This is a genomic window from Sphaerochaeta halotolerans (genome assembly GCF_003429665.1).
Lineage (GTDB): Bacteria > Spirochaetota > Spirochaetia > Sphaerochaetales > Sphaerochaetaceae > Sphaerochaeta > Sphaerochaeta halotolerans.
The window spans coordinates 1-114263 of the sequence record NZ_QUWK01000006.1 but is presented as its reverse complement, the minus strand read 5'-3'; the positions used below and the strand labels follow the sequence as shown (position 1 = coordinate 114263).

The 114263-nt window shown below is 47.4% G+C and carries 112 protein-coding genes, 7 tRNA genes and 1 pseudogene (1 of these 120 running past the window's edge); 59 read left to right on the top strand and 61 right to left on the bottom strand.

The window, feature by feature from the left end; all coding sequences use genetic code 11:
• The 5 genes from DYP60_RS06995 to DYP60_RS06975 form a co-directional block, all read right to left on the bottom strand.
• Positions 1–1462, bottom strand: partial view of an anthranilate synthase component I family protein gene (locus DYP60_RS06995; RefSeq protein WP_117330176.1) — the 5' portion only. Its footprint begins 11 nt before the window's first position; the window shows 1462 of its 1473 coding nt (coding positions 1–1462); its start codon is at positions 1460–1462; its stop codon lies beyond the left edge, outside the window.
• A gap of 52 nt (positions 1463–1514) precedes the next feature.
• Positions 1515–2291 (bottom strand): tryptophan synthase subunit alpha, encoded by a 777-nt coding sequence (gene trpA, locus DYP60_RS06990; protein ID WP_117330174.1) that lies wholly within the window; start codon positions 2289–2291, stop codon positions 1515–1517.
• Positions 2284–3468, bottom strand: coding sequence for a tryptophan synthase subunit beta (gene trpB, locus DYP60_RS06985; RefSeq protein ID WP_117330172.1), 1185 nt, complete (start codon positions 3466–3468; stop codon positions 2284–2286). The genes trpA and trpB overlap by 8 nt, the downstream gene beginning before the upstream one ends.
• A 45-nt stretch (positions 3469–3513) precedes the next feature.
• The gene (locus DYP60_RS06980) at positions 3514–4968 is read right to left on the bottom strand and encodes a hypothetical protein (RefSeq protein WP_117330170.1); all 1455 of its coding nucleotides are present in this window, start codon (positions 4966–4968) and stop codon (positions 3514–3516) included.
• A gap of 721 nt (positions 4969–5689) precedes the next feature.
• Positions 5690–5962, bottom strand: coding sequence for an RNA recognition motif domain-containing protein (locus DYP60_RS06975; protein WP_117330168.1), 273 nt, complete (start codon positions 5960–5962; stop codon positions 5690–5692).
• Positions 5963–6283: 321 nt separating this feature from the next.
• On the opposite strand from DYP60_RS06975, the gene DYP60_RS06970 reads away from it, so the two are divergent.
• The 4 genes from DYP60_RS06970 to DYP60_RS14215 all read left to right on the top strand — a co-directional run bounded on the left by DYP60_RS06970 (position 6284) and on the right by DYP60_RS14215 (position 10419).
• On the top strand, positions 6284–6676 hold the full coding sequence (locus tag DYP60_RS06970; RefSeq protein WP_117330167.1) for a (deoxy)nucleoside triphosphate pyrophosphohydrolase: 393 nt from the start codon (positions 6284–6286) through the stop codon (positions 6674–6676).
• On the top strand, positions 6673–9624 hold the full coding sequence (locus tag DYP60_RS06965; RefSeq protein ID WP_117330166.1) for a DEAD/DEAH box helicase: 2952 nt from the start codon (positions 6673–6675) through the stop codon (positions 9622–9624). Before DYP60_RS06970 ends, DYP60_RS06965 begins: the two co-directional genes overlap by 4 nt.
• 135 nt (positions 9625–9759) lie before the next feature.
• Positions 9760–10167 (top strand): serine aminopeptidase domain-containing protein, encoded by a 408-nt coding sequence (locus tag DYP60_RS06960; protein WP_165849527.1) that lies wholly within the window; start codon positions 9760–9762, stop codon positions 10165–10167.
• A gap of 84 nt (positions 10168–10251) precedes the next feature.
• A complete protein-coding gene (locus DYP60_RS14215) occupies positions 10252–10419 on the top strand; it encodes a hypothetical protein (protein WP_160526114.1) in 168 nt (55 codons plus the stop codon).
• 58 nt (positions 10420–10477) lie between these two features.
• On the opposite strand, the gene DYP60_RS06955 is transcribed toward DYP60_RS14215, so the two are convergent.
• Positions 10478–11797 carry a COG3014 family protein gene (locus DYP60_RS06955; RefSeq protein ID WP_117330164.1) on the bottom strand — a complete coding sequence of 440 codons (1320 nt, stop codon included), beginning with the start codon at positions 11795–11797 and terminating at the stop codon, positions 10478–10480.
• A 178-nt stretch (positions 11798–11975) separates the two neighbouring features.
• Here DYP60_RS06955 and DYP60_RS06950 point away from each other — a divergent pair, with 178 nt between their 5' ends.
• From DYP60_RS06950 to DYP60_RS06915, 8 genes are all read left to right on the top strand, one after another.
• The gene (locus tag DYP60_RS06950) at positions 11976–12587 is read left to right on the top strand and encodes a penicillin-binding protein activator LpoB (protein WP_117330163.1); all 612 of its coding nucleotides are present in this window, start codon (positions 11976–11978) and stop codon (positions 12585–12587) included.
• A gap of 8 nt (positions 12588–12595) precedes the next feature.
• Positions 12596–13615, top strand: a complete 1020-nt coding sequence (locus tag DYP60_RS06945) for an LPP20 family lipoprotein (protein WP_117330162.1) — start codon at positions 12596–12598, stop codon at positions 13613–13615.
• A 12-nt stretch (positions 13616–13627) separates the two neighbouring features.
• Positions 13628–14212, top strand: coding sequence for a hypothetical protein (locus tag DYP60_RS06940; protein WP_117330161.1), 585 nt, complete (start codon positions 13628–13630; stop codon positions 14210–14212).
• A 2-nt stretch (positions 14213–14214) separates the two neighbouring features.
• A complete protein-coding gene (locus DYP60_RS06935) occupies positions 14215–14670 on the top strand; it encodes a hypothetical protein (protein WP_117330160.1) in 456 nt (151 codons plus the stop codon).
• Between the two features lie 35 nt (positions 14671–14705).
• Complete coding sequence (locus DYP60_RS06930; protein ID WP_117330159.1) at positions 14706–14918, top strand: hypothetical protein; 213 nt, start codon at positions 14706–14708, stop codon at positions 14916–14918.
• A gap of 11 nt (positions 14919–14929) precedes the next feature.
• Positions 14930–15496 carry an LPP20 family lipoprotein gene (locus tag DYP60_RS06925; RefSeq protein ID WP_117330158.1) on the top strand — a complete coding sequence of 189 codons (567 nt, stop codon included), beginning with the start codon at positions 14930–14932 and terminating at the stop codon, positions 15494–15496.
• Between the two features lie 108 nt (positions 15497–15604).
• The gene (locus DYP60_RS06920; RefSeq protein ID WP_117330157.1) at positions 15605–16003 is read left to right on the top strand and encodes a rhodanese-like domain-containing protein; all 399 of its coding nucleotides are present in this window, start codon (positions 15605–15607) and stop codon (positions 16001–16003) included.
• A gap of 14 nt (positions 16004–16017) precedes the next feature.
• A complete protein-coding gene (locus tag DYP60_RS06915) occupies positions 16018–16629 on the top strand; it encodes a hypothetical protein (protein ID WP_117330156.1) in 612 nt (203 codons plus the stop codon).
• Positions 16630–16901: 272 nt separating this feature from the next.
• On the opposite strand, the gene DYP60_RS06905 is transcribed toward DYP60_RS06915, so the two are convergent.
• Positions 16902–17663: a tryptophan-rich sensory protein gene (locus tag DYP60_RS06905; protein WP_117330154.1), complete on the bottom strand. Its 762-nt coding sequence runs from the start codon at positions 17661–17663 to the stop codon at positions 16902–16904.
• A 119-nt stretch (positions 17664–17782) separates the two neighbouring features.
• Here DYP60_RS06905 and mgrA point away from each other — a divergent pair, with 119 nt between their 5' ends.
• Genes mgrA through DYP60_RS06890 form a run of 3 tightly spaced genes read left to right on the top strand, consistent with a single transcriptional unit; the run spans position 17783 to position 19816 of the window.
• Complete coding sequence (gene mgrA / locus DYP60_RS06900; RefSeq protein WP_117330153.1) at positions 17783–18808, top strand: L-glyceraldehyde 3-phosphate reductase; 1026 nt, start codon at positions 17783–17785, stop codon at positions 18806–18808.
• 55 nt (positions 18809–18863) lie between these two features.
• Positions 18864–19340 (top strand): glutathione peroxidase, encoded by a 477-nt coding sequence (locus DYP60_RS06895; RefSeq protein ID WP_117330152.1) that lies wholly within the window; start codon positions 18864–18866, stop codon positions 19338–19340.
• Positions 19340–19816 (top strand): MarR family winged helix-turn-helix transcriptional regulator, encoded by a 477-nt coding sequence (locus tag DYP60_RS06890; RefSeq protein ID WP_117330151.1) that lies wholly within the window; start codon positions 19340–19342, stop codon positions 19814–19816. Before DYP60_RS06895 ends, DYP60_RS06890 begins: the two co-directional genes overlap by 1 nt.
• Before the next feature lie 88 nt (positions 19817–19904).
• Here DYP60_RS06890 and DYP60_RS14685 read toward each other — a convergent pair whose 3' ends face one another.
• The 3 genes from DYP60_RS14685 to pflB are packed head-to-tail and all read right to left on the bottom strand — an operon-like array spanning position 19905 to position 23388.
• Positions 19905–20402 (bottom strand): hypothetical protein, encoded by a 498-nt coding sequence (locus DYP60_RS14685; RefSeq protein ID WP_160526121.1) that lies wholly within the window; start codon positions 20400–20402, stop codon positions 19905–19907.
• Positions 20403–20405: 3 nt separating this feature from the next.
• On the bottom strand, positions 20406–21173 hold the full coding sequence (gene pflA, locus DYP60_RS06880) for a pyruvate formate-lyase-activating protein (protein ID WP_117330149.1): 768 nt from the start codon (positions 21171–21173) through the stop codon (positions 20406–20408).
• A gap of 10 nt (positions 21174–21183) precedes the next feature.
• A complete protein-coding gene (gene pflB, locus DYP60_RS06875) occupies positions 21184–23388 on the bottom strand; it encodes a formate C-acetyltransferase (protein WP_117330148.1) in 2205 nt (734 codons plus the stop codon).
• A 120-nt stretch (positions 23389–23508) separates the two neighbouring features.
• Between pflB and DYP60_RS06870 the strand changes: the two genes are divergently transcribed.
• Positions 23509–24222, top strand: a complete 714-nt coding sequence (locus DYP60_RS06870; protein WP_240622839.1) for a Crp/Fnr family transcriptional regulator — start codon at positions 23509–23511, stop codon at positions 24220–24222.
• A 7-nt stretch (positions 24223–24229) separates the two neighbouring features.
• On the opposite strand, the gene DYP60_RS06865 is transcribed toward DYP60_RS06870, so the two are convergent.
• Entirely contained in the window at positions 24230–24754 is a 525-nt protein-coding gene (locus DYP60_RS06865) for a permease (RefSeq protein WP_165849534.1), read from the bottom strand.
• A gap of 5 nt (positions 24755–24759) precedes the next feature.
• Positions 24760–25245: a permease gene (locus DYP60_RS06860; protein ID WP_117330146.1), complete on the bottom strand. Its 486-nt coding sequence runs from the start codon at positions 25243–25245 to the stop codon at positions 24760–24762.
• A gap of 215 nt (positions 25246–25460) precedes the next feature.
• Between DYP60_RS06860 and DYP60_RS06855 the strand changes: the two genes are divergently transcribed.
• From DYP60_RS06855 to DYP60_RS06845, 3 genes and pseudogenes are all read left to right on the top strand, one after another.
• Positions 25461–25904: a CBS domain-containing protein gene (locus DYP60_RS06855; RefSeq protein ID WP_117330145.1), complete on the top strand. Its 444-nt coding sequence runs from the start codon at positions 25461–25463 to the stop codon at positions 25902–25904.
• Between the two features lie 101 nt (positions 25905–26005).
• Positions 26006–26161, top strand: a pseudogene (locus tag DYP60_RS14740) (DUF438 domain-containing protein); the annotation flags it as partial.
• A gap of 129 nt (positions 26162–26290) precedes the next feature.
• On the top strand, positions 26291–27133 hold the full coding sequence (locus tag DYP60_RS06845; protein WP_117330143.1) for a PAS domain-containing protein: 843 nt from the start codon (positions 26291–26293) through the stop codon (positions 27131–27133).
• Between the two features lie 34 nt (positions 27134–27167).
• Here DYP60_RS06845 and DYP60_RS06840 read toward each other — a convergent pair whose 3' ends face one another.
• Genes DYP60_RS06840 through DYP60_RS06830 form a run of 3 tightly spaced genes read right to left on the bottom strand, consistent with a single transcriptional unit; the run spans position 27168 to position 30379 of the window.
• Positions 27168–27440 carry a hypothetical protein gene (locus tag DYP60_RS06840; protein WP_117330142.1) on the bottom strand — a complete coding sequence of 91 codons (273 nt, stop codon included), beginning with the start codon at positions 27438–27440 and terminating at the stop codon, positions 27168–27170.
• Between the two features lie 8 nt (positions 27441–27448).
• The gene (locus DYP60_RS06835) at positions 27449–28435 is read right to left on the bottom strand and encodes a polyprenyl synthetase family protein (protein ID WP_117330141.1); all 987 of its coding nucleotides are present in this window, start codon (positions 28433–28435) and stop codon (positions 27449–27451) included.
• A gap of 6 nt (positions 28436–28441) precedes the next feature.
• Positions 28442–30379 (bottom strand): FAD-dependent oxidoreductase, encoded by a 1938-nt coding sequence (locus DYP60_RS06830; protein WP_117330140.1) that lies wholly within the window; start codon positions 30377–30379, stop codon positions 28442–28444.
• A gap of 458 nt (positions 30380–30837) precedes the next feature.
• On the opposite strand from DYP60_RS06830, the gene DYP60_RS06825 reads away from it, so the two are divergent.
• Entirely contained in the window at positions 30838–32127 is a 1290-nt protein-coding gene (locus tag DYP60_RS06825) for a hypothetical protein (RefSeq protein ID WP_117330139.1), read from the top strand.
• 257 nt (positions 32128–32384) lie between these two features.
• Positions 32385–32780: a LysE family translocator gene (locus DYP60_RS06820; protein ID WP_117330138.1), complete on the top strand. Its 396-nt coding sequence runs from the start codon at positions 32385–32387 to the stop codon at positions 32778–32780.
• Between the two features lie 79 nt (positions 32781–32859).
• Here DYP60_RS06820 and DYP60_RS06815 read toward each other — a convergent pair whose 3' ends face one another.
• From DYP60_RS06815 to DYP60_RS06805, 3 genes are read right to left on the bottom strand one after another with little or no spacing between them, the layout of a single operon-like run.
• Positions 32860–33630, bottom strand: a complete 771-nt coding sequence (locus tag DYP60_RS06815) for an amino acid ABC transporter ATP-binding protein (protein ID WP_202384412.1) — start codon at positions 33628–33630, stop codon at positions 32860–32862.
• Positions 33623–34291: an amino acid ABC transporter permease gene (locus DYP60_RS06810; protein WP_117330137.1), complete on the bottom strand. Its 669-nt coding sequence runs from the start codon at positions 34289–34291 to the stop codon at positions 33623–33625. Before DYP60_RS06810 ends, DYP60_RS06815 begins: the two co-directional genes overlap by 8 nt.
• A 14-nt stretch (positions 34292–34305) precedes the next feature.
• Positions 34306–35091: an ABC transporter substrate-binding protein gene (locus DYP60_RS06805; protein ID WP_240622838.1), complete on the bottom strand. Its 786-nt coding sequence runs from the start codon at positions 35089–35091 to the stop codon at positions 34306–34308.
• 192 nt (positions 35092–35283) lie between these two features.
• Between DYP60_RS06805 and DYP60_RS06800 the strand changes: the two genes are divergently transcribed.
• Complete coding sequence (locus DYP60_RS06800; protein WP_133299306.1) at positions 35284–36846, top strand: IS1634 family transposase; 1563 nt, start codon at positions 35284–35286, stop codon at positions 36844–36846.
• Positions 36847–36865: 19 nt separating this feature from the next.
• Here the strand turns inward: DYP60_RS06800 and DYP60_RS14205 are convergent, their stop codons facing one another.
• The 9 genes from DYP60_RS14205 to tig form a co-directional block, all read right to left on the bottom strand.
• Positions 36866–37252, bottom strand: a complete 387-nt coding sequence (locus DYP60_RS14205; protein WP_117330135.1) for a hypothetical protein — start codon at positions 37250–37252, stop codon at positions 36866–36868.
• Between the two features lie 188 nt (positions 37253–37440).
• Positions 37441–37525, bottom strand: a tRNA-Leu gene (locus DYP60_RS06790).
• A 97-nt stretch (positions 37526–37622) separates the two neighbouring features.
• Positions 37623–39404 carry an oligoendopeptidase F gene (gene pepF, locus DYP60_RS06785; RefSeq protein ID WP_117330134.1) on the bottom strand — a complete coding sequence of 594 codons (1782 nt, stop codon included), beginning with the start codon at positions 39402–39404 and terminating at the stop codon, positions 37623–37625.
• Positions 39401–40006: an RdgB/HAM1 family non-canonical purine NTP pyrophosphatase gene (rdgB, locus tag DYP60_RS06780; RefSeq protein WP_117330133.1), complete on the bottom strand. Its 606-nt coding sequence runs from the start codon at positions 40004–40006 to the stop codon at positions 39401–39403. Before rdgB ends, pepF begins: the two co-directional genes overlap by 4 nt.
• A 4-nt stretch (positions 40007–40010) precedes the next feature.
• A complete protein-coding gene (locus DYP60_RS06775) occupies positions 40011–41012 on the bottom strand; it encodes a hypothetical protein (RefSeq protein ID WP_117330132.1) in 1002 nt (333 codons plus the stop codon).
• A 51-nt stretch (positions 41013–41063) separates the two neighbouring features.
• Positions 41064–42062 carry a DHH family phosphoesterase gene (locus tag DYP60_RS06770; protein ID WP_240622837.1) on the bottom strand — a complete coding sequence of 333 codons (999 nt, stop codon included), beginning with the start codon at positions 42060–42062 and terminating at the stop codon, positions 41064–41066.
• Positions 42052–43281, bottom strand: coding sequence for an ATP-dependent Clp protease ATP-binding subunit ClpX (gene clpX, locus DYP60_RS06765; RefSeq protein WP_117330131.1), 1230 nt, complete (start codon positions 43279–43281; stop codon positions 42052–42054). The genes DYP60_RS06770 and clpX overlap by 11 nt, the downstream gene beginning before the upstream one ends.
• A gap of 2 nt (positions 43282–43283) precedes the next feature.
• On the bottom strand, positions 43284–43889 hold the full coding sequence (locus DYP60_RS06760) for an ATP-dependent Clp protease proteolytic subunit (protein ID WP_117330130.1): 606 nt from the start codon (positions 43887–43889) through the stop codon (positions 43284–43286).
• A gap of 91 nt (positions 43890–43980) precedes the next feature.
• The gene (gene tig, locus DYP60_RS06755) at positions 43981–45357 is read right to left on the bottom strand and encodes a trigger factor (protein ID WP_237446290.1); all 1377 of its coding nucleotides are present in this window, start codon (positions 45355–45357) and stop codon (positions 43981–43983) included.
• A gap of 261 nt (positions 45358–45618) precedes the next feature.
• Here tig and DYP60_RS06750 point away from each other — a divergent pair, with 261 nt between their 5' ends.
• Positions 45619–45849 (top strand): thioredoxin domain-containing protein, encoded by a 231-nt coding sequence (locus DYP60_RS06750; RefSeq protein WP_117330129.1) that lies wholly within the window; start codon positions 45619–45621, stop codon positions 45847–45849.
• Between the two features lie 74 nt (positions 45850–45923).
• Here DYP60_RS06750 and DYP60_RS06745 read toward each other — a convergent pair whose 3' ends face one another.
• The 9 genes from DYP60_RS06745 to DYP60_RS06705 form a co-directional block, all read right to left on the bottom strand.
• Positions 45924–46472, bottom strand: a complete 549-nt coding sequence (locus tag DYP60_RS06745) for a GNAT family N-acetyltransferase (protein ID WP_117330128.1) — start codon at positions 46470–46472, stop codon at positions 45924–45926.
• A gap of 54 nt (positions 46473–46526) precedes the next feature.
• Positions 46527–48923: an EAL domain-containing protein gene (locus tag DYP60_RS06740; RefSeq protein WP_133299304.1), complete on the bottom strand. Its 2397-nt coding sequence runs from the start codon at positions 48921–48923 to the stop codon at positions 46527–46529.
• A 204-nt stretch (positions 48924–49127) separates the two neighbouring features.
• Positions 49128–49199: transfer RNA gene (locus DYP60_RS06735), tRNA-Gly, on the bottom strand.
• A gap of 39 nt (positions 49200–49238) precedes the next feature.
• Positions 49239–49320, bottom strand: a tRNA-Leu gene (locus DYP60_RS06730).
• Between the two features lie 38 nt (positions 49321–49358).
• Positions 49359–49431 (bottom strand) — tRNA-Lys (locus DYP60_RS06725).
• Between the two features lie 30 nt (positions 49432–49461).
• A tRNA-Arg gene (locus DYP60_RS06720) sits at positions 49462–49535 on the bottom strand.
• Between the two features lie 17 nt (positions 49536–49552).
• Positions 49553–49624, bottom strand: a tRNA-His gene (locus DYP60_RS06715).
• A 200-nt stretch (positions 49625–49824) separates the two neighbouring features.
• Entirely contained in the window at positions 49825–52014 is a 2190-nt protein-coding gene (locus DYP60_RS06710) for an AAA family ATPase (protein ID WP_117330126.1), read from the bottom strand.
• A gap of 11 nt (positions 52015–52025) precedes the next feature.
• Positions 52026–52712, bottom strand: coding sequence for a hypothetical protein (locus DYP60_RS06705; RefSeq protein WP_133299303.1), 687 nt, complete (start codon positions 52710–52712; stop codon positions 52026–52028).
• Positions 52713–52842: 130 nt separating this feature from the next.
• Between DYP60_RS06705 and DYP60_RS06700 the strand changes: the two genes are divergently transcribed.
• On the top strand, positions 52843–53550 hold the full coding sequence (locus DYP60_RS06700; RefSeq protein ID WP_117330124.1) for a Bax inhibitor-1/YccA family protein: 708 nt from the start codon (positions 52843–52845) through the stop codon (positions 53548–53550).
• 39 nt (positions 53551–53589) lie between these two features.
• On the opposite strand, the gene DYP60_RS06695 is transcribed toward DYP60_RS06700, so the two are convergent.
• From DYP60_RS06695 to DYP60_RS06685, 3 genes are read right to left on the bottom strand one after another with little or no spacing between them, the layout of a single operon-like run.
• Positions 53590–54300: a PHP domain-containing protein gene (locus DYP60_RS06695; RefSeq protein WP_117330123.1), complete on the bottom strand. Its 711-nt coding sequence runs from the start codon at positions 54298–54300 to the stop codon at positions 53590–53592.
• A complete protein-coding gene (locus DYP60_RS06690; protein ID WP_117330122.1) occupies positions 54284–54634 on the bottom strand; it encodes an iron-sulfur binding hydrogenase in 351 nt (116 codons plus the stop codon). The genes DYP60_RS06695 and DYP60_RS06690 overlap by 17 nt, the downstream gene beginning before the upstream one ends.
• Positions 54635–54646: 12 nt before the next feature.
• Positions 54647–55561, bottom strand: a complete 915-nt coding sequence (locus DYP60_RS06685; RefSeq protein ID WP_117330329.1) for a CBS domain-containing protein — start codon at positions 55559–55561, stop codon at positions 54647–54649.
• A gap of 104 nt (positions 55562–55665) precedes the next feature.
• Between DYP60_RS06685 and DYP60_RS06680 the strand changes: the two genes are divergently transcribed.
• The 3 genes from DYP60_RS06680 (at position 55666) to DYP60_RS06670 (ending at position 59369) form a co-directional block, all read left to right on the top strand.
• Positions 55666–56397 (top strand): pseudouridine synthase, encoded by a 732-nt coding sequence (locus DYP60_RS06680; RefSeq protein ID WP_117330121.1) that lies wholly within the window; start codon positions 55666–55668, stop codon positions 56395–56397.
• A gap of 20 nt (positions 56398–56417) precedes the next feature.
• Complete coding sequence (locus tag DYP60_RS06675) at positions 56418–57527, top strand: aminopeptidase (protein ID WP_117330120.1); 1110 nt, start codon at positions 56418–56420, stop codon at positions 57525–57527.
• A 168-nt stretch (positions 57528–57695) separates the two neighbouring features.
• Positions 57696–59369 carry an ammonium transporter gene (locus DYP60_RS06670; RefSeq protein WP_117330119.1) on the top strand — a complete coding sequence of 558 codons (1674 nt, stop codon included), beginning with the start codon at positions 57696–57698 and terminating at the stop codon, positions 59367–59369.
• A 73-nt stretch (positions 59370–59442) separates the two neighbouring features.
• Here DYP60_RS06670 and purU read toward each other — a convergent pair whose 3' ends face one another.
• From purU to DYP60_RS06635, 7 genes are all read right to left on the bottom strand, one after another.
• On the bottom strand, positions 59443–60315 hold the full coding sequence (purU, locus tag DYP60_RS06665) for a formyltetrahydrofolate deformylase (protein ID WP_117330118.1): 873 nt from the start codon (positions 60313–60315) through the stop codon (positions 59443–59445).
• Between the two features lie 12 nt (positions 60316–60327).
• Entirely contained in the window at positions 60328–60537 is a 210-nt protein-coding gene (gene xseB, locus DYP60_RS06660; protein WP_117330117.1) for an exodeoxyribonuclease VII small subunit, read from the bottom strand.
• A gap of 2 nt (positions 60538–60539) precedes the next feature.
• The gene (xseA, locus tag DYP60_RS06655; RefSeq protein WP_117330116.1) at positions 60540–61724 is read right to left on the bottom strand and encodes an exodeoxyribonuclease VII large subunit; all 1185 of its coding nucleotides are present in this window, start codon (positions 61722–61724) and stop codon (positions 60540–60542) included.
• On the bottom strand, positions 61717–62373 hold the full coding sequence (locus DYP60_RS06650) for a hypothetical protein (protein ID WP_117330115.1): 657 nt from the start codon (positions 62371–62373) through the stop codon (positions 61717–61719). Before DYP60_RS06650 ends, xseA begins: the two co-directional genes overlap by 8 nt.
• Positions 62374–62445: 72 nt before the next feature.
• Positions 62446–62613 (bottom strand): DUF362 domain-containing protein, encoded by a 168-nt coding sequence (locus DYP60_RS06645; protein ID WP_117330114.1) that lies wholly within the window; start codon positions 62611–62613, stop codon positions 62446–62448.
• Between the two features lie 204 nt (positions 62614–62817).
• Complete coding sequence (locus tag DYP60_RS06640; RefSeq protein WP_117330113.1) at positions 62818–63387, bottom strand: 4Fe-4S binding protein; 570 nt, start codon at positions 63385–63387, stop codon at positions 62818–62820.
• The gene (locus tag DYP60_RS06635) at positions 63384–63638 is read right to left on the bottom strand and encodes a 4Fe-4S binding protein (RefSeq protein WP_117330112.1); all 255 of its coding nucleotides are present in this window, start codon (positions 63636–63638) and stop codon (positions 63384–63386) included. The genes DYP60_RS06640 and DYP60_RS06635 overlap by 4 nt, the downstream gene beginning before the upstream one ends.
• 177 nt (positions 63639–63815) lie before the next feature.
• Between DYP60_RS06635 and DYP60_RS06630 the strand changes: the two genes are divergently transcribed.
• The 6 genes from DYP60_RS06630 to DYP60_RS06605 all read left to right on the top strand — a co-directional run bounded on the left by DYP60_RS06630 (position 63816) and on the right by DYP60_RS06605 (position 70812).
• Positions 63816–66128 (top strand): DNA topoisomerase 3, encoded by a 2313-nt coding sequence (locus tag DYP60_RS06630; RefSeq protein WP_117330111.1) that lies wholly within the window; start codon positions 63816–63818, stop codon positions 66126–66128.
• Positions 66129–66217: 89 nt separating this feature from the next.
• Complete coding sequence (gene dapB / locus DYP60_RS06625; RefSeq protein WP_117330110.1) at positions 66218–66991, top strand: 4-hydroxy-tetrahydrodipicolinate reductase; 774 nt, start codon at positions 66218–66220, stop codon at positions 66989–66991.
• Complete coding sequence (gene dapA, locus DYP60_RS06620; protein WP_117330109.1) at positions 66988–67899, top strand: 4-hydroxy-tetrahydrodipicolinate synthase; 912 nt, start codon at positions 66988–66990, stop codon at positions 67897–67899. The genes dapB and dapA overlap by 4 nt, the downstream gene beginning before the upstream one ends.
• A gap of 8 nt (positions 67900–67907) precedes the next feature.
• Positions 67908–69137 (top strand): LL-diaminopimelate aminotransferase, encoded by a 1230-nt coding sequence (locus tag DYP60_RS06615; RefSeq protein ID WP_117330108.1) that lies wholly within the window; start codon positions 67908–67910, stop codon positions 69135–69137.
• Positions 69134–70399: a diaminopimelate decarboxylase gene (gene lysA / locus DYP60_RS06610; RefSeq protein WP_117330107.1), complete on the top strand. Its 1266-nt coding sequence runs from the start codon at positions 69134–69136 to the stop codon at positions 70397–70399. Before DYP60_RS06615 ends, lysA begins: the two co-directional genes overlap by 4 nt.
• Positions 70399–70812 (top strand): YbgC/FadM family acyl-CoA thioesterase, encoded by a 414-nt coding sequence (locus DYP60_RS06605; RefSeq protein WP_117330106.1) that lies wholly within the window; start codon positions 70399–70401, stop codon positions 70810–70812. Before lysA ends, DYP60_RS06605 begins: the two co-directional genes overlap by 1 nt.
• 2 nt (positions 70813–70814) lie before the next feature.
• Here the strand turns inward: DYP60_RS06605 and DYP60_RS06600 are convergent, their stop codons facing one another.
• The gene (locus tag DYP60_RS06600; protein ID WP_117330105.1) at positions 70815–71810 is read right to left on the bottom strand and encodes a hypothetical protein; all 996 of its coding nucleotides are present in this window, start codon (positions 71808–71810) and stop codon (positions 70815–70817) included.
• A 101-nt stretch (positions 71811–71911) separates the two neighbouring features.
• Here DYP60_RS06600 and DYP60_RS06595 point away from each other — a divergent pair, with 101 nt between their 5' ends.
• Entirely contained in the window at positions 71912–72493 is a 582-nt protein-coding gene (locus DYP60_RS06595; protein WP_165849526.1) for a carbohydrate-binding family 9-like protein, read from the top strand.
• Here the strand turns inward: DYP60_RS06595 and DYP60_RS06590 are convergent.
• The 4 genes from DYP60_RS06590 to DYP60_RS06575 are packed head-to-tail and all read right to left on the bottom strand — an operon-like array spanning position 72490 to position 74964.
• Positions 72490–73290, bottom strand: a complete 801-nt coding sequence (locus tag DYP60_RS06590; RefSeq protein WP_117330103.1) for a tRNA threonylcarbamoyladenosine dehydratase — start codon at positions 73288–73290, stop codon at positions 72490–72492. The genes DYP60_RS06595 and DYP60_RS06590 overlap by 4 nt on opposite strands.
• On the bottom strand, positions 73247–73909 hold the full coding sequence (locus DYP60_RS06585; RefSeq protein ID WP_117330102.1) for a TatD family hydrolase: 663 nt from the start codon (positions 73907–73909) through the stop codon (positions 73247–73249). Before DYP60_RS06585 ends, DYP60_RS06590 begins: the two co-directional genes overlap by 44 nt.
• A 36-nt stretch (positions 73910–73945) precedes the next feature.
• A complete protein-coding gene (locus tag DYP60_RS06580; RefSeq protein ID WP_240622835.1) occupies positions 73946–74251 on the bottom strand; it encodes an AzlD domain-containing protein in 306 nt (101 codons plus the stop codon).
• Positions 74251–74964 (bottom strand): AzlC family ABC transporter permease, encoded by a 714-nt coding sequence (locus DYP60_RS06575; protein WP_117330100.1) that lies wholly within the window; start codon positions 74962–74964, stop codon positions 74251–74253. The genes DYP60_RS06580 and DYP60_RS06575 overlap by 1 nt, the downstream gene beginning before the upstream one ends.
• Before the next feature lie 75 nt (positions 74965–75039).
• On the opposite strand from DYP60_RS06575, the gene DYP60_RS06570 reads away from it, so the two are divergent.
• Positions 75040–75804, top strand: a complete 765-nt coding sequence (locus DYP60_RS06570) for a hypothetical protein (RefSeq protein ID WP_117330099.1) — start codon at positions 75040–75042, stop codon at positions 75802–75804.
• Here the strand turns inward: DYP60_RS06570 and DYP60_RS06565 are convergent.
• Positions 75801–76796 (bottom strand): bifunctional methionine sulfoxide reductase B/A protein, encoded by a 996-nt coding sequence (locus tag DYP60_RS06565; RefSeq protein ID WP_117330098.1) that lies wholly within the window; start codon positions 76794–76796, stop codon positions 75801–75803. The two genes, DYP60_RS06570 and DYP60_RS06565, sit on opposite strands and share 4 nt — an antisense overlap.
• 35 nt (positions 76797–76831) lie before the next feature.
• Positions 76832–77722, bottom strand: a complete 891-nt coding sequence (locus DYP60_RS06560; RefSeq protein ID WP_117330097.1) for a DUF1295 domain-containing protein — start codon at positions 77720–77722, stop codon at positions 76832–76834.
• Between the two features lie 103 nt (positions 77723–77825).
• Here DYP60_RS06560 and DYP60_RS06555 point away from each other — a divergent pair, with 103 nt between their 5' ends.
• Entirely contained in the window at positions 77826–79334 is a 1509-nt protein-coding gene (locus DYP60_RS06555; RefSeq protein WP_165849525.1) for an aryl-sulfate sulfotransferase, read from the top strand.
• Between the two features lie 59 nt (positions 79335–79393).
• On the opposite strand, the gene DYP60_RS06550 is transcribed toward DYP60_RS06555, so the two are convergent.
• Complete coding sequence (locus DYP60_RS06550) at positions 79394–82063, bottom strand: alpha-L-rhamnosidase (protein WP_117330095.1); 2670 nt, start codon at positions 82061–82063, stop codon at positions 79394–79396.
• Positions 82064–82099: 36 nt separating this feature from the next.
• Positions 82100–83230, bottom strand: a complete 1131-nt coding sequence (locus tag DYP60_RS06545; RefSeq protein ID WP_117330094.1) for an IS1595 family transposase — start codon at positions 83228–83230, stop codon at positions 82100–82102.
• 184 nt (positions 83231–83414) lie between these two features.
• Between DYP60_RS06545 and DYP60_RS06540 the strand changes: the two genes are divergently transcribed.
• Complete coding sequence (locus tag DYP60_RS06540) at positions 83415–85487, top strand: right-handed parallel beta-helix repeat-containing protein (RefSeq protein ID WP_117330093.1); 2073 nt, start codon at positions 83415–83417, stop codon at positions 85485–85487.
• Between the two features lie 51 nt (positions 85488–85538).
• Here the strand turns inward: DYP60_RS06540 and DYP60_RS14200 are convergent, their stop codons facing one another.
• On the bottom strand, positions 85539–85712 hold the full coding sequence (locus DYP60_RS14200; protein WP_165849524.1) for a hypothetical protein: 174 nt from the start codon (positions 85710–85712) through the stop codon (positions 85539–85541).
• A 174-nt stretch (positions 85713–85886) separates the two neighbouring features.
• On the opposite strand from DYP60_RS14200, the gene DYP60_RS06530 reads away from it, so the two are divergent.
• From DYP60_RS06530 to DYP60_RS06500, 7 genes are all read left to right on the top strand, one after another.
• Complete coding sequence (locus tag DYP60_RS06530; RefSeq protein ID WP_117330091.1) at positions 85887–87374, top strand: alpha-amylase; 1488 nt, start codon at positions 85887–85889, stop codon at positions 87372–87374.
• 253 nt (positions 87375–87627) lie between these two features.
• Complete coding sequence (locus tag DYP60_RS14195; RefSeq protein WP_165849523.1) at positions 87628–87786, top strand: hypothetical protein; 159 nt, start codon at positions 87628–87630, stop codon at positions 87784–87786.
• A gap of 769 nt (positions 87787–88555) precedes the next feature.
• Positions 88556–89827: an ABC transporter substrate-binding protein gene (locus tag DYP60_RS06520; RefSeq protein WP_117330089.1), complete on the top strand. Its 1272-nt coding sequence runs from the start codon at positions 88556–88558 to the stop codon at positions 89825–89827.
• A gap of 72 nt (positions 89828–89899) precedes the next feature.
• On the top strand, positions 89900–90787 hold the full coding sequence (locus DYP60_RS06515; RefSeq protein ID WP_117330088.1) for a carbohydrate ABC transporter permease: 888 nt from the start codon (positions 89900–89902) through the stop codon (positions 90785–90787).
• Entirely contained in the window at positions 90787–91662 is an 876-nt protein-coding gene (locus DYP60_RS06510) for a carbohydrate ABC transporter permease (RefSeq protein WP_240622834.1), read from the top strand. The genes DYP60_RS06515 and DYP60_RS06510 overlap by 1 nt, the downstream gene beginning before the upstream one ends.
• 36 nt (positions 91663–91698) lie before the next feature.
• On the top strand, positions 91699–93054 hold the full coding sequence (locus DYP60_RS06505; protein ID WP_117330087.1) for a family 4 glycosyl hydrolase: 1356 nt from the start codon (positions 91699–91701) through the stop codon (positions 93052–93054).
• Between the two features lie 92 nt (positions 93055–93146).
• Complete coding sequence (locus tag DYP60_RS06500) at positions 93147–94172, top strand: LacI family DNA-binding transcriptional regulator (protein WP_117330325.1); 1026 nt, start codon at positions 93147–93149, stop codon at positions 94170–94172.
• 182 nt (positions 94173–94354) lie between these two features.
• On the opposite strand, the gene DYP60_RS06495 is transcribed toward DYP60_RS06500, so the two are convergent.
• A tRNA-Pro gene (locus tag DYP60_RS06495) sits at positions 94355–94428 on the bottom strand.
• 175 nt (positions 94429–94603) lie between these two features.
• Here DYP60_RS06495 and DYP60_RS06490 point away from each other — a divergent pair.
• The 14 genes from DYP60_RS06490 (at position 94604) to DYP60_RS06425 (ending at position 108969) form a co-directional block, all read left to right on the top strand.
• Positions 94604–95170, top strand: coding sequence for a TetR/AcrR family transcriptional regulator C-terminal domain-containing protein (locus tag DYP60_RS06490; RefSeq protein ID WP_117330086.1), 567 nt, complete (start codon positions 94604–94606; stop codon positions 95168–95170).
• A gap of 85 nt (positions 95171–95255) precedes the next feature.
• A complete protein-coding gene (locus DYP60_RS06485) occupies positions 95256–96020 on the top strand; it encodes a fimbria/pilus periplasmic chaperone (protein ID WP_117330085.1) in 765 nt (254 codons plus the stop codon).
• A 39-nt stretch (positions 96021–96059) separates the two neighbouring features.
• Positions 96060–99371, top strand: a complete 3312-nt coding sequence (locus DYP60_RS06480) for a fimbria/pilus outer membrane usher protein (protein WP_117330084.1) — start codon at positions 96060–96062, stop codon at positions 99369–99371.
• 74 nt (positions 99372–99445) lie between these two features.
• Positions 99446–99775, top strand: a complete 330-nt coding sequence (locus tag DYP60_RS06475) for a hypothetical protein (RefSeq protein WP_117330083.1) — start codon at positions 99446–99448, stop codon at positions 99773–99775.
• Positions 99772–100866, top strand: coding sequence for a V0D/AC39 family V-type ATPase subunit (locus tag DYP60_RS06470; protein ID WP_117330082.1), 1095 nt, complete (start codon positions 99772–99774; stop codon positions 100864–100866). The genes DYP60_RS06475 and DYP60_RS06470 overlap by 4 nt, the downstream gene beginning before the upstream one ends.
• Positions 100863–102857, top strand: coding sequence for a V-type ATP synthase subunit I (locus tag DYP60_RS06465; RefSeq protein ID WP_117330081.1), 1995 nt, complete (start codon positions 100863–100865; stop codon positions 102855–102857). Before DYP60_RS06470 ends, DYP60_RS06465 begins: the two co-directional genes overlap by 4 nt.
• Before the next feature lie 25 nt (positions 102858–102882).
• Positions 102883–103230 (top strand): ATP synthase subunit C, encoded by a 348-nt coding sequence (locus DYP60_RS06460; protein ID WP_117330080.1) that lies wholly within the window; start codon positions 102883–102885, stop codon positions 103228–103230.
• Positions 103231–103233: 3 nt separating this feature from the next.
• Positions 103234–103536 (top strand): V-type ATP synthase subunit F, encoded by a 303-nt coding sequence (locus DYP60_RS06455; protein WP_117330079.1) that lies wholly within the window; start codon positions 103234–103236, stop codon positions 103534–103536.
• A gap of 11 nt (positions 103537–103547) precedes the next feature.
• Entirely contained in the window at positions 103548–104144 is a 597-nt protein-coding gene (locus DYP60_RS06450; protein WP_117330078.1) for an ATPase, read from the top strand.
• Entirely contained in the window at positions 104141–105919 is a 1779-nt protein-coding gene (locus DYP60_RS06445) for a V-type ATP synthase subunit A (protein ID WP_117330077.1), read from the top strand. The genes DYP60_RS06450 and DYP60_RS06445 overlap by 4 nt, the downstream gene beginning before the upstream one ends.
• Positions 105909–107330 (top strand): V-type ATP synthase subunit B, encoded by a 1422-nt coding sequence (locus tag DYP60_RS06440; RefSeq protein WP_206363115.1) that lies wholly within the window; start codon positions 105909–105911, stop codon positions 107328–107330. Before DYP60_RS06445 ends, DYP60_RS06440 begins: the two co-directional genes overlap by 11 nt.
• Positions 107331–107338: 8 nt before the next feature.
• Positions 107339–108040: a V-type ATP synthase subunit D gene (locus DYP60_RS06435; protein WP_117330076.1), complete on the top strand. Its 702-nt coding sequence runs from the start codon at positions 107339–107341 to the stop codon at positions 108038–108040.
• Positions 108024–108506 carry a universal stress protein gene (locus tag DYP60_RS06430; protein ID WP_117330075.1) on the top strand — a complete coding sequence of 161 codons (483 nt, stop codon included), beginning with the start codon at positions 108024–108026 and terminating at the stop codon, positions 108504–108506. Before DYP60_RS06435 ends, DYP60_RS06430 begins: the two co-directional genes overlap by 17 nt.
• 10 nt (positions 108507–108516) lie before the next feature.
• Positions 108517–108969: a PTS sugar transporter subunit IIA gene (locus DYP60_RS06425; protein WP_117330074.1), complete on the top strand. Its 453-nt coding sequence runs from the start codon at positions 108517–108519 to the stop codon at positions 108967–108969.
• Between the two features lie 30 nt (positions 108970–108999).
• On the opposite strand, the gene DYP60_RS06420 is transcribed toward DYP60_RS06425, so the two are convergent.
• From DYP60_RS06420 to DYP60_RS06410, 3 genes are all read right to left on the bottom strand, one after another.
• Complete coding sequence (locus DYP60_RS06420) at positions 109000–109224, bottom strand: hypothetical protein (protein WP_117330073.1); 225 nt, start codon at positions 109222–109224, stop codon at positions 109000–109002.
• Positions 109225–109521: 297 nt separating this feature from the next.
• Positions 109522–110712: an iron-containing alcohol dehydrogenase gene (locus tag DYP60_RS06415; protein ID WP_117330072.1), complete on the bottom strand. Its 1191-nt coding sequence runs from the start codon at positions 110710–110712 to the stop codon at positions 109522–109524.
• A gap of 12 nt (positions 110713–110724) precedes the next feature.
• Entirely contained in the window at positions 110725–111405 is a 681-nt protein-coding gene (locus DYP60_RS06410) for a lactate utilization protein (protein WP_117330071.1), read from the bottom strand.
• A gap of 122 nt (positions 111406–111527) precedes the next feature.
• Between DYP60_RS06410 and DYP60_RS06405 the strand changes: the two genes are divergently transcribed.
• Positions 111528–113207, top strand: coding sequence for an MBL fold metallo-hydrolase RNA specificity domain-containing protein (locus DYP60_RS06405; RefSeq protein ID WP_117330070.1), 1680 nt, complete (start codon positions 111528–111530; stop codon positions 113205–113207).
• On the opposite strand, the gene DYP60_RS06400 is transcribed toward DYP60_RS06405, so the two are convergent.
• Positions 113204–113806: a GNAT family N-acetyltransferase gene (locus DYP60_RS06400; RefSeq protein ID WP_117330069.1), complete on the bottom strand. Its 603-nt coding sequence runs from the start codon at positions 113804–113806 to the stop codon at positions 113204–113206. The two genes, DYP60_RS06405 and DYP60_RS06400, sit on opposite strands and share 4 nt — an antisense overlap.
• Positions 113807–114263 lie beyond the last annotated feature (457 nt).

Sequence of the window (114263 nt, the reverse complement as noted above, 5' to 3'; positions counted from 1 at the left end):
CTCCTGAAGCTCTTTGCAAGGCTTCCTCCACCGCTTTTGCTTTTCGTTCACATTCGGCATACTCACTCTCCGCTACGCTGTCTGCTACAATACCCGCTCCACTTCGTACATACACCGTATTCCCTTTTCGGTATGCTAGGCGTATGGCAATACAGGTATCCATGTTCTGATTGCTCCCGATATAGCCAACAGCCCCTCCATAGATGCCACGTTGTGTGTGTTCCAGCTCCTCGATAATCTGGCAGGCACGAAGCTTGGGTGCACCGCTTAGGGTTCCTGCAGGGAGTACTGAGGCTATGGCCGAGAGGGCATCATGATCTTTTCGTATGGTTCCCTTTACGGTGGACCCGATGTGCATTACATGGCTGTAGCGTTGGATTTGGAGATAGGATTCCACCTCAACACTGCCAAATTCACATACCTTTCCAAGGTCATTGCGGCCAAGATCGACCAGCATATTATGTTCTGCAAGTTCTTTCTCATCGCTAAGAAGATCCCTTTCGTTTGCAAGATCCTCCTCTTCGGTCTCTCCCCGTCTTCGGGTACCGGCGAGAGGGAAGGTGTGCAGGATGCCATCTTGTAAATTGACCAAGGTTTCTGGCGAAGCACCGGCAAGTTCAATCTCATTGCCCGAGAAGTAGAACATATACGGGGATGGATTGATGGTCCTCAGTGCCCGATAGGTGTCCATTAGGCTCCCTTCGAATGCAGCTTCCCAACGATTGGAAAGCACCACTTGAAAGATATCTCCTTCCCTGATGTAGTGTTTTGCCTTATCCACCATGGTGCAGTAGGTGTTTTTGCTGAAGAGCGGTCGTAGAGGTTCTTTCAATACACCTGTGAAGTGTGTAAGAGGAGCCTCGCTTTGCACGATCTTGAGCATTGCAAGCAACCGTCTCTGAGCTTTTGTGTATCCCTGAGAACCCTCGCTTGCTCGGTAGGTAACGATGAGGGTTAAAACCTGGCGGTAGTGATCGAAGCAGATGACCTGATCAAAGAACATGAGATCGAGGTCCTTGAAGGCTTCATCCTCCGTGTAGTCAAGAAGCAGATGTGACTCCTGGTATTTGATGTAGTCATAACTGAAGTATCCAACGAGACCACCAGTGAAAGGAGGTAGCTTATCGATAGGGAGACTCTTGTACTCCTTCAGTACCCTTCTGATTACCTTCTCTGGATGTTCTTCTGATGTCGCTATGCTTCCATCCCGGTGTTGTACGGTGGTGAGATGGTCTTGGGTCGAAAGGGCCAACAAGGGGTCGTATCCGAGGAAGGAGTACCGTCCCCATCTTTGACGGCTGTCGACACTCTCGAGCAAAAAACAGTGGGAAGTCTCTGTCTTCAAACGAGAAAGCAGGGTGATAGGCGTGTGTTGGTCACAAAGTATTTCGAGGGTGAGTGGAAGGTAGCCATCTTCATCTTGATAGGCCAGTGCTGCTTCCTGTGTTGGATAATACTGCATGCATACTCCTTCTGTTTCTATAGAAAGAAACTGTTCGGGTAAAAAAAAGACATCATACCATGATGGCTTGCTTCATCTGTTGGACATATCGGGAGACCGGTTGAACGCTTTCACTCCCTTTCTCGGCAATAATGTTCATGATTGCTGAACCTACGATAATGCCATCTGCATAGGAAGCAATAAGGTGGGCTTGTTCTGGAGTGTGAATCCCAAATCCTACTGCACACGGGGTGTTGCTATGTGCTTTTGCAAGCTCTACCATTTCCTTAGCATTGTCGGTAAGGCTGGCTCTCATCCCTGTTACTCCTAGGGAACTGACGCAGTAGAGAAAACCTTCGCTGTTTTTTGAGACCGTGATGATCCGCTCTCTACTTGTCGGGGAGATCATGCTGATCAACTTGATCTCATGGGTTTTGCATGAGCCCTTGATTTCTCCCTGCTCCTCATAAGGAAGGTCAGGGATAATCATTCCGTCGAGACCGGCCTGTTTTGCACTCATCAGAAATCGATCTTTCTGATACCGGTATACCGGGTTGAGGTAGGTCATGCAGACCAAGGGAATCTGCGTATGATTTCTCAGTCGCTCAATCAAGGTGAAAAGGTCATGAATCTTGAATCCTGATGCGAGAGCACGTTCATCTGCCTGCTGGATTACTGGGCCTTCTGCGATGGGGTCAGAGAAGGGAAGTCCCAGTTCGACCAGGTCAGCTCCTGAATCTACCATAGCGAGTACCAACTCTTCTGTCAGTGAAATGTCTGGGTCAGCACAGGTCACGAAGGGGATGAAAGCTTTTCCGTTAGAAAATGCGTTTTGGATACGATCATTCATAGAGTGTCTCTCCTTGGTAACGGGCGATTGCTGCCACATCCTTGTCCCCCCGTCCAGAGAGATTAACCACGATGATTTTTTCCTTATCCAGGGTAGGAGCAAGCTTCATGGTATAGGCGAGTGCATGGGCACTCTCAATGGCACAGATGATCCCCTCTTTTCTGCTGAGATACGTGAAGGCATCGACCGCTTCAGCATCTGTGATCGGTACATATGTTGCTCGTTTGGTGGCAAACAGCTGGGCATGCTCCGGGCCGATACCTGGATAGTCTAGTCCAGCACTGATGGAGTAAACTTCATCGATTTGACCATCCTCATTCTGGCAGAAGATGCTTTTCATACCATGGAAGACTCCCTCGCTTCCCCTGGTTAGGGTTGCTGCATGTTTCTTGGTGTTTATTCCCTTTCCCGCCGCTTCACACCCAACGAGATGAACCGATGGTTCTCCTATGAATTCATGGAAGATTCCAATGGCATTCGATCCTCCTCCTACACAGGCAATGATGTAGTCGGGCAATTTCCCTTCTGCTGCAAGTATCTGGGTTCTTACTTCCCGACCGATGATTTTCTGGAAATCCCGAACCATCGTAGGAAAGGGGTGTGGACCCATGACAGAGCCGAGCACGTAGTGGGTGTCATCGATTCTCTTGGTCCACTCCCGCATCGTTTCACTGACAGCGTCCTTGAGGGTTTGGGTACCGCTCTCCACCGGGTGGACCGTTGCACCAAGCAAGCGCATACGGTAGACGTTGAGTGCCTGGCGCTGGCAATCAACCTTTCCCATGAAAATTTCACACTCAAGTCCCATGAGTGCGGCAACCGTGGCTGTGGCAACCCCATGCTGTCCCGCACCGGTCTCAGCTATTACCCGCTTTTTTCCCATGTGCTTGGCCAGTAGGCATTGCCCGAGAACATTGTTGATTTTATGGGATCCTGTATGATTCAGGTCTTCCCGTTTGAGATACACTTTCGCTCCCCCAAGGTCCTCTGTTACATTCTCTGCAAAGGTCAGGAGACTTGGCCTCGAAGCATAGTTCGTGTAGAGGGTATTGAGTTCTTCTTGGAAGGTGGCATCACCCTTGAGCCTGTCATAGGCTGCTTCCAGTTCTAGGATGGCACTCATTAGGGTTTCTGGGATATACCTGCCGCCGTAGGGGCCGAATCGTCCTGGTTCCATGCATGACTCCTTGAGATAGGAGCATATATGTTTCTATTGATAGAATCAAGAGGGTGTAGTTGGTATTGTTGAATTTTTTGTAAAATCTATATTCGCTTCTGACGATGCTAACTCAACAGCTTCTCGGATATTCATTTTTGGAGGAGTTTCTTCCCAGTTTTTCAGATTCTGTACAAGCACACTATAGAAGGCCAGTACTAGTTTTTCATATTCTTCAATGAATTTTTTGTTTTGAGTAAATCGGGCTGCCAAATCTTTTTCATAACTGATTCTGACACTTTTGACATCACAATTTTTCGATTCCTCAAGAAGTTGCTCATATGAGGAATAGAGTTCCTTCGGATTTGCCATTCGACCTTTTACCATAGCATTTAGCCACAATCCAGATTCAATTGAAGAAAATGTTTTTTCATCTTTCAGTTTACAAGCATCAATCTGGCGTTTGAGCCAATTTAGCCGAGCAGAAGCAGTTTTCTTATCCTGGGGGATTCTAACCTCAACACAACAAACAACTCTTCTTGTGCCAAGATATGCTTGAACATTCAAAGTGGAGACAGCGTTCTTTATGCGAAATTGAGATTCAAGAATCTCTTTCTCGATAATTTGCCTTTTCTCTGCTTCTACTCGTTCTTGCATGGTTTTGTATTGTCTCTTATTACAATCAACCATAACTCCTAGTTTATCACTCATCTTTAGTGCAAGGTCTTGTTCTTCCTGGATCCAATCTTGGATAGCTACAGCCAAACATGGATTATTCTTGCTGAATTCTTTTCTGGCTCTAACACCCTCGACTAGCTCACTCCATTCCCTACTCATGCTATCGAATGTATTCACAGCAGCATTAGGGTGATTGAAAAAACTCATGACCTCTCTCATAATCTTTACTTGATCTGGATCACTTATGTTGAGATCATTATCAGTTAGAAGAATGCTTCCGAGAGTTATAATATATCGCCATGAAAAGTGATACAATGAAACGGAATTTGTGCGTTGGATTTCTACCGGATAGTCTGTCGGGCTGGGAACAAATTGATTTGAGATTGATACCAATCTAGGAATTTTTAATTCTTTTGCAAGGTTCAAGTAAGTATTTATCTGTCTACTGTTCACTTCTTGTGAACCCATTTTCATTTCGAAGAGAACTCCATCTTTGATTTTCCCGCCAGCAATTTGTAATAATAACCCATCGACCCTTAAGGGGCCTTTTTTGATGCTAGATTCATCATATATCGTTGTTTTTGGAAATGAGACTTCAGTATAGGCTTTCAGATACCCAATCCGAGAGAGTCCAATTTCCTTACAAAAAAGATTTCTGAATTCTTCGATCATAGTCAAAGATGATAAGAATACTGAAGCAAGACTTAGTTCATCGAGCTTCTTATATGTGGGAATCAAGTGAGCCTCTCTAAAGAGTATTTCTCTATCCTCTTTGCTTGCATTGAGCAAATTGGTAAAGTCTTTGATTGACATTCCAATGAGTTCAAGATTCTTACTTGCCATATCTGTACTCCTTAATAAGTATAACTCATTATAACACAATGAAATTACCAATTGTAAAAATATTTCTCACCATTAAATGATAGGTTCTTGAATGTCGTTTTAGTGAATAAATCCATATACTTGACGAATGCTCAAACAAATTGAAAGTCACCAGAAAAAGGCACAGCTGTGGATGTTTGGTAGAATATTAATGCGGTATTTTGTTGATAACATCTGGGAATAGAGGGCAATAGGAACGTGGACGGAAAATGTGTTGCCCCATTTGGAGTGATTTGCAACGTTAGTCTCAGATTTCGACGGAATAAGAACCGGAGGGCGGGGTGTAATGTTACAGGGGAAAAGCCTAACCATTGCAGTGTATACAGCATATGACATTACCCTAAGAAACGCTACCATGCTGAACTATTCAGCATTATTTGTGAACGTTTTCCACAGAAGGATTCAAAATCTAGGTCAACGATATTCATCAAATTGATGTGAAAGACCTGCTAAGAACATGCAACGATTACAAATTGTTGGTGTTAAGCAGTTCATGCGAAAAGTAATTGGGTTGTATATTCTGGAAGAATCTTTTCAACTACGTATTAAACCAAAAGTATTAGCAATCGATGGAAGCGATATTTTTTGGCCTTGTACTCTGATTTTCCTAATTTTGTATCATTGATCCAAAGGTACAAAAAAAGGAACCCCGAAGGGTTCCTGATTTGTACAAAGCAATAGCTTAGTAACGGTTGTAGCTCGGGCGGGGCTTTGCAATTGCCTCGTTTACACGAAGATTGCGGCCGCCAAAATCCTGACCGTCAAGCTGGCTGATAGCAGCAACTGCAGCAGAATCGTCTTCCATCTCTACGAAACCAAAGCCCTTGGGGCGACGGGTCTCGCGATCGATAATGATGTTTGCACTCAATACAGTGCCATACTGTGCGAACAGGTCACGAAGTTCCTCTTCGCTGGTGTTGTAACTCATGTTACCAACATAAATTTTCTTTGCCATTAAAAGCATCCTTTACAGGCCTTTAGCCTGTCTTAAAAAAGTATTTGCTCATTTTGGCGCAGTTTCGAACGTTTAACCTGTCTGCTGATGGGATTCAAATGAAGAACACGAACATAGAGAGGGTAAGGGACTAGCTGCAACGCAAAAAATCAAAGCAACTGCACACTACCATGGCCACGGGTGAATGTCAATCAACGTGCCACTGCAATTGAACATATTTTGCAAAATTGTAAGAGAAAATTCGTGCAATGGGTGAACAGCCTTCACTGAAAGTGTCTTTTCCCCTGGTCAAAAGCACGCTCTGCTGCTAGGATTATCTCCATGAAACAGATGGAAGTAGCCGCATTGGTATTGATCGAGGATAACCGTGTTTTTGCGGCCCAACGGAAGAACCAAGGAGCACTTGGAGGTATGTGGGAATTCCCTGGAGGTAAATTGGAAGCAGGTGAGACAGGACGCGAAGCACTGATAAGAGAAATCCAAGAAGAGCTTGGAGTCACTATTGAAGTACAACACTATCTTATCAAGGTGGAGCATCAGTATCCCGGGTTTTTCATCATCATGCATGCCTATAGGGGAAGTATACAGAAAGGAACAATACAGTTGCGTGAGCATCAGGCAAGCCGTTGGTTGCAGAAAGAAGAGTTATGGCAACTCGACTGGGCTGAGGCAGATATTCCCATCGTACAGAAAGTGGAACACTTGTTGTCATGAAGAACATGCAAGATGGTCGGCTGCTTGCAAGCCTCGAGACAAGCTTCCTTGATTCACGCCTTCCTTCTTCAGTGAGTCTACGTCCGCATTTGGTACTCAATGATCCGCCAAGGACAAAAGTCATGGAGACCCTGGAATGCGAACTTACTGCTTGCACCTCTTTCTCATTCAGTGTTGCGTTTATCACCAAGGGTGGTTTAGCGATGCTTTTACAGCCACTGTATGAAGCGCAAAGGAGGGGAGTGAAGGGGAAAATCCTTACGTCCGACTACCTCACCTTCACCGATCCAGATGCCCTCTCTTTTCTACTTGAACACTTTCCGTCCATTGAACTCAGGGTATACACCGAAAAAGCATTTCATACCAAGGGGTATCTCTTTACACGGGAACAGGCATATACGACCTTAGTCGTAGGAAGCTCCAATCTAACCCATGAGGCACTGGCCACCAACCAGGAGTGGAACTTGTTTCTCGTCAGTTCATCTGCTGGTAGTCTAGTTCAGCAGACTGAGGAGGCCTTTCTGAAAGCTTGGAATCATGCAGTGGAGGTGAGTCCTGCTTGGATTGCACACTATCGCAAGGTATATACAGCGCTGCATGCAAGCAAGCGTTTTGAGCCACTGCCACTTCCTTCTCTTCCTGCACTCCAGGAGCAAGATGTAAAAGAACATCTGGTACTGAATGCTATGCAGGTCCAAGCATTGAATGGACTCGATACACTTCGTGAGCAAGGAAAGGATAGGGCCTTGCTGATTTCAGCTACCGGTACCGGCAAGACAATTCTCTTGATCAAGGATGTAGAGCGGCTTCGCCCGAGAAGGTTCCTCTTTGTTGTGCACCGAGAGCAGATTGCTGAGGAGGCTCTTGCACGGTTCAAGGAACATCTTGGCCCTGATTTGTCGTGTGGTATTCTCTCGGGGGGGAACAAGGAAACAGATGCCTCCTATCTTTTTGCTACCGTCCAGACCTTGTCCAAAGATGAAGTCTTGTATACGTTTCCCCGGACCTGGTTTGACTATATTGCCATTGATGAAGTGCATCATGCAGGAGCTGAATCCTACCAGAAGGTCCTTGATCACTTTCAACCGGCATTTCTCCTGGGTATGACAGCAACCCCGTACCGCAATGATGACAGGGACATATTCCAACAATTCGACTATTCCGTTGCCTGTGAGATTCAGCTTAACCAAGCACTGGATGCTGGTATGCTGTGTCCTTTTCACTATTATGGGGTAACGGATTTTTCCATAGAGGGGCATGAGGATGTTCAATACAAAGATTTTGCCCGTTTGGAAAAGGTTGAGCAGGTGAGACATATCAACCAGATGCTCAACCGATACAGTATCGGTAGCAGGCGCGTACGTGGCTTGATTTTCTGCAGTCGGAACAAGGATGCTGAATTCCTGGCACAGGCACTGAGTGGATTGGGAAGAAAAGCATTGGCTCTCTCAGGTAAGGATACCCAAGAGGCGAGGGAAGCGGCCTTTCTGCGGTTGGAGAAGGAAACGGGAGGGGATGCACTGGAGTATCTGGTGACAGTGGATATTTTCAATGAAGGGGTGGACATTCCTTCCTTGAATCAGGTGGTGATGCTCAGACCAACGCAGTCGGCAATTATCTTTGTACAGCAGTTGGGGAGAGGACTCAGGAAGTACCCTGGAAAGGAATTCCTTACTGTAATAGATTTTATTGGAAATCATGCAAACAATTATATGATACCCATTGCTCTCTTTGGGGATAGAACTTATCGTAAGGATACCCTTCGAATGCTGTTAAGTGAAGGTTCCACAGCCTTGAGTGGACCATCGACCATACAGTTTGATTCAGTGGCCAAAGGAAGAATTTTTGATGCAATCAATCGGGTTTCCTTCAACAATAAGACGTTGCTTGGACAAGAATATACGAATTTGAAGCAACGGCTGGGAAGGATACCCAAGCTTGTTGATTTTCTCACGATGGGATCTCTCTCACCTATCGTCATCCTTGAGTATGCTGGAACGTATGCTCAGTTCAAGGGAAAAGTGGAAAAGCAGTATTTGACCACACTTACTGAGCTTCACTGTAAGAGCCTGTATTTTCTCGGGAAGATCCTTGCCAGGGGAGTGAGGATCCAGGAGACGTGTATTCTCGCCATCCTTCTGGAACATGAAGGGGAGGTCTCTTACACACAGTTGCCTAGGTTGATTCAGGAATCCTATGGGTTTATCCCGACAAACCAATCCATAAAATCGGCACTCAGAATTCTGACCAACCAATTCTTCCAGGAACGACACAAGGAGCCATTTGGCTCTCTCTCCTATGTGACATTGACGAAAGGGGGGATAAGGATGAGTCCATCCTTCTCAGACCTGTTGGAGAATGGTGAGTATCGAAGTGAACTTGCAGATCTTCTCGAAGTCAGCAAGTACTCCTATCTCAATGATTTTGCTGAGCGTCGTGGTGCTCATGACCTGGTGCTCTACCAGAAGTACAGCCGTCAGGAAGTGTGTCGGCTACTGGGATGGGAGAAGGATGAGGCCAATACCATCTATGGATACAAGGTTGACTACAAGCATCGTATGTGCCCCATCTTTGTCACCTACCACAAGGATTCCAAAACCATTGATCCCGGAATTGATTACCGGGATAGATTTCTCTCCCCTGAACAATTTGTCTGGGAGACCCGAAACAATGTACACCTCGATTCTAAGGAAGTGAGAGCGATTCGGGGGGAGATGGGGCCAATTGAGATTTTGCTTTTTGTGCAGAAGAGCAATGATGAGGGCCGTTCCTTCTACTACCTCGGCCCGCTTACCTTTCTTCGCAATGCACCCAGTTCAAAGATGAATGGGAAAGGAAAGCATCTTCCTGTGGTGATGATGCGGTTTGCTCTCGTTCATCCTGTTCCCCAGAGTCTTTACTCCTATATTCTGGAATTAGTGGAGCGTTCATCACAAACCATTGCATAGCGTTCGTTTCTGCTTGTTCTTATCGAATTCATGGATAATACTGTGCCCTGGTAAGCGACCAGAGAGGGCACCGACTTGCCGCTCTTTTTGCTTGGTCACTCCTTTGGCCCAATGGCCGTCTCTACATTGGTTCCTATGACCATGAAATTGCTGTTCACACCCCATGGCCATGGTATGATTTCCACCAAGCATACCACCTCAGCCAACTTGAAATGGGTCTGTTCGAATCCAGAGGTTGTGAAAGAACGGCTCCATGACCCATACAGGAAGAACCTCAAGTACCAACTGCACCATTTTGATGCACTGCATCGTCTCCATGATTGGTCCTCCTTTCATCCGACCAAGAGCAACCTTCCCATTCTCTCAAGTACGGGAAAGGATGACCCGATACCGAGAGGAGCGCGAGGCCTGTCTGATACTGAACGATCCTTGAAGCGAATTGGGTACCATCGTATCTCTTGTGTTGTGTTTGAAGGAATGAGACATGATGTGGTGTTCAATCAGATCAAGGAGTTTTTGCTTGCAGGGACAGAACACACTTGACGATTTTCGCCTGTAGTATGATGGTTATAGATGAGGAATGGTTTTTACCTCAATTGGTTTTTCGTTAGAAAGGAGCGATTGACTATGAGAAGGCATGCAAGAGAAACAATCAGACGGCCCAGAGATTTTGAAACAGATTTCGAATGGGATATTGACGAGAAGAAACAGCAACACAAGGATTCTCAAAAGCCCAATGGCTATGATTTGGGTGATGATGATCGGTACGAAAGCGATGAGGATAAGGATACATAGGAATCTCCTCTTGCTATGTCCACTACGCTTCCTCATTTCCAGGAAGCGTATTTCTTTATCAACGGGGAGAGTATGCTTCTGCTAGATGCAAAGTTCCTGCCTGCACTTGGATTGTTTTTTCCGAGCTACGGTGAAGTACTTGGTTGGAGGCGTTCAGAAACTCGGTGGTAATGGTGTAGGTCCCTTCTGGGAGGTCCACATATCCCACCCATGCATCAGACGGAAGGAAGTGAGTGCTGCGTACATCAGCACTCTCTGTAACATTTTGAGCGATGCGGAAGATTATACCGAGAAGTTCTTCCTCTGCAGTTACGTTGTCATCCTGCGCAGCATAATCGTCATAGAGGGCGATCCCCACTGATTTTGCCATTGCTCGCGTGATTGCTTTCATTTTGATCAATTCACTCTTCATTCTAAAAGTATCGATGGCAATATTGCTGATCGACTCAATCTTTTGCAGGGGAAATACCCCCTGCCCCTCGATGGAGACCCGCACAGCCTCTACTTGGGAGGCAACCCCTACAAGGACGGGGTAGGCAATCTTGGCCCTGTTATACCTAGAAATATACACCCTCTCAACACGTTCTTCCTTCAACGGTGATTGTCCGCTGAAAGAGACCAGTTGGACCCTTCCTTTTTCTTTTGGGAATGGATCTTTCTCAATTGCAACTACAGAAGGTATAGGGAAGGGATAGAGTGATGGCTGGGAGGAAAATGCATGATGTACTTGGTCGATTGCATAGTGCAGGGTATTCTCTTCCCCCAGGAATTGAGCTACCGACGCACTCAAGTAATTGGAGAGTGCGCTCGTGGAGAATGCTGTTGCATAGGTCTGGATTGCTGGTGTGTCCAACCCCTCATTCCTTGCATATTCAGATACCTGTTTTTCATACTGTTCATATTTTTGCCGTAAAAATGTCTGTTTCTCAATACTCCGGTTGAGCTCTACCAATGCTGCTTCAGTTTCCCCAAGATGCATATAATTCAAGGCTTTGAAGACATTGAGATACATGTCTTCATATGCTTCCCCTTGGTAGGCTTTGGTGTTGTCATTTACAAGGAATGAAGCGATATTTCCTGAAACACTCTCAGTGTATGATTCCCAGATGAGTCGTTCGGATTCATTGAAGTACGTATTGGATTCCTTATAATTCCCACTCAGATGTGCAAGGATGCCAAGGTCATAGTTGACGATAATTGGGCCTTGCTTCTTGAGAAGGGAAGGGGATTCCAGGAGAAGGCTTTCATATGCTCCTTGATACTGTGCACCCTTGTAGAGTGACTGGGTTGCTGAAAGATCCATGAAGGATGTACACCCACTGAGCATAAGAAGGAGAGGAAAAAGCAACCCAATTGCTACACTCTTGCAGTATTTCATTACATCCTTCCTCTTCCTGTATGGGCACAATGTAGCATTTGGCTATGCGTGGCGCAATAATGAATCGCTAAAAAAATGGAGAATACATCACTTTTCCTGCCTTTAATTTCTACACAAGCAATGTGGAGTCTGTTACACTGTTCGCATATACCGACTTGGAATGTGAAGGAGATTTGTGATGAAACGTCTAAGCCTCTCCGGTTTTTCTCTGGTGCTGTTCTCTGTACTCTTGCTCTCATGTCAGTCTCCCGTATCGGTCAGTCGTATTAGTGCAGACACCGATATAGACTTGAGCGGAAACTGGAACGACACCGATATTCGTATTGTGGCGGAGGCACTGGTGGACTCCAGTTTATCCTCTCCATGGATTACGCAGTACAAGATGGCACATCCTGGAGACAATCCTGTGGTCATTGTAGGAACATTCCTCAACCGCAGCAGTGAGCATATCGATACTTCAATTATTGCAAAACGGTATGAAATGGCTCTCATCAACTCAGGAAAGGTGGATATGGTTGCTGATCAGAGTTTCCGTGCTTCGGTGAGGGAAGAGCGGGAGGAGCAGCAGTTTTTTGCCAGCGAGGAGACAGCGAAAGCCCTCGGTAAAGAGATTGGGGCTGACTACCTCCTGCAAGGATCAGTGAGAACCAATCTTGACCAGAGCGGGGGTCAGATGGTCAGGACCTACTATGTTTCAGCAGAATTGATTGACATCGAGACCAACAAGAAAGTATGGGTTGGAGAAGAGACAATCAAGAAGCTCATCAAGCAGAGTAAGTACAAGCTGTAGGAGGGTACATGAGACACTATCTTGTGGTACCAGTATTGCTTGTATTGATCATGGGTATCTCCTGTACCTCCTTAGGATCCTCCAAGGTTCCTCCTTCCTGGATCGACCACCCTTATGATGCCGCCTATGATGAGGATACCTACCTCTGTGCGGTAGGTTCTGGTTCTACACGGCAAGAAGCTGTTGATGCAGCACTCTCCAGTTTGTCTCAGATTTTCAATGCCCAAGTTCGCTCAGTTACTGAAGTCAGCAGTCTTTCTACAGCAGCTACTGATGCACTGGGGAATGTAACCTTTACAGAAGCTTCTGAAATGATGGAGCTTGGCAGTATTACCAGTAAAACTGATCAGATTATTGGCTCTGAAGTCGTTAATGTCTACACTGACGACCTTGGAAGAGTTCATGCACGTGTTGCACTCCATCGTGAGCGTACTGCTTCTCTTTACCAGAAACAAATTACTGAGTTGGGCAGTTCCATTGCTCAACTGAGGCTTCGCTCAGCTTCTGCTGATACCTTGCTTGGAGAGTACGTACTACTCCGTGAAACACGGGATTTGGCAAAGCAACAGCAGGCTTTGTATGACCAGTTGCAGGTTTTGCTCAGGCAACCACAAATGCAGGTGCTTGCACCCATCGATCGTGCCTTGTCAGCGTTGGCCCGGGAAATTACCATTGCAGTGGAGCTTCCCGAGCGTGGAAGTGCTGCTCCAGTGCTCAAAGCAGCATTTGAACAGGGGTTGCAAGAGTGGGGATTTGCTACAGGTGCACAGAACCCCTATGCCGTACTGGAAGTCTGGTACACCGTAGAACCAATCATGATGAAGGGCAGTCCGTATGCCTATGCCCGTTATGCGTTAGCTGTCCAGCTGAAGGACAGCAAGCAGGTGTATGTCTCCTATGAAAAGGCAGAGAGAGTAGCAGCTATGTCTGAGAGGGATGCCCTTGCAAAGGCGTTGAAAGCTGCGAGTTCATCTGGTGTTGATGGATTTTTCACCCTGATGCTGGAAACGCTTGGGGATGAAACATAGTTGGAGGATGCTATGAAAAAGATGCTAACGATTCTGGTGCTCGTACTGCTTGCACTCGCTATGACCGGTTGTGCCACCGCAAAGGTTGCCGAGCCGGTTGAACCTGAGCGTCCAGTCATAATTGGAGCCGAAGGTATCCCGCAGCCGGATTGGGTCTATAAGACTGTTTCAACCCAAGACATGCATTTTGAGACTGGATACGGCAAGATGAGTGATAAGCAGAACTCAATCAAACGTGCTACCGTTGAGGCAAAGAACAAGATTGCCGCTTGGATCAGCACACAGGTCAAGGAAGTTGTGGTCACCTATATCAACGACGCAGGCAGCGGTGATGATCGCCAAGCACTCGATGCAATGGAAGTGATCAGCCAGCAGGTAGCAGAGGCAACCCTCTCAGGTGTCAGTACCGAAGATATCTGGGTTGATGCAGAAAATGGGGTCTGGGTACTCTGTTCCATTCCCATTGCCAACATCGAGCAGAATTTTGAGCCAGCATCGGAAGCCGTGGCAGAAGCCTTTGTCGAGAGTGAAGCAGCCGAGGCCGCCAACACCAAGATGAAAGAAGCGTTCGCCAATTTGCTGAAGGGAGCTAACTGAGTTTGTCAGTACCCAAACATGTAGTGGCTCTCAGTTTACTGATGGTGTTGTTCTGCTTTGGTTGCACTACCACCAGTGTCTCAAGACCAGAGGATGATTCGCTCTCTTATCCGTCCAATGTGTATGTGTGGCTTTCTGGTCCCTATTCCACCCAAGAGAGAATGGTACGTGAGGCAATCATTTCAGTTGCAAGGTCCATGCATGTCAAGCAGGCCCTTGCGCTGGATAGTAGGCTGGTGACTTTGTATCGCTCAGACAAGGGTTTGCAATCCTTTGCAATGGATGAATCGGCCTTCTTTGGTGATACAGCAATGGCTGGAACTATCAGTCAACTAGAAATTCTCGATATTCACTTTGACCCTGGTGCAGGTGCCGTCATGGTGATGAAGAATACTCAGGAAGACCAAGAAGCTCGAGTATATGAGAGTGAATACAGCCAAGAAGGCAACGCCTCCTGAGTCCTTGGCTTGCCCTGGGGTATTGATACCTTTCATTGGAGGCAGCAGATTTTGCTGCCGCTCAAAATCTTCTCGATTTGAAGACTGAACACGCTTATTCAATCGAGAATGTGACAACAGAGAACGGGCAGATGAAGCGCTCGCTCTACCAGGCTCAGCGTGGCTTACTCCAGGGGGTTACCATCATAGCCTATTACTATGAGAAGAAAACTGATACCTATTGGAGCCTTGCCGCCTGTCTGGAATAAGGAACATTGCTATGAAACGAATCATGTTGGTAAGCCTTTTGTGCATCCTGCTTGCAGCTTCGTGTGCGATTACCCCGAAAACCAATGCAGATGGATCCCCGTACTGGACTACACACCCTCCAAAGAGCACCCGTTCCCTGCACTACGAGGTAGGGGCAGCAAAACAGTCCACACAGCAACTCAGTAAAATGCGAGCCGAGTCAGCCGCCCGGGATGCAATCGGTCGATGGGCGTCAACCACTGTAGATAATGCCCTTGTCACCTTTGTAGAGGAGTCTGGAGAAGTGTTGAGGAGCAAACAGATGCTGGAGGTCCTCCAGAACCTCAGTGTGCAGACGGTGAGCATTGCCTTACGGGGTGTCTCTATTGAGGAGTATTACAACGCCCCTGATGGAACGGTCTATGTCCTTGCTTCCTATCCGGTAAAGAATTTGAAAGATGCCTACAAACAACAGGCAGAGAAGCTGGAACGACAGTATGAACTGGAAAAAGCCAGTGCCGAGAGTGATCTGATCAAAGCTGAGGTCTTGCTTTCTTATCTTGATGCACTCTTGGAAGAGGAAATCTCAGAAGAGTAGTTTCTCATCTCATCAATTGTGGGTCAGAGGGAATATTCTTTCTGGCCTTCTCTTTGTCTTGACGTTGCGTTGTGTTTTCGGCATCTTGAGTATAGGAGAACCTAGTAAATGAGTAAGATATTGATTATAGTCCTTATCCTTCTTGTCCTCGTGGTAGGGGTGATTTGGAAAACACGACAGCCAAATGCAAAAACCGGCTCATATGAAAAGATTACGGCGGAAGCTGCCTTTTCCATGATGCAGGAACAGCAAGACCTAGTCATTGTTGATGTACGTACACCAGGGGAGTATGCTGACGGACACATCCAAGGAGCTATCAATGTTCCCTTACAGTCGATTGAAGCGGGAGATCTTTCCTTGATTCCTGATACTGGACAGACTCTGCTTGTCTACTGCAGGAGTGGTTCACGGAGTGCCTCTGCTTCCAAAGCGTTGGCCAGGCAGGGATACACAGCGGTGTATGATTTCGGCGGCATTATCAATTGGCCGTATGGAACTGTCAGATAGGAGGAGTCACTGTAATGTCATCGTTACTATCTCTCAAGCATCCCGAATATCTGCATATTCATTCGGGAGATACATTATATTATGGAGCTGACCAAGAGTGGTTTCCCCTGTCATGGCAGAGACGGGCGGGATGTGGTCCAACAACTGCAACCCATCTTGTGTTGTACAATCTTGGAAAGCATAAAGGAGAGCCAGCAGCAGCTGCTCAAGACCAGGCGGTTGCCTTGATGCAACAGCTTTGGACTCATGTGACTCCAACCTTGATGGGAGTTCATTTAGTGAGTCAGTTTACCAAGGGGCTTTCTTCAGCACTTACTGAACAGCATATCAATGGGGAGGTCGTAGGCTTTTCTCTTCCCAAAGCAAAGGAGGCGCGTCCTCCATTCCCGGAGGTGTTGAATTTTATCAAGGAAAGCCTTTCTTTAGATCAGCCGGTTGCATTTCTCAATCTCCATCATGGAGATGTCATGAATCTTGACTCCTGGCACTGGGTTACCATCGTAGCGTTGGATGCAGATTCTGGCTTGATACATGTGTATGATGGGGGAAAAAAGTGGGCCATTGATTTGGCGCTCTGGTATAAGACTACCCCTCGAGCAGGTGGTTTCGCCTCTATAAGGGGCTGAGTATCCACTTGTGGGTCGACCTCAGGTTTCTTTTAGTGCTACTGCAATTTGAGTTTTATGCGTATATGCCCAAATACTGGAGCATGAGGGAAAGTCTCCCATTGGCCATACAGGTAGAAACAAGAAAGATCCTTATCGTAAATTTTTCTCGAGCGTCAGAAGAGGAAGTACACTGTTTTGTTGACACTTTCCGAGCCTTCCCCTTCATCATAGACAGAAAAACAGCATTATCTCCAAAGTTCAGGAGCATTGCCCTCCATCCTTGCTCTGCATCATGCAGAAGGTTGTTTTTTTTGCAGGATTAACACACCAAACGAGATGCTAAACGCAGTAAGCCCAATCGCTACAACAACCAAGATCAATGGATAGTTGCCGTTGAATCCTTCCTGGGAGGTGTGTTTGATCAATATACCGGTGTATGCCCAGATCAAGGTGAGCAAGTAGGCTGGTTCACGCCGACGGAATGCCCAGGAAAGAGCAATTAGAATACCCACGACAAGGACGATTGCTGTCCAAGTCATTTCACTGATTCCCCAACCAGACCAACCAATCGAGACAAGGAAGGTGGTGACATTTGCAATCGTTGCTACGGTTATCCAACCCAGATAGACCGAGAAAGGTACCGTGAGTGCCCAGTAGGATTGTCTGTCCATGGATTTTAGGTCAATCAAATCATTGATTCTAATCAAGCACACTAAGAGTACGAGCATTAAGAGCAGCGAAAGTCCAATTTTCTGATAGTGCCAGGAGAAAAGCCAACCTATATTGACCACACTTGAGATGGAAAAAATAATTTGGATACGCTCATTTCCCTTCCTGAACTGGTAAATGGTGTGCAATGCGAGCAAAAGATAGATGACCCCCCAGATGGAAAATGTGATACCTGCCGGTGCAAACAGATTCGGGTACGAATCAGAAACCTCACCGGTACCCATACCACCGATGGGAAGTATATTCGCCAATGCATTTACAGCAATCATTGCAATATACGTGAGTGCAACGATAAAAGCCAAGCTATTTGAACGTGTACTCATAGAAGCCTCCCTTTTGTCAGTTAGTCTTTAGTGTAGAGTAAGGAAGTTAATACGTCAAAAGAAAAGGATATAGATTTACATCCATATCGGATATACTATAAGACAAGTAGGAGGAATGTATGTATACACCGAAACCAGAACGATACGATTCCATGAAATACAACCGCTGTGGAAAAAGCGGTTTGCAGTTACCGGCCATCTCCTTGGGGCTCTGGCACAACTTTGGGGACCAGACGTCCCTCTCCAATGCAAGAAAGATGCTACACACTGCGTTTGATCTTGGCATCACGCATTTTGATCTGGCAAACAACTATGGGCCGCCTCCAGGGTCAGCAGAGCTGAATTTTGGTAAACTGTTTGCCCAGGATTTTCGCTCTCATCGGGATGAGCTGATCATCTCCAGTAAAGCAGGCTATCTGATGTGGCCAGGTCCCTATGGGGAGTGGGGGAGCAGGAAGTACCTCCTCAGTAGTCTTGATGCTTCCTTGAAGCGGATGGGTTTGGAATATGTCGATATTTTCTATAGTCACCGGTATGACCCAGATACCCCTCTTGAAGAGACCATGGGAGCTCTCGCTTCTGCATATAAGATGGGCAAGTGCCTGTATGTCGGGATTTCTTCCTATTCCGCAGAAAAAACAAGGGAAGCTCATGCCATCCTGAAGGATATGGGGGTACCGCTACTGATCCATCAACCATCCTACTCGATGCTAAACCGTTGGGTGGAGGAATCATTACTTTCCACACTGGATGAGCTAGGAGTCGGAGCCATTTGTTTCTCTCCTCTTGCACAGGGGATGCTTACCGACAAGTACTTGGGAGACATTCCCGAAGATAGCAGAGCGGCTCGAAAAGGTAGTTCTCTCAGCCAGCAGATGTTGACCAAGGAAAATCTTGATAATATCAAATCTCTCAACGCTATCGCTCAGGAGCGTGGACAAAGCCTTGCCCAGATGGCACTTGCTTGGTGTATGAGACGCAAAGAGATTACCAGTGTACTTATCGGCGCCAGTTCTCCTGAACAAATCAAGGAAAATGTAGAAACTTTGAATAATCTGGAATTTAGTGATGAAGAACTTAAACGGATTGATTCCTTTGCAAAGGAAGGAAATATAAATCTTTGGGCAGAGTCCAGCAACAATTGACATTTATATAGGCTTCAGTTATATTGTATCCAACTTAATTAGGAGAAACGAGTCTATGGCTACAGTATACGATTTCAAAGCCGTGAAGAATGATCAGAGTGAGTTTGACTTTTCCCAACTGAAGGGGAAGACCCTGCTGATTGTGAACACCGCAAGTAAGTGTGGGTTTACCCCTCAGTATGAAGAGCTCGAGAAACTTCATCAACAGTACAAGGACCGATCACTTGTAGTGATCGGGTTTCCTTGTGACCAATTTGCTCATCAAGAGCCGGGTAGTGATGCAGACATCCAAGCATTCTGTACCCTCAATTATGGTGTGACCTTTCCTCTGATGAGTAAGATCAATGTTAATGGAAAGGAAGCCCACCCCCTCTTTACTTGGCTGAAAAAACAAGCTCCAGGAGCTTTTGGTGGGACAGTAAAATGGAACTTCACCAAGTTTTTGGTGGAGAAGGATGGGGTAACGGTACATCGGTATGCCCCTAAAGATTCTCCCCTTACCATCATCCCGAAACTAGAGGAGGTGCTGTGATGGCTTATCCACAACTGCTGCTTTCGAACCAGCTTTGTTTTCGTTTCTATGCCTTGGAGCGGGAATTGATGGCTGCGTATCGTCCTTTGCTTACTCATCTGGGTCTCACCTATTCCCAGTACATCACCATGCTCTATCTCTGGGAACACGAGGAAGGAACGGTAGGTGAACTCTGTACGGCGCTCAGTCTCGACACAGGAACAATGAGTCCTCTCCTAAAAAGGCTGGAAACCTCCGGTATGATCGAGAGACATCGTCTTCCAAGTGATGAGCGAACTGTGATGGTTCAACTTACTGAGAAGGGAAGGGAGCTGGAACAGAAGGCTGTCTCCGTTCCAGATCATATTGCTTCCTGCTTGCTTTCCGATGACAAAAGTGAACAGGGGAGAAGATATCAAGTACTTAAAGAAATGCTGGATGAGACGCTCTCACAACTAAAGAAGTCCCGCAATGAGCGGGAACAGGGAAGGCAATGAATGAAACGGAATGGCTTGCTTTCCTTGGGCGGTATGCTTGCAATGCTCCTCCTTTGGATAGGGTAACTCCCTTGATCTCGAACGCTATCTAGGAGATTGGTATGTAGTTGATTGCTCCCAACACTGCTTTGAAAAGATCCTGGTTGCGGCAAAAGCTGGCTATTCTCTTAGTCATTTGAAAGTCAGGTTTTTCGGACTCTTTACCTCCGACTATCTTGTATTTGGATTGGCTGAAGCGGAATACCCGTGGGCTCTGGTTTCTCTCCCGTACCCCAAGGTGAGTGATACTACGCTTGCAACCTTGAAGGCTATTGCCGAAGAACAGGGATATGATAGGGAACAACTCTTTCTGGTTCCCCAGAAAGAGCGTTGATAGTAGATGATTCGTTTTCGTTGGGAAGGCACTCCTGTTGGGTTGCCTTCCTGTTTTATTCCCCAACGGAGCGAGAGGAAAGGGATCAGCAGGAAGGTTCCTTTCTGGAGCGAGTGCCGGGAAAGCAAGGTGAGATACCCCGTCCCTTGGGGCGGAAAAGGAGGCAACGCCTCCTGAGTCCAGGGCTTGCCCTGAGGTATTGATACCTTTCATTGTCTAGCCAGCCTTATTCCGTGACTGCTCCTCTTTGTAGGATGTCATCAGAACCGAAAGCCCCTGTTTCTCGAAAATGGAGCGAGCCATGGTGAGCTCTTCTCTGGTAGGCTCTTTCACATCTGACAGTGAGTAGGCAAGATGCAACTGTTCCCATTTGTACTGTCCCATGCGATGGTAGGGAAGCAACTCCACCTGCTCAATGCAACTGAAAGAGGAGAGGAAGGAGGCTAGGTCTTCCAGTTTTTTCTCTTCCAATGTCCAAGAAGGAACCAGTACATGGCGTAACCAGACCCTCTTGTTGATGTTCTGTAGATAGGAGAGTGTTGCCAGGGTATTTGCGTTTCCCATACCGGTTAGACTGAAGCAGAGTTTGTCATCCAGGCTCTTGATATCGAGCAAGACCATATCCACTGCATCCAGTACCGGCCTTGAGATTTCCAAAGGAACGCTTCCTGCAGTATCCAGCGCAGTGTGGATTCCCGCTTGTTTCAATCGGTTTATGAGCTCCAGGGAGAACGCTGGTTGCCTCAGAGGCTCCCCTCCACTGAGGGTCACTCCTCCGTTTTTGATGAAGTTCTTGTAGCTGAGGATATCATCCACCACTTCATCAACACTCTGAAGAGTTCCTCCCTTCATATTCCACGTATCTGGGTTGTGGCAGTAGCGGCAACGCAGGGAGCATCCCTGCAAAAATACAACATACCTGAGCCCTGGTCCGTCCAGCGTTCCGAAGCTCTCAACACTGTGTATATTTCCCTGTATGCTCATAGTTGACTCCTTATAGGCTTCCATGGAAGGTGCGGTTGATGACATCAAGCTGTTGTTCACGGGTGAGCTTGATGAAATTCACTGCATATCCACTTACCCTGATGGTTAGCTGGGGATATTTCTCTGGATGGTCCATAGCATCGAGTAACGTCTCCTTTTCCATGACATTCACATTGATATGGTGCCCTCCCTCGATAAAATATCCATCAAGCAATGTGACCAGATTTGCAATCTGTATCTGCTTGTCTTTTCCAAGGGTCTGTGGAATGATCGAGAATGTGTAGCTAATTCCGTCCTGCGCATCTTCATAGGAGAGCTTTGCCACACTCTTCATGCTTGCTATACTCCCTTTTTTGTCCCGTCCATGCATCGGGTTTGCTCCCGGTGCGAAGGGTTCTCCTGCCTTTCTCCCGTCTGGGGTGCTTCCTGTCTTCTTCCCATAGACCACATTGCTGGTGATGGTAAGTATGGAGAGGGTGGGGATACTTTTTCTGTACGTCGTGTGTCTCCTCATCTTTGTGATGAAGCCTCTTACCAGGTCCCTGGCGATGGAATCTACTTGCTCGTCGTTGTTTCCGTAGGTGGGGAAGTCTCCTTCGATTTCAAAATCCACCACCAGGCCCCTCTCATCCCGGATGGGCTTTACCTTTGCAAACTTGATGGCAGAAAGACTGTCTGCGACAACACTCAATCCTGCAATGCCTCCTGCCATGGTGCGCATGACCTGGGTGTCGTGCAAGGCCATCTCGAGACGTTCATAGCTGTATTTGTCATGCATGTAGTGGATGACATTCAAGGTGTCTATGTACAGTTTTGCAAGCCAGCTGCTCATTGCCTCATACCGATCCATGACGGTATCGTAGTCAAGGACTTCATCGGTGAGCGGGGCCAATTTAGGGCCGATTTGCTCTCCGCTCTTCTCGTCTCTTCCTCCGTTGATTGCATAGAGCAAGGTTTTTGCCAGATTGACCCGTGCGCCAAAGAACTGCATCTGTTTCCCCAGTTTCATGGCTGAGACACAGCAGGCAATTCCATAGTCGTCACCATAATCCTTACGCATGAGGTCATCGTTCTCATATTGGATTGAAGAGGTCTTTATGGAGATGCCCGCACAGAATTTTTTGAAGGACTCTGGTAAGCGATTACTCCACAACACTGTGAGGTTTGGCTCTGGTGCAGGCCCGAGATTGGTCAGACTGTGCAGGAAGCGGTAGCTCATCTTGGTAACCAGATGTCGGCCATCATGAGTGACGCCACCGATGGATTCAGTTACCCAGGTGGGATCTCCACTGAACAGCTCATCATAGGAGGGGGTCCTGAGGAATCGGATTATGCGGAGCTTCATGATGAAATGATCTACCAACTCCTGGATTTCTGCTTCACTGAAACGGCCTTTCTTCAGATCTTCCTCTGCGTAGATGTCTAGGAAGGTTGAAACCCTTCCGAGACTCATTGCAGCACCGTTTTGTTCCTTGGTTGCTGCAAGGAATGCAAAGTACAACCACTGGATGGCTTCCTTTGTATCAGTTGCAGGTTTTGAGATATCATACCCATAGATGGCTGCCATTTCCCCCAGCTCCATGAGGCTGCGGATTTGTTCGCTGAGCTCTTCACGGTCGCGGATTACCTCCTCATTCATTGCATCAAAGAGGTAGTTTTCCTTGGCACTCTGTTTCTGCTTGATAAGATAATCGACTCCGTAAAGAGGCACTCTTCGATAGTCGCCGATGATTCGTCCTCTGCCATATGCATCCGGAAGCCCGGTGATGATGCCACTGTGACGTACTTTACGCATCTGTTCTGTATACACGTCAAAGACTCCGTCATTGTGTGTCTTGCGATACTTGAACACCTCATCGATGGATTCCGGTAGGGTACGGTTGTATGCCTTCAACTCAGTGTGCACAAGCCTGATTCCTCCCAGTGGCATGATGGCACGTTTGAGAGGTTCATCCGTCTGCAGTCCTACAATTTGCTCAAGATCTCGGTTGATATATCCGTCCTTGTGACTGATAATAGTGGAGATGGTATGTTCGTCAATGTCATACATGCCACCTCGTTGGCGTTCAATCTCGAGAAGTCCCTTGAGTTCTTCCCACAATTTTTTTGTCCGTACAGTGGGTCCTGCAAGGAAGGAGTCATCTCCGTCATAAGGAGTGTAGTGCTCCGTGATGTACTTTCTCGTATTGATTTCGTAATATGTATCTTCACTCATAGTATTTCCCCTTTCTGTACGTTTTCGTATACTTCAGATAGCATAGAAATACCATGATGACGGTTTTTATTCTGTGATTGAAATCACAAACCAAGTAATTTAGTAGGAGTTAAAAATACTGTGCCCGATGCATGTGATGGTTGTAGCAATGATCTCTGTCTAAGAAATGTACCACTTTTCTCCTCTCTGCAACGTGATGCAGTACACGCGCTTACCAGTGAGATGGAACACCACCGTTATAAGAAAGGGGAGATCATCGTACGTGAGGGAGAGAAGGCTTCAGCATTTACCGTCATCAGGGAGGGGAGTGCAAAGGCGTATCGCATTACACCGGACGGAAGAGAGCAGATCCTCTATATCTTTCCTGTCAATGACTACTTTGGTGCCAGGTTTCTCTTCACGGAGGAACGGGTTCCTTATACAGTGGAAGCTCTGGAACCGACCACCGTCTGCACCCTGAGCAAGACGAATTTTGAAAACCTGTTAGCTGAACACAGCCAGGTTGCCATAGAGATCATCGAAGCCATGGCAAATCGGATGAGCCGACTCGAAAATGCAATGCAGAGCATGGGAGGGCGTAATGCAGACATGCGAATTGCCAGCCTTCTGCTTGAGTTCAAGGAATCCTATGGTCACTATAATGGGAATTTCCTGGAAATAACCCTCCCCTTGAGTAGGGAGGGACTTGCTAACTATCTTGGGATTGCACGAGAGACGCTGAGCAGAAAGCTTACACAGTTCGAGGAAGATGGTATCATCCTTGCTGTGGGGAATCGGGTGATCCGAATTCTGGACCTTGCAAAACTCACCGACCTCTCATACCTCGTTGACTGAGTGTCTGCTACTGTGCTCTTGCCTTCTCGTAGATTGCCTCTATCTCATCCCTGCCCATCAGTTTTTGCAGTAGGAAAGCGATGATGATGATACCCGGGATGTCGATAAGCAGTCGTGTCAGTGCAAAGGGTGCACCCAAAGCTGAGAACTCAAAGAGAATCATAGGTATCTTGGTCGTGGACCATGCCCCGATGAAGATGAGGATGTTGGGGAATGTCACTCCCTTTTTCATAAACACCGCCGCTACTGGAAATGCCCCATAGAGAGGCCCTGCTGCAGCAGAACCGATAAGCAGAGAGAGTAGGATGCCCTTCAATCCACTGCCTTTGCCCATGAATTTTACCATTGTCTGTTTGGGTACCCACACATCAAGCAAGCCCAACAAGACGAAGATAGGGGGGATGACCAGTAGCATTTCCTTAAGCTGCATGATCGTGATATCGAATACACCTTTTCCCAGTTCTTGGTTGAATAGGCTGATACCCCCAAGCATTACAAGAACAAGCAGGAAAGAACTGTAGCGTTTCACCATAGCTGTCAAAGCACCACCTCCAGAACCTTTCCAATGACGTAGGCAACAATGAATGAGAATATAAAGGCAAGTGTATTTCGGTAGCGTGCCAAGCGTTTCCCAAAATACTGTATCTCAACAGGAAGGGTTGCAACACCTACCATCATCAGTGTTGATATGAAGACCCCGATCTGCATGTACCCAGCTCCTCCCTCCAGCAGTAATGCTGCAGTGGGGAATGCTATAAAGCCGGGTATCAGGGTAATAGATCCTACAACAGCGGCCAAGACAATCCCAGTCAATCCTGATTCCTTGCCGATGATTTTCACGATGGTCTCGCGGTCGAGAACGCTGAGGAGGAGGCTTACCAAAAGAATCACGACAAGAAATTGGGGAAGAATGTTTTCAAACGCTTTCCACGCTTTTTTGAGCGCATTCTTTGTTTTCTCCTTGTCCTTAAGAAACGAAAGCATCAATAAAAGTGCTGTAGCACTATAGAGTATCAGATTCATGGAGAGGTCCTCATTTAAAGATATGGCAATATATAACACAATTACTTGCTATTAGCAATCATATGTGCATATATTGTGTATATGAGGCGAAAATAGAGGGAATTAATCACGCTAGAATGCAGATAAGCCTCCCATTATTTCCTTGCGAAATTCCTACCGGTGGAGTACGCTTGTGGTAGAAGGGAGTTAGATAATATACGAAATGGAGGTTATGTATGGCGAACGTACAATCAATTCTGGATCAAAAGGGAAGCACCGTTTACAGTATCACCCCTGAAGATACTTTGGCACATGCCCTTTTGAAGCTTACCGAGCATAAGATTGGTGCACTGTTGGTACTTAATGAGAATGGGGATATCAAGGGAATTCTCTCAGAGCGAGACATTGTCCGCCATTTCTCTCACAGGTTGGAGCACCTGAATACGGCATCAGTTCCCGTAAAGGAAGTGATGACAGTAGGTGTCACCTGCATCAAACCTGAGCAGAATCTTGATGACTGCTTGCAGCTTATGACTGCTGGTAGATTCCGCCACCTTCCTGTTGTGGACAATGACCGAGTTATCGGGATGGTGTCAATCGGCGATGTAGTCAAGGCGGCTCTTGAGGAGCGTGATTTTGAAATTGGCGAATTGGAACACTATATAACAAATGCCTACTAAGAGAGGTAATTGCATACACATTTTTACAAAAAGCGCTTCGCTGTTGGAGCGCTTTTTAGCATTCAAATCATGTAGGTAGGAATTAATACGAAACAGAATTCGGGACCATCAGTGCAGAAGACTTAGCTACAGCTGAAAAGAAACTGATTGAAGAAGGAAAGATTAACGAAGAACAAGTGCAGAAACTCTGTGATGTACATGCTTCCATTTTTGGCGGGAGTGTGGAAGAGATCAATGGTGGACAAACCATAGAGTAGACTGCAGGCCTTCCTGCCTTTGTGTTCCTCAAGGAAAATGAGGGATTGCTCGCTTTTCTGGATGGAGTGTTTACAACGGCAGTAAAAGCTTGTAACTCTGATAATAATGAACGGACATGAGCTGATCTCTTGGCAGCACTCAAGAGTCTCAGCAAGATTGACAACCACTATTCCAGAAAAGAGAACCTCCTTTTCCCTTACCTTGAGAAGGCAGGAATTACCGCCCCTCCTAAGGTGATGTGGGGTGTTGATGATGAAATCAGGGGGATGTACAAGCTACTGATCCGTACATTGGAAACCAACGGAGAGGTACTTGAGAGTGAGCTTGCCCGCGTTGAAAAACAGGTGAGAAGCATGATTGATAAAGAGAACAACATCCTCATACCAATGCTTCATGGTTGCATGGACAATGATGCTTTGTTGACCGTTGCTCGCGATAGTACCGAAATCGGATGTTGTTTCAATGGTGGTGGCATCGAAGAAGCAAGCCCTTCTGATGCAGCCACCTGGTATCGCTGGAATGCGAGTATGAACGGCAAGGATGACTTTATCCCCAATCAGGAAGTAAGTGGAGAAATCAAACTTCCCAGTGGTCATTTTACCTTGGAAGAGTTGGCTTGGACGCTGAATACCCTACTCTCTGATATTACCTTTGTTGGAGCCGATGACAAGGTCCGCTTCTTCAGTGAGGGCAAGGAACGTATCTTCCCGAGAACACGGAGTATCATCGGACGTGATGTTGAGCATTGTCATCCACCGAAGAGTCTTGCAGTGGTGGAGAAGCTGATTTCTGACTTCAAGGCAGGGAGAAAGGGCAATGGGTCTTTCTGGATCCAAAAGGGTTCCCAGTTCATCTTGATCCGTTACTATGCCGTGAGAAACAACAATCAGGAGTATCATGGTGTGCTTGAAGTAACAGAGGAAATTTCTGGGCTGAGAAGCTTGGATGGTCAGAAGACGTTGCTTGGTTGATGATTAATCGATAGCATTAGGAGCTACAGGGTGGTTACTCGTTCTGCAGCTCTTCTTTCATCTTGCCGATGAATGCAATGTAGGCGTAAATCTGCCCCTGTATCTCGCTGTTCTTCAATTCGCCACGCCCCACCCAATCCTGTCCTTCATAAACTGTGAGATGATGGAGCTCTCCTTCAAGAACAATCAAAGACACAGGTGCCATTTTTTGTCGATTTTCAAGGTACAGCAGTGTCCTATCATACGAATCATGGAAGACTCGTTCTTCACCGCTGAGATCAGCATCAAGATTATATGTAGTATCCATAACAATTCCTATACTGAGCGAGCAGATAATTTTTCAAACAGGGAAATCAACATACGCTCAACCTCAGGGTTTCCGAGGCGGTGTATCTCTTCCAAAGCTCGCATCTTATAGGATTCTGCAAGAAATTGCGCTTTTTGTATACCACCCAGTTCTTCCACCAGTGAGAGAACTTGTTTGGTGGTACGTTGGTCCAACGGGATTTTTCTGTCCGTGAGTACGTTCTTCAATTCTTGTTTGCCCCATTCGTTCTCTAGTTCCAAGGCACAGATAAGCGGTAGGGTAGGAATACCGCTCTTCACATCACCACCGGTATGCTTGCCAAGTTTTTTGCTACTTCCGATATAATCCAAAATATCGTCTTGAATCTGGAATGCCATTCCCATGCAGTAACCAATGCGATGGGCAAGTTTGTTCATTGTTTCATTGATTTCCTGCAGCGCTACACCACTGTAGCAGCTTAGTGCAAAAAGGCTGGCGGTTTTTCCACCAATCCGACGAAGATAGGTGTTTCGGTCTATGAAGAAATCTCCTTGTCCAGCATCCTGTTCAAGTTCACTCTCACAGAGACGCGTCAGCGCTCGTGATACAACCTGGCTATCGCCGCCCCGTTCTTTTCCGCTGACAAGTGACAAAGCACGTGCTAGGAGAAAATCTCCTGCCAGTACAGCCTGTTTAGCGCCTATCTTCGCATAGACAGAAGTATTGCCTCGTCGTTTTGGGGCTCGGTCGATAATATCATCATGCACCAATGATGCAAGATGGATGAGCTCAATAACTGAGCCCACCCTGATAGCATCCTCGCTGCGATCCTGATTACCAATCATACTGGTGATGAGCACTAAGGCAGGACGAAGCATTTTACCGGTGCTGTTCACATAATCTTCAAGAATTGGCTTGATAAAACCATGTGCGGTGGCAACGGTTTGCCCAATTGTTTTTCGGACTACCTGGAGTTGTGCTTGGATGTGAGGCTCATCGTCCCAAAAATCTGACATGATTGCCTACTTCCTGCCCAACTTCTTTTCCATCTGTTTCCGTGTGAATTCAGGTTCGTCGAGGTAGAAATAGGTTTTCTTTGCAAATGGGGTCTTGTTCCAAAGTTTCTTTATGTATGGCATGACCCAGTAATCCAATCCAAAGGCCTTTCCAGCTCCACCGAGCATGACAATGGATACTGCTATGTACCAAAGGATTTCCTTGCCTGCCATTGCACCGATGAGGAATGTGATAGAGAGGCCGATGGATACAATGGCCGCCGGGAAGGTGAAGAGACCGGCAAGGAACAGGAGTCCAATACCCGTCTCTGCAAGGACAATCATGATCTGGAAGAAATAAGGAACTTGGGCAACGAATGTATCATTGACCCATGTGAAGATTCCAAGAGGCTGAGAGAGCAGAGGAGGTGCAAGCTGTTGGACTGCACCAGAAGCAGCGTCCCCTACCGCCTGGCTTGCAGATGCTACTGTTTCCACTACTGTTTCCACTGCTGCTTGGCTTGCAGATGCCAAACTGTCTGCTGACCCTGCATCTGCAGGGGCTCCCCAGTATACCTTCGACCCAGTGGTATCGGTAAGCCAGCCTTCCGCGATCTTCTTGATACCTTCGATGAGCCACATGACACCAAGGTACATTCTAAGGAACACAGTCCAATAGGAAGGAATTTTGTAGGTAGCCAGTCCGCCAATCAACGAACGTTTGTCTTTGACCTCGAGAATTTCATGCTTGATATATGCCCAGATTGCATTGACTCCACAAACCCCACTCTGATAGTACAGATTAACGAGATGCTTCAGTGCGACGGCAAAGAATCCTGAAAGAGAGATGCCCGCTGTGTGGCTTACCGCATAGGTCCCTCCGATGGATACCATGTACCCATGGAAATTAGATTTATATGGTTTTGGTGGCGTTGCATCCAATCCAAGTTCTTGCTTGATGGTATAGATAATACCTTCAGCAGCAGTCTTTGCAGTTTGTTCTGCCGCCTCAACAATCTGCGGGACTGCACGATTATCCTCGATGAACCACATTCCATCGCCGGCAAGATAGACGTTCTGGTAGTCGGGGCTCTGCATGAACTCGTTTACGGCTTTTCTCCCGATTTTCCCATCGGAGAGGGGAAGCCTCTCACAGAATTCAGTACCACGTACTCCACAGGTCCAAACCAGGGTTCTGGTCTTTATGACATCCCCATTCTTGGTGGTGAACCTATCTGCTTCGACATTGGTGATCAGGCTGTTGAGCATAATTTCAACACCCTTCTTTTCCATACGTTTGACCGCTTTTTCCCGTGGTTTTTCTGGAAGCATGTTCAGGATATTTCCCAGTCCCTCACAGTTGATCAATCGCCCTTCTTTCTTGAAGTCGATACCGTGTTTCTTGCAGAGGACGGGAAGCCATTCTATCAGTTCACCCATCATCTCTACACCGGTAAAGCCACCACCTGCAACTACAAAGGTAAGCATCTCTCTGCGCTTTTCTTGGTCGACTTCCTTAGCGGCTTCACGTACCGTGTGTTCAATATGGGTGCGGAGCTTCAGTGCATCCTCGAGGCCCCACAGGTAGAAGGCATGTTCCTTTACCCCAGGTATATTGAAATCGGCAGTTTGGGCACCTGTGCTGATCAGAAGTTGGTCATAGGAGTAGGTTGACTTCTCTCCAGTAAGTACCTGCTTTTTGAAATCGATATTGGTGATCTTGTCTTGTACAACATTCACCATTTTACCTGAGAAAATGCGATCATAAGAAATTTTAACCGATTCCTCATCAACACGATTTCCTGCAACCTCATGCAGCTCAGTCATAAGAGTATGGTAGCTGTTCTTGTCGATTAAGGTAATCTCAACCTTGTCTTTCTGTTTCTTGAATGCCTTGTGCAGTGCTTTTGCTGCATGCACTCCTGCATAGCCTCCGCCCAAAATAACAATCTGTTTCTTGTCCATCATCACGTTCCTTGTTGGCCCTGTGCGGGTACAGAGAGATATAGTAAAAAGGTGAGAAAAGGTATTACCACCCCACCTGGTCTCATAAGAAAACACTCTAGCATAAAACTAGGAATTAATGCAATTATACCATGTTTTTATCGATACAAAATACACAAATCCTTATTTATTCATGCGCTACAGGAGTTCGTTCCTTGTAAGGTAATGCTCCTGCGAGCGGTACTTACCGTAAAGAAATTTGTAAATTTTTTTTTGACACATTTTTGATATCAGAGTAAAGCAATGGGTATACTATTCTGTATAACATTATTAAATATAAGTAAATAATGACAATTTATTGTTACTAAAAATTACTATTGATAATTTTATGACGATATTGCATGTGTGTCAAAAATCAGTATATGATTATATATAGATAATGTTCGAACGATTTTCAAGTATTTGAGGAGTATCTTACGATGAAAAAACATCTATTGCTGGTTCTGACCGTCTTGGCTATCATGCTTACCTTTGCTGGTTGTGCCAAGTCAGAGAGTGAAGAAACCCAGGCAGCTACTGCTGCACCGAAAGCTGCACCGACTGTTTCTGCAACGGCACCTGTGGCAACTGGAACATACGCAGATGGCGTATATTTCGCAGCAGCTGACAGCTTCGCTTCTTCCGGATGGAAGGAGACAGTGACCCTTACTGTCGAAGGTGGAAAAATCATTGATGCTGATTGGAATGGAGTGAACATCAATGCTGGTGCGGACAAGAAAAGCTATGATAAAGCTGGTAAGTACAACATGGTCAAGTTCGGTAATGCGCAGGCAGAGTGGTATGAACAGGCTGCCAAGGCTGAAGCATATTTGCTTGAGACCCAGGACCCTACTGCCATTAGTTACAGTGATGCTGAAGGTCACACCGATGCTATCGCAGGGGTCTCCGTCCATGTAAATGCATTCTTCGACCTTGCCAGCGAAGCTCTTGCTTCCGGTCCTGTTGGCCGTGGCCCCTATGAGGATGGAGCATACTTTGCCATAGCAGATTCTTATCCTTCCTCCGGTTGGAAAGAATATGTATCCTTGACCGTTCTCAATGGACGTATTGCTGCTGTCAACTGGAGCGCAGTCAATAGAACTGGCGATGACAAGAAGCCGTATGACAAGGCTGGAAACTACAATATGGTTAAGTTCGGTGGTGCACAGGCAGAGTGGTATGAACAGGCTGCCAAGGCTGAAGCATATTTGCTTGAGACCCAGGACCTTGAAGGTATTACGTACAAAGATGACGAGGGCCATACTGATGATATTGCAGGAGTCTCCATCCATGTTAATGCCTTCTATGATCTTGCCAAGGAAGCGCTTGCAGCTGGCCCAAATGAAATCGGTCCTTTCCAGGATGGTTCCTACTATGCCAGTGATGAGACTTTCAGCTCATCCGGTTGGAAAGGGTATGTTTCCTTGTTGGTCAACAATGGCAACATTGAAAGCGTCTACTGGAGTGGAGTGGACAAGGACGGTCGTGACAAGAAACAGGTTGCTGCTGAAGGTGGGTATGGGATGATAGCACACAGTGAAATCGGCAAGGGTTGGCATGAACAGGCTGCTGCAGTCGAAGCATACCTGCTCTCCACCCAGGATCCTACGCAGATCAGCTACAAGGATGATGGCGGCCATACCGATGATATTGCTGGTGCAACCATGAGTGTCAGCAATTTCTATGCCTTGGTTGAGCAGGCTCTTGCTGCAGGACCGAAGCAGTACTAATCAAAGGATTCTCATGTTCTCCCCGGGGTTTCCCGGGGATTCTTTTGGCCTACACAGTGCATTTCTGCTATAATCAGCATAGGGGAATCCCATGGAGATTGATTATGTTTCAGTGTTCATATTTGCATGTGTGACTACGTTTACCCCAGGTCCAAACACCATCAGATGTGCAATCATGGGCATGCAGGCGGGGTATAAGCGGAGCATGCCGTATTTCCTGGGAATTGCAACCGGCTTTTTCTCCATCATGCTGATTTGTGGGATCTTTGTATCGCTCGTTGCTCACATTCTTCCTGAGATTATGCAAATATCTGGGAGCGGCTTACATCCTCTATCTTGCCTATCGGGTACTGCATGCAGACTATACGCTCTCTCAAAAGGGCTCCAAGTTGCTGGATTATAAGGATGGGTTATTGCTTCAGCTCTTCAATCCAAAGGTACTGGTACTTGCCCTTACACTTTACACTATATTTCTCAGTAGTATGAACCACAGCGTACCAGCCTTGTTTCTCAGTGCACTCTTCTTTACGATGATGAGTTTTTCCGCAATCTCATTGTGGGCTTTTTCCGGAACTACATTCTCACATGTGCTCGCCTCACAGAAGGCTAAACGAGTCGTAAATAGCAGCTTGGCTTTAGTGCAGTTACGTTGATTATTGTCTGAGGTATATCACGTAAAACAAACCCTTGCCGGGTAAAGCAAGGGTCTTAATACAATTGTTTGCATGGTTCTTATTCGTCTTGTGGAGGAAGCACCTGTTTCAGGAAGGCAAGGGTGCGTTCTTCCTTTGGGGCACTGAACATCTCCTCAGGGGGAGCTTCCTCAAGGATGATTCCATCATCCATAAAAATAACGCGGTCTGCAACCTCCTTGGCGAACCACATCTCATGGGTTACCACCAGCATTGTCATCCCCTTGTTTGCAAGGTCAGTCATAACTGAGAGTACCTCTCCAACCAACTCAGGATCGAGTGCACTGGTAGGCTCGTCAAACAACATTATCTCAGGCTCCATGGCGAGAGCCCGGGCGATGGCAACACGCTGTTTCTGTCCTCCACTAATCATGGCAGGGTAGATATCAGCTTTGTCACTCAGTCCTACCTGCTCCAAGAGCTCGAGGGCTTTTTCCCTAGCTTTTTCCTTGGGCATGTTCTTGACGTGGATCATGCCTTCCATTACATTCCCGATGACAGTCATGTGAGGGAAGAGGTTGAAGTGCTGGAAGACCATTCCAAGACCCTGGCGGACCTTGTTCAATTGTTTTTCCTGCTGTCTTACCTGCTTCCCGTTGACGTAAATCTTTCCTTTCTGGGCTTTCTCCAGAAAGTTTATACAGCGGAGTAATGTGCTCTTTCCACTTCCAGAGGCGCCAATGATTACGACCACCTCGCCTCGTTTTACTTCGAGGTTGATATCCTTGAGGACTTCGAGGTCCCCGAACCACTTCTTGAGATGTTCTATCTTCAGGATTGTCTCTTCTGTCTTATGTGTTTGTTTAGTCATGGTCACTCACCTTCAATCTTTGTTCGATGCGATGCATCACGAATGAGAGCAGGCTCGTCATGATCAAGTACCAGATGCCGACGATAAGAAACATCTCCATGTACATGAAGGAAGAGGAGCCCATCTGTCTTCCCTTGAGCATAAGCTCCGGAACGGCGATAGTGGATGCAAGGCTGCTGTCCTTCAATGCGATGATCAACTGATTGCCCAATGGGGGGACAGCTCGTTTAAAGGCTTGAGGAAGCACGATGCGTTGCATTGCCTTCCCTTGCGTCATACCCAAGCTTCGAGCAGCTTCCATCTGTCCATAATCGATTGATTGGATTGATCCACGGAAGATTTCAGCAATGTAAGCTCCGTTATGTATTCCCAGTGCAATAATTGCAGAGGGAATGGGATCAATGGTTACAATACTGGTAAGGCCATAGTAAATAATGAACAACTGCACCAAAAGCGGTGTTCCCCTGATGAGGAAGATATATGCTTTACTAAGAGCACTTATCCACTGACGTTTGGAAAGGCGGCCGAGTGCGGCCACCAATCCAATTATAAGACCAAGAAGAATCCCAAAAAAGGTGATCTGCAACGTATAGAGTGCTGCATCAGCGAATTGGAAAAAACGCTGGGGAATCACCGTTAGATCCCATGGTAATATATTCATGGTAGGATTCTCCCTTACTCTACGGTAATGTCTTCACCGTTGAACCACTTTGCACTAATCTCTTTCATGGTGCCATCGGCAAACATATCACGGAGTGCAGCATTGACCTGCTCACGGAGCTCATCGTCATCCTCATGGAATCCAATGCCCATGACTTCGCTGCGAAGTACCGATCCTACGAGCGTAAGCTTATTTCCCTCTTTCAGTTGATTGATGGCATTCAACCCAACAATTCTGTCAGTCAGAACACCGTCAACACGACCATTGAGCAGTTCGATCAAGGTCTGGTTGTCATCTTCATAAAGCTTGACTTTGGTGCCAAGGACCTTTGCATCGTTCTCGAAGGTGGTGCCGGTAACCAAGCCAAGGGTATGCTCACTGGTCAGGTCTTCCACCGAATTGATACCGCTGTCTTTCATGACGATCAACTGGGGGCCACTGTAATAGTAAGGTATGGAAAAGTCGATTACTGCTTCACGTTCCTCTGTGATTCCCATACTGCCCAGGATTCCGTCATAGCGCTTTGCTCTGAGTCCCTCAACAATACCATCCCATGCGGTAGCTACATACTTCAATTCCATATCCAGACGATTGGCGATCTCGGCAGCAACATCAACATCGAAACCAATGATATCACCATCTTCTGTCATGTAGTTGAATGGAGGATACCCACCGGAACCAGCGAAGGTGATGGTATTAGCAGATTCCTGCTGACCTTGTGCGAATAAGGCAGGAAGCGAAATTAGTAACATCAATCCAATAATAAGCAACTTTCGATACAATTTGTTCGTATTTTTCAAAATAAACTCCTTTGAAAAAAATGATATAGAATTGTAACAATGAATTGCTATTTAGCACAACAGTAGAATAGCTATTTCTTTACCCTTAAAGTTTTGTGTACTTTTACTGATTATAACATGGTATGGTATAAATAGTTTGGTCGGGGTACTTTACTCTTGATTAATAAAAAAAAGAATGCTATAAATTATAACATGGTTTCGAGATTATCACGCCCTAAAGTCATTGAAATAGCTAACAAGAAGAATCATGTCACGTATTTATATGAGGACCAATACTATTGGGACCCGGATAAAAAGCAGACACGTCATAAACGCCGATGTATAGGTAAACTTGATGGAGTGACCGGGGAACCCCTCTACAATCCTACGTACCTCCAAGAGCTTGAGAGCCAGGGAGCGGAGACAGTAAAAGCTATCCCGACGTTCCGTCGATATGCGTTTGAGCAGTTGCAGGAATTAGTCGAGAAAGAACTCTCACTAAAAGCGTGGATGCAGCCGCTTCTGAGCATCGAGAAAATAGAAAAACTCTTGCATCTTGCATGGTACTTGCTCTGTGTAAACAACCCTCTATCCTATGCTACGCATTGGAAGCAGGGAATCTATAGGGGTGTGGACAGTCTTCCTGAAATACAGGCAATGCTCCGTTCTTTTGATGCTGAGTTTCTCAGACTCTGGGGGCAGCGTTGCTTGGAAAATTTCGATGAAGATAAGCGTGAAATCATCTTTGACCTATGCAGTACCGCCAGTTACCAGAATCATAATCCATTCCTACAATATGGTTATAACCGGGATATAGAGGCATTGGAACAGAATACCATTATCTTGCTTGCACATGGTGATATCCCTCTTCCATACTCCTTTCAGATTCTGGATGGGACGATGCTCAGCAGCAAGACCATTGCGAATGTGATGGATACGCTGGAAGCCGATACCGATACGGTGCTGATGCTCAATCGAAGGTATTTCTCCATACCCAGGATCCAGGAATTGGTGGAATTGGGCTATCAGTTTATCATCCGCATTCCAACACGAAAACGATGGTTGGTACAATTCATTGAAGAGCATCGTGAAGCCATTGTAGAAGGTACAGTACTCTATGATTGCAAGGGTAGGGAACTAAAAAGTCTGAGTCTTGCTGCCCCGTTCCTTGAGGCAGAATCGCTTACCATCCACCTGTATTATGATGAGCAGTGGAGGGAAAGTCAGCGAAGCAACCTGCTTTCCTTGTTGGGAAGATGCAAGCGGGAATTGGAGTTTGAAGTACCCCTCGAGGAACATGCTCGGTTGTATGAGACGTATTTCAAAGTACGCAAACGACCAAACGGGAGCAACAGGGTAAGTTTGAGCCGAGATCCGCTGAGAACCTTTGAAGCTTCTCAGGCAGGGTTCTGGGCTGTGATCACAAATACAGGACTTTCTGCAGAGCAAGCGCTTGCCAAGTATGAACAGCGTAATGACTTTGAGCATCGGTTCAATAACCTGATGAATCAGGAGGATTGCAGGGTCTTGCACATACAGTCTCCCCAGTATTTCCCCGGTAGGGTATTTCTCCAACTCGTTTCCGAAATTATCCGACAGAATGTATTGGAGAAACTGAAGGAGACATCCTACAGCCTGAACCAAGCCCTTTTTTCTGTGATGGATCAACAGGAAGTGACATTCAGAGAGAATGACACTCCTTATCGGAGTGAGCTGAATGAACAGGACAAGGCAATCTTTAGGGCATTGGGCTTTGCTGTCGAAGCAGGAGCATAATCCCAGCCTTTTAATATATTCAAACAGATCGCCGTGTTGGCAAGCAAAGTGCCTGCAGATACAGAGCGTAGGCATAGAATACTTCAGAAGTGATGGGAGTGAAGGAACATTGCAGCAGTTCCTGTGCAGAGGACTCAGCGAGTTGTAGGAAAAGATAGAGATGCAATTGCTTGAGGTAGGTTGCAAGCAAGAACTCTGTAAAGCTGTTCTTTTTAGAGAGTGAAATCACTGCTTTTCTTAGGAAAAAGAGAAAGAGAGAGATAGGAAGAGGGTAAGCACCAAAACCACAGAATAGACGCTCTATGTCCCTGCACTTTCTGCGTGTACCGGAAGTGGGTAGCGTAGCCCATTCTGCATCAACACGGGTAAGGTGACTTGGGAGAGAAAACCGACCAAGGATGCACAATGCTGATGAGATAAACAGTTAGAACACCGAACTCCTGGCTAATTGTGAGTAGCGCCAGAATAGGCTTTAGGAAATGATTCGCTGATGCCATTTTTGATGCCGCATCGTCTTTTCGGGGTTTTTTGTTCTGTCAAAACAAAACAACCCCTTTGTTGATATTTCTATATCTACAAAGAGGTTGTTTCCATTGCGGTAGACTGGACTTGAACCAGCACAAGATTTCTCCCACTAGCACCTCAAGCTAGCGTGTCTACCAAATTCCACCACTACCGCATTCCTGTAATATTGTTCGCTCCTGAAGTGAACGTGCCAACAATACAACAAGGGCGGGGAGCTCGTCAAGCCCTCTTTTGAAAAATGAGGGCAACATTTACGGGAGCAGGCTTTCAGCCTGGTCCAGAAGAACCGAGAAGGTGGAAAGGGCATCCTTTACAGGCTCCTCCTTCTGCATGTCAACACCAGCTTTCCGAAGTGACTCGATAGGGTAGAGACTGCCTCCACTGCAAAGGAAGTTGAGGTATGACTGCCTGTCTTCCTCTGTCCCGTTGAGGACTTTCTTGCTCAGGGCTATGGACGCACTCAGCCCTGTTGCATACTTGTAGACATAGAACGGGCTATAGAAATGCGGTATCCTCAACCCTTCCAAGTCGCTCTCTTCTGCAAAGGAGACTGCCTCTCCGAAATACTGTTCCAACAGCTTACGGTATTCACTTCTCAGCAACTCGAGGGTGATCGGTACGCCATCCTCAGCCTCCCTGTGGATGATCATCTCATACTCGGCAAACATCGTTTGCCTAAAGAGCGTAGCTATGATGTCATCAAGCTGTTTGCCGATGATATATGCCTTCATCCTGTCGTCGCTGGCATGGTCAATCAAGTACTTTGCGAGGAGTTGTTCATTGAATGTCGATGCCACTTCCGCTTCGAAGATGGTATAGTCATAGTGGAAGTAGGGGTTGTTCTTGGCGCTGTAATAGCTGTGCATTGAATGTCCCCCTTCGTGGGCTACGGTAAAGACATCACGCAGCACATCTTCCTTGTAGTTAAGGAGAATATAGGGTTTGCTGGTAAACGTACCACTGCTGAATGCTCCACTGCGCTTGCCCTTGTTCTCATAGCGATCTACCCAACGATCCTTTGTCAGTCCGTTGGTGATAGTGTTGACATACTCGCTTCCCAGTGGAGCGAGAGCTTCCCCGATCAAGGCTACAGCTTCCTCATAGGGGGTCTTGCTTGTTACACCCTTTACCAGAGGGACATAGACATCCCAATGGGAGAGCTTGTCCAAGCCAAGGAGTTTCGCCCGCATCCTGTAGTAGCGATGGAGGGCAGGGAGTGCCTCATGTACAGCTTTGATCAAGTTGTCATACACTGAAACCGGCACATTATCCGGGAAAAGTGCCATCTCTCTGCAGCTCTCATACCCACGCGCTTTGGCCCTGAAGATATCCTGTTTCACTTGGCCCTCATAGAGCCTGGCGATGGCATGCTTACTCTTCTCGTATACTCCATAGAACTGTCTGTATGCCCGCTCTCTCAGATTTCGGTCCTCGTGCATCAGGAAGGAACTCAAGGAGCTCTGGGTCAGAGGTTTTCCATCGATCTCGCCAAAATCAAAATCAACATTGGTAAGATCGCTGAAAGTATTACGTGGTGTGGAAGCTACTTCGCTTTGGAGAGCCAGAAGACGTTCTTCCCCCTCACTGAGTATGTGGGCTTTGAACCGTCTGGCTTTTTTTATGTATACATGGTACGGAGCAAAGTCTGCATCCTTCAAGTATCGCTCGATTGTCGCATCCTCAATGCTCAGTAGTTCAGGGTCGAAGAACGCCATTGCAGCAGAGAGTTGGCTCAAGAGACTGGCAGCAAGACTATATCGTTTGACATTGGCAGTATCAGAGGCATCGGATGCATATCCCAGAAAAGCCCAGTTGTAAATCCTCTCCAGGAGAATGCTTGTCTCCTCATACCATTGCATCGTTGTCAGAAACGATTCTTTTCCCTTTGCAAGGGACCCCTTCAAACTGGGGGCTTCTGTGATACGTTGCTTCAGTTTCTCTGTTGCAGCTTCCCATGCTGCCTCGTCAGCAAAGAGACTGGTAAGGTCCCAGGTATCCTGTTCCCGTTGTTCTGCTCGTGTCTGTATACTCATGAAATTTCTCCTAACAAAGTAATCAAATGATGGGAGGCTTTACCACGGTGACTGTAGCGGTCTTTTTCTTCATCAGAAAGTTCGGCCATGGTCTTTCCCTCTTCCTTCACGATGAATACCGGATCGTAACCGAATCCACCTTCTCCGTAACTCTCTTTTGCAATGAACCCATCCACTGTCTCACAGAAGGTGAACTCCCGTCGTTTATCCATCACAAATGCCAACGCACACACAAACTGTGCGCTCCGTTCTTCTTTCTTCTCAAGATGAGCCATATTTTTCAGCAGGAATTCGTTTCTCTCCCCACTCTCCAACATTCTTCCAAATGTTTCCAATCCATATCGGGCGGTCCTGACTCCTGGGCGACCTTCCAATGCGTCGATACAGAGCCCTGAGTCATCGGCAAGGATTTTGTACCCCTCTGGAGCTTGGGATGCAAGAGCCCTCGCTTTTCCCAGTGCATTTTCAGTGAAGGTCTCGGCATCTTCCTCATAGTCGAAATCGATGCCCAATTCCCTGGGGAGTACGATGGTATGACCAGTGAGGATTCTGGAGAATTCCTCTTTTTTATGCTCATTATTTGATGCCAATAGAATATTCATGTTCCTAAAGATACTCATTGTCAGAAAGTTCGTCCATATACTGTCTGAGTACGCGTTTCATGTAGTGGACTGAGCTGTCAATGGTTCCTTTGGGTATATGCAGCAATTTCCCTAGTTGATAGTGACTCAAACGGAACTCCATGTTCCTGATTTGGTTTACTTTCGCCTTATATACCCTAATGGTCCAATCTCTCAGCGTTTCCAGACGCTCGATTGCTGCTGTATCTATTTCTGTTTGCAAATCACCCTCAATTTCCAGCAATCTTCTGAAGTGCCGATTGCTTGTAGCAATGAATTCTTTTCTGCATCGCTCTTTCTCTTCCAAGAGAAGGTTTGCTGTATTGAGATATTGGTTGAGTAAGTGTGCATCAACCTCTAGAAGCGCTGCAAGATCTTCCAGTAAGTATTCATTGGCAAGTTGAGGAGCGAGGGAAAGTACGATAAGGAACCGTTTTCGATTAACGGGGGCTGAAAGCTCTTGCTTCAGACGCTGGAGATGGGGAAGAGGCATCTTCCCACTTGTCTTCCGTTCGTGAAGCAAACGATTGAAAAGTGAAGGGAGAGAATCCATCTTTGAAACCAGGAACCCTTCGAAAGCTGTATAGGAGGCTGTCTCTGCAGTCAACTCTGGTTCTTTATATACCTGTGGATTCTGGTATCGTTCGCTTGCATAGATCAATTTTTCTCTGGCAATCATCGCTCTTTTTTGGGTGATGAAATATTTGGTTCGTTTACGGACCACCTGGGTAAGATACCCAATATAGGAAAGTCTGCCAATTCGATAGGTGGTTAGATAGTAGTCAATGGTGTTGTAACAGAACAGGAGGAATTCACTACAATCCTCTTCCTCAAGCAGACGAAGATAGTAGGGAAGGGCATAGAGGATTTGTTGCGTCTTGCTGTGGATGGTGCGATAGAGGGTGGTGTTTGTCTGGTCCTGTTGGTAACAGACCACCTGATTTGTTAAAGTCTTGCTCTCTTCTTCAGAGAGCGGTAGCCATTGCATGGGTGCCTCCTTGTGGAATGATGCACATATCCATGCAATGTGTATGCCAAGTTAGGCTTTCAGCATCGTCTCGATAGCTTGCAAAAGCAATTTCTTAGCTTCTTTGATTGATTTGTTGAGCGTGACTCCAGCGGCTTTCTTGTGCCCGCCGCCACCAAAACTTTCAGCCAAAGCTCCGACATCGATACTACTTTGATGCGAGGAACGGAACCCAATCTCGGTCTTTTCCGCTTCCAGTTCCTTGAAGAAGAGCACTACCTCGACACCCTGCACTGAGAGCAACATCGTGTACAGTGAATCACTCGGTTTGTCGGTGGTGATATACTGCTTATTGTCCTCAAGATAACTGGTGGAAATCATCACCTTTCCATCGAACAAACTTTCACTTCGATCGATGAGCTTGCCCAAGTATTTAATGTACCCTAAACTCTTGCCACCTGACATACGGTCATTCATCAAATTAGGGGATACTCCTAGGTCAACAAGTTCAGCAGCAAGACGAAGTGTTTCTCCCCGGTAGGCATTGATGAAACGGAAGAATCCTGAATCAGTGGCAAACCCAAAGAAGAGGTGCTCGGCTATCTCCTGGCTGATCTCAATATCCAAGGCTTTGTAGAGCTGCATGATGATCAACGTGGTAGAAACCGAACGGGGGACAATGTAGCGGTAGGTACCGAACTGCTCCCCACTGCTGTGGTGGTCGAACACCACGGTGGTAAGCCCCTCAATCTCCTCTGCAAGGTGACCAATACGTTCTGGCGAACTACAGTCAACTACCACAATTACAGGATCTCTCTGCTTCAGATCTTGATCGATATGATTGAGGAAATCAGAGCGGAGATAAGCAATCTCTGAGCGATCGAATGGCCCAGCATTTGCTATATGGACTGTTTTCCCCATCTTCAGGAGCAAGGAGTTCATTGTCATCTGACTACTTAGGCAATCCCCATCGGGACTGACATGTCCGATGACAACAAACTCTTCACGATTTCTCAACAATGCAAGAATCTCTTCATCAATTGGGGGGTAGCTGAATATTTCACGCTCCACGGATAACCTCAGGTTGTTCACCATTAATGACGCACTCCCGACCGATGATTACCTGTTTGACCTGTTTGATGGAAGGTATGTCGTACATGATTCCCATCATTACATTCTCCACAATGGAGCGGAGTCCACGGGCACCGGTCTTCTGTTCAAAGGCTTTCTCTGCAACAGCTTCTACCGCATCGCTCTTGAATACAAACTCAATTCCATCCAAGCGGAACGATGCTTCATACTGGCGAATAATGGAGTTTTTTGGTTCAAGGATAATCCGCATCAAGTCATTCTTGGTCAGATTGTCCAGAGCAACATGGATGGGAAGTCTCCCAATGAACTCAGGGATTAAGCCGAACTTCACTAAATCGTCTGGAAGCATTTTGCTGTACAATGTATGCAAGTCCTTGTCCTGTGCATTGACGATGCTCGCTCCAAATCCCATGGCATGGGAGGAGACCCGTTTCTCAATGACTTTGTCCAGACCTACGAACGCACCACCGCAGATGAAAAGAATGTTTCGTGTGTTGATCTTCAACATCTCCTGGTTTGGATGTTTGCGCCCACCCTGTGGGGGAACAGAGGCATCCGTGCCTTCGATGATCTTCAAAAGAGCCTGCTGTACACCTTCACCACTGACATCACGGGTGATTGATGGGTTTTCTCCCTTCTTGGCAATCTTGTCGATTTCATCAATGAATATGATCCCGAATTCAGCTGCCTTGATATTGTCATTTGCATTCTGGATAAGCTTGAGCAGTATGTTTTCCACATCCTCACCGACATATCCTGCTTCAGTGAGTGTCGTAGCATCGGCAATTGCGAAGGGAACCTGCAGCTTCTTTGCAAGTGTGGATGCAAGCAACGTCTTTCCTGTACCGGTGGGCCCCACCATTAGGATGTTTGACTTGTCCAGCTCTACACCTTGCTCGGATATCTGTTTCTGATATTTAACGCGCTTGTAGTGATTGTACACGGCAACCGCGAGTACCCGTTTTGCATCCTCTTGTCCTATAACGTACTCATCCATGTACTCCTTCAATTCCTGAGGGGTAGGGATGTGCTCAGGTAGACCGACTACTTCCTCCTGGAAGCTTGGGTCTCCTGCAAGCATATCATTACAGACCTTGATGCACTCGTCACAGATGGCAACGCCAGGTCCGCTTATCAATCGCTTGACCTCATCTTGGCTTTTTCCACAGAACGAGCAGACTTTTGCATTTCTTGCCATTACTAACTCCTTCTCATAACACTGTCGACAATGCCGTAGGAGACAGCATCATCACTACCGAGGAAGAAATCTCGTTCAACATCCTTGGCGATCTGCTCATAGGTCTTATGGGTATGTCTCGCGATGATGTCAATGGTCAAATTCTTCAGACGACCAATCTCTCTGGCATGGATGGAGATATCCGATGATTGGCCTTCAACTCCTCCCCACGGTTGATGAATCATAACCCGTGCAGAGGGGAGGATGAATCGTTTTCCTTCCTGTCCGGCACAGAGGAGCAAAGCACCCATGCTTGCTGCTTGCCCCATGCAGATGGTCTGGATGTCACTATGCAGATACTGCATGGTGTCGTAGACAGCCAAACCAGCGGTAACTGATCCACCAGGGCTGTTGATGTACAGGCTGATATCCTTAGTTGGGTCTTCAGACTCAAGAAACAGCATCTGAGCCACAACCAAGTCGGCTGTTGCATCAGTAATCTCACCATCGAGGAAGATGATGCGGTCTTTAAGCAAGCGACTGAAAATATCATATGCTCTTTCACCTACACCTGATTGCTCGACGACCATCGGTATGTTGGATTGCATCCTTTCAGGATTGGTATTCATGGTAAAAACCCCCTTTGGTAGCTGGGATTGAAAAGGCGGAACCAGTGAGGAACCGCCTTTTCACACACTAAGCACTCTTGAACGTCTACGGCTATGCGCCGTAGGTTTCGCTCATAAACGTCTCATAGGAGACTTCCTCACCTTCCACGAACGTATTGTTCTCCTGCAAGAACGGTGCAATCTTCTGGAAGCGCAAGTCATCCTCAATCATGGTGCGGTAGTAATCCCGCTGAGCCTGATCGGTTATTTCCGTCAGCTGCTCGTCCATGGCCTTTTTCACTTCTTCTTCCTCAAGGGGGAACGCTTCGGCTTCCTTGATCTTTTCCATGATCAACTGGAGGCGCAGTGACTTTGCAGCAGCTTCTCTCCAAGGGGCGGTGATGTCCTCTTTGGTCTGATTCTGAAACTTGAGGAACTGCAAAATCTGCTCTTCACTCAGGCCGACCTGCTGGATGTAACGCTTCCAACTCTGCTCCACTTCCATGTCGATCATGCTCTGGGGAACCTCAATGGTAGCCTTCTGTAGCAGTGCTTCGCTCAAAGCATTGAGCTTTTCTGACTCAAGCTTTGCATCGAGCGCTGCCTGCAACTTCTCACGGGTTGCGCTAACCAGGTCATCAACAGTCTTGTACTCTTCCTTGACATCCTGTGCAAACTCATCATCGAGTTCAGGGATATCTCGGAATTTTACACTTTGGACATTTACCTTCAAGGTAATGGTCTTTCCAGCATACCCCTCAACGGTTGAATCCTCTGGGTAGGTCTTGGAGAATATCTTCTCTTCACCGCTTTTCATGCCGACAACATCTTCATCAATCTGGTAGAAGTTGGTAGTGCTGCCCAGGGTGAAAACAAACTCTTTGCGTTCAGTTCCAGGAATCTCATTGTTCTCTTCATCAAGCTCAACGTAGTCAACAGTGACAATGTCTCCCATCTCTGCAGCTCCATCTTTGTCGATGACCATTGCATTCTGCTCGCGGAGTTTTTCAATTTCAGCATTCACCGCATCCTCACTCAGTGTTACCTTGGGGTAGGTAACCTTCAAGCCCTTGTATTCAGGGGTCTCAAAAATGGGCATGATGTCGTACTTGACAGTGAAGGTGATGTCCTTGTTGGGCTCGAAGGGGAGAAGGCTCTCTTCATCCTGGAGCTCAGGGGTGCTGAAGGAGAGTGGCTTGTACTTGTCTTCAACATCAGTCAATGCTTCCTTCAATGCGTCTTCGATGGTATTGAATGTACTTTCCTCACGAATCGACTTACCAAACTTACTTTCCAGAACGGATACAGGGACTTTGCCCTTTCTAAAACCCTTGATCTGGACGTCAGCAGCATACTTTTTCAAAGCTGCCTGGTAGTCTTTTTCGATGGTGTCAGCGGTCACAGTGACCGTCAGTGCGACGGAGGAGTTTTCCAATTCTTTGATACTCTTATCAGCGATCATCCTATGTTCATCCTTTTCGGTCCTCATTCGGACCATGTATATCCTTAGGCAAAGCCCTTTGTTGCAATGTAATCCTGCTAAGTATACATAAACAGTTGATTTTCGACCACCCTGTCAGCAGGATACTTGCAAAAACCTTTTACCCGAAACACATTGTATATAGCAACTTTTTGGGCTTTGGTCTAGGGGAATGAGTGTATTTATCTGATTGCCAGCAGATCATCGCTTTGCTACCATTGCTATGAGGAGCCTATATGACCATTATCTGTTACAACTTGTAGTAAAGCAATTGCATTCCTTGATGCACGGCGCGTGGCGTACACCTACCGTGATATCAAGAAAGATCATCCCAATAAAGAGGAACTTTGTGAGCTCTATCGGCGAAGCAATGTTCCCTTGAAACGCTTTTTCAATACCAGTGGTCAACTATACCGATTCATGCATCTGAAAAATCGAATTCCTAAGATGGATGAGGAGATGCTAGACCTTCTCTGTACTGAAGGGATGCCAGTCAAATGACCGCTTCTGGTTACAGACCAGTTTGTGTTATTTGGATTCAGGGAGCAAGAGTGGGAGCTCAGTTTACTTGATGGTCATAGTTCCCTGGCCATCAGGAGCAAATCCTCATAGTAACCTTCACGGTAGCGGAACCCGCGGGGAATCATGCCAATTTCTCGAAAACCATAGTGTTTGTAGAGTTGCATGGCTCTTGTATTGCTTGCCACCACTTCCAGTTCCATCTGTTCGAATCCTGTCTGAGTAGCAGCAGAAATCAAGGTTTTCATCATGAGTGAGCCGATCCCCTTTCCCTGATGTTTTGTAGCAACAGAAATTCCTATCTGGCAACGGTGGGCCATTTTATAGGCTAAGCCCAAAGGGGAGAAGTCACAGAGAGCAACCAGCACATTATCGATAAAGCCTCCCAACATCAGCCTATTCTGGGATTTGGCTGCATTCTCCAGAAATGCGGCCTCGTCTTCAATACTGATATTCCACTCATCACTGTAACGCGCAAGAAAAGGGCTGTCGGTATACATTGCCTGCATATACTTGACTGCCTGAGTTGCATCAGTTGGCTCGAGAGACCTGATGGTGAGTGAGCGGGTGTCAGGAAGCCTGTAATCCTGGGGTTCTCTGTTCATGGAACAATCATAGCAGTGCCAATCTCTTCATGGCAAGATGAATGGAACCGTACCCTAGGTATAGTTCAACAGTTCCTCGATTGATTTAGCGGGAAGCGGGGCATAAAAAAGAAAGCCTTGGATGAAATCACATCCCTCTTTCTTGAGGAACTGGAGCTGTTCTTCCGTTTCAACGCCCTCGGCGAGTACTTTAAGGTCAAGGTTCTTTGCAAGTTGGATGATACTTCGGATAATAGCTTGATCCTTGTGGAGATTACTGCTGATTGCCCTGACAAACTCACTATCAATCTTGATTAGGTCAATGGGGAACGTCCGTAATCTGCTGAAGGATGAATACCCAGTTCCAAAATCATCGATGGCTATCGAAATTCCCAATTCCTTGATCTTTTGTAGTTGTTCCATTATGAACGGTTCATCCTGGAATGCTACGCTCTCTGTAATTTCCACCTCAATAAGATGGGGTGGAATTTGTGTTTCTTGTAGTATTGCAGCCATGTTCTTTACGATGGAGGTATCTCGAAGCTGAATCAGGGAAAGGTTGATACTGATGGATAGTTCACTTTGCGTCCACTCTTGAAATCGTTTAATCTGCTGGCAGGCAGTTTTCATCACCCATAGTCCAATCGGCTTAATCATTCCGGTCTGCTCTGCCATCGGAATGAATACCTGTGGATTGACAACTCCATAATCAGTATTGTGCCACCGCAGTAATGCCTCAAACCCAATAATCGTGTTGTTTTCCAATGAGATTTTTGGTTGATACAATAATTGCAGTTCATCCCTCTCCAGTGCCCAGTACAAATTGTTCACCAAGGTATGGTTCTTGGTGGTGCTATCCTTGATTTCTCCAGTGCAGAATACTGCCTGGTTCTTGCCCCTCCCTTTTGCTTCATACATTGCAATGTCTGCGTTCTTGATCAACGTATCAGGAATCACCCCGTCATCTGGGTACATAGCAACACCAATGCTTGCTGAGACGTGATATTCGTCATTTCCAACCACCACCGGGTTTTTCAGGGACTCCATGATGGACTGAATAATGGCATGGATGGGCAAATCTGTCTCCAAGTCTGGTATTTCCACTAGGAATTCATCACCTCCAAATCTTGCCAAGGTCCCCATTTTTTCGATTCGTTTTGCTAGGCGTTGGGCAATCAGCTGCAACACCCGATCCCCTGCCATGTGCCCCGCGGTGTCGTTGATTGCCTTGAAGGAGTCAAAATCGATGAAGATTATGCCTATACGTGTATCATCCTTGCGTGCTCTTTCCAATGATCGTTGGAGTTTTTCCATAAAATATTCCCTACTGGGCAATCCTGTAAGCGAGTCATAATAGGCAAGTTTGTAGAGTTTTCTCTCTGACTCCTCAAGATCCTGATGCTGGGAGTGTATCTTCTCTATGTAGGAGGCTGACCGCTTTCTGAATGTTCTGATGATCAACAATAATACAAGTACGCCAAGGTAGGAGATAATCCCGGGAAGGGGAATATTGGAATCCATTCTGACCCAGAAAACAATAGAGCTCAACAAATTAATGCTGTTCATCAATATCGAGACGATGAACCCAGGTCTGGACTCCCGCAATACTAGGTAGATTGAGATGAACATCTGCAGTTGTGTAAGAATACCCCTGAAGGTGGATTCTTCAAGCTGGATCTGTCCTATGGTAATGCTTTCTGAACGGAAATTGACTTGTAAGAATGAAATGAAAACGTAGAACACTACACTGATGATGATATGAATGTAGCTGATGTTGAATTGCAGGGGATTCCCTCCATCATCCTGATTCTTCCGCAAGGTATTGTACAGGATGGACACAGGAATCAGCATCAATACAGGTGCCATCTGGGGGAGGAACCCGACCAAGCTGCTCAGGATGATGTCTGTGAAGGTAGCAGCTACTAGAAGCGTGAGAATGGTGAAAAAGATGAAGCGAGCTTGTTTTTTGATGGTTTTGTCCTGGCTCTTTTTGCTCCAATTTGCAAGGAGGACCAGGCTGGTGATTGTGTAGCTAATATAGTATGCATAGAAAACTATGTCCCAAAAATTGTGTTCAGCTACATTGACCCAACCGAATTCTGTGTGTCTTAGTTGGTAGGGCTCTGTATTCAATCCAACAGGAAGCGCAAAGGCAAGAATGGTCAGGATTGCTGGTCCGTACAAACCCGCATAAAACCACCAGGCTCTTTGCATGCTGCGATTGCTTGAAATGTGAATAATGTAATGCAGAAAGATTGCAAACACAGACCCCCATCCAAATGCTGAGATTCTCCGCCATAGTTCAGCCCCTTCTCTGGTCGGGGCAATAGTAGCGAAAGCTAAACCTGCTGACCATATGGTAGTTGCAATGATCAAGGCGAAAAAGAGACGGTTGGAAACAGACTTGGGATTGCTCTGGAGCACAAGAATCCCGCTTGCCAGTGCCAATAGGCAAACGGTGAGGAACAACATCAAGAATACTATGGTACTATACACTTCTTTCTCACCTTGCCTCGTTGAGCATATAGTATGCTTCTTTCTTTAGAAAAGAGGAAGAAGGCCTTTATTATATATAAGATATATTTTATCTGTATAAAAGAATACAAAGTTAATAGGTTTGTGCCTCTTATGCTCCTAATTCAAAGAAAAGCAGCCAGATTTCTCTGACTGCTTAAAAGCGAAAGACGGGACTTGAACCCGCGACATCCACCTTGGCAAGGTGGAGCTCTACCACTGAGCTACTTTCGCAAAACCGTTTTGCCAGACATTCCAACTTGGATTGTCCTTTGCGAGAGAGGGGACTTGAACCCCTACACCGTAAGGTACCAGATCCTAAGTCTGGCGTGTCTGCCAATTTCACCACTCTCGCGGTGCATGTCTTGCCCCTAAGCGAGGTTCGCCATGTATTGAGCCGCAAAGGGATCGAACCTTTGACCCGCAGATTAAGAGTCTGCTGCTCTACCAGCTGAGCTAGCGGCCCATGACAATAAAATTTCAAAAACCAAACCTTTGCGCCCGGAAGGATTCGAACCTTCGACCTACGGATTCGAAGTCCGGCGCTCTATCCAGCTGAGCTACGAGCGCGTTCACGACCCGGTTAGGGTGGAAGACGGGGCTCGAACCCGCAACAGCCAGATCCACAATCTGGTGCTCTACCATTGAACTACTTCCACCATGGTAGCTGAAGCAGTGGTTTCCATCACCAGTGCGTTTCAACGTTGCATACTATGCCCTAAACGCTTTTCTTTGTCAACAACTCGTTCCCAAATTTCCTAAAAAATTGAAGGTCTCTGAGCAACTGCTTCGCATGCAATCAGTTGCTTCCACTCACATCTTTTCACTGCTTGGCATCGCCTATCTGTGAAGCCTCGTTCTAGGATCCACCCTGATAGGCATGGATGATGGCCAGATGGTGTTTCCATGCAAGCGGGCGGTTGGCCAACTGTTCAATCAATGCAATTCTGAAAGCACCCTCATCGACCTGTATTCCCAACGTTTTCCATGCTGGTAGATAGGATGCGGAAAGATACCGTTCAATGTCTTGTTCATCCATCATTCTCTGTTCAAACAAATCGAGTGAACGAATCTTCAAATCCATACCAGTAGTACTGAAAAGCGTCTCCAAGTCGTTCTCATCCCAGTTTGTCAAAGGATTCGAAGGATCGCCGTAGAGCTGTGCTTCAGCCCTTTCAAGGAACTGCTTCTCCTCTCCCATGATAAACTGTGAAAGCCTGGAGCCTGCAACCGGTACACTTTCAGCAAGGTGGATGGATCCTGTTTTTGCCAAGCGGGAGAGAAGACCGGCAAGCAAGGGTCCAGAGAGCTTTGCCCTACTGAGCACGTTTCTTCCCATGATTGCTTCAAAGTGTAATCCATCTTCAAGGCGTGGTAGCAGTGTTTCAAGAGGCTCAGCGTATACATGGGGGCGTTCCACTGAAGAGAGTGTTGCCGCATAGTGGTTGATATGTTCTTCCTGGTCCTTGCTTCGTACCTGGGCAACCACCAACCCTTCAGGAGTTGCCCGATATGCTTCCCAAAGCAGCAATCCATGCCCGGCATTGCATACAAGCACCCGGTCACTCCGCCTCAGGTGGATACCTTGAAAGAGTTGCTCCCGTATCTCCTTGAGCAACGCCCCTCGTTCACTGATGGTCCTGTTCACCCACCTTTGCCTGCTCTTGTCGCCTGGAGAGTAGGTGAGGTTCTCCACGAACGCATCGCTTTGGGCACTTTCCAGCTGCTCTTCCCTGTGTCTCTGCACCTTCTCCTTGATACTTTTCTCATACCCTTGGTCACTGGGCTGGTAATAGACCTTCCCTTGCAGAGAAGAGGGGAGGTATTGCTGGGCAACCCAGTGATCTTGATAAGCGTGAGGATAGAGGTATCCTTCCCCATGCCCGAATCCTTTCGCATCACGGTTGCCGTCACGAAGATGGTTTGGCACCTCATCTTGGGCTTGTTGTTCAACACCTTTAAGGGCATCAAAGAAAGCCATGGTTGAGTTGCTTTTTTCGGTGGTAGCTAGGTAGAGAGCAGCATGGGTAAGATGAAACCGTCCTTCAGGCAATCCAATACGCTCAAACGCCTGAGCATCCGCTTGTACCACAACAATAGCTGAGGGGTCGGCCAGCCCTACATCTTCACAGGCACTGATAAGCATCCTTCTGAATATGAACTTTGGGTCTTCACCTGCGCTGACCATCCGCGCAAGCCAATAGAGTGTAGCATCGGGGTCACTGCCACGAATGCTCTTGATGAAGGCACTGATGACATCAAAATGGTAATCACCCTCTTTGTCATACAGCACTGCTTTTTTCTGTATCGATTGTTCTGCGGCATCTTTGGATATAAATATTTCGGTTCCCGGGGCAGGAGGAAAGACGTCAAGGGAAGTTTCGACAGCAAGTTGCAGTGCATTGAGCAAGCTCCTTGCATCTCCGTTCGAAACCTCGACCAAATGCTCCAGGGCTCCTTCCTCAAACTGTACAGAATATTCACCATATCCTCGATCTTTATCCCTCAGAGCTTGCCTTGCGATGGCAAAAAGATCTTCACTTGTCAGACTCTTCAATTGGAATATGCGTGACCTGCTCACCAGTGCCGCATTTACCTCGAAATAGGGGTTTTCCGTTGTAGCGCCGATGAGAATAACTGTCCCATTTTCAACCCAGGGGAGTAGGGCATCCTGCTGGCTCTTGTTCCAGCGGTGTACCTCATCCACAAAAAGAATCGTTCCTTGACTGTACAACTCCAAGCGTTGGCGTGCTTGTTCAATCTCATAGCGAAGTTCTTTCACTCCGGAGAGTACTGCATTAAGCGTGGAAAAATGCCGTTTTGTGGTGTTTGCAATGACTCTCGCAAGGGTGGTTTTCCCCGTTCCTGGTGGACCATAGAAAATAACTGAGGAAAGTTGGTCGGCCTGTATCGCACGCCTAAGCAAACGACCTTTCCCGATAATCGCATCCTGGCCGATGTACTCATCCAGGTTACGCGGTCGCATTCGGTAAGCAAGTGGTTGGTTTTTTCTCTCTTCAGCTTCATTTGCTGCGGTAAATAGATTCATACCTGTGCATCCTACCAAAAGAGTTCCAGAAAGGAACCGCTTCCTTTTGGAACCGGTGTGGTTCTCAGGATTTCCTCCTGTTTTCCAAGTTCTTCAAAATAGGTCTGGAGGAACAACGTTGAAAGGTGTTCAAATGGGTTATTAGTGACCTCAGCGAGCACGGCTTCTCCCCAAAGGCTCGTTCCTTTTTGCCATATGCCATAGCGGTCAAGGACCAAATCCCATGTTTCATCACTTTCTTGCAGGGCTTCATGGAGCAGTTTCATGACTTGAGCCTTGATTTCTTCCCCTCTTTGTTTGGTCAACTCTCGAGTGGCACTTTGATTTCCTTGCTTCAATGCTGCCACAGGGTTCTCCCAAACCACCTCCTTCGTGTTTTCCTCTACAATGAGGGGAGTCTGCACCAACACGCTACGAAACGCTTGCTGGACTTGGGTCTGCCACTGCTGAAGATGATCGAGGAAAAGCGGGATACCTTCCATCTGTGAAAAGTGTGCAGCCTCTTTCGGTAGGAGATCCTGCAAGGCCATTTCATTGAAGAGATTCACGTCCACTGTCTGGCTAGCTAACTTGGTCACTTCACGAAGGGCATTTTCAGCCTCGAGTGCACTGACATGTTCCTCTCGGCCCGTGGAAGTGCATCCCATGAGCAGAACAATGAAGATAACAATGAGGGGTAGAAGAGGCTTGTTTGTCATAAACGTAACTATATCATCAGGAATTGGAATTGCATAGCAGGTTGAACGCAAGCAAACACTTGACCTTTTCTTCAGGATTGATGAAATTATGGTAAGATAGATTAGGAGATGGGTTAGGAGGCTAACAACAATGGCAGAATACAACAGTTCAATACTTCAAAATGTACAAGCTCGTGAACGGACGATATTGAAGAACGTATATCTTTGGATGACCGCAGGGCTCGGCCTTACGGCCTTGATTTCCTATTTTGTAGCAAGTAATCCTGCTTTGTTGCAGGCGCTTGTCGGGAATATGATGGGCTTCTTCTTGCTCGTCATCGGAGAGTTTGCATTGGTATTCTATCTCACTGCACGATTGGATAGGATGAGTCAAGCAAGTGCCATAGGTGCTTTTTTAGCCTATTCCGCACTCAACGGCATCATGTTGAGTACGATATTCATCGTGTATACAGGGGCTGTCATTTACAAGAGTTTCCTTACCGCGGCGCTCATGTTTGCAGGGATGAGTCTGTATGCCATGACAACAAAACGGGATCTCAACAGAATTGGTTCCTATCTTGTCATGGGAATGTGGGGCTTGATCGGAACGATGGTACTCAACATGTTCCTCGGCTCAAGCGGTCTTGATTACTTGATTAGCTTCGCCGGTGTTGCCATCTTTCTTGGTCTCACCGCATGGGATACCCAGAAGATTGTACGCTGGAACCAGAGCTATGGAACAGGTATCGATGAAGAGACCTTCACCAAGCTGAGCATTATCGGAGCGCTTTCCCTGTATCTCGATTTCATCAATATGTTCCTCTTCCTCCTACGGATATTCGGTCGCTCAAACCGCTAGAGAGGGACTCACTGGCCAAATGATACAGACTCCGTTTCATCAAGAACGGTAGGAAACTTCGTTTCTTTTGGCCAGTGCATTCTTGAGTGATTCATAGGAACAGTCATGCATCTCTAAAGAGCAGGTTCTTCTTCCTACCTGCTCGAGCGTATGTGCATCAGAGCCGGTAAGCACCACCAGGTCATGGGTATCTGCATGTACTGGTGGATGTATCGCTTCCAGGGCACTGTAAGGTAGGTCTGGAAGAAATCCCAGATTCGCCAAGGCGCTGTTCGCGAACCGGTCGATGTGGGCTGGGATGACCAAGGCATCCCGACTCAAGGCTTCCTCTACGACATCAGAGAAGGGTAGTGAGGTGGCGAATGCAAGCATTGTTTCCACTTCCTCTTGTACCTCCCCTTCCAGATTTACCACCAATTGCCTGCCGAACAACCTCCTGTCATTCTTAATCGGAGACAGCAGAAACTCCACAAATGACCCGAACTCGAGAGCATCCTCCAACTTCGGAAAGAGGGTAAGCACATGCACCTCTTCACTGGTGGTAACTTCCAGTCCAAAAAGGGGGAGAATACAACAAAGCTCACATGCCTCAGCGAAGGCTGGAAGATTTCTGGCACAGTTGTGGTCAGTCAAGGCAAGGATTTCGATACCCTGTTCCATCGCCTCGACGGCAAGGAGGGAAGGGGTGAAATCGTCATCCCCACAAGGGGACAGACAGCTATGGTTGTGTAGGTCAATCGGTACCAGCATCAAGTCTCCCCAAAGCCTTTGCAATCTTGCAGCTTGCCTCAAACTGGGTATCCTTGGTAGTAAAGATGGAAATATCCTCTTCCTTTGCTGCTTCCAGCATATCGGAAGGAACACTTCGGTTGTTGCAAATCACTAGGGCTCGGATTCCTGCCAAGGATGCGACGGCTACCGTGTTTTTGTGGGCCTGAATGGTGATAAGGACACTCTCAGAAGGAGCATTTCCCATTACATCGCTGAGCAGGTCCCCGCAGTAGGCATCGTTAATTTCCCAGTTCTTCAACTCTTTATGTTCTGCTTTGAAGCCTTCCAAGGCCGCAAGGTCATGTACATGCATGTATCTTTCCTCCTAATTTGGGTGCAATTCAATGACACAGACAACAGTGGTGCCATTGAGTGTGCTTTCTATGGTGAAGTCATCTGCTACTGATTTTACATTGGGCAGTCCCATCCCGGCACCAAAACCGAGGGACCGGATCCATTCACTGGCGGTAGTCCATCCCGCTGTCATTGCCAATTCCACATCACTAATGCCTGGTCCACTATCACGAGCGGTTATCTGGATAGTTTGTGGAGAGTACTCTGCAATCAATTCACCTCCATCAGAGTGTACCACCAAATTCATCTCAAGCTCATAACTTGCGATGGCAGCTCGACGGATGATATGCGGAGCGATGCCTGCACTCTTGAGACGTTTCTTGATCTCGGTACTGGCATACCCTGCATTCTCAAAGTCATGCTTGAGAATTGAATAGGTGTGAATCTCCCCGCTCATCTCCTCACTGAGACCGGTGGTGCGGGTTCTTTTCTCAAGGTCCTCGATTTCGCGGTTGATCTCTACCAAAAGTGTACTGGTAATATCTCTGCTGGTGATCATTCCCACCAGCTCTTTGTGTTTGTTCAGGACAGGGAAGCGATGATAACTGAAACGGTCAAAGTAGCTGATTGCAAAAGAGATCGGCATGTCATCCTCAAGGACGATGAGGTTACGGGTCATATGGTCTTGGGCTTTCTCATTGATATACCCCTTGTCGAGTGCTTGGATGATGTCATCCATGCTAACAATCCCGATAAGACGCTTGCCTAGTACGATCGGTAGTCCTGTGACCTGCCTTTCCCGCATAATATACTGTATTTCCCGTAGTGGTGTCTCCTTGGTAGCGGTAACCAGATTTGTCGTCATGACATCCTTGATTTTCAGTTTGTAAATCAGTTCCAGGATGACATTGGGCGAGTTATAGGTATTTATTGGTATCTCTTGCATAGGCAGAGTATACAACAGCTTTCCCCCGGTGCAAAGCAACTCGTTTTCTCTCTTTTAGGTTTTTCAGGTGCCGAACCTCTGAATATTTGCTATATTGAAGGGGTATGAATGATACTATGCAATTGGAACTTGTCTATGAGGACCATGATATCCTGGTGGTGAACAAACAGGCAAACTTGCCAACCGTACCGTTGAAGACCGATTCCCAGGACAAGCTAACATTGCTTGGATTGGTTGCCCGCGCTTTCCCTGAGGTGCTGGATGTCCAGGGAGCAAATACTTGGGAAGGTGGAGTAGTGCACCGCTTGGATACTGCGACCAGTGGCTTGGTGGTTATTGCACGAACAAAAGAAGCATATGCTTCCTTGCAGGCTATACAGAAGGCAGATCTTTTCATAAAAGAGTACCAAGCTCTTTCTCAATCGTATAAACCCACATTACTTCCTGGTTTTCCCCCTTACCCTTATGAAGATCCCTTTTTCTGCAAAGGCAAGGAAGTCTCCATCGGTAGCCTGTTCAGGCGGTATGGAGACCATCGAAAGGAGGTCCGGCCGGTGCTCGCTGATAGCCCGCGGCATCTGCTCGACAAGACAACCGGTACATGGTATCTCACAAAAGTATGGTACAGCGGGGAAGTTGGGGAGTCCCATCAGTTTACATGTCGCTTGAGCTCTGGATTCCGCCATCAGGTCAGGACCCATCTTGCTTGGAGTGGGTGGCCAATCGATGGGGATATCATGTACGAAGGGATAGAGGCAGAAAATCTGGCACTCAATGCTGTGGCAGTGGAATTTCCCCATCCTGTCACGACCAATCCGATGGAAATTAGAATTTAATTTTGAAGGAGTCAACTATAATGGCAGATCCTAGAGAAGAGAAGCTGGCAAAGCTTCTGGTGGAGTATTCAGTCAAACTACAGAAGGGGGAATCTTGCTTGATCAATGCAGTGGATGTTCCCACCAGTATGACTGAGGCATTGATCAAAGCTGTCTATGATGCAGGTGGTTATCCTGTAGTCAATCTCTGGAACCAGAGAATAGAACGGGCGATGGTGGAACATGCGAGCAAGGAATCCTTACAGGCTTGGGCCGATGTTGATACCTACAGGATGAAGCAGATGGATGCTTTTATCGGCATCAGGGGTATCGCAAATGTCCGTGAGCTTGCAACCATACCTGCCCAGACCAACCTGGCCAGTACCTACTACAATATTCCAGTGCATATGAAGACCCGTCTTCCCTATACCAAGTGGGTAGTACTTCGCTATCCCACAGAGATTATGGCGATGCAGGGTGGTATGGGAACGAGGGAGTTCGAGGAGTTCTTCTACAAGGTCTGTACCGAGGTTGATTATGAGGCGATGGCCAAGGCGATGGCAGAAGCGAAGAGCTTCCTTGATACCGTTGATCAAGTCCATATCAAAGCACCAGGAACCGACTTGAAATTTTCGGTAAAAGGTATGGGATGGATTCCTTGTGCTGGGGAGATGAACATCCCAGATGGAGAAATCTATTCCTGCCCGATCAAGGATTCAGTGAATGGGACAATCACCTACAATACCGCAAGTACCTATCATGGGCACCAGTTCAAGGATGTGAGATTCACCTTCAAGGATGGAAAGATTGTGGAAGCCCATAGCGACGATGATGCCCTGATCAATGAAATCCTCGATATCGATGAGGGGGCCCGGTACATCGGGGAATTCGCGCTTGGCTGCAATCCCGGTATCATGAACCCAATGGATAACATCCTGTTCGATGAAAAAATCTATGGTTCGATTCATTTTACCCCGGGTAATGCCTATGAAGATTGTGACAACGGGAACAAGTCAGCGGTCCACTGGGATTTGGTGCAAATCCAGAGAAGTGAGTATGGCGGGGGAGAGATGTACTTCGATGGAGAGCTAATCAGGAAGGATGGGGTTTTCGTCCACCCCAAGTTGACCTGCCTGAATCTTTCCCTCTAGGAATGCTTGACAGACCAGACGATAATTCGCTATAAAGAGGAAACGTCAAGGGCGATGTGGAATAATCCGCATCGCCCTTTCTTCGTTTTGCTGTCCGTTGGGCAGTCGTACAAGGGTGTACGGTGGATTACCATCGTGCACCCTTTCGGCATTTTTAGGGGGTAGCGTATGTTTGTATCGGTAGACACCCTGTGGGTGTTGTTGGGCTCTATTCTGGTGTTTTTCATGCAAGCCGGGTTTGCCATGGTTGAAACCGGGTTTACCAGGGCAAAGAATGCAGGGAATATCATCATGAAGAACCTGATGGACTTCAGTCTCGGAAGTGCAGTGTTTTGGGTCCTGGGATTCTCACTGATGTTTGGGGGAAGCAATCCCTTCATCGGCTCCCTTGATCTGTTTGTCCGTGGTTCCTATGACTCGAACATTCCCACCGCAGCATTTCTGATCTTCCAGACTGTGTTCTGTGCTACTGCAGCTACCATTGTCAGTGGTGCAATGGCAGAGAGAACCAAGTTTTCCTCCTATTGCCTGTATTCCATTGTGATCAGTGCCGTAATTTATCCAATCAGTGGTCATTGGATCTGGGGAGGAGGGTGGCTCTCAACATTGGGATTCCACGATTTCGCAGGTTCAACGGCTGTGCATATGGTGGGAGGAGTCGCAGCCTTTTGGGGTGCAAAGATCCTCGGGGCGAGAATTGACAAGTACGATGAGAATGGTGGAGCCAAGGCAATCCCAGGGCATAGTTTGACCCTCGGTGCACTCGGGGTATTCATCCTTTGGTTCTGTTGGTTCGGTTTCAATGGTGGATCCTCCCTCTCGCTCACCGGTGATGATGCCATTGTATCCACTGCAACCATCATGGTCACCACGAACCTTGCTGCAGCCTTTGCAGCGACTGCCACCATGGTCTTGACTTGGCTAAGGTACAAGAAACCCGACGTTTCCATGACACTTAATGGTGCCCTTGCTGGTTTGGTCGCCATCACAGCAGGATGTGATGCAGTTTCTCCGACGGGGGCCGCCATCATTGGAATAATCAGCGGAGTTGTTGTTGTATTCTCTGTAGAATTCTTTGAAAAAGTAGCACATATCGATGACCCTGTAGGAGCCATCTCTGTACATGGGGTCTGTGGTGTTTTGGGTACCATCCTCACGGGTTTGTTCGCCCTCGATGGTGGACTCTTCTACGGCGGTGGTCCCCGCCTCCTAGGCATACAGAGCATTGGTGTTCTCTCTGTAATGCTTTGGGTCTCCATTACTATGGGACTAGTCTTCCTCCTTCTCAAGAAAACGGTAGGACTTCGTGTAAGCAGGGAAGAGGAAATCGCTGGGTTGGATCTGGAGGAACACGGCCTTGCCTCCAGTTATGCTGACTTTATGCCATTTGTAGCTGGATTCAAGACAACTGCATCTATCGATGAGGCGATACCGGTGGTACATAAGGTACCATCTGCTTCAACTCCTTCACGGGAAGCAGAGATGTATAAGGTGGTTATTGTCAGTCGCCAGAGCAAGTTCAATGCGCTCAAACAGGCATTGAATGATATCGGGGTCATGGGGATGACGCTGACCCAGGTAATGGGTTGCGGAATGCAGAAAGGCCAGAAGGAATACTATCGCGGAGTACCGGTATCTCCTACATTGCTTCCCAAGATGCAGGTTGAGACGGTGGTTAGCAAAGTGCCGGTACGTACTGTGATAGAAACGGCAAAAAAGGCCCTGTATACCGGGCATGTCGGAGACGGCAAGATATTTGTGTATACAGTGGACAATGTCATCAAGGTCCGTACCGGAGAGGAAGGGTACGATGCACTACAGGATGAAGTTGTCCCTGAATAGGCTCTGTTCATATTACAAGAAGAAACGCACCTAAAACGGTGCGTTTCTTCTCATTCATGGCCCAACGTATCTCTTACTGTTCGGAGCCAAAGACAATGGTGCGGTTCTTAAAGATGATTATCCGGCTTTCCAGATGTGCTTGCACCCCTTTTGCGAGGACTCTTCTCTCTACATCCTTGCCCACATCCCTCAGGCCTGATGGCCCTAGCTCATGGTTTACCCTGACAACATCCTGTTCGATGATCGGTCCCTGGTCCAGGTCTTTGCTTGCATAGTGTGCCGTTGCACCAATCATCTTTACCCCACGTTCGTAGGCTCTCCGATAGGGATTTGCACCCTGGAAGGCGGGAAGGAACCCATGATGGATGTTGATGATCTTTCCTTGCCACTCTTCAATGAATTCCGAAGAAAGAATCTGCATGTACCGCGCAAGCACCACTACATCTATATCAAAACGCTTGAGCAGGGTACGTACCTTCAATTCCTGTTCTGCTTTGGTCTCTGGAGTGACCGGAAGATAATAGAAAGGAATTCTGAACTGGTTTGCAATGATTTCAAGGTCTGGGTGGTTGCTGATGATCAAGGGAATGTCACACTGAAGATCACCTTCATCCTTTCTTGCGATAAGGTCATAGAGGCAGTGACTGGTCTTGCTTACCAGAATGGCCATTCTGGATCGATAGTCGCTGTAATGACACTCCCAAGAGAGGTTGTACTCTTTTGCGAAGACTGCAAAATCTTCCTCAAGCTCCTTTCTTGTTGTTTTCAGGTCTGCCATATCAAGTTCGATACGCATGAAATACCGGCCTTCAATGTTGTCTGTATGCTGTTGGCAGTGAAGAATGTTATAAGAACGCTGGTAGAACCAGGTTGATGTTGCGCTCAGTATGCCCTTACGATCCTCACACTGGATGAGGAAAATGATTTTTTTCTGTTTGCTCGCCATGGATGTCTACCTTTATTCAAGTACTGTAGTCTCTGCTTCCGTGAGGTCCTCTGAGAGAATAACCTCTACTTTGCGTTTTGCCTCAGTGAGCGTTTTCTCCAAGGCTTTGGATAAGCGCATACCTTCCTCGAACAAGGAAAGACTCTCTTCAAGAGATGTCTCTGGCTTATTGAGTTTCTGAGCTATCTCCTCGATTCTGGATACATCCGATTCAAAACTCATGGTTACTCCTTTATCTTGGCGATTCGCTGACCATCAATGAATGTCAGACGTACGACTTCCCCAATGGTTGCCTGATCCTTGCTTTTGATGAGCGTCCCACTCTCACTCTGGACGGTAGCATAGCCCCGGGCTAGTATAGCAAGGGGGGAAAGGGCTTGCAACTCTCTTACCGCTGATTGATATCTTGCTTGGAATTCCCTTATTTTTTGCTGGCCGGCATTGATGAGATTCTGGCTTGCATTTGCCAAAAGGTACTCCCGGTTGTCGATAATCGTGTGAATCTGTCTTGCTTCAAGCTTGCCCAATTGGTGGGTGGCCAGGGTAAGACGATACTCCATGGCCTTTTTAAGTTCTGCCTTGAGAGTTTTCAGATTCTGCCTCAGGTCGAGATACCCTTGGCTCACCAGTTCTGCTGCAGCAGAAGGGGTGGGTGCTCTCAAATCTGCAACATAGTCAGAGAGTGCCCAGTCTATCTCATGCCCTACTGCGCTGATGATGGGTATTTCTGATTGGTGCATCGCTTCCAGGACTACTTCCTCGCTGAAGGGTAGCAAATCCTCCAAGGAACCACCGCCCCGTCCAACGATCAGGACATCGCAGAGCAACAGGCTGTTTGCCTGCATAATGCGGTTTGCGATGGAAATGGCACTGCTTTCTCCCTGTACCACTGCAGGAAGCACCAATACATCCAAGGAAGGGGCGCGACGATTCAGTACGTTGAGGATGTCCTGCAAAGCAGCACCGGTTGCACTGGTTACCACGCCCACCCGTTGAGGTTGGCGGGGGATGGGCTTCTTCAATGACGCATCAAAGTAGCCCTTGCTAGCATAGCGCTGCTTGCGTGCTTCCAGCAGTGCAAGGATCTCTCCTTGTCCTGCCTTCTCCATGCTCTCGCATTTGATTTGGTAGGTTCCTCTTGCCCCATAGACATCGAGATTGCCGGTTACCGTGACCTTGTCGCCTTCACAGGGGGTGAAATCGACCTTCCACGTACTCCCTTTGAACATGACAGCGCTGATCTGGGAATTTGTATCCTTGAGCGTGAAAAACCAGTGACCGGTGGAGGAAGGGCGAAAGTTGGAAATTTCTCCTGTAACCTTGAGCCCATAGAACCCTTCTTCTAGAGTCCTTTTGATCAAGCTTGTCAGTTCACTGACAGTGAGCTCAGTCTGAAACAATTCATGCATGCGCTACTTCCTTTCTTTTGGTCATCATGTGCATTTGATTGAGAATACCAAGGAAGGCAAAAACTGCCCAAAGTGCGAAGAAGAGCCAGAACTGAAGGTACCAGAAACGGGAAAGCAGCCAGGCCACCATCAAGGAACCAGCGATGGCGCTTTCAAGTGCCATGTACGATTCAAAGTGTGCAATGCTGAGTGCAAGGATGACGACCAATGCCACTGCTGTAACGATGAAGCTCGGAGTAAGCGGCAGGAAGCTTAAAAGCAGGAAGAAGATGATCAGGCTCATGGAAAATGCCGTAAAGAGAGCAACAATCAGTTCAATAGCTTTGTGGTTTTTCCTTGCGAGCAAAAACAAGACCAGTCCACCAGCAGCAAAGGAAACCAGGTAGAGCAGGACACCACGATAATCAGAAGGATTGAAAAGCACCTTCCAAAGGGCTCCAAGAGGATTTGCATCCTGGAGAACTCGCATGAAGGATTCCCTTCCATAGCTCATCAGAGCAATAAAGAGAAAGACGATTGACCCTGAGATGACGCTTCGCAACCTGATAAGCAGACTCTTGATCACATAGCCGTAAAAGCAGAGAAAGAAGCCTACAAGAAGGCCGATAAGCATCACAGGGGCACCGATGGTTGTGATTTCACTTTGCATGTATGTTCCTTCTTAATATTGTAAAAAAAAAGAGACAGCTACGTACGCTGTCTCTCAATCTTAGTTGTTGTCCTACTCCTGAAAGATAGCATCAGAAGGGCATACGTCAGCGCAAACCCCGCAATCGATGCATGCATCTGCATCAATTACATAGATATCGCCTTCAGAAATCGCATCGGTAGGACATTCCGGCAGACACGTTCCACATGCAGTACATGCATCGGTGATTTTGTAAGCCATGATAGTGACTCCTTACTTCGTTTTCGTTATTTCTGACTATATACCTATCTTGGTATTCAAGTCAAGGAATGTGAGGTATATGTACTGATAGCTATGCTTATGCCGCGATATTCTTCTATGGGTTACAAGTTATAGTAATCTTACAAATTGCAAAAACACTTATGTTATCAAGTAACTCCAACGTAATACTGGAGTTAATACCTTTCATTCTTTCATCCATGATAATGCCTTACCCGAGAGTGTTCCGATTGGGCAGATGGCACACCAGATTCGAGGCCGATAGATGAGTGCCAGGATACTGGCAAGAATCGTGGTGCTGAGCATCATGGAGTACAATCGGTAGGAAAGATGCAGGAGAAACGGTGGTACTGCTACCTGCAATACTTGTGGAAGAGGAACCAGTGGGATGGCAATGAATAGACGGATATAGGGCATTGCTTCCATGTTCCCCATGGCTATTTGGGTCGTAGAACCAGTGATGAACAACAGGTTCAAGCCAAAGTACCAAAGCATGTAGTACCTTGCCTTGCCACTGGTGATGATTCGAGGGTTGTTTTTCCGGTTGTGTTTTTTCCCTATTTGGTTGAGATAGCTTGCCCGAGGGCAATAGCGCTGGCACCACACTTTCTTCTTGGCTCTCGAGAGCAGAATGAAAGGAAGGGCCATGCAAAGGATTGCAAGATTGGCAAAGAGTATGGAAACAAAACCCAAGGCAAAATAGGCGAGGGTTATGATGAATAAGCCTGGAAGCAATCCTCTGGATTTCTTTGTCATACACCCTCCTTCCGTTTCATCTTAAGAGCTCCGGGAAAACAGTAACGAGTGCATTTTCCGCAATCTGTACATTTCCTTTTATCTACTTTTGGAGCAGCTACCCCTTTCTGGGTCAATGCACCGGATGGGCAAACTCCTACCGCAGGGCAGCGGTGGTTCTGCGGACATTTGTGGGTTAGTACGGTCAATACTTTTGGTTCTTTGGGACCAGCCTGTTTCAATCCAAAAAATGATGCGAAGTCAAATGCCATGGTGGTTTTTTCCTTGATAATGCAGTGTAGTGTGATTCCAGAACCATAGCTAAAAAAGAGCATCCTGTCAAATGGTTGTTACTAGCAAATATTGTGAATGACAAAAACCAGAAACCGAGTTTCCCTTGCAAAGAGGCATGTCTTGGATATATAGTCAGCCTCGTGGAGGAGTGAATCTTGAAACAACTGGTATTGGCGGAGAAACCGAGTGTCGGAAGGGAACTGGGGCGGGTGTTACACTGCTGGAAATCAGAAAAGGGTTACCGAGAAGGGGACGATTACATCGTAACCTGGGCTCTTGGCCATCTGGTGGAGCTTGCCCAACCCGCTGCCTACAGTGACCGCTACAGAAGATGGTCGCTGAAGGACCTCCCTATGTTGCCACCTGTACTGAAGCAGGAAGTGATTGAACAGAGCAAGGAACAGTTTTCTGTGGTCAAACAGCTCATCCAGCGTAAGGATGTTGATTCTGTAATCATAGCAACTGATGCAGGAAGAGAGGGTGAATTGGTTGCTCGGTGGATCATGAAGCTTGCAGGCTATGAAGGGAAGGCCAAACGACTGTGGATCAGCAGCCAGACCGAAGGTGCCATCAAGGAAGGATTCAGCAATCTCAAGGATGCAAAACTCTATGACGACTTGTATGCAGCGGCAGAAAGTCGTGCTGCTGCTGACTGGTATATCGGGATGAACGTTACCAGAGCATTGACCTGCCATTATGATGCAAAGCTCTCAGCAGGGCGGGTGCAAACCCCAACCCTTGCCTTGATGACCCAGAAAGAGGATGAGATAGAGGCGTTCAGTGGCCAGTTCTACTGGACACTCAAGGCTGACTTCACCGATTTTACTGCTTCCTATTACCCCACCGAGGACTCCATCAGAATTGCTGATGAGCAGGTTGCCAAGCAGAAAGAGGAGGAACTTGTAGGAAAGACTGGACAGGTTGTCTCCTTGGAGACCGTTGAACGCATTGAACAACCTCCCCTTGCCTATGACCTGACTGAACTGCAACGGGACGCAAACAACCTTCTCGATTTTAGTGCGAAAGAGACCCTCGATACCCTACAGTCACTCTATGAGCAGCACAAGATTGTTACCTATCCAAGAACTGACAGCCGCTATATCACCAGCGATATCGTATCCACACTGGACAAGCGGCTGCAAGCCCTCGATGCAACCCCGTTTGGCAGTCTTGCCATCTCCTACCGGAGGCAGGGGTATCGTGTCGACCAAGAGCGGTTTGTCCAGGATTTGAAAGTGAGCGACCACCATGCCATCATCCCAACCGAGCAACGCGTGGACCTGGGTCGACTGAATGCGAGGGAGCGGGTGCTCTGGGAGTTGATCGTTCTGCGGTTCCTCGAGGTACTCAGTCCCGATTACACCTATCGTACCACCACCCTGGTTGCTGAAGTGCAGGGGTCGCGTTTCAAGACCCGGCTTACCCTTCCGGTGGAACAGGGTTGGCGTGATGTTGCACGCATAATCGGCAAACGCAGTGCGCAGCCCTCGCTTACTGATGAGGAGGATGCCAGCCCTTTCCTGCTTTCCTTGAAGGAGGGGGATCCCTTAACCATCGCCAGTGTGAAACTCAGAAGACTTTCCACACCAGCTCCAGCTCGCTATACAGAGGCAACGCTGCTCTCTGCCATGGAACATGCGGGCCGGTTTGTTGAGGATGCAAAGCTGAAGAAACAGTTGGGAGGAGGGCTCGGAACTCCAGCAACCCGTGCAGACATCATTGAGAAGTTAATTCAGAACCACTATGTGGAACGCCAGGGCAAGGAGTTGGTCCCCACTCCAAAGGGAAGAGAGCTGGTTCGTCTTGCACCCGAGGAGCTGTGCTCCCCTGAACTGACCGGGCTCTGGGAACAACGCCTTGGAGCCATCGCAGATGGTAAGGAAGATAGCCATCGATTCATAGAGGACATAAAGGCTCATGCCGTAAAGCTGGTTGATGAGGTTGTTAGGAGCAGCGAGATATTCTCACCCCGTTTCTCTGATGCCAAGCAGTGCCCCTTCTGTAAAGGTCCCATGATGAAGGTGGTTGACGACATCGGACAGAACCACTTTCTGTGTCAGCGGCTCTCCTGCTCCTATGAGGAAATGGAGATCAAGAAACGTGTCATGGTTCCTGGAAAGGAGAAACCAGCGAAGGTGGTGGTGAAGGCGAAAAGCGTACCTGCCGACGGGACCAAGAAACGTGTGGTACTGAAGAAAACAACAGTCAAGAAACCTGCGATGCAGTCCTTTTCTCTTCCTGATGACCAAGGGCCCAAGTTTACATGGGAGACAGTTATCGAGGTCGTTCGGCCCAGCAAGTTGGTCTCCCGTGGCCCACATAGAGATGAGCACCAGGACCGGGGAGGGTGGAAACCACCTGTACAGTCGCAACATATCGTAGAGGATGTACCTTCCAGCGGAGGGAGTTTCGCCGATTTCCTGAAAGCAAGCGAAGCGCGAAAAAAGCGCGATAAAAAGAGAAAATAGGGTTATTTTTGTTATAATAAAAACATTCTGTTAAACTATGGACATATTTGTAACTTTCTGCTACTCTTCCTGCATCACAGGAGGAGTGTATGCGCATAGGTATTATTGGATTTGGGAAGATGGGAAAACTCATCCACTCTGAAGCCTTGAAACGGGGACATACGATTGCCGCTGTTATTGACCCGATCTGCCAGGAGCGTGAAGTTACGGCAAATCAGGTCAGCAGTGAACACTTGAGCGAGTGTGAGGTCGTCATCGATTTCACCCACCCCTCGGTAGTTGTAGACCACATCATCCTGTATGCAGAGCTTGGCATTCCTGCGGTCATCGGTACTACAGGCTGGTATGACAGGATACCTGAACTACAGAAAATAGTGGCACAGTCTGATGGTGCCATCATCTATAGTGGGAACTATTCCCTGGGAGTGGCTCTCTTCATGCAGGTGGTAAGGGAAGCCTCCAGGCTTTTTGCCAAAAGTGGTCTCTATGATCCATTCCTGACAGAAATCCATCATGCACAAAAGGCAGACAGCCCCTCCGGTACTGCGGAGATGCTGGGATCCTTGGTACTGGAAAACTATCCCAGCAAACACTTGGTGGAAAAGGAGACCCTGCACCACAAACGTGAGGACGAGGCAATCCACCTAGCGTCAGTCAGGGGTGGATGGGTTCCAGGTACCCACACGGTCTACTTTGACAGTCCGCAGGACACAATCGAATTGACACATAGGGCGCGCTCACGGGAAGGATTTGCCGTGGGAGCCGTACAGGCAGCAGCCTGGATCGCATCGGGTCGTAAAGGTTTTTTTACGCTTGATGACATGCTCGAAGATGTATATCTATCAGTGGAGAAGACACAATGAAAGACATTAATTTCAAAGGGGTACATACTGCCCTGATTACCCCATTTACCAAGAAGGACAATCTGGACGAGGAACGTCTCGGAGAGCTCATTGAAGCGCAAATCACCAGTGGAGTGAATGGTTTGGTCCCCTGCGGTACTACCGGAGAGAGCCCAACCCTCAGCCATGATGAACACGACCAGATGATTGCAATGACGGTCAAGTTCGTCAATGGCAGGGTTCCCGTCATCGCTGGAACTGGGTCGAATGCAACCAGTGAGGCAGTGAGACTTTCACGACATGCACAGCAGGTGGGAGCAGATGCAGTCCTGCTGGTCAATCCATACTACAACAAGCCAACCCAGAAAGGGTTGTACTATCACTTCAAAGCTATTGCTGACAGTGTAGACATCCCATGCATCCTCTATAATATCAAGGGGAGAACCGGTGTAAACATCGAGACAGAGACAGTGAAGGCACTCAGTGATGCTTGCTCCAACATTGTTGGGGTAAAGGAAGCCAGTGGGAGCCTTGAGCAGATGCGCTCCGTCATTGATGCAACGCATGGGAAGTTCCATGTGCTCAGTGGAGATGACAAACTATCCATTCCCTTGATAGAGAGTGGTGGAGACGGAGTAGTGTCGGTTGCATCGAATATCGCTCCTGGATATATTGCTAAGATGATTCACCTTGCACTCGAAGGGAAGTGGGAGCAGGCAAGGGAGATGGAATCCCAGCTCAGTGGATTCTTCCAGGCGTGTTTCCTTGAAACCAATCCGATTCCCATCAAGACGGCGATGGCCCGCTATGGTTGGTGCGAGGAGTCTTTCAGGCTTCCCATGTGTACCTTTGAACGAGAAGAGCACAGAAATGCCCTGTATGAAGAATTGGATAAGCTCGAAGCACTGGGTGCAATCATAAGGAGATAAGAGAGTATATGGCGACAATTAATATGAACTTCCAGAAGCTGGCGAGTGGATATCTTTTTCCTGAGATAGCCCGTAGGACCAAGGTATGGCAGGAATCCCACCAAGGAGCAGAGGTGCTCCGTCTTGGTATCGGGAATACCACCGAGGCCCTCCCTCCTGCAGTCTGTGATGCAATGAAAGAAAAAATTGAAAAGCTCTCTGATCGTGCTACCTACTCAGGATATGGCGATGAACAGGGCGATACTGCGCTTCGGGAAGCCCTGGTTCGTTACTATCAACGTTATGGTGTGGAACTCAAAAGTACAGAGTTTTTCATCAGTGATGGTGCCAAGAGTGATGCGGCAAATATCCAGGATCTTTTCTCCTCTGAGAATGTGGTCGCTATCCAGGACCCAGCCTACCCGGTGTATGTCGACAGCAATGTCGTAGCAGGAAGAACTGGTCTATTCAACAAGGAAATGGGTCTCTACGACGGATTTGTCTATCTCTCAAGTAATGAAGAGAATGGGTTCATTCCCAGTCCTCCAGAGCAGAAGGTTGATCTAATCTACCTTTGCAGTCCGAACAATCCTACCGGCGCAGTTGCCACCCATGCTCAGCTGAAGGCATTTGTTGACTATGCCATCAAGCATAAGAGCATTATCATCTTCGATAGTGCCTACAGTGAATATATCACCGAAGAAGGCTATCCAAGAAGCATCTATGAGGTGGAGGGGGCAAAACGTTGCGCTATTGAGATCAATAGTTTCTCCAAGTTCTCCGGTTTTACCGGCGTGCGCTTGGGTTGGACGATTGTTCCCGAGGAGTTGGAGTGCGAGGATGCCCCCTCTGGCCTCTTGAACTCCATGTGGAATCGCAGACAATCTACCTTTTTCAACGGAGCGAGCAATATTGCACAAAGCGGTGGCATTGCAGCCTTGGAGGGTGATGGATACGACCAGAGCCGTGCACTGGTGGAATACTACCTTGAGAACGCCAGAATCATTAGGGAAGGACTGGAGAAAATCGGCCTTACGGTGTACGGTGGTGTCAATAGCCCTTACATCTGGGCAAAAACCCCGAACGGTATGGATAGCTGGGAGTTTTTCGATATCCTGCTCGACAAATGCCATGTAGTGGTGACCCCAGGTGGAGGTTTCGGGCCGGCAGGTGCATCATTTGTCCGAGTTTCCTCCTACGGACACCGGGAAAATGTAATGAAAGCCATGGCCCAGATAGAGGAGAACTTACAGGTATGAGTGAAAAAACGCTTCCCATGGGGCATGGCGATTTCCTGGAACTTGCTTACCAGCTTCCCACTCCCTTCTATCTCTATGATGAGAAGGCCATCGTGGACAATGCCAGACGATTTAATCAGCTCTTTTCATGGGCTCCTGGGTTCCGAAACTACTTTGCAGTGAAGGCGTGCCCCAATCCCACCATCCTTAAGCTTCTGGAAAAGGAAGGGTTCGGCTGTGACTGTTCCTCCCTCCCGGAGTTGCTTCTCAGCAAGGCAAGTGGGATAACCGGGGAGAGAATCATGTTCACCAGTAATGATACCCCTGAGGAGGAGTTCCGCGCCGCTTATGAGCTTGGAGCCATTATCAACCTTGATGATATTACCCATATTGAGACGCTTGAGAACGCTATCGGTACAGTCCCAGAGACCATCTGCTTCCGTTACAACCCGGGAAAGAACCGAACCGGAAATGCAATCATCGGAAATCCAGTGGAAGCAAAGTACGGTTTAACTGATGACCAGATAGTCGAGGGTTACCGGATCATGCAGGACAAGGGTGTGAAACATTTTGGCCTGCATACCATGGTTGCGTCAAATGAACTGGATGGTTCCTATATTGTTGAAACGGCAAGGATGCTCTTCGATTTGGCAGTGAGAATCAAAAAGGAAACAGGTGCCACCATTGAATTCATCGATATGGGTGGTGGAATTGGGATTCCCTACCGTCCTGACCAGGATGCGATGGACCTGCAAATGGTAAGCGATGGGATGAAAGCTCTCTATGATGAGATCATAGTCCCGTCTGGTCTTGATCCTTTGCAGATAGTCTTTGAATGTGGTCGGGTGATCACCGGTCCATACGGATACCTGGTAAGCAAGGTATTGCATGTCACCAAGAAGTACAAGGATTATGTAGGCATCGATGCTTCCATGGCTGACTTGATGCGGCCTGCGCTCTACGGAGCATATCACCACATTACGGTAGTGGGGAAAGAAAAAAATTTTCATGACCACCTCTATGATGTGACTGGAAGTCTTTGTGAGAACAACGATAAGTTTGCCATCGACAGAGAGTTGCCCAAGGTGGAACGTGGTGATGTCTTGGTAATCCATGATGCAGGCGCCCACGGGCATAGCATGGGATTCAACTATAATGCCAAGTTGCGCAGCGGCGAGTATCTGCTCATGGGAGATGGTTCTGTGAAGATGATCAGGCGTGCACAAACCTATGATGACTATGTGGCAACCCTTCGCTTCGAAGGGGCTCTTGTGGAGGTCTAATGCATTCATTCAACATACGGGTGTATTACAGCGATACTGATTGTGGTGGCATCGTCTACCACGCTCGGTATCTTGATTTTGCAGAACATGCCCGCACCGAACTGCTCAGGGAAGTGGCTCAGAAGCAGGACCTCGATGGATCCCAGAGCAGTATGATCGACTTGGGCAAGATGGCCTTTGTGGTGAAATCAATCACGGTGGACTATCAAAAACCGGGGCGGCTGGATGATCTCTTGGAAGTATGTACGGAAATCGAGAGTGAGAAGCGCTTCTCCATCACCTTCATCCAGACAGTGAAACGGGGGGATGAGGTGCTCTGTGTTCTCAAGGTGCGGGTGGCCTCAATCAACAGTGAAACACTTCGTCCCACACCTTTACCTTCTTGGTTCTCTCCAGCAGTTCATGCGCTCTGATCTCAATAGGGCATCGTCACCAAGAGGGTGGTGTTGCCCAAGCTTCCCAGTTTTTCATGACGGACAACTACATCATAACGATGTGTTCCTGCCTCTGGTATGGAGGTATAGGTGTTGCTTTGTTCCTGGGCAATGGAACCTTCGCAATACCAGTCAATCTCCAAATCACCCAATGAGACTCCTTCTGGGAGATTTGTTGGTGTATAGTTCAATGTTACCTGATCTCCGGCAACAGGGCTTGCAGGAGTTGCGGTTATGGTCCCCTCGATGGGTAACATGGTGTCGTTGATGACCGTGATCTCAAAATTGGTGGAAAGATCTCCGATGACCATATGCACCGTTCCATCACTGACGGTGTCTGAGAGAATCCGGATAGCCTCAGTGGCTCCGCTTACCAACATATCCTGACTGAAAAGTCGTAGCTGGAGCAAGTAGGATCCACTTTGCAGCGGGGATGCAAGAAGCACTTCGCCGTTGCCACTGTCCAATACCGGTACATTCAAATCGATGGTATTGCCCTGTTGGTCCTGCAATACTACTTGCAGGGAGACGTCCTCCGCAACTTGATCTGGGTCCCATGTCACCAATGTTTCCAGTGTTCCCGTTCCCACAAGGTCGGTGAGATGAAGTGTGGCAGTGCTTGTGACCTTGCTGAGCAGTGTGGTAATGGTTCCTGATACAAGGGGTAGCCCATCTGCATTGTAGCCTATGGCCTCAATCGTCCATCGACCGATCATAAGATTCCCGATTGCAATAGTTTTTTCCACAGAATCCACCGAGAATGTCTGTCCTGCGGGACCAGTACCACTGAGGTGGTAGTCGGTGATGACCATCTTCTGTGATTCAGGTATCAGGCTTCTTTCCGATGTGAATTGCTCTGTGGTTAGCAATAGTCTCAAATCGGTTGTTTCTGCATGTGCTTCCTCTTTGCATCCGGTGGCCAAAAGCACCACGGCGAAAAAGATCATGAGTGATTTTGTGAGCATCTTCAATTTCATGGATAATCTCCTATGTTGGGATACCAGAGAAGAAGAAACTCCACCCTTATTGCTTCAGATTCCTCTTGGAGAGAATGATGCACTCGTTTATACTGGCATCCATGGAAACACAACCCACAATCACCGTTGGAAGCATGCTTGAAAGAAGTCTCCCCGTTGCACTTGTTCCTTGTTGGGGATCATATGAAAAGACCGAAGGATCGTTGCGTCTCGCGAAACAGGGGGATACGCTTTCCCTACGGTATATGCTACGCTCCCCACTCCTTAGACGGATGGTGCAAGAGCACAACCTGGAAGTCTGTGACGACTCCTGTGTTGGGCTTTTGCTCAAGAGCAAGGAATCAGAGCAGTATCTTCACCTTCAATGCAGCGCCTCAGGAGCCCTTCGCTCATGGTGGGTCAGCAATGAAGGAGAGAGGACTTTGCTTCCTTCTTCGCTCCTGGAGACGATACCGGTTACGGTGACAATCTTGGAGAACTCCAATGCACAAAGCCGTTGGAGCGTCGAGATGCATCTGGATCTAAAGGCCTTAAAAATTGATACTGATGGCCCGCTCTTTGGAAACTTCTACAGCTGCGCTGAGCAGACTGACCAGAAGTATTATCTGCTGGCACATGAGACAGGAACCTTGGAACCCAATGTGGAAGTTCCTTCAGCTTTTATGGCTTTGGAGTTCCTCTAGGCTTGTTTTTTCTGGGGATTCCAAGCTTCTTCTCCGCTGAGCATCTCCTCATCCAAGAGTCGGGTAAGGGCTAGGTGGGCAAGATTCTGGCCAAATATTCCTGTAATGGTAGGCAAACTACCCAGCACATTTCGCCTTCTGCCTTTGTTGCTGACTTGTTCATTGAAATCAGCATGGTCCTCTTCCTCCGGAGATTTATAGGTATACCTCACCAGCTCTGGGGAGAAGATGACTTCAATCCCGCGTCCAACCCCTCGCTTACGCAGGTTCGTTCTCACCTGACGGGCAAGTGGACACCCGAAGGTATCCATCAGATCGGCCTTGCGGACAAGGAAGGGATCTCTTCTCAGTGCAGCTCCCATGCTGCTGACTACCGGGATGTTGTGTGCATATGCTGCTTCCAGCAAAGCACATTTTGGGTTGAGTGAATCGATGGCATCTACCACCAAATCGATGGGCCCAGAAAGAATTTCATCCAATGTCTCGTGTTCGACGAAGAGGGGAAGAACTTCCACATTACACGCTGGGTTGATGGCGAGGATACGCTCCTTAGCCACCTCTGTCTTGGGTTTCCCCAAGGTTTCATAGGTAGCGAGGATCTGTCGATTCAGATTGGTAATCCCCACCGTATCGAAATCAACGATTCTCAGGTTGCCGACACCGCTTCTGACCAATGACTCCAATGCCATTCCCCCAACTGCGCCCAAGCCGACTACGACTACATGTTTCTCATGGAGGCGTGCTACCGGCTCCTCACCGAGTAGCCGTGTTATGCGTAAGAATTGTTCTGATCTCATCATTATTCCTTATCAGTTCTTCCCGGGTGCACCCGCTCAGTGAGCTGAATGCCTTTACCTGAGCCCAGAGCATCTGGGTATAATCCCCTTGTTCAAAATCAGTTTCCAAGGCATAGGGAATGGTGACCAACCTTGCACCTTCTCTTGCCAGTTTGCTCAAAAAGAGCTTTCTCCCATAGCTGAGAATGACTCCAAGCTTTGCTGCTTCTTGTGCGGTCTCCCAACTTCCTGTATACCCATGCCAAATGAGAGGCGGGAGATCTGGCTGGAGCGAGTGAAGAGTGGAAAGCATTCTTCCCTGCTCATGCACACAGTGCAAGGATACACTACGTCCCAGCTCAAAGCCCAGGGTAAGGGTATCTTTCAAAAATACTTCCTGTCTTTCAATATCAGGAAATCTTCTATCCAGTCCTACCTCAGCTATCTGGAGGGAAGGATGAGCTTTCAGTATGCGTTCCAGATCGTTTATTTCCGGCAATGGCTTGTCGGCAAGTGCACCAACCCCGCCCAGCGCTGGATCCTTGAGTGAGGATAATACATCCCACTCATCACTGCTACTGGTGGCATAGAGTGCGTTCTCTTGCATGCTGGAGCCAAAATGGCGGTGTGCATCAAACATGGTACAATCCTAGGAAAAGGAGCATGCTCCGTCAAGTTAGAGCAACAGCAGATATGTTACCAAGATACTCAGGAGTATCGGGATGATTATACTGTTCTTCCGGTAGGCAATGAATGCTGCACAGAGGATACCGATCAGCCCCGCATACCAGTGTTCCTGGAAGTCGAGGATGACACCGGGAAAGATCAGAGGCCCCAGCGCGGCAATGGGTAGGAGACGGAGGCTTTTAGAGAGAAACCTGGGAAGCCGGTCTAGGAATGATGCGTAATAGGGGAGGGCTCTCACCAGGAAGGTAGCTAGTGCACTTATGAGGATGGGTGTGAGGAAGGGAAATGTGTTCATCAAAGTACTTCCTCACTGTCACTGGTTGTCAAGGCACCAAAGAAGCTTGCAGCAAGCATACTGATGACAAAGGACCAGCCGATGGCCAGGGAACATTGCAGTATCAGGAAGGAGTTCAAAGTTGCAGAGACTCCCACAATTGCAAGAACCATGAATCCTTTTTGATGGAACTCTTGAGCCAGGAGTGAACTGAACATGGCATACAGGGTTACTCCAACTGCAAGTTGGAGTGCAGGGGGGAGGATCATACCAACAAGAAATCCAACGGCAGTGCCGCTGACCCATCCGCTGTAGGCGGTCAACTCCAACCCTGCCAGATATTCTTTGCTTATGGGCCCTCTATGCAGGACCGCGACACTGAATACTTCATCGGTGGTACCATGGGCTAGTAATGCCTTTCTCCAGCCCCTGATCCCTTTTTCGAGATTTCTGTTCAGCTCGGCTCCCATGAAAGAGTAACGCAGGTTCACCAACAAGACACTGATGAACAGTTCTGCGAGGAGGGCTCCCCCTCCGATGAGATTTGCTGCCAGAAATTGTCCGCTGCCTGCAAAGTTGGTTACCGAGAAAAGGACCGCTTCCCAGATACGCATCCCCAAATCTCTGCAGACAAGGCCGAAGGCCATGGCAGTAGGGAAATACCCAACAAAAATGGGAAAGCCCTCCTGGCAACCTTGTTTGAACGTGAGTCTGTGTAGCGTTTCTGGTTTCATGGTTAGCAGATTAGTGATTCTGCTAGTTTCCTGCAAGTGGCATTCATGATAGACTACACCCCCTAGGAGGTGTATATGGCTGTCTATCTCGCAAATACCGGATTGCAATTACTCAGCAAAAACGGGACCCTCGACCAGGAACCCTTGATGCAATGGTTTCATGAAGCCAAGCGTATTTCAGCACACCAAGGAGCATATTATACGAAGATGCTGGACAGCGGGCTGACCATCGTCTTTCGTACAGTTGTAGATAATGAAGACCTGCAGATTGTTGGTTTGGATATGCATATGAGCGGACGTTGCATTTGGTCGGGAAAACCTTTGGTCCAGATTGGCAAGGGTGAACCACTTTCAATCACCCTCTTGATGACCAATGGCTCTGAAAAGAGTGCTTTCATTGCCACTCTTGTCCATGCAGCCACCCTTGAGCAGATTGATGAGGATACCCTCTTGGACCTGCAGGTATGTGCGTTCCCACAGGCGTTGGATGTATTCGACAGCAGGGAAGCGTATGAGATGGTTACCGAAGAAGGTGCCCGGCTTGAGGATAAAAAATTGCTTCCTTTCAACTACATCATGGCTCGTGATGAGAGTCTTAGTGAAGAGAATAGAGAACGTTTTGCACAGGAGGAGCAGATGATGTTGCTTTGTGGTCCGGTTCTCGGAGTGCAGAATCGCAAGCATGGGTTTAAGGATACCGGGTGTACAGTAGCTACCATCTCTACGGAAATGGGTCATCTTGATCTCGTTTTTGCCCCAGAACAACTAGAGAAGCCCCTAAAAAAGGGCTCCTACGTAGTTGCAAGCTGTGCGATCAGTGCCGATGTGCTGACCGATTAGAATCGTTTGGTATATGCGTGGCAGTAGGGAACTGTTCCCTTCCGCTCATAGTAATCCTGATGATACTCCTCCGCTGGGTAGAAAACAGCAGCCGGGCGGAGGGTGGTGGCAATCTGCAACCCTTTCTCTTCAAGGATTTCAATAAGGTGTACAGCCACATCAAACTCATGTCGTGACCGGTAGAATATGGCAGAAAGATACTGGTTCCCGATATCAGGTCCCTGCCCATTTGTCTGGGTGGGGTCGTGGATCTCAAGGAAATACTTTGTAAGGTCATCATACGAGATTTCCAGTGGATTATAGAGTACTTTGACCGCTTCCAGGTGACCCGTGGTATGGGTCAGTACATCCTGGTAGCTTGGATTCTCTACATTTCCCCCGGTATACCCAGAAACTGCAGAGTACACCCCATCCTTCTGGGCAAACAAATGTTCGACTCCCCAGAAACATCCTCCGGCATATACTGCCTCAGCTACAGGCGCCCCATCCTTGAAAACCAGGGAAAGGGAATTTACACAGTGCCGTGTATTGGTTTCTGTAAAGCGTTCCCCTTCAAAAACATGTCCCAAATGTCCGCCGCACGTAGCACACAGTATTTCTGTACGTATACCATCAGCATCAGTCTTCCGCATGACCGCATGGGGAATCTCCTCATCGAAGGAGGGCCATCCACAACCGGAGTGGAACTTGCTTTCAGAGCTGTAGAGGGGGGAGCCACACCACTTGCAGTAGTAGGTTCCCCAATCATTGGTATCGGTGTACTCCCCAGAAAAAGCCCGTTCGGTGGCCTTTCCTACGATGATTGATCGTTCTTCACTGGTAAGGGAGTTCTTCAGCGTATCATCAAGAGGTTTGTAGGTAAATCGTTCTATATCGGTCATAGGCACTTCTTCCTCACGTATTGTTGTCGGGGCATTCCGTTTGTATAAGGTGAGTGAGAGCAGTAGGAGCACAACCAAAAGCAAAGCAATGATGAGTAGTACTGTTTTCATCTATTGATTCTCCTTTGAATCACTGTAGCATGGGGCTACCAGAATCTAAAGAGAATTGCACCTGCTTTCTCTTTGTATGCTGCATACGCAGGATACTTCGAGGAAGTGATACTTTCAGTGAAGATGGTAGAACCTATAAACAGGAGTGTCAGTAAGAGAGGTCCTACTATGGTGTAGTGCAGCAAGGAGCCGTGGAAAGAGACTGAGAACAGATAGATGGACCACCACACTCCTAATTCTCCAAAGTAGTTGGGGTGCCGGCTGTATGTAAAGAGTCCCGAACTACGGAAGCCCTGGGCATACTCATCTTCAAGGGTATCCTTTCTTGGAAGCAATTGGTACTTGGCCTGCTGGAACGTGTACTGCTGTTGGTCTGCTATCGTCTCAATGCTCAAGAAACAGATAAACAAGAAGATTGCAATGAAGGAAAGGGGGCTGAATGGAGCATTTGAGGAGGGGAGTATCCCGATCGGACTGGTGAATGCGATAAACAGGAATTGTTGATAGAAAGCGATGAAGAATACATTGAAAAAGAACCATCCAACAGGGTTCCCGATCTTCTGTTTAAGAATTTTCCAACGATAGTCTTCTTCTCCTCTGTATCCTCCACGTCGGGCGAAGTTGAACGTCAGTCTCGCTCCCCAAAGGGTGGCAAGCAGGGCTGCAACCACCACTGGGGTGGAGAAGCCTGCTTTGTAGGCATAGATCCATGTGAAGACAACAGGGAGCGTGCTCCAGAGGCGGTCGGTCCAGGAGTAATCTTCAGTGAGTAGTGAAAAACAGAGGCTTATCAGCACGGAGCCCAATGTAATATTGGCTATCTGGTACAGTGCTGATTCTTGAGCGAATGGCCCTATGACTACAAAGCCAGACAAGATGGCCACCATGACAAAGAAGATAAGGATGGTCGTTCGATTTGCTTTCATGGTAATCAGTATAGCAAACCTAAGATTAGGAAGACAAGAAATGTCCCTGTCTGTTGGAAAAGACTTCTTTCCATATTTTTACTGGCAGCGTACACTGGAAGACATGAATAAGCAGTTACGTCGTCTCATTATGCTTACATGTCTCATGCTTCTTATCGTTCTCTTCCTCTTTGTTTTTCTTGTGAGAAGACCATTCACCATTGCTATTACACGTTTTGAGAAATCCCCGCTAAGTGCCTTGGCTGTAATTGAGACCAGGGAAGCAACCCAAGTGTCCCTCATCATACGAGGGAGAAACCATGATGACTTGCCTGTCACGTTTGCTGGCTATGAGACGTACCATGAAATTCCAATGCTCGCACTCTATCCAGATAGTGAGAATGAAGTGGAATTCCATCTTGTCGCGGAAGACGGGAGGCTCTACAAAGAGACAGTACATATCAAGACCGATCCACTCCCAGAAACCTTCCCTGAGATAGGATATGAACGCTTGCTTCCAGAACAGATTGCTGAAGGTTTTACTTTTTTACACCTAGGTCACTATGATGCAGAAGGAAACTACCGGGCACTCCCCAGTGCCGTTGATTCCTATGGAGCTGTGCGTTGGTTCTACCAAGGTGATATCGGTCATGTCATGAAAATGACTGGGCAAGGTACCCTTTTGATTCAGGAAGGGAGTTCCCTTGTAGAGATTGACCTGTTGGGAAGAACGATACGGACACTTCCTCCGCTCATGTACGGCCTCCATCACGATGTGTCGATCATGGAAAACGGCAATATTCTGGCCTTGAGTACAGCCCCTTCTTCGTTTGAGGACGGGGTGGTGGAACTCGATGGAGAGACAGGCCAATACCTCCAAGGTTGGGACTTTCGCGATATACTCGACAAGGATCGTCCACCTCTGCCACGAAATTTGGAACCTTCAGACTGGCTCCATCTCAATGGAATCGATTATAACAGCCGCGATGACAGCTTCATTGTCAGCGGAAGGGACCAGAGTACGGTAGCTGAGATAGATAGAAAGAGTGGGGACCTTCGGTGGATCCTGGGTAATCATGAGCTTTGGAATGAATCATTCCAGCCCTACCTGCTGTACCTTGCGGGAGATCCTTTTGCCTGGCAATGGGGACAGCATGCCCCTATGGTGCATCCTGAGCAGCAAGGAAGGGTACTTCTCTATGACAATGGCAATGAGCGATCTTGTACTGATCCACTCGACCCCTCTGAGAATTATTCTCGCGCAGTTGAGTATGAGATTGATGAGGCTTCCATGACCGTACGACAAGTTTGGGAGTATGGGACAAAGAACGGGAGCAGTACTTTCACCCCGTTCATCGGAGATGCAAACTATCTGGAGAATGGGAATCGCCTGATTTGTTTTGGGGGAATAACCAAGAATCTGGAAGGGGATGCGGTTGAGCTCTTTGATTTCGCGAACAACTCTCTGCATGACATGAAAATCTCAGCAAAGGTCATCGAGGTTACTGCTGACAATCCGGCGAAGGAAGTACTGATGTTCTCATTCAATGATCCTGACCCTGCGAGCTATGCGGGGTATCGGGTGTATCAGGCGGAGCGTTATCCGCTCTATCATCCAGCCTTGTTGCAGTAAAAACCATGAGCATATCGATTGGATACACTCATGGTTTCACTATGAAAACCTGCATCAGATTATGAGTTCAATGTATAGCGAATCGTGTACATGCCTGAACCTGCTTCGGCCTCGAGGATGTCATCACGCTGTGCAAACGTGAGAGCATCCCCATCAACCAAGGAAGCTCCATCCAAGAGGCGGATGGTGGCAGTGGTATTTGCCGGAACCGTTGCTTGCAAGGTAATGACGTTTGATTTACTCTCTCGTTCCCAACGTATTCCGACTTCACCATAGACCGATTGATATGCAGCTTCCACCCATGTGAGGTTTCCTCCAATCCTCGGGGCGATAACCGTATGCTTGTATCCTGGCTCGTTCTCATCAATGTTCAGACCAGCAACAACCCGGTACAACCACTCTCCAATTGCGCCGTAGGCGTAGTGGTTGAATGAGTTCATATCGGGGCTCCACATCGAGCCATCAGGCTTGATACCATCCCAGTGTTCCCATATGGTTGTGGCACCTTTTTTTACCTGGTACAGCCAAGAGGGGAAGTCATCCTTGAGTAACAACGCATAGGCTTCATCCAAGCAGTCGTTGGAAGAGAGTGCATGACAGAAGTACGGGGTGCCGACAAAACCCGTCACCAAGTGTCCATCATGCTCGGCCAACAACTGCTTCAGATTCTCTACCGTCTTGGCAATGAACTGCTTGGGAGCAAGGTTGAAGTGTAGGGCAAGAATATGAGCAGTCTGTGTCTGGGCTGTCATTGTTCCGTCGGTATTGAAGAAGGTTTCTTGGAATGTTTTCACAATGTTGTTGTACAGTGCTTCATACTCCTTCGCGACAGCTTCCTTCCCGAGTATTCTTGCAATCTTTACGAAAAGACTGGTGGAATAGGCATAGTACGCGGTACAGGTCAAATCGTTTGGAGTGGCTCCAAAGTAGCTTCCTTCCTCAGCATCCAAGGCGACCCAATCTCCAAACTGAAGCTTGTAGTTCCAGATGTTGTTCTTTGCATGGGTTTTCATAAAATCAATCCAGCCCTTCATGCTCTCGTACTGAGTCTCCAGAATGGCTGTGTCCCCAAAGGTGAGATAGAGCACCCAGGGATTGATGATTGCGGCATCAGCCCACGCAGTGGCTGAGTGGGTTCCTTGGTTCAACAACCAGTTGTCAAACGGGTATTTGTACAGTACATCTGGGACTACATGGGGGACGCCTCCTTCTTGGGTCTGGTCAAGGGCAAGGTCCTTGAGCCATTTTTTGAAGAAGGTATAGGTGTTTACATTGTAGCTTGCTGTCTGGCAGAAAATCTGTGCATCCCCTGTCCAGCCAAGGCGCTCGTCACGCTGAGGGCAGTCGGTGGGGACATCCACAAAATTACTCTTCAATCCCCACAGGATATTGTGTTGCAGTTGGTTCAAATCCGGGTTGGAACACGCAAAACTACCTGTCTGTGGCATGTCGGAGTGAATCACGTAAGCCTTGAAATTATCAAGGTCTGCACGTCCAGGGAACGATTCTACATGGATGAACCGAAATCCAAAAAAGGTAAAGTAGGGACGATAGACGAACGGTTTATCATCCTTGATGGTGTAGGTGATTCTCTGTTCCGCTCTACGAAGGTTGTCGGTGTAGACATTGCCGTCCTTATCCAATACCTCGAAGCATCTCAGTACTATGGTTTCGCCAGCCTTGCCCTGTCCCCTGATCTCCGGCAGGGCACTCATGTTCTGTCCGAAGTCAATCACCCGCTCTCCCTTGGGAGTGTAGAAGGCGAGGGTCGGGGCCATGATTTCCTGGAGAGCAACAGGGGAACCCTCCTGTGCTTCAATATGTTCTGATGTACAGGGAACAGCTTTTGCAGTTCTCCATGCATCATCATTGAACTCTGGGTTGTCCCAACCTTCCTGTTCCAGGGATGCATCATAGGCCTCTCCATCATACAGTTGTGAATTCAAGACCGGACTGTAGCTGCCTTTCCAACTTTCATCTGTATAGAACGTCTCTTTGCTTCCATCAGTATAGGTGACATCCATGCGCAGGGATAGCGATGCATAATCTCCATAGAAGTTATGGATCATCAGGAAGCTGATGGTGCCTTTATACCAAAGTGACCCAAGATGTACACCAAGTACGTGTTCGCCCGGGGAAAGCATATTCGTGACATCATAGCTTTGGTAGAGCAGGCGATGGTCATAGCTGGTCCACCCAGGTGCAAGTTCATCGCAAGATACCTTCTTGCCATCGAGATGCAGCTGGTATACGCCCTGTGCTGTGGAGAAAATTACTGCTGATTTCACCTCTTTCTTCAGTGAGATTGCTTTTCTAAGATAGGTGCCTTTCGAGAGCTTGATATCCTCTTCAGTCTCTGCAGTAATGAAATGCTCCTTCAGCGAATCTGGATCCTTCAAACCTCCAAGGATGGTTGCACTACCACTGAAAGGAGTGGTTGAGATTCCCTGGCCATCTGCTTCGGTGACTACTTTAACTCGAGCCCAGTACTTAATGCCTTCCTCTGGGGTGAATCCTGGGACTCGAACCTGTGCAGAATCGTTGCTTTCAACAAGGCCGGTATCGAAGAGAGGGGAGGCGAAAGAAGGTTCATCGGCAATCTGAATCTGATACTGTTTTTGTCGACAATTTCTAAAAGGTGTATCAATAGCCCAAGAAAATTGTGGCCCTTCTGTTATTCCTACGACATGGTCGAGATAGTTGATCTGCAGTTTGGAAACTGTTGTCATAATAATACTCCAATTTTAAAGGCTCTATTTGACAGGTTATGTTGAAACCTCATTTTCTGATGTCTCATTCATATCAAGCACCTCATAGACAAATGAAGGGTAATCGATATTTCTCAGTTCTTTCCATCTTGCTACACGGGGGACATTGCTAAGCTTCTCAACAAGCAGGGTTGCCCTGGCTATGCCTGAGATGCTAGGGGTCTCCTGCTTGAAAATGGTCAGGTTTGCATAGTTTTCCAAGTACTTGGTGCTCACACCGTTGAATCTAGCCAAATCCTGCTTGAAGGCAGAATGCAACTTGTTGACCTTCTGCAGGTTATATTTGCCTTGTCTGGATTCAGTTGCGCTTTTCAGCTGGATGATGGGAAGCTCCTTCTCCTGTGCATATTTCCCGGCAGCCCGAGATGCATCAGTGACCAGGATTACAGTCTCACCAAGATGCCCGGTATACACGGAATCAAGGTCACTTGAGGAGGGGGCACCCATATTTGAGGGTCTTCCCCAGCAAATCTCGTTCCCCCCTATGGCTAGAGGAGTGCATACAAAACCTTGGTTCAAGCCTCTTGTGCTGCTGCATGATCCCCTTCCATGTCTATGTCCGGATTTTCTGACACTCTTGTAATCAGGGGCCCTGTTAGTGGGCTTGTGCATATGCAAGTTGTTGCTGGCGTTCTTGTTGCCTTTGGTATTCAGGTATGTGAAGGTCTCATCGGCTTGCGTATGTTCCTCCAATACAGCATCGGACTTACCATCCTTAAGTGCTGTGAGGATCTTGTGCCTCCAATGGAATGCGGTGGTGACGTTGATGTGCAAGGCCTCGGCCAGATCCTTGAGTGTCGCACCCGTATTCATGAGGCGCATGTACTCGATCCAGACTTCCTTGGGAAAATGGCTCCCGATCCATACAGGTCTTTCCTTTACTCCAAAAGTCTTGCGGCAATCCACACAGATGAACCTTTGGTAACCTGCTGGGGTCTTCCCATACCTGCTGACATGGGAACTTCCACAATGGGGGCAATTCTCCTTCTCTTTGGGTGGTTCCTGGACAGTTTCTGCCGGTTCAGGCTGTGAAATCTTGCGAAAAACGAGCTTTTGTTCTTCTTCTGAAAGGTTCATCAACGCTTTGTAGGCTTCAAGGGCTTCCTTGCTGAGTTTTGGCTTCTTCATTCTTCAATTATACTGCATTTGGCAACTGTTTTGTAGTATTTCAACACAAATAATCAAATAGAGCTATTGTGTTTGGTGTTCATGGTCTCATGTAGTCCTGAAACTCCCATGGTAATTCCGGTAGAGCAAATAAGCATATCCAGTGATGTTACCTATGTAGTTGAAGGGGAGACCCTTCAGCTGCATGCTGTGGTTAACTCCCTCCAAAGCCACAGATGATTCTCTCACCTGGTCGGTAGAAAATGGTACCGGTAGTGCGACTATCGACCAAAGTGGCCTTATTACTCCCATAGAAGTTGGTAGTGTGACAGTGAAGGTGGCAGCCAATGATGATTCTGGAGTGATTGGGGAAAAAACGATCCAGATTGTAACTGTTATCGAAGGAGCAACACATCTTGTAGAAGAAGCTCAATATTCTGCTTCTCAAGCTGAAGTAGAGAATATGGACGAGGCTAAAGCAAAAGCAAATGCACTCGTACAGGAACTGCTAGAACATAATGATGAGGTATCCTTTGAGATAACTACTGAAGACTTCACAGCACCAGTGGCTGGTGATGTAGATGATCCGAACGGTTCTCCGGGAGCTTATTCATTTACGGTAAAGGTTTGTGCTGGAGAAGATGTTGAAGAAACAGCAATGCTTACTATGACCATTTCTGCTACTCCATATACTGTTCCTGAGCAAACCATCTGGGAAGGAGCATTGTCAGGAAATACCACTTGGTCAGGAGTGGTACAGGTGAATTATGTGGAGGTACCTGAAGGTGTAACGCTTACTATCGAGCCAGGGACAATCGTAAAATTCAAATTTGACCGTGGGTATATCGATCTGGATAAAGGTGGCCTCCAGGTAGCAGGTGGTACCTTGATTGCAGAAGGAACCCCAGCTGAGCAAATCTTCTTCACTGCAGACTACGAGCGGGAAACGTATCCATATGCCATAAACGGAGATTGGTTTGGTATTACCTTGATGAATACCGACACCTCCATCCTGGATTATACGGTAGTGGAGTATGCAGAAATTGGAGTAGAGCAGTTTGAGTCCGCTGTTACCATATCAAACTCAGTAATCCGATGGAATAATACCGAGGGGCTCTATGCAGAGCAGTCCTCTCCTACGATTATCAACAACACCCTGTATCAGAATGGGTATCACGAGATTGCACTTGAGCAATTTAATACCAATGTTCTCATAGAAAACAACTACTTCAGGGATGGTCATGTAGGAGTACACTTTGAAAACAGTGGTGGAACCGTGCGAGGTAATGTGTTTGACACCTATAAGAAACATGCATTGACTGCAGGTATGGATTCTGAGGTAACGGTTCAGGGGAACACCCTCTATGCAATCGGGGATGTCGAAGATGTGCCCATACTGAACACGGAAGATCCTGATGGGGAGTCACCGACTGATGAGAGTATCACTCAAATAACTAAATCAAATAATACTGAAGTATCATCGGAACCTGCTGGTCTAAGTTTCGATTACACCGTTCCCACTGACTATGATCTTGGTTATCGTCCTGCTACAGAGGGAGATGAGTACCTCTATGTGTATGATGCAATTGATTCTACTCGTGAGGTTACGCAAACAATGGGAGCTGATACCGGTCTTGGTTTCGGTTGGGCTCTTCACTACTACGACGGCTATCTCTGGCGATTCAGTATTGGCGACGGGGAGTATGGGGAGGGCTTGGATTTCATCAGAATTACCTTCAACGACACTGGCATCACCGAAGTGACCAAGATGGGAACAGACTGGGTTGTTAACCCCAGGGGACTAACCCATGATGGAGAGTACTTCTACGTTAATGATTTCAGTGAGAAGAAGATTTACCGATTTTCTCCACCAGATGTAATTACTAAAGATACTAAAATAGAGATAACAGAAGATGATTGGATTGATATCCCCAATGCTGATGAAGATGATGGTGGCACCATGGGATTGACCTATGATGGAGAGAACCTTCTCCTGCCCAGTCGTGATCAATCTGTGCTGTATCGAATTGATTTCGATGACCCTACCAATTTTACCGAAATTACCTTGCCAACCACCCTCGGCAATGACATTGCTTGGCATGATGGCCATTTCTGGAGTGTAGCCTCAGGGAAGGGGTTGGGTAAGTTTGAGATTAATGGTAACCAAGCTACCATGGTTGGAAGCATCTACCCTGTTGCTTATGACGCTTGGGCAATCACCTCCAATGGGGAAGGGGGGGGAAGAGGCACGGCTTTGGACTCTCCAGAAGACCTGTGAGCTTTGGGATGATGACAAACTCTTTGAGATCAAACCCTTGCTTCCAACTCTCTAAATCCGTTTGGGGTCATTCTCCAACGGAGCGAGAGGAAAGGAATCATCATGCTGGTTCCTCTCCCAAGCGAGTGCAGGGAAAGCAAGGTGAGATACCCCGTCCCTTGGGGCGAAAAAGGAGGCAACGCCTCCTGAGTTCAGCTCTTGCCCTGAGGTATTGATACCTTTCATTGATAACTGCCATCCATGCTGTACACTGAGATTTAAGAAAACAGTACTGAAAGCATAAGGAAGGGTACCTTCCTGTTCAAGTTCATGAGGATGCAGACATACAACCACATGAAACCATTGTATATTGTGCAACATAAGCATATTGTTGATTCAAAGTAAATATAGGAGCTGACCATGCAAAAGAGACGGGGAGTATTGCTCCAATATTTCCATTGGTGTAGTGAAGGCGGTGGTGTCCTCTGGAACAAGCTTGCTAAGCAGGCTGAATCGCTGAAAAAGGCAGGGTTCACAGCAATCTGGCTTCCTCCTGCATACAAGGGAGCTGGTGGTGGCTATGACACCGGTTACGGGGTGTATGACCTCTACGATTTAGGAGAGTTCGACCAGAAGGGGAGTACTGCCACCAAGTATGGAACCAAAACAGAGTACCTCAAAGCCATTGATGCGATTCATTCCCAGGGACTTGCTGTCTATGCAGATATTGTATTTAACCATCGCATGGGTGCTGATGAGAAAGAACAGGTCCTTGCAATCCCGTATTCGAGAGATAATCGGTCAGAGCCAAATGGATCTAAAGAGCAAGTAACGGTTTATACACGTTTTACCTTTCCTGGCAGAGGTTCTACCTATTCGGATTTCCAGTGGATGTGGCACCATTTTGATGCAGTGGATCATGCGGAGGAACATCCTGAGGATAACCAGAGAATCTACGTACTGGAAGGCAAGCAGTTTGATGACTATGTTTCCGCTGAGTTCGGAAACTACGACTACTTGATGGGTTGTGACCTTGATTTCGGGGCGGAGGAAGTAAGAGAAGAACTTACGCGGTGGGGGAAATGGTATCTGGACACCACAGGGGTCGATGGCTTTAGAATTGATGCAGTGAAACATATCCCTTCATGGTTTTTTCCCGAGTGGCTTGCTTCCATACATTCCCATGCAAACCGTGATTTGTTTGCAGTTGCTGAATTCTGGGATCCAGACATCGAACAGCTCAAATCATACATCGAGCAGAGTAAGGGTGCTCTTTCACTCTTCGATGTTCCGTTGCATTTCAAATTTTATCAGGCAGGGATTGAAAGGAGGGAATTCCCCCTCGATTCTATTTTCTCCGGGACCCTGGTGGAGCAAGACCCTGCGCATGCAATCACATTTGTAGCCAACCATGACTCGCAGGCTTTGCAAGCGCTTGAGTCAGTAGTGGAGCCCTGGTTCAAACCCCTGGCCTATGCGTTGATCCTGCTCAGAAGGGAAGGATATCCCTGTGTATTCATCGCAGATTACGAAGGTGCAACGTATGAGGATTATGGCTTAGATGGAGAAAAACATGTGATTGAAATGCCTTCATTCAAGCATTTGCTTGATCTCATGCTTAGGTTGAGAAGTGAACATCTTGAGGGAGAACAGCACGATTACTTCGATCATCCAAATACCATTGGCTGGTCTTATTCAGGAGAAAAGGCGCTGGCAGTAGTCCTTTGCAATGGAGAAGAAGGTAGTAAAAGCATGGAGACAGGCCTTCCTGATACTGAATTTGAAGATTGTACCGGCAATATAAGGGAACATATCAAGACAGATGCAGAAGGTTTTGGAATCTTTCCTTGCGGGGGAGAATCCCTCTCGTTGTGGGTGAGGAGCAGAGCTTCTGTATCCAATGCATAAAAAATCCTGCAGAGCCAATTTTAAAATAGAAATTCAGCCTGCATGACATGAACAAATATGCAGGGTATGCCAATGGCGTCTCATTCACTTTTCCACTGTTGAGAGCTGTCTGCCAATACTTGTGTACCATACAGGATACAAATAGCATGTATCACACCACACAAACTTCAGTCTCCCCACAATCCCTTTCCTCTCACATGACGATATGAGGCACTGTTTATTACGAGAACCATCTTGTTGTTCACTCAATTGTATGAGTCAGCGCAGAGCCTTCTTACCGTTGATGAAACTCTTTTTCCGACATGCCACGATGAAAGACGCATTGCTTTCGTTGCAGGAGCATAGCAATCCGATAGACCTGCTGGGTCTTACGAAGGTTCCCAGTGAAGGAACTATGAGTAGACTCTCTTAGGATGTTGTGGAGATTCTGGATCCTTATCGACTTCATGAGAGGGTTATAGGTGAATACAACACTTCTTTGGGCCGGGTAGTGATAGGATATCTCAGTACCGAAATCCCCTGGAAGGAAAAAGAAAGGATCTCTAAGGGAGTCCAACCGGTTCTTTTCAATCCTGCATCTGCCACACGCTATAAGGCGCGTACAACCGTAGAGCATACGAGTAGTGAACCGAGGGATGGATATTTTCGGGACAAGATCTATAAGCGTGGTTGCCATGCAAGATATGAGATAGCACTCCCCATTCTTCTCACTACAGTGAAAAAAGTAAGAAAGGTTCTCTTGCTGTATGGATGACTTAGAGCCAGGGGAGGTACGGCAAACAGATGAAGAAGATCAATACCCCTTGCGATACAAGGGATGGTTCACTGTGCTTTATGAATGCAACCTTATTCATAATTCGCTCCCAATTTTGCAGGGAAGTCGTTCATAAAGTTGCTGCTTGGGGAGTATCGCATATTCATGCATATGATCACGTATGTGTATTCACTCCAAAAAGCGTTATGAAACGTATATTTTTCTTCAACCAGACAGGATTCATGCGCTGCCCAGTGAAAAGCTCCATATACTCCTGATGGAGACAAGTGGAATCGCTTCCATTTTTTTAAAGTTTTTTCTTGACAACCAGAAATGGTGTGGTAGTGTTAGCTATAGGTGTTACGTAACACCTATCTATAAATGCAAACAGTACCGGGTGGGTTAACCCGTACTAAGGAGGATTCGCATGAAGAAAAAGATCGCAGTAGTTCTGTTCTCAGTTCTTCTGGTGACCAGCGTGTTCGCCGGCGGTGCACAGGAAGCAGCGTCCAGCGATAAAACAACCGTGAAGATGTTCCATTTGAAGGTTGAGATCAAAGATGCTCTCGATGAGTATGCTGCACAGTACTCTGCTGCAACTCCCGGTGTGACCGTGGAAGTCGAGACGCTTGGCGGAGGTGCTGATTATGGTGGCGCTCTGAAGGCTAAAGCACAGGCCGGTGATATGCCCGATATCTTCCAGATCGAAGGACTCGGCGGTTACAATGTCTGGAAAGACTATATTGCCAGCATGGAAGGAGAGCCTTGGGTAGACGATACAGACTTGGAATTCGTCGTGGATGGAACCGTGTATGGTTTCCCTGTGGCCATTGAAGGATATGGACTTGCCTACAATGCAGAGATCCTGGCAAAGGCCGGTATCGATCCCTCCACTCTGACGACCCGCGATGCCTATGAGAAGGCATTCAAGACCCTTGAAGCGAAGAAGGCAGAGCTCGGCATCGACGCTCCTGTGGCGATGGCAGCCTCCCTCGCAGGAGGAATGTGGTGGGTCGCTGCTCAGCACAACCTTGCAGTTTATTGGGGCGGAGGCCTTGATTTCACTGATACAAGCGTAATTGAGGATGCTCTGAAGGGAAAGATGGATGAAGCACGCTTCACTGAGTACGCAAAATATGTACAGCTCCTTTTCAAATATGCCGATCAGAACATTCTGCTCAACGGAAGCTATGACGACCAGGTCGGTTCATTTGCTCAGGGCAAGACCGCTTTCCTGCACCAGGGCAACTGGGTAGATCCCAACATGGCTCAGATGGGCGTCACCTTCAAGATGGGATATGCTCCTCACGCGTTCACGAATACCCCGCAGACCGGTCTCTACCTGTTCGCTCCCAGCTGGTACGTCGTAAATGCACAGAGCCCGCGGGTTGAAGAAGCGAAAGCGTTCCTGGCGTCGATGGCAACAACTGCTGAAGGACATGATTACATCGTCAACAAGGCCGGTATGATCCCCGCCTTCAAGTCGGTCACACTCAAGCCCTCCGGACAGTTGAGTCAAGCTCTTATGGAAGCCAATGCCAAGGGTGGAAACTATGGTGTATTCTTCGGAATGCTTCCTGACGGTGCAGGCCAGAATGTGTTCGGTCCTGTGTACGACCTCTTCGCCCAGAACCAGAATAATCTGAATCAGTTCATTTCAGACATGAAGGCGGCCATCGCAAGTCTGCCGACCATGTAGGACTATTACACGAATGATGTACGGGCGAAACCGCCCGTACATCATATTCAAAATAACAAGGAGGAGCCCCGAATGAAGCAGCGCAGCGTAGTGAATATCCTGTTTCTGGCACCGGTCGTGTTCACATTCATTATGATCATCATTGTGCCCTTCTCACTGGGTATCTATTATTCACTCACAGACTGGAACGGGGTGAGTCCCAACATCCACTTCGTCGGTTTCAAGAACTTTTCGAAACTGTTCAATACACCCGATTTTATCCATTCCTTCCTAATAACTGTTGGTTACACTATAATCAACGTCATTCTTGTCAACATAGTAAGCTTTACCCTGTCGCTTATCGTGACGAGCAAGGTGAAGTTCCGTAACTTCTACCGTGCAGGATTTTTCGTCCCCTACCTGATCGGAGGCATCGTTCTCGGTTATATCTGGCAGTTCATCATGAACAATATTCTGGTTTCGCTTGGAACAACCTACGGAATAGAAATGCTCCAGTCCTCATTCCTGAGCAGACCTGAGACGGTCATTTGGGTGATGTCGGTGGTCAATACCTGGCAGTTCTCCGGCTACATCATGCTGATCTACGTCGCGGCGATCCAGAGCATTCCAAAGTCGCTCATGGAAGCTGCCTCTGTCGATGGTGCGGGTTTCGTGCGCAACGTCTTCAACATCCTGATCCCGATGATGGCCAACGCCTTCACCATCAGTTTGTTTCTGACCCTGACCAATTCGTTCAAGCAGTTTGACATGAACCTGACCTTGACGAATGGTGGACCGGCTACCCGATTCATGGGGGTCCCTGTGAAAGCTTCCCAGCTGCTGGCGATGAACATCTTCGACACCGCGACTGCGAACAAGATGGCCGAAGCGCAGGCAAAGGCTGTTGTGCTCTTTGTCGTCCTGGTCGTGGTATCCTTGATCCAGGTTTCGAACAACAAGAAGAAAGAGGTGGAAATGTGATGAAGAATACCATGTCATTCAAACGGCGGGCTCCCATGCTCATTCTTGAAGCTTTCACGATTCTTCTCTTCATTCTTTTCATGATTCCCTTTGCAATGGTCGTGCTCAATTCAGCAAAGACTTCCCGAGAGATTATCATAAATGCAGTTGCGTTGCCTGAGAACTGGGGACAGCTGGGCAACAACATCTCAAGAATTTTCAACAATCCTACGGTCGACTACCTCAGCGCATTCGGGGACTCGGTGATTATCACGGTTCTTTCACTGCTTGTAATCATCACGTTCTCATCGATGGCAGCCTGGGTTCTTGTGAGAAACGAAAAGAAGACATGGTCGATTATCATTTTCATGGTCTTCGTAGCTGCTATGGTCATTCCCTTCCAGGTTTTGATGTACCCCCTGGTGAGATGGCTGAGGATACTCGGCAATGTGTTGAACCTGCGTCTTCTTGGTACCGTGAGAGGAATTGTGTTCGCATATCTCGGATTCGGATCCTCTCTTTCAATCTTCGTGTTTCACGGGTTTATCAAGAATATCCCCTATGAACTGGAAGAGGCCGCGACGATTGACGGGTGCTCTTACCCGCGGATTTTCTTCGAAATCGTATTCCCTCTTCTGAAGCCGATTATCGTGACTGTAATGATTCTCAACGGAATATGGATCTGGAACGATTATCTGCTTCCCTATCTCGTTCTAGGATCGAATGGTGCGGTGCAGACTCTTCCGGTTGCCGTCACAGCGTTCGCCGGAGCATACCTAAAACAGTGGGATCTCATTCTCACTTCCACTCTCTTGGCTATCGTACCTATTATCATCCTCTATCTGTTCGCTCAGCGCTACATCATAAAGGGGATGGTAGAGGGAGCAATAAAATAATATACCGGGGTCAGCCGGTAGAAGGAACATCGCTGTATGAAAATCGTACTAGTAGGAGCTGGATCACTCCAGTTCGGACTCGGAATGCTCGGAGATATCTTTCAGAGCAAAGTGCTCACAGGCTGTGAGGTCACGCTTCTTGACATCAATGCCGTTGCGATGGAGCGAGTCGAGCGCATCGCAAAGGAGTTCCTGAAGAAGGAAGCTCTTGATTTCACAGTGAGTGCAACCTTGAATCGCAAAGAGGCTTTCACGGGAGCTGATTTTATTATCTCTTCGATTGAAGTCGGAGACCGTTTCAAGCTCTGGGATGATGACTGGAAAGTACCATTGCAGTATGGGGTGCATCAGGTCTATGGGGAGAATGGAGGTCCCGGAGGCGTATTCCATTCACTGCGGATCATACCCCACATTCTCGATATTGTAGGGGATGCCGTACAAATCTGTCCTGATGCCTGGATATTCAACTATTCCAATCCGATGACTGCGATCGGTACTGCAGTGATGCGTAAATATCCCCAGGCGAGGTTCGTCGGTATGTGTCACGAAATTGGCTGGCTGAATCGCTGGTTGCCTGCCATGCTCGATAAGGAGATTGAAGATCTCACTTTCCGTGCCGCCGGGCTCAATCACTTCAGCTGTTTGTATGAGCTGAAGGACAAAGCTACAGGGGAAGACCTCTACCCACAGGTACTCGAGAGATCTGCCGAGTTCTTCAAGCAAGAAGCAGGATACAGTGATTTCTACGAGACGTATCTCAAGACCGGGAAGATGGAGAGCCATGAAGCCTTCGATAAAAAGGGACCTGGACGGAAGGGTCGTTTCGAGTGGACCGACAAACGCATTGCGAAGTTCATGCTTGAGCATTACAAGTTGCTTCCCATCACCGTGGATAGTCACTTTGGGGAATACCTCTCCTGGGCCTGGGATATTGTGGATCATCGTGGAATCCTCGATTTCTATGATTATTATCGTGCGACTTTGACCGTCGAACAGAGACCTGAGATCGAGCTAAAGCTGCATGAGCGAGCGATTCCTATCATCGAAGGGATTATCACCGATTTGGGATATGAAGAGGCTGCGGTCAATGTGATAAATGACGGACTGATTGAGGACCTGCCTTCCTGGGTCGTGGTCGAAGTCCCTGCAGTCATCAATAAGGATGGGGTGAAGGGTATCAAGGTTCCCTCCCTCCCCAAGGGTTATCTTGCCCTGATGAGAAACTACTGTGGTGTCTACGATCTCACCGCTGAAGCGGTCCTGCAAGCCAGTAAGGAATTGGCAACTCAGGCAATTATCGCGAACCCGGTGGTGAATCAGGTCTCACATATCAATGACATGGTGACCCGTATGATTGATGTCCAGAGTAAATGGCTCGGGTACCTAAAATAGTGAATGACTCACTCCCTCTGCAGTGCAGGGGGAGTCGAGTCAATCTGATGCAGGCTTTTGACAAAGCTTGGGGAGATGCATATAGTAAGGCCATGTTGACTATCAAAGAAATCTCCAAGATGGCTGGAGTCAGTCCTACCACTGTCTCGAATGTAATTCATGGGAGAACCGGCAAGGTGTCTCCCGTAGTCCGAGACAAGGTCAAGAGGATACTGAAGGAAGTCAACTATGCACCGAACATGGCTGCGAACATCCTTGCCCATGAGAATTCCCGTATCGTAGGGGTTGTCTTTTTCAGTGAACCACGCAGGGATGAGACGCAGTTCGAAGATCCTTTCAGCTTCACCATTCTTGGTAACATTGAATGGGAACTCAGACAGCTTGGCTATTATATGATGGTTCATACAACCAGTGACCAGAACGAGGTGCTGAGATTCGTCCAGTCATGGAAGCTTGCGGGGGTTATTATACTGTGGGTGCCACGTGAGATCATACCCCGTATCAGCAATCAGGTTTCGTGTCCGGTAGTTCACATCGACAGTTATGATTACGATATAGAAGGCGACATGCGATATTACCGTGTCGGGATTGAAGACAGGTCAGGAGGGTACCAGATATCTGAATATCTCCAGTCAATGGGGCACCGTCAGATGGTGTTCCTCTCGAACGGACCAGAAAAGACCGGTTCCGACTATATGCGTTTTCTAGGGTTGAGGGATGCTCTTGAGGAACAGGGAGGGAGCCTTGCCGAAGAGAATTTCATACCCCTCTCAAGAGTCAAGGAGGAACGCTATGCTCTATACGAGGAGCTTGCCTCCCCCGATACTTCCTGTACCGCTGTGGTCTGTTCTGCTGACTACTATGCCAGTGAAGCGGTATCGTATTACCAGAAAACAGGGATAACTGTCCCGGATGATATTTCCATCATCGGCTTCGATGACAACATCTTCAGCAGGATCCTCACTCCATCCATCACTACGGTTCATCAGGACACTGGTAAACGGGGACGACTTGCTGTGGATATACTGATCAAACTGGTTGAAGGTGAAAAGGTTGATCCTCCTCATGTGACCCTCCCTGTCTATCTTCAGATACGGGATTCAGTCAAGAGGATATAGCGTTCTCCGCTGAGAGGGGCAGCATGGCTGGACTCTACTTCTGATGCTTCTTGGGGCAGAATATTCTGTCCTGTTGAGCGATGAGCGTGAACAGGAGGGTTGCAAGAATCATGAGAAATTTGGTCACAAAAAAATAAAAAAAATCCTGCAAGAAAATACTTCTTACAGGATATTGTATTATATCGGGCTGGGCGGATTTGAACCGCCGACCCCATGTCCCCCAGACATGTACGCTAAACCCCTGCGCTACAGCCCGAACAGTATCGGTTACCCGACAGGAAGGAACATTACCATGAAAGGTTTCTTGTGTCAATAAAACATTACTAGTAGTCAAAGAAAGATTTTTGCGGTAGGATGACTAATACTATTTATTAAGACTTCGTCGTAATTGTGTTCAATTATATGCACGAAGAGGCAGGAAAGGAGTACCCATGGCGCAGATGACTAAGTTGGCACTGGCCGAATCCTTGAAGCAATTGATGGCGGAACACACCTTGAATAAGATTACCGTAAAGGAAATCGTGAATCGCTGTGGAGTGAATCGCCAGACATTTTATTACCACTTCAGAGATATCTACGATTTGCTTGATTGGTTGTTCATTAATGAAGGGCAAGAGTTTGCCCGTCGGTATCCCAGTATTCATACGAGGGATGATGGAGAATCGGCAGTAAGGAGTATGTGCACCTATTTGGTGGAAAACAAGACGATGATTGTGAATATATATCATAGTCTTGGAAGAGAGTTGCTTGACAGATATCTCTGCCGTGAGATGGCGAAATTACTCCATGGGACCCTCGTTGATCGTGCAAAAGAGTATGGTACAACAGAAGAAGATCTTGCGTTCCTGATTGATTTCTACAAGCATGCGTTTGTGGGAACTTTGCTCGATTGGGTGCAAGCAGGACTCCCTGGTGAAATTGATGACATCGTGCTTCAGTTCATTCCAATGCTTAAAGGGACTTTTGATTCTGCCTTAAAGCGGATGGCTTTGTCTTGATAGCGTCCAAGATGACTTGATGAATCAGGTATGATAGCGTACACTGACAGCGAATTAACTCAATGTTATGATAAGAGAGTGAAATATGAACCAAATTCAGAATAAGAGAGTGAAACGGACCATTGTTTTTCTCTTGCTCACCTGCTTGTTGCTTTCTTCAGCTTTTGCTTATCAGTTCTCCCCACTCGAACAATCGTTCCAACCAACGGGCGCTGAGAGCACCAAGACCTACACCATTGTAAATGATAGCAATGACTCAATCGCCATCAGCTTATCAGCACTTATTCGTGACCAAGATGCTCAGGGAAATGAGGTTAATAAACCTGCGGATGCATATTTCTCTATTGTTCCGAATAAATTGGTAGTTCCCCCGCAGAGCAGTTGGGTAGTGCGTGTACAGTATCGGGGTCCAAGAACAGTAACCAATGAGCTCTCTTTTCGCTTGAAAGCAGAGCAGATTCCGTATTCACAGGGGAAGAACAGTTCAGACAAGGGAATGTTCAATTTTCTCTATATTTACACGACAAGTTTGTATGTATTGCCTACAAGGATTGTTGAGAATGTTGGGGTGAGAGCGGTAACTCCTTCACGTCTTGAAGATGGTTCTCCTGCTTTGGCCGTGACCCTCGCCAATCTTGGTACGGTGCACCAGTTGTTGATTTCTGCAGTATTGGAAGTCAAGGACAGCAAAGGAAATACCGTAGTGCTGCAGGGAGAGGAAGCATTGGATGGCATTGATGGCATGAATATTCTTGCAAAGAAATCGGTGACAAAAAACATCCCCTGGCCTGAAGGCCTCTCCCGTGATCCTGGAGTTACCTATCAAGCCACAATCAAATACTCGAATTAAGAGGAGTGTTCTGCTCCTTGTTCTAGAAAGGTTTTTCGCATGAAAGCAAGAGGATTCGCACACGCAATATTCCTGGTGATTTTGCTTGTGCTCGTTGCCCTCTTTCTTTCTGCATTTCTTTGGACGTGCTTCAACCAACCAAGAACAGAAGATTTGCCCTCCGTTATCAAGGTCGCGCGGCCGACTCCTAAGCAACCCACTGTGGTAGCTCCGACAATAGGAGAGGAAACAAAATCGGAAGAGACGCCTCCCCAAGCGATTGTATCAGGAGCAGAAATTCCAAAAACAGTAGAGGATTCCATCCCTCAACTCCCTCCTCCACAACACCTGCTTTCATTTCCCCATTTCCCTGGATTTGGTTGGAGATCTGCATATATCAAGGTACCCGGTGTACCCTCCTTTGCGAAAGCGGCTGCAGTTAGTCCTGTGGTTCCTGACCCTCCCTTCCTATTTGAACCTATGGTTCTTACCGAGGAAGAGTGGGATCTCTTCTACGGAGGGTCGTTTGAAGAAGAGGAGTATACGGATGATTTCTTTGCAGATTTCTTTATTGTCGGAAAAGATACTGCCATTCAATATGAGGATGGGTTCTATTATCTTGGCCTTTATATCAATAATGAGATTGCAGGAGACATTGAGGTAGAGTTTGTAGGTGAGCAACGACTCTTGAATACCAATGAACTGGCGCAGTATGTAGGTCCGTTTATTACGGAGGCAGCAAATCAACGCATATTTGGTGATGGACTTGCCTATATCTCCCTTGAAGCATTGCAGAGTCGCAATGTTGAAGCCCGATATGACGCTGCCGAGTTTGCCATATACCTCCAATTCAGCCTGGAAGATATGCCTGAGCGGACGGTAAGTATTACCTCACGTTCGATCAATAGGAGGGAGCAGTACGGCATTAGTGGGGCAATCGTGCTGGAGCCTGCCAAATTTGCGGTTGCAAGCTCGCTCAGCCTCTATGGAATGCTCGACTATGATGCGGATTTCTCCGCAATAAACCAGAAACTGCTCTCTCTCTCAGTTTCCAACAGAATTTCCACGCTCGGTATTGGTCTCAACTTCTACTATTCACTTTCTTCTCTACAACCGTATTTCAACCCGGGAACCTGGAATGGGTTCTATGACTTTGTTGAATCTAGCCATCGTCTGAGTTTCGGTCATGTAGGAACCAATCTGAGCAATAAGAATCTTGGCTCATATACCAATGTTGGTATTACGTTTGAGAAGAATTATGCCTACGGAACCGAACGAGCGAAGGGTAATCAGTTTGAATACCGGATTGTATTGGTTGAGCCCTCCGAGGTCATTATTACCATCAACGGGGAAGAGGTATTCAAGCGAAAATTCCAGGCAGGTACCTACCGCCTCAGGGACTTTGTCTTTACCCAGGGCGCCAATCAGATTAAGATCACCATCATTCCAGACAACCATCCAGAGGATGAGAGAGTTGAGTATGTTGACATGGGCTATGACTACCGTTTGCTTGGCAAGGGAGATAGCCTCTATGGCTTCGGCTTCAGTGTTCCTAGGGAGAAGTCTACCACTGCCACCGCCGATGTCAGTATTCCTTGGTTCAATGATCAGTATCTCTCCTACCACCCTGATGCCTTCACCGCCACCTACTACCAGCAGACAGGCTTGACGGATGTTTTTACTTTAACCAGTGAGATTGCCTTTAGCCCCGGTATCTTCAGTGGTATGTTCAATGGGGTGCTTGCAACTATGGTGGGAACTTCACAATTGCAGCTTTCTCTTGGTCTGGATGCTTCAAAGTTGGCTCCATCGTTCTCCGCAAGTCTGAGCCACCGTTACAGTGGACCTCAGGAGAGCGGGTTTGGGACGATTAGCGGGACCGTGAACCATAGTATTCCTGCAAAGGATGCAGGAAGTCCTGTTACCACCAATACCTCGTTCTCCCTCTCATACTCAGGTAGCTTTACCGAGAAAGTTCGGTATACCCTTTCGGGAAATCTCTCCTATAACTCCAGTATTCAGTATCCAGGTTGGAGTGCGTCCTTTGCTACAGGATTTTCTCCCTTCCCAGGATTCTCACTCAGTGGTTCAATTACAGCTAATGGACCAAGTAGTAATCCTCTCGATCCAACTGTATCTGCTCAAATATCAGGGAGCTATACCTTCAGTCCCAAGCTCAGTACCAATGCCTCCACAAGTGTACGTTCCGGTACTCCGTTCCTTGATGGCACTGCATCAACCTCTATGGGAATGAGTTGGAGACCTTCCGGGGATGATAGTGTCAATCTTTCCCTGAGCGGGTTCCGCTTGGAAGATCCGAGGAACCACTCCATTGTTGCGGCATGGGCCCATAGTGGTGAGCTTTCGAACTTCTCACTCCGGCAACAAATCGGCAACTCCTATCAGGATATGACTACCACCTTCACTGCAAGTACTGCCTTGGCGTATGCAGATGGTGCATTCGGCATTGGCAAGGCAGTCGGGGAGTCCTTCCTGTTGGTGAAACCAACCGGAGACTTGAAAGACTCAGATATCTCCATAGCACGGAGCTTGGATAGTTCACCGTCTGCTTTAAGCAGACCCCTTGGAAGCGCATTGTATAATTCACTAACTCCCAACACCAAGAACAGCATCGTGGTATTCAGTAGTGGAGTAAGCGAGTACTCAACTGGTACTTCGTTTGTCTATGAATTAACCCCACGAAGCAGGCAGTCCTTTGTTGCAAGACTGGATATGGAACCATCCTTTACGGTCAGCGGAGTCCTCTACATGGCTGATGGTTCTCCCTACGTGCAATACTCCTCACCTGTGTATGAGGTGCGGACGAATGCAGCAGGAGAGGAAGAGCTTATCCGCAATGATGCACTCTATCTTTTCACTGACCAAGAAGGACGCTACATCCTCAGTGAAGTGGTGAGTGGTACCTACCTGTTTGACCTACAAGTGGATGACCTCTGGTATGCAGTCCGGTTTGTCGTTCCTGACATTTCTTCGGAGGAATTGGGCTTGGACCGGGTCTTGTTGCTTGAGGACTTCTGGGTTTCTGATCCTGCCTTTGAGGAGCGGATCATTGTTAAAGACACATCCAGTGGTTTGCAGGTTGAAGAGGAAATGGATGTGTTCGGTTCTGAGCTTGCTACCGGATATGATGCACAAGTCACTCTGGAAATAGTGGAACGCATGGATGAGGAGACGTTCTGGAATATCATCTTCCCGCCGTTTGATGAGAGTGATTTTGGGTTTGAATCCTTTGAACAGGATGGCTTTGTGACGGAGGATGATTTTGCTTTTGATGAAACTCTGTTCGACTCCATGGTTGATTCTGAGGCGGCCGATCCAACTGCTCAGCAGGTTGTCACTGCAGCTCCTTAGTTTGCTTGACACGTTTATGCAAAAGGTAGAGTATAGAAAAGAACCTGTATAACTCTTTAATAGGAAGTGAAACTGTGCGTAGCGATATAATCAACGATGTATTATCGGTTGAAGATAGAGCACAACAAATCATAAGAGATGCCGAACATTCAGCCAGAGATATTATTTCCGCCGCCCAAAGTACTGCTAATGAACTCATACGTTCCTCTGTAAAAGAAGAGCGTGATCGTCTTCGTGCACTACAGGAACAGGCCGAAACTGAGGCCAGAGCGGAAGTTGAGGAGTATGAAGAGAGCTTGAATATCTCCAGCAACATTTCAGGGGAAACCCTTGACACCATCGCACATGCAATCGTAGAGCAAGTTTGCAAAACCGATTTTGATGCTTTTCTGGAACACAAATGAGCAGTGATCGTGTATCGTTGTATGGGTTCATCAACGCCAAGCTACGGGCGAAGATTGGCTTAATGCGGCAAAGCAAGGTTATTGAGAATCTCTTGCACGCTTCTTCCTTGGTTGAAGCTGTGGGGGTGCTTCGTGACTCCAAATACCATGCAGTGGCCGAAGCATACGACCGAACAGGTGACCTCCAGCAAATGGAACTAGTTTTGCTTGGGATGGAGATTTCCATGTACAAGGAGGTTGCACGCTATCTTGAGGGCAGTAGTGCAGATCTCATCAACCATCTCCTTGAAAAAATTGAAATAGACAATCTGAAGAACACCCTCAGACTCTGGTACAGCAGTATCATGCGGCAACGACCGATTCGTCATCGCAGTGAATACTTGTTCAAGGAAATAATCCTCTATCCCATTGATTGGACTGCATTGATCAATGCAACCAGCTGGGATGTTGTCGGAGAATCCCTGAAAGACAGCCCATACCATGCCACAGTGACTGCGTTCAGCGAGCAAGACTTGCAGCAATCAGGATTGTTCCCCTTGGAAACAGCACTGGATCGTATGTGGTATGTACATCTGATGGATTGTGTAAAAACGCTTAAGAAAGCAGATGAAGAAGTAGCTACATCCATGTTTTTGTTGGAAATTGACCTACGTAATCTAATCATGTTGGTACGCTATGGATGGTATCATCATATGGATGCTGATGCTGTGAAAAAACTACTGCTTCCTTGGGGCAAAGTTGCATCAAGCAAGGAGACTGAGGCTTATTTAAGGCAGAATGCATCTGAGCGTAATCCTCATTCAATCATCAATCGTTACTATCCAGGGCTTGAGCAGGAAACGGTTCCGTTACATCGAGAAAGTACGAATTACGATGAGGCGAGTTTGCTTGAGACATTAAAGATTGAAGGGTATTTGGCTGAACGGAGAAAAGCCATCTACCAGCGTATGCTTGCACAAGATCCTTTTACCATCGGGCTCTCCTTATCCTACTTCTTCCTCTTCAAGGAAGAAACTAGTATGGTGAAGGCCATTCTCAATGGGAAGTACTATGGGTATGAAGAAGCGTACATCAGGGGGGTGTTGGTATGAATTTGTTTACACGACCAATGAAATTACTTACTGCTGTGGTTTTGGAACAGACAAGTGATAGGGTCGTCAAATCCTTGCTTCGGCTAGGTGTCTTGGACTTTGTCCATATCAACAAACTTGACCCTGGCCAAATGGAGAAACTTTCCTTCCGTCAGAGTTCTGTCAGCCGTTCAGCTCTCCAAGATATGCGTCATCGGGTGGAAGCCTTGCTCAAGCAGGGGCATATTACCGTACCAACCAGTGAAGTGCTCGATGTGCAGAACTTGGAAAAGCCCCAGCTTGAAGCATTCAAGAAAACGTTGGATGACCTCACTGCGAGCTTACTCTCCCTGAAAGAGAAACAGAAAGAGAGCAACCAGATGGTGATGGGCCTTGAGGAGATGCAACGCTATATCAAGGAGGACAAGGGAGAGTACCTTGACCTCAGGGTTGGGCAGATTACAAAAGGCCGAAGTGAGGACCTCAAAGAAAAGATTGCTGCCTTTGGAGGCCTGTTGGAAAGCGTTGAAAATACTGATCTCTGGATATCCCTGACGCTTCGCCGTGATGTAGGGCAGGTTGACCCTCTTCTGGAAAAGTTCGGTTGGATGGAATCCAGTGATGTCCAGTTGCAACAGCAAGCTATTTCCATGATCAAGGACCAGCTTGGGAAGGAACACGATGCAGCACTTGCAGAACGTGAGAAGATTGAGAAGGCTGTTGATGAGATGGTATCAAGCCAACAAGCACAGTTGTTTGCCATTTGGGCGAATCTTCGGTTGAATGAACTGAGTGACCAAATCCGCTCTTACTTTGCTTATACCCGCAATACAACGCTTTTCTCCGGTTGGGTCCCTACTGATCAGGCGGAGGTTGTTGAGCAAGCGATCATACAGGCAAGTGAAGGACAGTGTGTCATTGAATGGACTGATGCTAGGCAGGTTCCCCGCAATGAGGTTCCTGTAGCAGTATCCAGTCCCAAGATACTTGCTCCATTCCAAAGAATGGTAAACAACTACAGCACGCCAGAGTATGGCTCGGTCAACCCTACCATCTTTGTCATGATTGCCTATCTCTGCATGTTTGGTCTGATGTTTGCCGATGTAGGTCAGGGATTGGTGCTTTTATTGGTTGCCTTGCTTGGAAAGTATGGATATAAGAAGAATCCGTTGAAGAAGGATGGGATGATCAGCCGGAATTTGACTGATCTTCTGATCTATCTGGGCATTTCTGCCATGATATTCGGAGCGCTTTTTGGCAGTTATTTTGGCTTGAGTCTCTTTCCTGCAATCTGGTTCAATTATGAGGCAGTAGTAGCAGGACATGGAGGGGATGGTTCCCTAATCACTGATGTGTATGATATTCTGGGTCTGACTGTCAAGTTCGGCATTATTGTTATCTATACGGGCTTGGTGTTGAATTGGATAAATCTTTTTAGGAAAAAATCCTATCTACAGCTTACCTTGGATAAGAACGGATTGCTGGGAGGTGTGCTCTTTGGGACAGGGCTCTATATGGGCTTCGCCTTTGTAGAGAGTGGCTATCAAAGCTTTCCTTCTGATCCTTGGATAGCCCCAGTTCTTGCCGTTTCCCTTTTCCTACTCTTGATAAGGGGTTTCCTTGCTTACTACATTTCAGTTAAGCAAGGAGGAAAACGCCACGATTTAGGGACCGTGACGATGGACGCAATTCTGGAGTGGTTTATAGATATTCTGGAAATTTTCACCGGATATCTTTCCAACACCCTTTCCTTCATGCGTGTTGCAGGACTTGGCATCGCACATGCGTCACTGATGCAGGCATTTAAGGAACTCTCGTCTTTGGTTGATGGTTTCGGCGGAGTGGTGATTTTCATCCTAGGAAATATCCTGGTGATTGTCCTGGAAGGATTAAGTTCAGGAATACAATCTTTGAGGTTGAACTATTACGAGTTCTTCTCACGGTATTTTACCGGAAAGGGAGTAGCTTATCAGCCAGTTGGGTTGAAGAACTCTTCTTCCGAGCAGAGATAGTGAATTTTTTGAGGAGGGTCACAGTATGACCAACATCGCATTCAGAAGAAAAGTATCGATGACCTTTGTAGCAACAGCACTTCTGCTTCTTGCAAGCGGCTTCATCTTCGCACCCAGCGCCTATGCTGCAACCACTGAGGCTGCCACTCGTGGTGATTACAATCTCGCTCTGGTATGTTTTAGTGCAGCATTGGCTTTTGGTCTTGGTGCATTGGCTGCCGGTATGGCTATTGGTAAGGTTGGAAGTGCCGCCATGGGTGCCATCAGTGAGCGTCCTGAGATTGCCAGCCAAGCTTTGATCTTCATAGCACTTGCTGAAGGTCTGGTTGTCTTTGGATTTATCACCAGTTTGATGATCCTTGGAAAGGTATAATCGATGAAATATTTTGTCATCGGTGACGAAGATACCGTACTTGGATTTTCCCTTGTTGGTGTGTTCGGCATGGAAGCGACAAATGCACAACAGGCCAAACGAGCCTGGGACAAGGCGGTGGAAGATTCACAGAATGGCATCATCATCATTACAGATGAGGTTGCAAATATGATCAGGCCTATTGTGGACCAGTTTTTATTTTCCGAATCCTTCCCCCTTGTTGTGGAAATACCTTCCCCCCGTTCAAAAGAGGGAGGTACAGACTTGCGTGCCCTGGTCAATAAAGCGATTGGGGTATCATTGTAGGATGAGTTCGTATGGAAACAACTGACAACCGATTGCTTTCAGGCATCTTGGAACAAGCTGAGCTGACTGCTCAAAAAAAGCTTGAGGATGCCCAAAAACAAGCAGGACGTATTGCAGAGGAAGCCCAGCTCAAGATTGACAGGGAGATAGCCTCCTTGCAGAAGGATCATGAGCAGAAACTCAAGAACATTGAGTTGAAGAAACAGGCTAATCTGGCAAGTGCCAAGCGAAAGGCGAACCTTCGACAGATCGATGAGAGCTATCAGCAGGTACTTAGGCGTGTGACCGAACTGCTTGATGCAAAAAAGGTTGCCAAGCATCTGAGCACATGGATTGCAGAGGCTGCTATCGGTTTGGATCTCAAGGAGGCCAAGGTTGCCTCTTCTCGTAAATGTCCCGTGAAAGAGGAACATCTCGAAGAAGCAACCCGTCTTGTGCAGGAAGCCACTGGTGCAAAGATTACCTTGCACCTTGACCCAAAACCATTGCAAGGCCTCGGTGTGATTGTTTCCTCGATGGATGATACCATTTCATTCAACAACCAGGTTGAAATCCGTCTCAGACGGTTCGACCGCGATATCAGGTCTTTGATTCAGGAACATTCATGAAAGAAAGAATAATCGGACGTGTCAAACGAGTAAATGGACCGGTTCTCATCGTTAAGGACATCACAAATGCCATGATGATGGAAATGGTCCGTATCGGTGAACAACAACTGGTCGGGGAGGTGGTCAAACTCTATGATGGATTGGCTACTGTCCAAGTGTATGAGGATGCAACTGGTATCTGTCCAGGTGACAACGTCTATGGAAGCGGTATGAGTCTAAGCGTCGAGCTTGCCCCTGGGCTTATCGGTACTATTTATGATGGTATTCAGCGTCCATTGGAGAAACTCATGGAAGCTAGTGGCGCTTTCATTTCACGTGGTCTTTCCTATGATGCGGTAGACCATGGAAAACAATGGGAATTTACTCCGGTTGTTGAAGCGGGTACGATCGTCTATGCAGGAATGGTCATTGCAACAGTAGAGGAGACCAGCCGGGTCCAACACAGGATTATTATTCCTCCCCAGTACCAAGAAGCAACGCTCAGTGAAATTGTTCCCGCAGGATCCTATACGGTAGATGAAGTCATAGCGACTTTGGTTCTTCCTGATGGAAAGCAACAGAAAATTACCATGGTGCAGAAGTGGCCGATCAGGATACCGCGACCAGTAGCGAGTCGTCTTGCATTGAAGCAGCCTCTCGTGACAGGGCTTAGGGTCATTGACACCCTTTTCCCTCTGGCGAAGGGAGGAACGGTGGCAATCCCAGGTGGGTTTGGCACCGGAAAGACCATGACACAGCACTCCATCGCCCAATGGTGTGATGCAGATATCATTGTTTACATTGGTTGTGGAGAGCGTGGCAACGAGATGACAGACGTATTGAGGGAGTTCCCTCTCTTAGTTGATCCACGTACCGGCCAGTCATTGATGGAGCGTACCATTCTCATTGCAAATACATCCAATATGCCGGTAAGTGCCCGTGAAGCGAGTATCTACACGGGAATCACGATGGCTGAATACTATCGCGACCAAGGATATCATGTGGCTATCATGGCAGACTCAACCAGCCGTTGGGCTGAAGCACTCCGCGAGCTCAGTGGTCGTATGGAAGAAATGCCGGCTGAGGAGGGCTTCCCAGCTTATTTGCCGACTCGTATCGCACAGTTTTATGAACGGGCGGGCTTCATGCGAAACCTTTCTGGAAGCGATGGTTCTGTTTCCATCATTGGGGCAGTGAGCCCTCCAGGTGGTGACTTTTCTGAGCCGGTAACGCAACATACAAAACGATTCGTACGTTGCTTTTGGGGCCTGGATCGACAGCTTGCAAGTAGTCGGCACTATCCTGCAATAAGCTGGTTGGACTCCTATAGCGAATATCTTGGGGATGTGACGCAGTGGTGGAATGACCACAGCGATGGATCGTGGTACGAGAACCGGCTGCGGATCATGGATTTATTGCAGAAGGAAGTCCGTTTGCAGCAGATCGTCAAACTTGTAGGTCCTGATGCCCTTCCCGACACCCAGAACTTTATTCTGGAAGTGTGTTCTCTCTTCAAGACCGCATTCCTCCAGCAGAACGCCTTTGATGAAGTCGATCGGTTCTGTTCAGTTGAGAAACAGGTAAAAATGCTTGCTGTAATCCTTGCCTACTATGAGAAGGGGATGGAAGCAATCAACAAGGGAGTTCCGATGGTGAAGATAAGAAGACTCCGTGCTGTCCAAGAGATGGCAAGGATGCGTCTTACCGTCAAGGGAGATGAACTTGATAAGATTGATAAGATCCAGCTAAGGCTTGAGCGCTCCATTGATCAGATTGGAGGAATCTATGAAAACTAATACTGAATCATTGATGGCCCAAAGTGATCGGAGGCTATTAAGCGGTAGGGAATACCGTGGGGCTAGCAGGATTGATGGACCATTGGTATATATGCGTAATACCCATCCGGTCGGTTTTGGAGAGTTGGTTGAGGTAGTTACTCCTGATGGTGCACGCCGTTCAGGGCAGGTACTCGACACCAGTGATGAGGTTGTCGTCGTCCAAGTCTTTGAGGGAACTGACAGCCTGACACTTCCTGGTACCGGTATGCGGTTCATGGGAGAACCCCTCACATTGCCTGTTTCAGAGCAAATGCTTGGTCGGGTTATGAACGGACTTGGAAAGAGCAGAGACGGGTCAGGTACCATACACGGTTTTGCCGAGCGGGATGTGAATGGGGTACCTATCAATCCAACGGCACGTGAGTATCCCAGGGATTTTATCCAGACCGGGATTTCAGTTATTGATGGCATGACAACACTGATTCAGGGTCAGAAACTTCCTATTTTCAGCGGAAACGGCTTGGATCACAACCAACTCGCCGCACAGATTGCCCGTCAGGCAAAAGTCCGAGGAAGTGAAGGGGATTTCTGCATTGTGTTTGCAGCCATGGGTGTCAAGCATGACGTAGCCCGTTTCTTCACGAATAGCTTTGAGGAGAGTGGTGTACTGGACAATGTTGCACTTTTTCTTTCCTTGGCTGACGACCCGTCCATCGAGCGAACCATTACCCCCAAGACGGCTCTGACGTTGGCTGAGCATCTTGCCTTTGACAAGGGCAAACAGGTACTGGTTATTATGACTGATATGACAAACTACTGTGAGTCATTGAGAGAGATTGGCACCATGCGTGGTGAGATTCCGTCCCGAAAAGGATATCCAGGCTACCTGTACTCCAATCTTGCGGAGATTTATGAGCGTTCTGGAAAGATAACAGGAAAGAGCGGGTCAATTACCCAGCTTCCGATTCTTTCCATGCCTAATGATGACATCAGCCACCCAGTGCCAGATCTGACAGGATACATCACTGAGGGGCAGATTGTGTTTGAGCGTGGAATGCAGGCGCGGGGAATCTATCCACCTATCAACTGTTTGCCCTCTCTTTCGCGCTTAATGAAAGACGGCATTGGGGAGGGGATGACCCGAGAAGATCATCCGCACCTAGCAAATCAATTATTTGCATCCTACAGTCATGTGAAGGACGTACAGAACCTGGCTTCGGTTATTGGGGAAGAGGAGTTGACCACACTCGACCAACAGTACCTTGAATTCGGAAACTTCTTTGAAAAGCGGTTTGTGAACCAAGGGTTTGATGAGGATCGAAGTATTGAACAGACACTTGATCTTGGTTGGGATGCTTTAGGAAAACTGCCTTCCGAGGAGTTGCAGCGTCTTAGTGATGAGGAGATTGCCGAACATTACGGCAGATAGGAGGAGTTTTGAATACTACACTTGCTCCTACAAGGAGCAATCTGCTCAAACTGATAGATGACCTCAAGTTTGCCCAACTCGGGTATGAATTGCTCGACCAGAAACGGTCAATCCTCGTGGTTGAGCTCCTTACACTTGTAGACCAAGCAGTTGATTATGAGGGTAGGGTGGTCCAGTCACTAGGTGAAGCCCAAAATTCGCTTAGTGATGCTATCATGCAGATGGGGCGACTGAGGGTGGGAAACCTGGCAGGTGCCGTCAATATTGACTATTCCATTGAGTTGAGCTCTCGGAGAGTCATGGGGGTCACGGTTCCCAAGGTGAATACCTCGTTCTCCGACCATAGTCCGTATTTCAGCAGTGAAGATACCAGCATTCTGAGTGAACTTTCCATTGATAGGTATCGAACTACACTGCAGTTGATGGGAAGGCTTGCCGAGCTGAAAGTCTCAATCATGAGGCTGGCAAGAGAAGTGAAGAAAACGATACGGAAGGTAAATGCACTGGAGAAGATTGTCATTCCGGAAAACAAGGAAACTATTGCCTGGATGCGTTCTCGCATTGAAGAACAGGAACGGGAGAATTTTATCCTGCTGAAGGTAGTGAAAGATAGGATGGAGAATGCCAAGGCATCGGTCCAGGCTTTGACCACTTCAGAAGATGATGATACGATGAAATCACAGGGAGGTTTGCATGGGAGTTCCGTTTAAGCAGATCGTCGTGTATCTCGATGGTTCAGAGAGTTCGATGACAGCCATAATGTATGGCATCAAGTTGGCCAAGGAACACGATGCAAAACTGACCGCCGTATATGTAGTAAATACCAAAGCCTTGAGTGAATTGGTCAAGGCGGGTATATTCGTGACGGTGGAACGTGATGAGTACCAACGCGACCTACAATTGGATGCTGATAGATATCTACGGCATGCCTCCCATCTTGCCCAGCAGAAGCAAGTACTCATAGAAACGGTAAAACTGGAAGGTACTGTGCACATAGTGATGAAAGAGCTGTTGAAGTCTTCAAAAGCTGATCTGCTGGTGCTCGGAGGGGTTACGGATATCCGTTCTCGACGAGAGGAGCTTGCCAGTGAGACTGACAGGATGCTACGTACCTCACCTTGCCCTGTACTGGTAGTCAGGGATGATGATGATATCTGGCTGGAATTTGAAGCATAAGGAGCTTTGCATGAATGTACTGGATGTATTGGACAGAAACTTGGTGAAGGTGCCCCTCATGCACACCGACAAACAGGGTGTGATTACGGAACTTGTTGAAGTGATGGCGAAAGCAAAAGGGTATTCAGCTAAGCAGTTTGAAGATGTTTTGAACGCTGTCCTTGATCGAGAGAGTCTCGGCTCCACCGGCATCGGTAACGGAATTGCAATCCCGCATGCAAAGAGTGATGTGGTGGAACATGTTTCTCTGGTGGTTGGCATAAGCAGATTACCTGTTGAATTTGATGCGCCAGATGGACAGAAGAGCAGAATCTTTTTCTTGGTGTTGGCTCCTTCAAAGGAAGCTTCCGCGCATGTTGAATTGCTTGCTTCCATTGCCCGAAGTTGCACAAGCCAGGTATTCAGACGAATGCTGGAGCAAGCCAGGGATAGTGATGAGGTGGTACGGCTGTTCATGGAATAGGCATATACTGGAAATAAAAGGAAAGCACTCTCAAAGCGAGGGTGCTTTATTCGTTACAGCTGAACTTATTCCCTGTTCTATCATATCGTAAGGTATCTCATTCCCCAACGGAGCGAGAGGAAAGGAATCAGCATGATGGTTCCTCTCTGGAGCGAGTGCCGGGAAAGCAAGGTGAGATACCCCGTCCCTTGGGGCGGAAAAGGAGGCAACGCCTCCTGAGTCCAGGGCTTGCCCTGGGGTATTGATACCTTTCATTGTGTAGTGATGTTCCGTCTCTTGTTTCACTCCTGAAAACCAAGATTACAGAAGTATACACGCTTTCAGAGATTATAGAATGCTCGAGTTCTCTGAATCATGATCTTGGATTCTCTATGCAAGGTAGAACCTGGCAAACCTTGGCTTCCAAACTGACCAACCAAGGTATTGATACCTGTCATTCGTTTGTATCGTTCATTTCTCAGGAGGAATGCACTGGCAAGACTGCGGCGGGAGAAAGGTCCTCACCGCACCCTTGAACAGTACTTGTTGCTCTATCTTTGGCAGAGGAGATGCTTAACCTTGGTTGGCATCCATATAGATGTCCTTGATCTCTTTCGCTCCCAAAACGAGGAAGTTCCCTAGAGTCCTCTTACCAAAGAAGGTAGCCTTCAGTGTCATTTCATCAATTTGCTCTTCAGTAGGAGCAATTCCTAATTCCCGGAAATTGGTAGGCATTGAAATGCTCTTGAAAAATGCCTTGACCTGCTCGATGGCTTTCAATGCATCTGCTTCAGCATCCTCAGTTCTCTCGATGCCAAATACAGCGCTACCGAATGCCGCAAACCGCTCGGGTTTCTGCTTATACACATAACGAGCCCAACTATCCCAGATTGCGGCAAGTCCGGCACCGTGGGCCACGTCAAACATTCCGCCCATCTCGTGTTCCAACTGGTGTGGAGCCCAATCTCCAGGGGCACTGTTCCCAGCTCCGGTTAATCCGTTGTGTGAGAGGCTGCTCGCCCACATGATGTTTGCACGTGCGTCATAATCGTCATATGTATCTTTCAATACGAGAGCAGATTTGATTACAGTCCTAAGCAACCCCTCCGCAATCTCATCAGTTAGATCCATGGTGTCATCGATGATGAAATAGCGTTCCATTGTATGCATCATGATGTCTACAGCCCCGCACATAGTCTGATACTGTGGCAGAGTGTATGTCAATTCAGGATTCATGATGGCAAACTTGCATCGTGAGGAGTCATGATTCAGGCCTCGTTTGAGATTACCGTCTTCATTGGTGATGACCGAGGAGTTGCTCATTTCACTCCCTGCTGCGGCGATGGTCAACACAGTACCGACTGGAATACATCCTTCAACCTGCCGCTTCTGGTCATAGAAATCCCATACTTCGCCACCATGGTACAATCCATAACCGATGGCCTTTGCTGAGTCGATGACCGAACCGCCACCAACAGCGAGCAGGAAGTCTACTCCCTCGCGTTTACCCAGCATAATACCTTCATGTACCTTGCTGAGCCGTGGGTTGGGGACTACCCCTCCTAGTTCAACATAGCTGATGTTTTCTGCATCGAGTGATGCTTTGATACGGTCCAGCAATCCTGTTCTCTTTGCACTCTCTGATCCGTAGTGGAGCAAGACTTTCTTGCAGCCCTGTTCTTTGACCAGTGTTCCGACTTGTTTCTCTGTGTCTTTCCCGAAGACGACACGGGTAGGGGTGTAATACGTAAAATCTGTTGTCATGATTCCTCCAAATCAATATCCGAGGCTCTCACCGATTATGAGAACCTTCATTCTTCCAGGTACATGTTGGTGGCTGAACACCACATAGTTTGAGCAAATGGTGTGTTCGCAAGCACCTGCTGCGAGAGCCATGAGATTTCGTTCATCACAATTTGGGTTGATGCACTTCCCACTCTCTACACAATAAGTACCTGTATCCAAGCGTCTTGCATTGGAAGGCGCGGCAATTTGCTTTACTCTGAGAATGGCACTTATCAGGTCAGGGACAATCTTGTCCCAAGAGACCACTAGGATGACCTGTTTTGGGCCATAGAGCAGGGCAGCTACCCTGTTGCTTGTCCCGTCAACACAGTACAGCTCTCCATGTTCGGTAACGGCATTGGCACTAGCAAAATAGGTATCAACAAAGAAGCTCTTATGCAGGACCTCCGTGACTTCCTCTTTATCCAGGCCTGGTTTGTAACGGTCGAAAAAGGTATAATTTCCATTTCTCAGAAGATCCAGGACTCCTGTTTCCTTAAGGGTCACAGACCCTCCCACTGCTACACTCTCTCCTTTTGAGAGAAGCGACGTGACCACAGGAACAACATCCTGTACCGTTTCAATGAAGCGGGCATCAATATTGTTTTTGTTGAGCGCCTTGATAGTACGTTGTACCTGCAAAGTACGATTCGTTTTGACAATTGCATCCATAGGCTTTCTCCCTTTAGGGTAGGATACCCAATCAAGCTTTGCATTACAAGATACGTTGGATTTAGAATGCAATTGCACTGTGCCCACAACAGTCGTATTGTAGTAATAGAGAGGTACTCAGAATGTTTATTACGTTTTTCGGAGCAGCACAACAGGTAACAGGTAGTTGTACGCTGGTGGAGGTAAACGGCAAGTATTTGCTTGTCGACTGCGGTCTCCCCCAAGGCAATGATGAGAAAGAGTCAGGAATAGATCTTCCCTTCGATGCGCATGCCATTGATTACGTGTTTCTTACCCATGCCCATATTGACCACAGTGGAAGAATTCCACTGTTGGTGAAGGAGGGGTTTGAAGGAAAGATTTTCTGCACATCAGCAACCGTTGATCTTTGTGAGATTATGCTTGCCGATAGCGGCCATATCCATGAGATGGAGGCTGAATGGAAAAACCGGAAAGCAGTGCGTGCAGGCAAGAAAGGAGTGGAGGCTTTATACACGGTAGAAGATGCGAAGGATTCAATGCGTTTCTTTTCTCCTTGCGACTATGAGACGGTCTGCGAGATTGATGAGGGCATCAAGGTTCGGTTCAATGATGCGGGACACCTGCTGGGTTCATCTTCCATTGAGATGTGGCTCAGCGAAGGAAAGGACCATCGCAAATTGGTATTCTCTGGTGATATTGGTAATTTTGACCAGCCTTTGATCAAGGATCCAGACTATATTGATGTTGCGGATTTTGTGGTGATGGAGTCCACGTATGGAAACCGGGTACATAAAAAAACCGAGAATGCTGTGGGTAACTCAATTCCTACAAAAGTGAGGGCACAAGAACTTGCAGATATCATCGAGAGAACATTCAAACGTGGTGGCAATGTGATAATTCCCGCTTTTGCAGTGGGGAGGACACAAGAAATGCTCTATTTGTTACGGGTCATCATAGAGAAAAAACTTTGTCCGACGGTCCATGAAATTCCGGTATTTGTGGATAGTCCGCTGTCTGTAAAGGCAACCCATGTGTTTGCTGGAAATTTGTTTGGCTACATGGATGAGGAGACGATGGAACTGGTGAACAAAGGTATCAATCCTATCCTGTTCCCCTCTTTGGTAACCATTACTGATGTAGAGGGTTCAAAGGCTTTGAATCGACGGAAAGAGAGTTGCGTAATCATCAGTTCCAGCGGGATGTGCGAAGCAGGAAGGATCAAGCACCACTTGAAGCATAATCTATGGAGAAGTGAATGTACGGTACTTTTCAGTGGGTATCAGGCTGGGGGTACGCTTGGGCGTTCCATTCTTGAGGGAGCACGACATGTCACCATCTTTGGTGAACAGATAGATGTACGGTGTGAAGTAAAAGAGTTGCATGGTATCAGTGGTCACGCTGACCAAAAGGGATTGGTGAAATGGCTTACCAGTTTCAAGAAGGAACCAAGACGAGCCTTCATTGTACATGGGGACAAGGATGTGGCTCCTTGGTTTGCTTCCTATGTTTCCAGGACTCTGGGTATCAAGGCATATGCGCCGAAAGTCCTGGAACGGTTTGATTTGCTCAAGGAAGAGACATTGCCACTTGCTGAGCCCATGGAAGAGATTATGCTTCCGTACTTCAGGGAGCTCAATGAGGCTTTGGCGGAGTTGAAAAAGCAGGAGGCCGATTTACTTGCTGTCGTTCAGCGGTTGGAAAATGCAGGGAAGGAGAAGACCCTCGAAGAAAAACGTGCACAACGACTTACCAATGCAATCAATAGGCTTGCCAGTGACTTGGAGTACCTGAAGATAAAATGGGGAGTGGATGCCGACTAGGGGAACTGTATTCCAAACACTGAGCCCCAGCTCTGCTGTTCAAGGATAGTGAAGCCCATTCGCTCATAGAAGCCGTAGGCACGGGTGTTCCGGCCGTCCACACCAAGATGGATGCCTGGGACACCTTTCTCTTGTACCGCTTGAATGAAGGTTTCCATCAGGCTTCGCCCCAACCCCTTGCCTTGTAAGTGAGGTAGTATGTTGATATGGAGATGTGCTGGATATCCCAGATTTGGCCACATCTCTTGTCCAGGACCCTTGAGGAGCGTTCGAATAACCGTCTCTTCTGCCTCACTCTTGAACGCTTGGTGATGTTTGTAATGTTTCTGTAAGGGAGGAAGCCAAGTTTCCAGAAGCCAGGATGATAAAGATGCTGTATCGCTCGTTCCTACAATATATCCAGAAGGTGTTCCATTTTCATCAAGTGCGACATAGCAGAGCTCAGGTTCAAAAAAGAAGTAGGGAGCTGCATAGTAATGACCGACACACCAGGTGTCATTGAAATAAGGGGTACCATCAAGTCCTGCAAAGGCAGTCTTGAGTGCGATAGAATAAAGATATGGGATATCCTGAGCTAAAACAGTTCTGATGTTTTGCATGTATGTTTCCTTTCTCTTCTTACCATATCCTTAATATAGGAATTTCTCAATAAAAATGTAATTTGTTGAAAGAATGCAACTTAGACTTATAGTGAAAAATTTCTTTAAAAGTGCTGGACAATATATGAAATAGGGTTTATCATCACTCCTTGTTCAGCAACGAGAACAGAGACTGATTCAAATAACTAAGTATCGCTCGATACTTGACGAAAATGGAATATATCGGATACTCTGAAAGAACGCCCCCTTAAGAGGGGATGGAAAAATTTGATGCGTAAATGTCAGGTTTTACTATGATTATTGAAAGTTATTAGCGCAGGGAAGAATAGAGAGATTGGAACAGTGGAAGACCACCAAGATGGGCTTCCCAGTCAATTCAGAGAATGAAGAACGATAGTGTAACAAGCTACGTTCGTGCGAGAATTACAGGGAAAACTTACAAGCAAGGCAAGCCGGG

Excerpts from the sequence above, each read along its gene's own strand:
- trpA (WP_117330174.1), bottom strand. The coding sequence starts at position 2,291 with ATGAATGATCGTATCCAAAACGCATTTTCTAACGGAAAAGCTTTCATC.
- trpB (WP_117330172.1), bottom strand. The coding sequence starts at position 3,468 with ATGGAACCAGGACGATTCGGCCCCTACGGCGGCAGGTATATCCCAGAA.
- DYP60_RS06980 (WP_117330170.1), bottom strand. The coding sequence starts at position 4,968 with ATGGCAAGTAAGAATCTTGAACTCATTGGAATGTCAATCAAAGACTTT.
- DYP60_RS06975 (WP_117330168.1), bottom strand. The coding sequence starts at position 5,962 with ATGGCAAAGAAAATTTATGTTGGTAACATGAGTTACAACACCAGCGAA.
- DYP60_RS06970 (WP_117330167.1), top strand. The coding sequence starts at position 6,284 with ATGAAACAGATGGAAGTAGCCGCATTGGTATTGATCGAGGATAACCGT.
- DYP60_RS06965 (WP_117330166.1), top strand. The coding sequence starts at position 6,673 with ATGAAGAACATGCAAGATGGTCGGCTGCTTGCAAGCCTCGAGACAAGC.
- DYP60_RS06960 (WP_165849527.1), top strand. The coding sequence starts at position 9,760 with ATGACCATGAAATTGCTGTTCACACCCCATGGCCATGGTATGATTTCC.
- DYP60_RS14215 (WP_160526114.1), top strand. The coding sequence starts at position 10,252 with ATGAGAAGGCATGCAAGAGAAACAATCAGACGGCCCAGAGATTTTGAA.
- DYP60_RS06955 (WP_117330164.1), bottom strand. The coding sequence starts at position 11,797 with ATGAAATACTGCAAGAGTGTAGCAATTGGGTTGCTTTTTCCTCTCCTT.
- DYP60_RS06950 (WP_117330163.1), top strand. The coding sequence starts at position 11,976 with ATGAAACGTCTAAGCCTCTCCGGTTTTTCTCTGGTGCTGTTCTCTGTA.
- DYP60_RS06945 (WP_117330162.1), top strand. The coding sequence starts at position 12,596 with ATGAGACACTATCTTGTGGTACCAGTATTGCTTGTATTGATCATGGGT.
- DYP60_RS06940 (WP_117330161.1), top strand. The coding sequence starts at position 13,628 with ATGAAAAAGATGCTAACGATTCTGGTGCTCGTACTGCTTGCACTCGCT.
- DYP60_RS06925 (WP_117330158.1), top strand. The coding sequence starts at position 14,930 with ATGAAACGAATCATGTTGGTAAGCCTTTTGTGCATCCTGCTTGCAGCT.
- DYP60_RS06920 (WP_117330157.1), top strand. The coding sequence starts at position 15,605 with ATGAGTAAGATATTGATTATAGTCCTTATCCTTCTTGTCCTCGTGGTA.
- DYP60_RS06915 (WP_117330156.1), top strand. The coding sequence starts at position 16,018 with ATGTCATCGTTACTATCTCTCAAGCATCCCGAATATCTGCATATTCAT.
- DYP60_RS06905 (WP_117330154.1), bottom strand. The coding sequence starts at position 17,663 with ATGAGTACACGTTCAAATAGCTTGGCTTTTATCGTTGCACTCACGTAT.
- mgrA (WP_117330153.1), top strand. The coding sequence starts at position 17,783 with ATGTATACACCGAAACCAGAACGATACGATTCCATGAAATACAACCGC.
- DYP60_RS06895 (WP_117330152.1), top strand. The coding sequence starts at position 18,864 with ATGGCTACAGTATACGATTTCAAAGCCGTGAAGAATGATCAGAGTGAG.
- DYP60_RS06890 (WP_117330151.1), top strand. The coding sequence starts at position 19,340 with ATGGCTTATCCACAACTGCTGCTTTCGAACCAGCTTTGTTTTCGTTTC.
- DYP60_RS14685 (WP_160526121.1), bottom strand. The coding sequence starts at position 20,402 with ATGAAAGGTATCAATACCTCAGGGCAAGCCCTGGACTCAGGAGGCGTT.
- pflA (WP_117330149.1), bottom strand. The coding sequence starts at position 21,173 with ATGAGCATACAGGGAAATATACACAGTGTTGAGAGCTTCGGAACGCTG.
- pflB (WP_117330148.1), bottom strand. The coding sequence starts at position 23,388 with ATGAGTGAAGATACATATTACGAAATCAATACGAGAAAGTACATCACG.
- DYP60_RS06865 (WP_165849534.1), bottom strand. The coding sequence starts at position 24,754 with ATGGTGAAACGCTACAGTTCTTTCCTGCTTGTTCTTGTAATGCTTGGG.
- DYP60_RS06860 (WP_117330146.1), bottom strand. The coding sequence starts at position 25,245 with ATGAATCTGATACTCTATAGTGCTACAGCACTTTTATTGATGCTTTCG.
- DYP60_RS06855 (WP_117330145.1), top strand. The coding sequence starts at position 25,461 with ATGGCGAACGTACAATCAATTCTGGATCAAAAGGGAAGCACCGTTTAC.
- DYP60_RS06840 (WP_117330142.1), bottom strand. The coding sequence starts at position 27,440 with ATGGATACTACATATAATCTTGATGCTGATCTCAGCGGTGAAGAACGA.
- DYP60_RS06835 (WP_117330141.1), bottom strand. The coding sequence starts at position 28,435 with ATGTCAGATTTTTGGGACGATGAGCCTCACATCCAAGCACAACTCCAG.
- DYP60_RS06830 (WP_117330140.1), bottom strand. The coding sequence starts at position 30,379 with ATGGACAAGAAACAGATTGTTATTTTGGGCGGAGGCTATGCAGGAGTG.
- DYP60_RS06825 (WP_117330139.1), top strand. The coding sequence starts at position 30,838 with ATGAAAAAACATCTATTGCTGGTTCTGACCGTCTTGGCTATCATGCTT.
- DYP60_RS06815 (WP_202384412.1), bottom strand. The coding sequence starts at position 33,630 with ATGACTAAACAAACACATAAGACAGAAGAGACAATCCTGAAGATAGAA.
- DYP60_RS06810 (WP_117330137.1), bottom strand. The coding sequence starts at position 34,291 with ATGAATATATTACCATGGGATCTAACGGTGATTCCCCAGCGTTTTTTC.
- DYP60_RS06800 (WP_133299306.1), top strand. The coding sequence starts at position 35,284 with ATGGTTTCGAGATTATCACGCCCTAAAGTCATTGAAATAGCTAACAAG.
- pepF (WP_117330134.1), bottom strand. The coding sequence starts at position 39,404 with ATGAGTATACAGACACGAGCAGAACAACGGGAACAGGATACCTGGGAC.
- rdgB (WP_117330133.1), bottom strand. The coding sequence starts at position 40,006 with ATGAATATTCTATTGGCATCAAATAATGAGCATAAAAAAGAGGAATTC.
- DYP60_RS06775 (WP_117330132.1), bottom strand. The coding sequence starts at position 41,012 with ATGCAATGGCTACCGCTCTCTGAAGAAGAGAGCAAGACTTTAACAAAT.
- clpX (WP_117330131.1), bottom strand. The coding sequence starts at position 43,281 with ATGGCAAGAAATGCAAAAGTCTGCTCGTTCTGTGGAAAAAGCCAAGAT.
- DYP60_RS06760 (WP_117330130.1), bottom strand. The coding sequence starts at position 43,889 with ATGAATACCAATCCTGAAAGGATGCAATCCAACATACCGATGGTCGTC.
- tig (WP_237446290.1), bottom strand. The coding sequence starts at position 45,357 with ATGAGGACCGAAAAGGATGAACATAGGATGATCGCTGATAAGAGTATC.
- DYP60_RS06745 (WP_117330128.1), bottom strand. The coding sequence starts at position 46,472 with ATGAACAGAGAACCCCAGGATTACAGGCTTCCTGACACCCGCTCACTC.
- DYP60_RS06740 (WP_133299304.1), bottom strand. The coding sequence starts at position 48,923 with ATGTTGTTCCTCACCGTTTGCCTATTGGCACTGGCAAGCGGGATTCTT.
- DYP60_RS06710 (WP_117330126.1), bottom strand. The coding sequence starts at position 52,014 with ATGAATCTATTTACCGCAGCAAATGAAGCTGAAGAGAGAAAAAACCAA.
- DYP60_RS06705 (WP_133299303.1), bottom strand. The coding sequence starts at position 52,712 with ATGACAAACAAGCCTCTTCTACCCCTCATTGTTATCTTCATTGTTCTG.
- DYP60_RS06700 (WP_117330124.1), top strand. The coding sequence starts at position 52,843 with ATGGCAGAATACAACAGTTCAATACTTCAAAATGTACAAGCTCGTGAA.
- DYP60_RS06695 (WP_117330123.1), bottom strand. The coding sequence starts at position 54,300 with ATGCTGGTACCGATTGACCTACACAACCATAGCTGTCTGTCCCCTTGT.
- DYP60_RS06690 (WP_117330122.1), bottom strand. The coding sequence starts at position 54,634 with ATGCATGTACATGACCTTGCGGCCTTGGAAGGCTTCAAAGCAGAACAT.
- DYP60_RS06685 (WP_117330329.1), bottom strand. The coding sequence starts at position 55,561 with ATGCAAGAGATACCAATAAATACCTATAACTCGCCCAATGTCATCCTG.
- DYP60_RS06680 (WP_117330121.1), top strand. The coding sequence starts at position 55,666 with ATGAATGATACTATGCAATTGGAACTTGTCTATGAGGACCATGATATC.
- DYP60_RS06675 (WP_117330120.1), top strand. The coding sequence starts at position 56,418 with ATGGCAGATCCTAGAGAAGAGAAGCTGGCAAAGCTTCTGGTGGAGTAT.
- DYP60_RS06670 (WP_117330119.1), top strand. The coding sequence starts at position 57,696 with ATGTTTGTATCGGTAGACACCCTGTGGGTGTTGTTGGGCTCTATTCTG.
- purU (WP_117330118.1), bottom strand. The coding sequence starts at position 60,315 with ATGGCGAGCAAACAGAAAAAAATCATTTTCCTCATCCAGTGTGAGGAT.
- xseB (WP_117330117.1), bottom strand. The coding sequence starts at position 60,537 with ATGAGTTTTGAATCGGATGTATCCAGAATCGAGGAGATAGCTCAGAAA.
- xseA (WP_117330116.1), bottom strand. The coding sequence starts at position 61,724 with ATGCATGAATTGTTTCAGACTGAGCTCACTGTCAGTGAACTGACAAGC.
- DYP60_RS06650 (WP_117330115.1), bottom strand. The coding sequence starts at position 62,373 with ATGCAAAGTGAAATCACAACCATCGGTGCCCCTGTGATGCTTATCGGC.
- DYP60_RS06645 (WP_117330114.1), bottom strand. The coding sequence starts at position 62,613 with ATGGCTTACAAAATCACCGATGCATGTACTGCATGTGGAACGTGTCTG.
- DYP60_RS06640 (WP_117330113.1), bottom strand. The coding sequence starts at position 63,387 with ATGACAAAGAAATCCAGAGGATTGCTTCCAGGCTTATTCATCATAACC.
- DYP60_RS06635 (WP_117330112.1), bottom strand. The coding sequence starts at position 63,638 with ATGGCATTTGACTTCGCATCATTTTTTGGATTGAAACAGGCTGGTCCC.
- dapB (WP_117330110.1), top strand. The coding sequence starts at position 66,218 with ATGCGCATAGGTATTATTGGATTTGGGAAGATGGGAAAACTCATCCAC.
- dapA (WP_117330109.1), top strand. The coding sequence starts at position 66,988 with ATGAAAGACATTAATTTCAAAGGGGTACATACTGCCCTGATTACCCCA.
- DYP60_RS06615 (WP_117330108.1), top strand. The coding sequence starts at position 67,908 with ATGGCGACAATTAATATGAACTTCCAGAAGCTGGCGAGTGGATATCTT.
- lysA (WP_117330107.1), top strand. The coding sequence starts at position 69,134 with ATGAGTGAAAAAACGCTTCCCATGGGGCATGGCGATTTCCTGGAACTT.
- DYP60_RS06605 (WP_117330106.1), top strand. The coding sequence starts at position 70,399 with ATGCATTCATTCAACATACGGGTGTATTACAGCGATACTGATTGTGGT.
- DYP60_RS06600 (WP_117330105.1), bottom strand. The coding sequence starts at position 71,810 with ATGAAATTGAAGATGCTCACAAAATCACTCATGATCTTTTTCGCCGTG.
- DYP60_RS06595 (WP_165849526.1), top strand. The coding sequence starts at position 71,912 with ATGGAAACACAACCCACAATCACCGTTGGAAGCATGCTTGAAAGAAGT.
- DYP60_RS06590 (WP_117330103.1), bottom strand. The coding sequence starts at position 73,290 with ATGAGATCAGAACAATTCTTACGCATAACACGGCTACTCGGTGAGGAG.
- DYP60_RS06585 (WP_117330102.1), bottom strand. The coding sequence starts at position 73,909 with ATGTTTGATGCACACCGCCATTTTGGCTCCAGCATGCAAGAGAACGCA.
- DYP60_RS06580 (WP_240622835.1), bottom strand. The coding sequence starts at position 74,251 with ATGAACACATTTCCCTTCCTCACACCCATCCTCATAAGTGCACTAGCT.
- DYP60_RS06575 (WP_117330100.1), bottom strand. The coding sequence starts at position 74,964 with ATGAAACCAGAAACGCTACACAGACTCACGTTCAAACAAGGTTGCCAG.
- DYP60_RS06570 (WP_117330099.1), top strand. The coding sequence starts at position 75,040 with ATGGCTGTCTATCTCGCAAATACCGGATTGCAATTACTCAGCAAAAAC.
- DYP60_RS06565 (WP_117330098.1), bottom strand. The coding sequence starts at position 76,796 with ATGAAAACAGTACTACTCATCATTGCTTTGCTTTTGGTTGTGCTCCTA.
- DYP60_RS06560 (WP_117330097.1), bottom strand. The coding sequence starts at position 77,722 with ATGAAAGCAAATCGAACGACCATCCTTATCTTCTTTGTCATGGTGGCC.
- DYP60_RS06555 (WP_165849525.1), top strand. The coding sequence starts at position 77,826 with ATGAATAAGCAGTTACGTCGTCTCATTATGCTTACATGTCTCATGCTT.
- DYP60_RS06550 (WP_117330095.1), bottom strand. The coding sequence starts at position 82,063 with ATGACAACAGTTTCCAAACTGCAGATCAACTATCTCGACCATGTCGTA.
- DYP60_RS06545 (WP_117330094.1), bottom strand. The coding sequence starts at position 83,230 with ATGAAGAAGCCAAAACTCAGCAAGGAAGCCCTTGAAGCCTACAAAGCG.
- DYP60_RS06540 (WP_117330093.1), top strand. The coding sequence starts at position 83,415 with ATGCTGTGGTTAACTCCCTCCAAAGCCACAGATGATTCTCTCACCTGG.
- DYP60_RS14200 (WP_165849524.1), bottom strand. The coding sequence starts at position 85,712 with ATGAAAGGTATCAATACCTCAGGGCAAGAGCTGAACTCAGGAGGCGTT.
- DYP60_RS06530 (WP_117330091.1), top strand. The coding sequence starts at position 85,887 with ATGCAAAAGAGACGGGGAGTATTGCTCCAATATTTCCATTGGTGTAGT.
- DYP60_RS14195 (WP_165849523.1), top strand. The coding sequence starts at position 87,628 with ATGAGTCAGCGCAGAGCCTTCTTACCGTTGATGAAACTCTTTTTCCGA.
- DYP60_RS06520 (WP_117330089.1), top strand. The coding sequence starts at position 88,556 with ATGAAGAAAAAGATCGCAGTAGTTCTGTTCTCAGTTCTTCTGGTGACC.
- DYP60_RS06515 (WP_117330088.1), top strand. The coding sequence starts at position 89,900 with ATGAAGCAGCGCAGCGTAGTGAATATCCTGTTTCTGGCACCGGTCGTG.
- DYP60_RS06510 (WP_240622834.1), top strand. The coding sequence starts at position 90,787 with ATGAAGAATACCATGTCATTCAAACGGCGGGCTCCCATGCTCATTCTT.
- DYP60_RS06505 (WP_117330087.1), top strand. The coding sequence starts at position 91,699 with ATGAAAATCGTACTAGTAGGAGCTGGATCACTCCAGTTCGGACTCGGA.
- DYP60_RS06500 (WP_117330325.1), top strand. The coding sequence starts at position 93,147 with ATGTTGACTATCAAAGAAATCTCCAAGATGGCTGGAGTCAGTCCTACC.
- DYP60_RS06490 (WP_117330086.1), top strand. The coding sequence starts at position 94,604 with ATGGCGCAGATGACTAAGTTGGCACTGGCCGAATCCTTGAAGCAATTG.
- DYP60_RS06485 (WP_117330085.1), top strand. The coding sequence starts at position 95,256 with ATGAACCAAATTCAGAATAAGAGAGTGAAACGGACCATTGTTTTTCTC.
- DYP60_RS06480 (WP_117330084.1), top strand. The coding sequence starts at position 96,060 with ATGAAAGCAAGAGGATTCGCACACGCAATATTCCTGGTGATTTTGCTT.
- DYP60_RS06470 (WP_117330082.1), top strand. The coding sequence starts at position 99,772 with ATGAGCAGTGATCGTGTATCGTTGTATGGGTTCATCAACGCCAAGCTA.
- DYP60_RS06465 (WP_117330081.1), top strand. The coding sequence starts at position 100,863 with ATGAATTTGTTTACACGACCAATGAAATTACTTACTGCTGTGGTTTTG.
- DYP60_RS06460 (WP_117330080.1), top strand. The coding sequence starts at position 102,883 with ATGACCAACATCGCATTCAGAAGAAAAGTATCGATGACCTTTGTAGCA.
- DYP60_RS06455 (WP_117330079.1), top strand. The coding sequence starts at position 103,234 with ATGAAATATTTTGTCATCGGTGACGAAGATACCGTACTTGGATTTTCC.
- DYP60_RS06450 (WP_117330078.1), top strand. The coding sequence starts at position 103,548 with ATGGAAACAACTGACAACCGATTGCTTTCAGGCATCTTGGAACAAGCT.
- DYP60_RS06445 (WP_117330077.1), top strand. The coding sequence starts at position 104,141 with ATGAAAGAAAGAATAATCGGACGTGTCAAACGAGTAAATGGACCGGTT.
- DYP60_RS06440 (WP_206363115.1), top strand. The coding sequence starts at position 105,909 with ATGAAAACTAATACTGAATCATTGATGGCCCAAAGTGATCGGAGGCTA.
- DYP60_RS06430 (WP_117330075.1), top strand. The coding sequence starts at position 108,024 with ATGGGAGTTCCGTTTAAGCAGATCGTCGTGTATCTCGATGGTTCAGAG.
- DYP60_RS06425 (WP_117330074.1), top strand. The coding sequence starts at position 108,517 with ATGAATGTACTGGATGTATTGGACAGAAACTTGGTGAAGGTGCCCCTC.
- DYP60_RS06420 (WP_117330073.1), bottom strand. The coding sequence starts at position 109,224 with ATGAAAGGTATCAATACCCCAGGGCAAGCCCTGGACTCAGGAGGCGTT.
- DYP60_RS06415 (WP_117330072.1), bottom strand. The coding sequence starts at position 110,712 with ATGACAACAGATTTTACGTATTACACCCCTACCCGTGTCGTCTTCGGG.
- DYP60_RS06410 (WP_117330071.1), bottom strand. The coding sequence starts at position 111,405 with ATGGATGCAATTGTCAAAACGAATCGTACTTTGCAGGTACAACGTACT.
- DYP60_RS06405 (WP_117330070.1), top strand. The coding sequence starts at position 111,528 with ATGTTTATTACGTTTTTCGGAGCAGCACAACAGGTAACAGGTAGTTGT.
- DYP60_RS06400 (WP_117330069.1), bottom strand. The coding sequence starts at position 113,806 with ATGCAAAACATCAGAACTGTTTTAGCTCAGGATATCCCATATCTTTAT.